The sequence below is a fragment of the Winogradskyella marina genome, assembly GCF_015645385.1.
Taxonomy (GTDB): domain Bacteria; phylum Bacteroidota; class Bacteroidia; order Flavobacteriales; family Flavobacteriaceae; genus Winogradskyella; species Winogradskyella marina.
Window position 1 is genome coordinate 1 of the sequence record NZ_JADOET010000008.1, and the last position, 115,343, is coordinate 115,343.

97 protein-coding genes, 2 tRNA genes and 1 rRNA gene (1 of these 100 running past the window's edge) are annotated in these 115,343 nt (G+C 33.8%); 52 read left to right on the forward strand and 48 right to left on the reverse strand.

Going from position 1 to position 115,343, the window contains the following annotated elements:
* Both rrf and ITJ86_RS10265 read left to right on the forward strand, forming a co-directional pair.
* A 5S ribosomal RNA gene (rrf, locus tag ITJ86_RS10260) occupies nt 1–93 on the forward strand; the annotation flags it as partial.
* Nucleotides 94–202: 109 nt separating this feature from the next.
* Complete coding sequence (locus tag ITJ86_RS10265) at nt 203–2,638, forward strand: helix-turn-helix domain-containing protein (RefSeq protein ID WP_195871556.1); 2,436 nt, start codon at nt 203–205, stop codon at nt 2,636–2,638.
* Between the two features lie 115 nt (nt 2,639–2,753).
* On the opposite strand, the gene ITJ86_RS10270 is transcribed toward ITJ86_RS10265, so the two are convergent.
* From ITJ86_RS10270 to ITJ86_RS10320, 11 genes are all read right to left on the reverse strand, one after another.
* Nucleotides 2,754–3,755, reverse strand: a complete 1,002-nt coding sequence (locus ITJ86_RS10270) for a T9SS type A sorting domain-containing protein (protein ID WP_195871557.1) — start codon at nt 3,753–3,755, stop codon at nt 2,754–2,756.
* 2 nt (nt 3,756–3,757) lie between these two features.
* Entirely contained in the window at nt 3,758–4,798 is a 1,041-nt protein-coding gene (locus tag ITJ86_RS10275; RefSeq protein WP_195871558.1) for a right-handed parallel beta-helix repeat-containing protein, read from the reverse strand.
* A gap of 69 nt (nt 4,799–4,867) precedes the next feature.
* Entirely contained in the window at nt 4,868–5,407 is a 540-nt protein-coding gene (locus tag ITJ86_RS10280) for a hypothetical protein (protein WP_195871559.1), read from the reverse strand.
* Between the two features lie 229 nt (nt 5,408–5,636).
* A complete protein-coding gene (locus ITJ86_RS10285) occupies nt 5,637–5,822 on the reverse strand; it encodes a hypothetical protein (protein ID WP_195871560.1) in 186 nt (61 codons plus the stop codon).
* A gap of 207 nt (nt 5,823–6,029) precedes the next feature.
* Complete coding sequence (locus ITJ86_RS10290) at nt 6,030–6,542, reverse strand: outer membrane beta-barrel protein (RefSeq protein ID WP_195871561.1); 513 nt, start codon at nt 6,540–6,542, stop codon at nt 6,030–6,032.
* Between the two features lie 28 nt (nt 6,543–6,570).
* Complete coding sequence (locus ITJ86_RS10295; protein ID WP_195871562.1) at nt 6,571–8,283, reverse strand: hypothetical protein; 1,713 nt, start codon at nt 8,281–8,283, stop codon at nt 6,571–6,573.
* A gap of 21 nt (nt 8,284–8,304) precedes the next feature.
* The gene (locus ITJ86_RS10300; RefSeq protein WP_195871563.1) at nt 8,305–8,646 is read right to left on the reverse strand and encodes a DUF4870 domain-containing protein; all 342 of its coding nucleotides are present in this window, start codon (nt 8,644–8,646) and stop codon (nt 8,305–8,307) included.
* A 99-nt stretch (nt 8,647–8,745) separates the two neighbouring features.
* Entirely contained in the window at nt 8,746–9,654 is a 909-nt protein-coding gene (locus tag ITJ86_RS10305; protein WP_195871564.1) for a hypothetical protein, read from the reverse strand.
* 138 nt (nt 9,655–9,792) lie between these two features.
* A complete protein-coding gene (locus ITJ86_RS10310) occupies nt 9,793–9,936 on the reverse strand; it encodes a hypothetical protein (RefSeq protein ID WP_195871565.1) in 144 nt (47 codons plus the stop codon).
* Nucleotides 9,937–10,096: 160 nt separating this feature from the next.
* Nucleotides 10,097–13,984: a hybrid sensor histidine kinase/response regulator transcription factor gene (locus ITJ86_RS10315; RefSeq protein ID WP_230080273.1), complete on the reverse strand. Its 3,888-nt coding sequence runs from the start codon at nt 13,982–13,984 to the stop codon at nt 10,097–10,099.
* Between the two features lie 203 nt (nt 13,985–14,187).
* Nucleotides 14,188–15,330, reverse strand: a complete 1,143-nt coding sequence (locus ITJ86_RS10320; RefSeq protein WP_195871567.1) for an acyl-CoA dehydrogenase — start codon at nt 15,328–15,330, stop codon at nt 14,188–14,190.
* A gap of 91 nt (nt 15,331–15,421) precedes the next feature.
* Between ITJ86_RS10320 and ITJ86_RS10325 the strand changes: the two genes are divergently transcribed.
* From ITJ86_RS10325 to ITJ86_RS10370, 10 genes are all read left to right on the forward strand, one after another.
* Nucleotides 15,422–16,489: an anhydro-N-acetylmuramic acid kinase gene (locus tag ITJ86_RS10325; RefSeq protein ID WP_195871568.1), complete on the forward strand. Its 1,068-nt coding sequence runs from the start codon at nt 15,422–15,424 to the stop codon at nt 16,487–16,489.
* A gap of 68 nt (nt 16,490–16,557) precedes the next feature.
* Entirely contained in the window at nt 16,558–17,784 is a 1,227-nt protein-coding gene (locus ITJ86_RS10330) for a Glu/Leu/Phe/Val dehydrogenase dimerization domain-containing protein (protein WP_195871718.1), read from the forward strand.
* A 25-nt stretch (nt 17,785–17,809) separates the two neighbouring features.
* The gene (gene nhaD, locus ITJ86_RS10335; protein ID WP_195871569.1) at nt 17,810–19,204 is read left to right on the forward strand and encodes a sodium:proton antiporter NhaD; all 1,395 of its coding nucleotides are present in this window, start codon (nt 17,810–17,812) and stop codon (nt 19,202–19,204) included.
* 66 nt (nt 19,205–19,270) lie between these two features.
* Nucleotides 19,271–19,966: a MotA/TolQ/ExbB proton channel family protein gene (locus ITJ86_RS10340; protein ID WP_195871570.1), complete on the forward strand. Its 696-nt coding sequence runs from the start codon at nt 19,271–19,273 to the stop codon at nt 19,964–19,966.
* Between the two features lies 1 nt (nt 19,967).
* On the forward strand, nt 19,968–20,360 hold the full coding sequence (locus ITJ86_RS10345) for an ExbD/TolR family protein (protein ID WP_195871571.1): 393 nt from the start codon (nt 19,968–19,970) through the stop codon (nt 20,358–20,360).
* Between the two features lie 56 nt (nt 20,361–20,416).
* Nucleotides 20,417–21,313, forward strand: a complete 897-nt coding sequence (locus ITJ86_RS10350; RefSeq protein ID WP_195871572.1) for an energy transducer TonB — start codon at nt 20,417–20,419, stop codon at nt 21,311–21,313.
* Between the two features lies 1 nt (nt 21,314).
* Nucleotides 21,315–22,532: a bifunctional folylpolyglutamate synthase/dihydrofolate synthase gene (locus tag ITJ86_RS10355; protein WP_195871573.1), complete on the forward strand. Its 1,218-nt coding sequence runs from the start codon at nt 21,315–21,317 to the stop codon at nt 22,530–22,532.
* 63 nt (nt 22,533–22,595) lie between these two features.
* Nucleotides 22,596–22,670 (forward strand) — tRNA-Val (locus ITJ86_RS10360).
* Nucleotides 22,671–22,837: 167 nt separating this feature from the next.
* Nucleotides 22,838–22,912: transfer RNA gene (locus ITJ86_RS10365), tRNA-Val, on the forward strand.
* 448 nt (nt 22,913–23,360) lie between these two features.
* Nucleotides 23,361–23,759, forward strand: coding sequence for a VOC family protein (locus ITJ86_RS10370; protein WP_195871574.1), 399 nt, complete (start codon nt 23,361–23,363; stop codon nt 23,757–23,759).
* A 123-nt stretch (nt 23,760–23,882) separates the two neighbouring features.
* Here ITJ86_RS10370 and ITJ86_RS10375 read toward each other — a convergent pair whose 3' ends face one another.
* The 3 genes from ITJ86_RS10375 to gldJ form a co-directional block, all read right to left on the reverse strand.
* On the reverse strand, nt 23,883–24,629 hold the full coding sequence (locus ITJ86_RS10375; RefSeq protein WP_230080275.1) for a phosphatase PAP2 family protein: 747 nt from the start codon (nt 24,627–24,629) through the stop codon (nt 23,883–23,885).
* A 123-nt stretch (nt 24,630–24,752) separates the two neighbouring features.
* Nucleotides 24,753–26,033: a UDP-N-acetylmuramoyl-tripeptide--D-alanyl-D-alanine ligase gene (locus tag ITJ86_RS10380; protein WP_195871575.1), complete on the reverse strand. Its 1,281-nt coding sequence runs from the start codon at nt 26,031–26,033 to the stop codon at nt 24,753–24,755.
* A 156-nt stretch (nt 26,034–26,189) separates the two neighbouring features.
* On the reverse strand, nt 26,190–27,869 hold the full coding sequence (gene gldJ, locus ITJ86_RS10385) for a gliding motility lipoprotein GldJ (RefSeq protein ID WP_195871576.1): 1,680 nt from the start codon (nt 27,867–27,869) through the stop codon (nt 26,190–26,192).
* A 325-nt stretch (nt 27,870–28,194) separates the two neighbouring features.
* Between gldJ and porU the strand changes: the two genes are divergently transcribed.
* From porU to ITJ86_RS10420, 7 genes are all read left to right on the forward strand, one after another.
* Nucleotides 28,195–32,058 (forward strand): type IX secretion system sortase PorU, encoded by a 3,864-nt coding sequence (gene porU, locus ITJ86_RS10390; protein ID WP_195871577.1) that lies wholly within the window; start codon nt 28,195–28,197, stop codon nt 32,056–32,058.
* A 64-nt stretch (nt 32,059–32,122) separates the two neighbouring features.
* Nucleotides 32,123–33,376, forward strand: a complete 1,254-nt coding sequence (gene porV / locus ITJ86_RS10395) for a type IX secretion system outer membrane channel protein PorV (RefSeq protein ID WP_195871578.1) — start codon at nt 32,123–32,125, stop codon at nt 33,374–33,376.
* Nucleotides 33,377–33,457: 81 nt separating this feature from the next.
* Complete coding sequence (locus ITJ86_RS10400) at nt 33,458–33,940, forward strand: cytidine deaminase (protein ID WP_195871579.1); 483 nt, start codon at nt 33,458–33,460, stop codon at nt 33,938–33,940.
* A gap of 118 nt (nt 33,941–34,058) precedes the next feature.
* The gene (gene pdhA, locus ITJ86_RS10405) at nt 34,059–35,060 is read left to right on the forward strand and encodes a pyruvate dehydrogenase (acetyl-transferring) E1 component subunit alpha (RefSeq protein WP_195871580.1); all 1,002 of its coding nucleotides are present in this window, start codon (nt 34,059–34,061) and stop codon (nt 35,058–35,060) included.
* 3 nt (nt 35,061–35,063) lie between these two features.
* The gene (locus tag ITJ86_RS10410) at nt 35,064–36,692 is read left to right on the forward strand and encodes a pyruvate dehydrogenase complex dihydrolipoamide acetyltransferase (protein ID WP_195871581.1); all 1,629 of its coding nucleotides are present in this window, start codon (nt 35,064–35,066) and stop codon (nt 36,690–36,692) included.
* A gap of 115 nt (nt 36,693–36,807) precedes the next feature.
* Nucleotides 36,808–37,791 (forward strand): M28 family metallopeptidase, encoded by a 984-nt coding sequence (locus ITJ86_RS10415; RefSeq protein ID WP_195871582.1) that lies wholly within the window; start codon nt 36,808–36,810, stop codon nt 37,789–37,791.
* Nucleotides 37,784–38,467: an SDR family NAD(P)-dependent oxidoreductase gene (locus ITJ86_RS10420; RefSeq protein ID WP_195871583.1), complete on the forward strand. Its 684-nt coding sequence runs from the start codon at nt 37,784–37,786 to the stop codon at nt 38,465–38,467. Before ITJ86_RS10415 ends, ITJ86_RS10420 begins: the two co-directional genes overlap by 8 nt.
* Before the next feature lie 6 nt (nt 38,468–38,473).
* On the opposite strand, the gene ITJ86_RS10425 is transcribed toward ITJ86_RS10420, so the two are convergent.
* Nucleotides 38,474–38,770, reverse strand: a complete 297-nt coding sequence (locus ITJ86_RS10425) for a chaperone modulator CbpM (protein WP_195871584.1) — start codon at nt 38,768–38,770, stop codon at nt 38,474–38,476.
* Between the two features lie 111 nt (nt 38,771–38,881).
* A complete protein-coding gene (locus ITJ86_RS10430; RefSeq protein WP_195871585.1) occupies nt 38,882–39,772 on the reverse strand; it encodes a DnaJ C-terminal domain-containing protein in 891 nt (296 codons plus the stop codon).
* Between the two features lie 198 nt (nt 39,773–39,970).
* Between ITJ86_RS10430 and ITJ86_RS10435 the strand changes: the two genes are divergently transcribed.
* The gene (locus tag ITJ86_RS10435; RefSeq protein WP_230080276.1) at nt 39,971–44,008 is read left to right on the forward strand and encodes an FG-GAP-like repeat-containing protein; all 4,038 of its coding nucleotides are present in this window, start codon (nt 39,971–39,973) and stop codon (nt 44,006–44,008) included.
* On the opposite strand, the gene ITJ86_RS10440 is transcribed toward ITJ86_RS10435, so the two are convergent.
* Together ITJ86_RS10440 and ITJ86_RS10445 are read right to left on the reverse strand one after the other, a co-directional pair.
* Nucleotides 44,005–44,493 carry a hypothetical protein gene (locus ITJ86_RS10440; protein WP_195871586.1) on the reverse strand — a complete coding sequence of 163 codons (489 nt, stop codon included), beginning with the start codon at nt 44,491–44,493 and terminating at the stop codon, nt 44,005–44,007. The two genes, ITJ86_RS10435 and ITJ86_RS10440, sit on opposite strands and share 4 nt — an antisense overlap.
* A complete protein-coding gene (locus tag ITJ86_RS10445; RefSeq protein WP_195871587.1) occupies nt 44,490–45,383 on the reverse strand; it encodes a hypothetical protein in 894 nt (297 codons plus the stop codon). Before ITJ86_RS10445 ends, ITJ86_RS10440 begins: the two co-directional genes overlap by 4 nt.
* Nucleotides 45,384–45,510: 127 nt before the next feature.
* On the opposite strand from ITJ86_RS10445, the gene ITJ86_RS10450 reads away from it, so the two are divergent.
* The 4 genes from ITJ86_RS10450 to ITJ86_RS10465 all read left to right on the forward strand — a co-directional run bounded on the left by ITJ86_RS10450 (nt 45,511) and on the right by ITJ86_RS10465 (nt 49,643).
* Nucleotides 45,511–46,347, forward strand: a complete 837-nt coding sequence (locus ITJ86_RS10450) for a DUF4349 domain-containing protein (RefSeq protein WP_195871588.1) — start codon at nt 45,511–45,513, stop codon at nt 46,345–46,347.
* Between the two features lie 22 nt (nt 46,348–46,369).
* Nucleotides 46,370–46,969, forward strand: a complete 600-nt coding sequence (locus tag ITJ86_RS10455; protein ID WP_195871589.1) for a SprT-like domain-containing protein — start codon at nt 46,370–46,372, stop codon at nt 46,967–46,969.
* Nucleotides 46,966–48,048, forward strand: coding sequence for a mannose-1-phosphate guanylyltransferase (locus tag ITJ86_RS10460; RefSeq protein ID WP_195871590.1), 1,083 nt, complete (start codon nt 46,966–46,968; stop codon nt 48,046–48,048). The genes ITJ86_RS10455 and ITJ86_RS10460 overlap by 4 nt, the downstream gene beginning before the upstream one ends.
* 95 nt (nt 48,049–48,143) lie before the next feature.
* Nucleotides 48,144–49,643: a DUF389 domain-containing protein gene (locus tag ITJ86_RS10465; RefSeq protein WP_195871591.1), complete on the forward strand. Its 1,500-nt coding sequence runs from the start codon at nt 48,144–48,146 to the stop codon at nt 49,641–49,643.
* 5 nt (nt 49,644–49,648) lie between these two features.
* On the opposite strand, the gene ITJ86_RS10470 is transcribed toward ITJ86_RS10465, so the two are convergent.
* Entirely contained in the window at nt 49,649–50,416 is a 768-nt protein-coding gene (locus ITJ86_RS10470; protein ID WP_195871592.1) for an ABC transporter ATP-binding protein, read from the reverse strand.
* 2 nt (nt 50,417–50,418) lie between these two features.
* Nucleotides 50,419–51,168, reverse strand: coding sequence for an MlaE family ABC transporter permease (locus ITJ86_RS10475; RefSeq protein WP_195871593.1), 750 nt, complete (start codon nt 51,166–51,168; stop codon nt 50,419–50,421).
* A gap of 99 nt (nt 51,169–51,267) precedes the next feature.
* Between ITJ86_RS10475 and pafA the strand changes: the two genes are divergently transcribed.
* Nucleotides 51,268–52,935: an alkaline phosphatase PafA gene (gene pafA / locus ITJ86_RS10480; RefSeq protein WP_195871594.1), complete on the forward strand. Its 1,668-nt coding sequence runs from the start codon at nt 51,268–51,270 to the stop codon at nt 52,933–52,935.
* Nucleotides 52,936–52,944: 9 nt separating this feature from the next.
* Nucleotides 52,945–53,751: a DNA/RNA non-specific endonuclease gene (locus ITJ86_RS10485; RefSeq protein WP_195871595.1), complete on the forward strand. Its 807-nt coding sequence runs from the start codon at nt 52,945–52,947 to the stop codon at nt 53,749–53,751.
* 70 nt (nt 53,752–53,821) lie between these two features.
* On the opposite strand, the gene ITJ86_RS10490 is transcribed toward ITJ86_RS10485, so the two are convergent.
* The 4 genes from ITJ86_RS10490 to gcvP form a co-directional block, all read right to left on the reverse strand.
* Nucleotides 53,822–54,673, reverse strand: a complete 852-nt coding sequence (locus tag ITJ86_RS10490) for a glycosyltransferase family 2 protein (protein ID WP_195871596.1) — start codon at nt 54,671–54,673, stop codon at nt 53,822–53,824.
* Nucleotides 54,674–54,746: 73 nt separating this feature from the next.
* Entirely contained in the window at nt 54,747–55,283 is a 537-nt protein-coding gene (locus ITJ86_RS10495) for a class I SAM-dependent methyltransferase (protein WP_195871597.1), read from the reverse strand.
* A gap of 30 nt (nt 55,284–55,313) precedes the next feature.
* Nucleotides 55,314–56,372: a 3-oxoacyl-ACP synthase III family protein gene (locus ITJ86_RS10500; protein ID WP_195871598.1), complete on the reverse strand. Its 1,059-nt coding sequence runs from the start codon at nt 56,370–56,372 to the stop codon at nt 55,314–55,316.
* A 174-nt stretch (nt 56,373–56,546) separates the two neighbouring features.
* A complete protein-coding gene (gcvP, locus tag ITJ86_RS10505) occupies nt 56,547–59,396 on the reverse strand; it encodes an aminomethyl-transferring glycine dehydrogenase (protein ID WP_195871599.1) in 2,850 nt (949 codons plus the stop codon).
* A 119-nt stretch (nt 59,397–59,515) separates the two neighbouring features.
* Between gcvP and ITJ86_RS10510 the strand changes: the two genes are divergently transcribed.
* The gene (locus ITJ86_RS10510) at nt 59,516–60,352 is read left to right on the forward strand and encodes a UbiA prenyltransferase family protein (RefSeq protein WP_195871600.1); all 837 of its coding nucleotides are present in this window, start codon (nt 59,516–59,518) and stop codon (nt 60,350–60,352) included.
* Here ITJ86_RS10510 and ITJ86_RS10515 read toward each other — a convergent pair.
* The 9 genes from ITJ86_RS10515 to ITJ86_RS10555 form a co-directional block, all read right to left on the reverse strand.
* Nucleotides 60,329–60,592, reverse strand: coding sequence for a hypothetical protein (locus ITJ86_RS10515; RefSeq protein WP_195871601.1), 264 nt, complete (start codon nt 60,590–60,592; stop codon nt 60,329–60,331). The genes ITJ86_RS10510 and ITJ86_RS10515 overlap by 24 nt on opposite strands.
* 29 nt (nt 60,593–60,621) lie before the next feature.
* Entirely contained in the window at nt 60,622–61,179 is a 558-nt protein-coding gene (locus tag ITJ86_RS10520) for a sigma-70 family RNA polymerase sigma factor (RefSeq protein ID WP_195871602.1), read from the reverse strand.
* A gap of 80 nt (nt 61,180–61,259) precedes the next feature.
* Nucleotides 61,260–62,141: a methyltransferase domain-containing protein gene (locus ITJ86_RS10525; RefSeq protein ID WP_195871603.1), complete on the reverse strand. Its 882-nt coding sequence runs from the start codon at nt 62,139–62,141 to the stop codon at nt 61,260–61,262.
* Nucleotides 62,142–62,160: 19 nt separating this feature from the next.
* Complete coding sequence (locus ITJ86_RS10530) at nt 62,161–63,054, reverse strand: fatty acid desaturase (protein ID WP_195871604.1); 894 nt, start codon at nt 63,052–63,054, stop codon at nt 62,161–62,163.
* A gap of 267 nt (nt 63,055–63,321) precedes the next feature.
* Nucleotides 63,322–63,825 (reverse strand): GbsR/MarR family transcriptional regulator, encoded by a 504-nt coding sequence (locus ITJ86_RS10535; protein ID WP_195871605.1) that lies wholly within the window; start codon nt 63,823–63,825, stop codon nt 63,322–63,324.
* A 47-nt stretch (nt 63,826–63,872) separates the two neighbouring features.
* A complete protein-coding gene (locus ITJ86_RS10540) occupies nt 63,873–64,655 on the reverse strand; it encodes a hypothetical protein (protein WP_195871606.1) in 783 nt (260 codons plus the stop codon).
* 27 nt (nt 64,656–64,682) lie between these two features.
* Nucleotides 64,683–66,713, reverse strand: coding sequence for a M3 family metallopeptidase (locus ITJ86_RS10545; RefSeq protein ID WP_195871607.1), 2,031 nt, complete (start codon nt 66,711–66,713; stop codon nt 64,683–64,685).
* 165 nt (nt 66,714–66,878) lie between these two features.
* Complete coding sequence (gene purE / locus ITJ86_RS10550) at nt 66,879–67,358, reverse strand: 5-(carboxyamino)imidazole ribonucleotide mutase (RefSeq protein ID WP_195871608.1); 480 nt, start codon at nt 67,356–67,358, stop codon at nt 66,879–66,881.
* A 3-nt stretch (nt 67,359–67,361) separates the two neighbouring features.
* Nucleotides 67,362–68,516 carry a 5-(carboxyamino)imidazole ribonucleotide synthase gene (locus ITJ86_RS10555; protein WP_195871609.1) on the reverse strand — a complete coding sequence of 385 codons (1,155 nt, stop codon included), beginning with the start codon at nt 68,514–68,516 and terminating at the stop codon, nt 67,362–67,364.
* Between the two features lie 157 nt (nt 68,517–68,673).
* On the opposite strand from ITJ86_RS10555, the gene ITJ86_RS10560 reads away from it, so the two are divergent.
* The 5 genes from ITJ86_RS10560 (at nt 68,674) to ITJ86_RS10580 (ending at nt 75,806) form a co-directional block, all read left to right on the forward strand.
* Nucleotides 68,674–69,783 (forward strand): adenylate kinase, encoded by a 1,110-nt coding sequence (locus ITJ86_RS10560; RefSeq protein ID WP_195871610.1) that lies wholly within the window; start codon nt 68,674–68,676, stop codon nt 69,781–69,783.
* A gap of 64 nt (nt 69,784–69,847) precedes the next feature.
* On the forward strand, nt 69,848–70,846 hold the full coding sequence (gene obgE / locus ITJ86_RS10565) for a GTPase ObgE (protein WP_195871611.1): 999 nt from the start codon (nt 69,848–69,850) through the stop codon (nt 70,844–70,846).
* A 15-nt stretch (nt 70,847–70,861) separates the two neighbouring features.
* Entirely contained in the window at nt 70,862–71,575 is a 714-nt protein-coding gene (locus ITJ86_RS10570; protein WP_195871612.1) for an ion transporter, read from the forward strand.
* A 63-nt stretch (nt 71,576–71,638) separates the two neighbouring features.
* Nucleotides 71,639–75,268: a DUF7619 domain-containing protein gene (locus tag ITJ86_RS10575; protein WP_195871613.1), complete on the forward strand. Its 3,630-nt coding sequence runs from the start codon at nt 71,639–71,641 to the stop codon at nt 75,266–75,268.
* A gap of 16 nt (nt 75,269–75,284) precedes the next feature.
* Nucleotides 75,285–75,806 (forward strand): DUF4136 domain-containing protein, encoded by a 522-nt coding sequence (locus ITJ86_RS10580; RefSeq protein ID WP_195871614.1) that lies wholly within the window; start codon nt 75,285–75,287, stop codon nt 75,804–75,806.
* Between the two features lie 12 nt (nt 75,807–75,818).
* Here ITJ86_RS10580 and ITJ86_RS10585 read toward each other — a convergent pair whose 3' ends face one another.
* Nucleotides 75,819–77,204 (reverse strand): T9SS type A sorting domain-containing protein, encoded by a 1,386-nt coding sequence (locus ITJ86_RS10585; RefSeq protein ID WP_195871615.1) that lies wholly within the window; start codon nt 77,202–77,204, stop codon nt 75,819–75,821.
* 2 nt (nt 77,205–77,206) lie between these two features.
* Nucleotides 77,207–77,695 carry a hypothetical protein gene (locus ITJ86_RS10590; RefSeq protein ID WP_195871616.1) on the reverse strand — a complete coding sequence of 163 codons (489 nt, stop codon included), beginning with the start codon at nt 77,693–77,695 and terminating at the stop codon, nt 77,207–77,209.
* 143 nt (nt 77,696–77,838) lie between these two features.
* On the opposite strand from ITJ86_RS10590, the gene ITJ86_RS10595 reads away from it, so the two are divergent.
* Nucleotides 77,839–78,564, forward strand: coding sequence for an SDR family oxidoreductase (locus ITJ86_RS10595; RefSeq protein ID WP_195871617.1), 726 nt, complete (start codon nt 77,839–77,841; stop codon nt 78,562–78,564).
* Between the two features lie 109 nt (nt 78,565–78,673).
* Here the strand turns inward: ITJ86_RS10595 and ITJ86_RS10600 are convergent, their stop codons facing one another.
* On the reverse strand, nt 78,674–84,769 hold the full coding sequence (locus ITJ86_RS10600) for an alpha-2-macroglobulin family protein (RefSeq protein WP_195871618.1): 6,096 nt from the start codon (nt 84,767–84,769) through the stop codon (nt 78,674–78,676).
* Between the two features lie 239 nt (nt 84,770–85,008).
* Between ITJ86_RS10600 and ITJ86_RS10605 the strand changes: the two genes are divergently transcribed.
* Nucleotides 85,009–85,926 (forward strand): tetratricopeptide repeat protein, encoded by a 918-nt coding sequence (locus tag ITJ86_RS10605; RefSeq protein WP_225037010.1) that lies wholly within the window; start codon nt 85,009–85,011, stop codon nt 85,924–85,926.
* A 306-nt stretch (nt 85,927–86,232) separates the two neighbouring features.
* Complete coding sequence (locus ITJ86_RS10610; protein ID WP_195871620.1) at nt 86,233–87,591, forward strand: UDP-N-acetylmuramate--L-alanine ligase; 1,359 nt, start codon at nt 86,233–86,235, stop codon at nt 87,589–87,591.
* Between the two features lie 75 nt (nt 87,592–87,666).
* On the opposite strand, the gene ITJ86_RS10615 is transcribed toward ITJ86_RS10610, so the two are convergent.
* The 7 genes from ITJ86_RS10615 to ITJ86_RS10645 all read right to left on the reverse strand — a co-directional run bounded on the left by ITJ86_RS10615 (nt 87,667) and on the right by ITJ86_RS10645 (nt 93,855).
* The gene (locus ITJ86_RS10615; protein ID WP_195871621.1) at nt 87,667–89,511 is read right to left on the reverse strand and encodes a PLP-dependent aminotransferase family protein; all 1,845 of its coding nucleotides are present in this window, start codon (nt 89,509–89,511) and stop codon (nt 87,667–87,669) included.
* A gap of 225 nt (nt 89,512–89,736) precedes the next feature.
* Entirely contained in the window at nt 89,737–90,186 is a 450-nt protein-coding gene (locus ITJ86_RS10620; RefSeq protein WP_225037007.1) for a hypothetical protein, read from the reverse strand.
* A complete protein-coding gene (locus ITJ86_RS10625; protein WP_195871623.1) occupies nt 90,183–90,743 on the reverse strand; it encodes a hypothetical protein in 561 nt (186 codons plus the stop codon). The genes ITJ86_RS10620 and ITJ86_RS10625 overlap by 4 nt, the downstream gene beginning before the upstream one ends.
* 120 nt (nt 90,744–90,863) lie before the next feature.
* On the reverse strand, nt 90,864–91,808 hold the full coding sequence (locus tag ITJ86_RS10630; protein ID WP_195871624.1) for a tRNA dihydrouridine synthase: 945 nt from the start codon (nt 91,806–91,808) through the stop codon (nt 90,864–90,866).
* An 88-nt stretch (nt 91,809–91,896) separates the two neighbouring features.
* The gene (locus ITJ86_RS10635) at nt 91,897–92,784 is read right to left on the reverse strand and encodes a dienelactone hydrolase family protein (protein ID WP_195871625.1); all 888 of its coding nucleotides are present in this window, start codon (nt 92,782–92,784) and stop codon (nt 91,897–91,899) included.
* Between the two features lie 61 nt (nt 92,785–92,845).
* Entirely contained in the window at nt 92,846–93,253 is a 408-nt protein-coding gene (locus tag ITJ86_RS10640; protein ID WP_195871626.1) for a hypothetical protein, read from the reverse strand.
* Nucleotides 93,254–93,264: 11 nt separating this feature from the next.
* Complete coding sequence (locus ITJ86_RS10645) at nt 93,265–93,855, reverse strand: FMN-binding negative transcriptional regulator (RefSeq protein WP_195871627.1); 591 nt, start codon at nt 93,853–93,855, stop codon at nt 93,265–93,267.
* Nucleotides 93,856–93,952: 97 nt separating this feature from the next.
* Between ITJ86_RS10645 and radC the strand changes: the two genes are divergently transcribed.
* From radC to ITJ86_RS10665, 4 genes are all read left to right on the forward strand, one after another.
* Nucleotides 93,953–94,651, forward strand: a complete 699-nt coding sequence (radC, locus tag ITJ86_RS10650; RefSeq protein ID WP_195871628.1) for a RadC family protein — start codon at nt 93,953–93,955, stop codon at nt 94,649–94,651.
* 96 nt (nt 94,652–94,747) lie between these two features.
* Nucleotides 94,748–96,043, forward strand: coding sequence for a polysaccharide deacetylase family protein (locus tag ITJ86_RS10655; RefSeq protein ID WP_195871629.1), 1,296 nt, complete (start codon nt 94,748–94,750; stop codon nt 96,041–96,043).
* The gene (locus ITJ86_RS10660) at nt 96,043–96,726 is read left to right on the forward strand and encodes a YjjG family noncanonical pyrimidine nucleotidase (protein ID WP_195871630.1); all 684 of its coding nucleotides are present in this window, start codon (nt 96,043–96,045) and stop codon (nt 96,724–96,726) included. The genes ITJ86_RS10655 and ITJ86_RS10660 overlap by 1 nt, the downstream gene beginning before the upstream one ends.
* A gap of 10 nt (nt 96,727–96,736) precedes the next feature.
* On the forward strand, nt 96,737–97,549 hold the full coding sequence (locus ITJ86_RS10665) for a hypothetical protein (RefSeq protein ID WP_195871631.1): 813 nt from the start codon (nt 96,737–96,739) through the stop codon (nt 97,547–97,549).
* 19 nt (nt 97,550–97,568) lie between these two features.
* Here the strand turns inward: ITJ86_RS10665 and ITJ86_RS10670 are convergent, their stop codons facing one another.
* Nucleotides 97,569–98,846, reverse strand: coding sequence for a replication-associated recombination protein A (locus ITJ86_RS10670; protein ID WP_195871632.1), 1,278 nt, complete (start codon nt 98,844–98,846; stop codon nt 97,569–97,571).
* Nucleotides 98,847–98,996: 150 nt separating this feature from the next.
* Here ITJ86_RS10670 and ITJ86_RS10675 point away from each other — a divergent pair, with 150 nt between their 5' ends.
* Complete coding sequence (locus ITJ86_RS10675) at nt 98,997–99,761, forward strand: rhomboid family intramembrane serine protease (RefSeq protein WP_195871633.1); 765 nt, start codon at nt 98,997–98,999, stop codon at nt 99,759–99,761.
* Nucleotides 99,762–99,830: 69 nt separating this feature from the next.
* Here the strand turns inward: ITJ86_RS10675 and rlmB are convergent, their stop codons facing one another.
* The 4 genes from rlmB to ITJ86_RS10695 form a co-directional block, all read right to left on the reverse strand.
* Nucleotides 99,831–100,565, reverse strand: a complete 735-nt coding sequence (gene rlmB / locus ITJ86_RS10680; protein ID WP_195871634.1) for a 23S rRNA (guanosine(2251)-2'-O)-methyltransferase RlmB — start codon at nt 100,563–100,565, stop codon at nt 99,831–99,833.
* A gap of 133 nt (nt 100,566–100,698) precedes the next feature.
* Complete coding sequence (locus ITJ86_RS10685) at nt 100,699–102,342, reverse strand: RagB/SusD family nutrient uptake outer membrane protein (protein ID WP_195871635.1); 1,644 nt, start codon at nt 102,340–102,342, stop codon at nt 100,699–100,701.
* A gap of 25 nt (nt 102,343–102,367) precedes the next feature.
* Nucleotides 102,368–105,496: a SusC/RagA family TonB-linked outer membrane protein gene (locus ITJ86_RS10690; RefSeq protein ID WP_195871636.1), complete on the reverse strand. Its 3,129-nt coding sequence runs from the start codon at nt 105,494–105,496 to the stop codon at nt 102,368–102,370.
* Between the two features lie 524 nt (nt 105,497–106,020).
* On the reverse strand, nt 106,021–107,709 hold the full coding sequence (locus ITJ86_RS10695; RefSeq protein ID WP_230080277.1) for a POTRA domain-containing protein: 1,689 nt from the start codon (nt 107,707–107,709) through the stop codon (nt 106,021–106,023).
* A gap of 176 nt (nt 107,710–107,885) precedes the next feature.
* On the opposite strand from ITJ86_RS10695, the gene rpsL reads away from it, so the two are divergent.
* The 12 genes from rpsL to rplP form a co-directional block, all read left to right on the forward strand.
* Nucleotides 107,886–108,260: a 30S ribosomal protein S12 gene (rpsL, locus tag ITJ86_RS10700; RefSeq protein ID WP_179354551.1), complete on the forward strand. Its 375-nt coding sequence runs from the start codon at nt 107,886–107,888 to the stop codon at nt 108,258–108,260.
* A gap of 22 nt (nt 108,261–108,282) precedes the next feature.
* Nucleotides 108,283–108,759 (forward strand): 30S ribosomal protein S7, encoded by a 477-nt coding sequence (gene rpsG / locus ITJ86_RS10705; protein WP_178987595.1) that lies wholly within the window; start codon nt 108,283–108,285, stop codon nt 108,757–108,759.
* Nucleotides 108,760–108,762: 3 nt separating this feature from the next.
* Entirely contained in the window at nt 108,763–110,889 is a 2,127-nt protein-coding gene (gene fusA / locus ITJ86_RS10710; RefSeq protein WP_195871637.1) for an elongation factor G, read from the forward strand.
* A gap of 11 nt (nt 110,890–110,900) precedes the next feature.
* Complete coding sequence (gene rpsJ, locus ITJ86_RS10715; RefSeq protein WP_007650482.1) at nt 110,901–111,206, forward strand: 30S ribosomal protein S10; 306 nt, start codon at nt 110,901–110,903, stop codon at nt 111,204–111,206.
* A gap of 170 nt (nt 111,207–111,376) precedes the next feature.
* Nucleotides 111,377–111,994: a 50S ribosomal protein L3 gene (gene rplC / locus ITJ86_RS10720; protein WP_179354554.1), complete on the forward strand. Its 618-nt coding sequence runs from the start codon at nt 111,377–111,379 to the stop codon at nt 111,992–111,994.
* The gene (gene rplD / locus ITJ86_RS10725) at nt 111,994–112,623 is read left to right on the forward strand and encodes a 50S ribosomal protein L4 (protein WP_195871638.1); all 630 of its coding nucleotides are present in this window, start codon (nt 111,994–111,996) and stop codon (nt 112,621–112,623) included. Before rplC ends, rplD begins: the two co-directional genes overlap by 1 nt.
* Nucleotides 112,624–112,628: 5 nt before the next feature.
* On the forward strand, nt 112,629–112,919 hold the full coding sequence (gene rplW / locus ITJ86_RS10730; RefSeq protein WP_195871639.1) for a 50S ribosomal protein L23: 291 nt from the start codon (nt 112,629–112,631) through the stop codon (nt 112,917–112,919).
* A gap of 12 nt (nt 112,920–112,931) precedes the next feature.
* Nucleotides 112,932–113,759 (forward strand): 50S ribosomal protein L2, encoded by an 828-nt coding sequence (rplB, locus tag ITJ86_RS10735; RefSeq protein ID WP_195871640.1) that lies wholly within the window; start codon nt 112,932–112,934, stop codon nt 113,757–113,759.
* Between the two features lie 10 nt (nt 113,760–113,769).
* Nucleotides 113,770–114,048 carry a 30S ribosomal protein S19 gene (gene rpsS / locus ITJ86_RS10740; protein ID WP_020897652.1) on the forward strand — a complete coding sequence of 93 codons (279 nt, stop codon included), beginning with the start codon at nt 113,770–113,772 and terminating at the stop codon, nt 114,046–114,048.
* Between the two features lie 5 nt (nt 114,049–114,053).
* Nucleotides 114,054–114,461 (forward strand): 50S ribosomal protein L22, encoded by a 408-nt coding sequence (gene rplV / locus ITJ86_RS10745; RefSeq protein ID WP_195871641.1) that lies wholly within the window; start codon nt 114,054–114,056, stop codon nt 114,459–114,461.
* A gap of 9 nt (nt 114,462–114,470) precedes the next feature.
* Nucleotides 114,471–115,190, forward strand: coding sequence for a 30S ribosomal protein S3 (rpsC, locus tag ITJ86_RS10750; RefSeq protein WP_195871642.1), 720 nt, complete (start codon nt 114,471–114,473; stop codon nt 115,188–115,190).
* Between the two features lie 20 nt (nt 115,191–115,210).
* Nucleotides 115,211–115,343 carry the beginning of a 50S ribosomal protein L16 gene (gene rplP / locus ITJ86_RS10755; RefSeq protein WP_195871643.1) on the forward strand. It continues 287 nt past the right edge of the window, so only the first 133 of its 420 coding nucleotides appear in the window; it begins with the start codon at nt 115,211–115,213; its stop codon lies beyond the right edge, outside the window.

A 115,343-nucleotide genomic window follows, 5' to 3' on the forward strand; every position in this document is an offset into this window, starting at 1 on the left:
CGGGGCTCACCTCTTACCATTCCGAACAGAGTAGTTAAGCCCGTTTGCGCCGATGGTACTGCTTTACTGTGGAAGAGTAGGTCGCCGCCTTTTTTGAAAACCCTTACTAGATAATTAGTAAGGGTTTTTTGTTTTTATATACTTTACGAGTTTATTTAATTTATGTTTTTAGTATCTTCAGGGTTTAGTCTGTAAACCGAATATGGAACATAATAGAGAATTAGATTTAGCTTGGAACTTCGTAATTAATACCAATAGAAATATTTTCTTAACAGGAAAAGCGGGTACCGGAAAAACCACGTTTCTACATAAATTAAAACGAGAAGCCAATAAACGAATGGTCGTTGTAGCACCAACGGGTGTAGCCGCTATTAATGCCAAAGGAGTTACTATTCATTCTTTTTTTCAAATGCCTTTTGGTCCTATTTTACCTAATGCTGATATGGCATCATCTGGTTTCAAAAGAAAATTTAGTAAGACTAAAATTAACATCATTAAATCCTTAGATTTATTAGTCATAGATGAGATTAGTATGGTTAGAGCAGATCTACTCGATGGTATTGATAAGACGCTTAGACGCTACAAAAATAGAAATGAAGTATTTGGTGGTGTACAATTGTTAATGATTGGTGATTTACAACAATTATCTCCAGTAATAAAAGATCATGAATGGAGGTTGTTACAACCGTTTTATAAAAATGCATTCTTTTTTAGCAGTATAGCTTATCAAAATAGTAAACCAATTACTGTAGAACTTAAACATATTTATAGACAGGAAAATCCTTTATTTATTAATATTTTGAATGAAATTCGAAATAACAACTTAAGTGTAGCGTTAGCAGAAGAATTAAATAAACGTTACCTACCAGATTTTGAACCCAAAGACGACGAAGGTTACATTTCATTAACAACTCATAATAACAAAGCAAGACAAACTAATCAGTTAAAACTTGAAAAATTAGATACGGCAGAACGAACATACAAAGCGAAGGTTCAAGGTAACTTTCCTGAACATTCGTATCCTAATAAGGATGAATTGAAATTAAAAGTTGGAGCTCAAGTTATGTTTATTAAAAATGATAGTTCGCCAGAGAAGCGTTATTTTAATGGAAAAATAGGTAAAGTTCTTTTATTAGAAAAAGATGAAGTTATCGTACACTGTCCTGAAGATGACTTTAACATTACGACTAAATTAGAGACTTGGGAGAACATAAAATATACGGTCGATGGCGAAACCAAAGCCATATCTGAAGATAAGATAGGTAGTTACGCCCAAATCCCATTGCGCTTGGCGTGGTCTATTACTATTCATAAAAGTCAGGGCTTAACGTTTGAAAAAGCCATAATTGATGCACAAGGAGCTTTTGCCCACGGACAGACTTATGTAGCGTTAAGTCGTTGTAAATCTTTAGAAGGCTTGGTGCTTAAAAGCAAAATTGAGGCGAACCAAATTATTAGCGATCATAATGTGATTGAGTTTAATAAGAATGCGGAAGCCAATCAACCTAATGATACGGTTCTATTAGAATCTAAGCGAAATTTTCAACTCGACTTAATTTCAGAAATCTTCAATTTTTATAAATTTTTGTTTCCTGTAAATCGCATCTTAGATATTTATTATAAAAACAGAGGAAGTATTGAAGGTGTTGTGGATGTTCCATTAATTACTATTAAAGATAGTGTTACCAATTTACTTAAAATAAGTAATGGGTTTAAATCACAGTTAAAAACTATGGTAGCTAATGATGAAACACCAGAGTCTAGCGCTGTAGTTCAAGAACGTTTTAAAAAAGCATTAGACTATTTTAAAGACCAAACTAAAACAATTATTGAAACTCAACTACAACATTTAAATTTCACTACCGATAATAAAGCCGTTAAAAAAGATATGGATAAACAATTAGATACTTTAGAAGAATTGCTAGAGGCTAAATTATCTTATTTTGAAGGCTTAAAACAAGGATTCAATACACATGAATTTTTGGCCTTACGCGCAAAGTCGGTGTTCTTAGGAAAAGAGAAACCTAAAAAAACACGACAATCTGTTGTCGATGGTACAACTAACGTGGAGTTATTTGAATTATTGCGAGAACTAAGAAACGATATTGCCAATAGAGAAGATTTAATTCATTATCAAATATTCAGTCAAAAATCACTTTATGCGATGTGTGAAACTTTACCAAGCAATACTAAAGAACTTCTAGAGATTCATGGTATGGGAAAAACTAGAGTGAAAAAATACGGAGTGGAAATATTACAAGTGATTAAAGCTTATTGCGATGATAATGATATTGAGTTCTCCAATGAGGTTTCAGTTTTTGAAGACGTAAAACCTAAAAAAAGAAAACCCAATACCAGGAAATTATCTTTAGACTTATTTAAAGCTGGAAAATCAATAGACCAAATTGCTTTAGAACGCCAATTAAATTCTAATACAATATTTGGACATCTAGCGGATTTTATCGCTTCAGGTGAAGTGAAAATTACGGATTTAATGTCTTCAACACATTTTAAAGAATTAAAAGAGATTATCCCAACGCTCACTTTTGAAAATCTTTCAGATTTAAAACATCAAATAGATGATAAATATTCTTATGGTGAATTACGATTGGTCCTTCAAGAATTAAAATCAGAATAATTTATTTTTCTAGGTTAATAATAGTAATACATCAGCTATACCATTTTCCACTCAATGACATAAAAAAAGCTTCGATAACGAAGCTTCTTTTTGAAACGATACTAACACTTTTATTCTATGATTTAATAATTTTAGCAATAGAACGTTTGTTAGTATTCTGTTCTATTATATGGAGTAAATAAATCCCTTTTGAATACTTTGAAAAGTCTATTTTTTCAAGTCTACTATTGGTTGTTGTATGAATGAGTTTTTTTCCATTCATATTAAACAGTTGTAATGAATAATTTACATCTGCGTCAATTTGAATATTTAATACTCTATGTGTTGGGTTAGGAAAAACCTTAAAGTTAGTGTCGTCTAAATCCGCTACAGATAGACTACTATCTACATTAAAGAGTTCAAATATGTAAGTAGACCAGTTATTATCCATATTCTTTACTCTAAGATATAAATAATGATTACCATCGGTCATATCTTCAGGAACAGGTATGGCTAAAGTTTCATTAATTGTAAATCCTTCGGTTATCGGAATTGATACGCCATTACCGATTCCTGGATCTATATCAAAAAAGTACTCTGCAGCTGTTATAGGTGATGACACTACATTAGAAATGGTTTGAATATAAAAGTAATCTCTGTAAAACAAACTCCAATTATGGTCTAAATCTTTTACACGAATATGTAATACATGTAAACCATTATCGAGACCGACAGTTGAAATGTTAAAGGTGTCGTTGAGCGTTTGATCTGGTGTAATAGATAAAGAAGTACCATTACCAACTCCTGGATCGGTATCGATAAAGTATTCAGCTTCACTTAAATTTGAGCCTACGGGAGGAGATGCTGTAGTATGTATGTAAAAATAATCACGATAATACAAACTCCATATATCGTTGGTACCTTTAACTCGGATATGGAGTACATGCAGTCCATTGCTTAATCCAATGGTTGGTATACTAAAGTTTGAATTTATAGTATTACCAGTAGTAATTGCTAATTCATTGGCATTTCCAACACCAGGATCTAGGTCTATAAAATATTCGGCATCAGTAATCTGGCTCCAGCCATTACAAAATGCGCCTATAGTGCAAATCAGGATGAGTATAATATGTTTCATGACTATTGTTTTTGTGTTGCTGTAAAGTCTACGTTTAGTGTTTGTCCTGGAGCAACAACACTATTTGTAATGGTGATACTTTCTGGGTATGGTGTTAGGTTAGGTCTTCCATTAGGGTCAAACGGAAAGTTATTTCCAAAAAGACCAATGTCTGTACCGTCACTACCAGCGTTAATTCCCGGTGATCCGCTAGCTAAGTCATAGTTACTACTATAGAAATCAGTTACGGATTCTAACGTCGCATCTTCAAACAAAGGATTTGTATTATTTAAGTTATTACTTCCTGGAAGCGGTGCAATCGTAGAACCATAATAGCTATAAGTCATATTATTAACAAAGGTGATTGTAGAGTTGTGGATACCGATTTCTGTTAGATTATCAGTAGCTATGAATATGTTATTATTTACTAAGGGACTACTGCAATTAGAAAAAAATGTTTCTGATGCATATGTGGTAATAAAAATATTGTTAGTCACTATGCTCGTGTTATTTAACCACTGAACATTACCTTTAAAAAAATTATTCTTTACTTCCCAGTCATCTGTACCATTTTGTGAATTTATATTGGTAGAGGTATTTGAAAAATAATTGCCTTCAATTACCCAACCGTCACTCAGGTTATCGGTAGTTGAACCTTGAACAGAGGAACTAAAATGATTATTGATAATATGCATGTTATCATGGTCTGGGCTAATTGTAGAATTACCGCATAAAATACGTGAAATTGACAAGCCTTTAATTATCGATCCTGCTGAATTATTAATAAAAGTAATATATCTTATTGTGGAGACTTCCCCATTAGTATTGGCAGGATTATGACCAAGCCCCATTATAGTAAGCATTTTGTCAATGGTAATATCTCCGTAACTATCAGAGGAAGGATGGACCTGTATAATATCACCTGCACTAGCAGCATCAATCGCTGCTTGTAAATCTGTGAATTGGCCACCAGCTTGGTCTCGGTTATCTACGGTATGAACGGCTTGTGAAAAGCCAATCATACTAATTAAAGTGAAAAAAAATGTAAGTTTTAAAGTTTTCATAATTTATATGTTTTTGATTAATAGGTTTAAATAATCATCATAATGATGAATAGGATTTGAGAGTATATTTTAATTGTTAATTTCAAAATCACCATTTATTTGATGCACATTAGATTCCACCAAGTTATTCCTATAGAAACTTCCTGAAAATGTACCTTTGCAATGTGTGACGGTATGATTGTTTATTTCTAGTTCAGTAATATTTACAGTGACCTCTTTAGCGTAAAAGTTATCTTCTAGAGTATCTAATATGATATCAACCGAATAACTATCTTGATAGTTAACTGTGAGACTTCCTATTTCAGGTGGTGCCACCAAGAAAAAATGCGATTCCGTAAACGATTTACCGATATAAACTTGAATTTCATCATCGGTTAAATCTGGATCATCATCTGTAGTATAAGAGTAACCTATAGTATTAAATTCATCATCGTTGCTTACATCTCTAAAATCATAATCCCCAGAAGTTGAAGGTCCGGTTATAGTAAATTCCGCATAAGAAGTGGCGTAATTACTATCTTGGTCATTTGTGTTGTCATCGCTACTACAGTTTGTTAGATGTAGTGTTAGTGCGATAATAATTAGTGGTTTTAATAGTTTTGAAATCATAATTTATTTTTTTTAAGTATTTTATTTTAAGGATAGTCGAATTGTTACTGGTCGTGGTTTGTATCTGTAGTCACTTACTAATACGGGACATAATATTCAAAATCGCCATCGACGATATGAATTTCTTCAACAACCCCACCATCGTCCGTATTTTTATATACGGCATTACCTGTAAAATTCCCTTTTATATAACTTGCGTATATATCATTGTGTTCGGTTTCTAAAACATTTACGGAAATAGATTTTGCATAAATCCGATATCAAACGTTGGATGTTCATCTAGCACTTCTACTAAACCCGTTCTTGCAGGAAGACTTAAGGCAACACCTATCAATTGTGAATAATCTAAATATGAAATACCAGCAGCTTTTAAGGTTTCTGAATCGCTTTCAGGATATATAATCGCAGAGGCCATGATATTAGTATTGTTAGTATTTTTAACTACAATATTAAAAGTGTTATTTACTTAGTTACCAGTTACACTGTAATTAATATATGTGCTTCTTTGTTCTTCAGTTTCTTCAGTGTTGTCATCATTGCTACTACAGGCCACAAAGGCCAATACGATAATTATCTAAAACGGACTTGTTTTTAGTGTTCTTGTTGCTGTTTCGTACATTTTTTATAAATTAAATTTTACTCCAGCAGCAATTACGAGTTGCCCCCCATCAATGATGACATATTTTAATTCAGCAAAAGGCGTGATTTTACTACCTATTTCAAAGTTTGCACCAGCACCTAAGTTGAGGCCTATGCGCCCATCACTAGTGGAGTAGTCTGCACCTAAAATTGAATTACCATCATATTTTACTTTTACACTAGAGTAGTTAAGACCAGCAATTCCATATACACCAATACTATCTTCATCTAGAAAATAGTAATTAGCATTGGCGTTAATTTCAAACCAATTTATTTTAATACCGTTTTCGTCTTTTGGTAAATAGTAAATAAATGAAGGTGAAATAGTTAATTTATCCGCTATTGGAAACTCAGCATTTGCCCCAATTCCAATATTTTCAATTTCGGTACCGTAAGCGAAAAAGGCTCCTATTTTTGTTTCTGATTGTGCCGATAATACTATTGAACTGCTTAAATAAATAAGTGATACTGTTACTAATAGATGTATTTTTTTCATAATAAAAGGTTGTTTCTTAAATGTGTTTTTAATTTTTGTTAAGGAGTTTAGATCCAGAAAACATATTTAAACTTTGGTATTCCTTCGTTTTAATATTATAGGGTTGCTTTTCAAGAGATTTTGCGGTAATGACAAAATTGTTTTTTTTCCTTTTTTTGTCCTCATATTGCATTTCCATAATTAGACTGTTTTCAAACTGTTGTATGAATTTAGGATCCATATTTGGGAACTCAAGTCCTTTTGAAGCTTTATTACCACTAAAACCAAAGAAATTACTTAATGTTATTGGAGCGTTTTTGGCATGATATGCTTTAAGAATGTACTTGTCATTTTCTATTTGAAGTCCCATGCACTTATACCCTAAAATCGATTTAGACGGTAGTTCTTTTATCGTAAAATCTACCTCGTTTTTATGATTTTTAACCTCTGGTATGGGATGTATTTGTAACATTTTTTGAGTACCATAATTCATCAGCATAATCATGGCTTGAAGGTCTAAATCAAATATCATAATTGAATTTCCTTCAGAATTTTTATCATTGAATATATATTCAGCTCCATTATAATTTGCTGTCTTGGTATTAATTAGAAAGTTCATATCCATAGCGTCAGATTTTTTGGAGTTTTGTACCATTGTGGTTTTATAGATGTAATCAAAGTCGTAAGTATCGGGTAGCATTTCAGCTGTAACTTTGTGATTTTTTAAAGCCTTTTTTACTGACTTTACTTGTCCTTTTGAATCGCTAGTGTCATAATCATCGTTATCAATATCACCCTTAGGCTGATTACCTCCTTTTACAATATTTCCCATTACACCTTCCATAAGGCCTTGACCTTGTGCACGCACTTCTCTCGCTTGGGGCAACGCAACCGTTACTGGTGTGTAATTATAGATCAATGCACTTTCACCGTTTTCACGTGGCATGTCTCCAATCTCAAAATTTTGTTGTGAATTATTTACTTTAGTATAAATTTCAACAAGTTGATTGGTATCATCAAAAAGTACATAACTACCTTCATAGCCAGGCTCGTTAAGGAATTCAAACTTCGTATAAGTTTCACCTCTTAGTGTCTGTGTGGTTTCTTTAAAGTCTTCGTATCTAAAATCTTCAGGTTGGTATATAAAGGCAAATTCTACAATGCCATTGAAAGGGTTTGCGGTGACTCCTTTATCGGTTTGCTTTTGAAATTGAGCCATAAATGGCTCTGGTGGTAATTTATAGGCATTTAGAAGCATTGTAGGCACCATCATGCCTTGGCTTTGCAATGCTATCAATGATGATTTGGTGTATTCGCCATCTTTGTACGTATACATAAAACCTTCACTATCTATATACCCTGGTTTTGGCATATCATCTTGTTCCAGTCGTACTGCAACTTCATCAGCATCAAAATACTGGGTTTGGTTCAAGGTACCGTTCTCTAGTAATTTAATTTCTAAATCATCTTTGTAAAATTCAGTTTTTTCTTGAGTATATTTATTTAAAGCTGAATTTGCAGGTGTTGCTTCTGTATGCTTTTCTGTATCTGTACTTTTTTCTGTTTTAGTTTTGCGCTTTTTTGTTGTGGCATCGTCAATTGTTTTTTCAGTTTTTTTAGTCACAATCTGATCCGTTTTTTTCAGAATAGTGCGCTCTGCCGCTTGTTCGGCTTTCTTCTTTAACTTTTTGAGCAGTTGCGCATTTGTAGGCGTACCTATAAAAAGCGCTACTAGTATTAATATGATATGTTTCCGTTTCATAATTTTTAGATTTTAATATGTTTAGATATTTTTAAACCACACTTCATATTTCTTTCCTAAAAGAGGTACGGGTTGTTTCTTATCATTTATAGCATTTATTAATCCCATAATCCACATATACAGTAAAATGAAAATGCCTATGATGTTAATGAGCCAACCTATAATCGGTATGATTCCAATAATACCTAACGCTAAGCCTGTCAATGCTAAACCTAAAGATTGGGTGATATGATATTTGACAAAGGCATCTTTTTTGTCATTGTTCATTACAAAAGCGATGATGAGACCAATTATAGTGAGATAGGCTATGATAGCTATAGTTTTGCCTTCTGATGTGGCTGTCTTTGTTTTTGTTGATTCCATGTGATTTATTTTTTTATTTGATTGTTATAGTGTTTGGTAAATTGGTTTTTGTAAACTTTGAATTATCATTACATTTAAAATTATTGCTAATTTTCAATATTATTTTACTGTAAATCGTTTAAGCATATTTTTTTTGGTTGGTTCTGGCACTTCAGCAATCAGCGCATAGTTCCCAGGTGTAAGGTTGACATTAAAATAACCAGTATTGTCTTTATTCATTTCTTGCATGCCACCCAAAAACGTGACGCCTTTTGGAGATGGTGTAACCAATCCTTTTGGATTTAGCCAATTCACCCAATAGTCTAATTCTTCGAGCTTAGCTTTATTGCTTAGTTTAACTAAATGGACGTCGTGCCCTAAAAAATGCTCATGAGCCTTTTGATCTAAAAATGTGACTCCAATGACTTGCTCACCTACTTTATAAGTGTCATTACTTATAATGCCCTTATCACTAGAAATGCTTAAATTAATTGTGGGTTTGGGTTCTTTTATTTTCCTTTTTTGTTCGGTTACCCGGATTTCTTTAAGCATTCCCATAACAGAATGAAACTTACCGTTGGGCATTTTTACATAACATTCCATTAGGTAGTTTCCGGGTTCAAAATATATGGTGGACTCAGAGGTTGTGTTAGGTGAGGTAAAGCCCAGACCTCCTGTAAATGCGACTTCATAAAACCATGCTGGTAACTTCCCAAAAGCGGCAAGTCCTTCGTCTGTTTTTCCTTCGTTGAATAAGGTCATGCCTTCATCAAAAACAGGTAATACTTCTGCTCTTGAATCGTTTATACCTTTTCCTTCTGGATATTTCTCAAAAACAATAAAGTGTGTTTCGTTAGATAGGTTTTTGTATTTAAAGGTGTTCCAACCCGATGGAATAGAATCTACGGTTTGTATCTCCATCTGCTGAGTAGAGATGTCTATAATCGGATGTTTATCAGTTTTACATCCGAAACAGATTAGTGATAATATCACTGCACTGTATTTAAAGTAATTGAAAATAGTTTTCATTTTTTATAGATTTAATAACTTATTTGTTGCTGTAGATACTTGTTTTTAAAAGAAAAGGAAGCAACGCTAACTCCACGTATATTGTTACTTCCTTTCTCAACTGATTAATAGCCTCTTTAATAGGTTGCTAACACTTGTTTATTTTCTTATTGTTATAGACTTAATAACTTTATCATCTAATATGATATCTAGAGTATAACTACCATCCTTTAAGTGATCTATACTTAAATAAATGTGCTCCTCATTCTTTGATGCCACTTTTATATCCTTGTTGTTTTGCATTAGTTAAGTTGTTTTAGAAGAGGATGTTTAGCAAGATTAATGCCTTAGTATTCAACTTTTAATTAGCTTGATGTAAAACTATTTGAAATGCGCAACAAAGGATATCACTTATGTAACAATCTATTACACTTATGTAACATTTCGCCCAAAATGCTTGTTATTAGTGCTTTGTAAGATACTCTGAAGGTGTACTGTTGTACACGGCTTTAAAATGTTTGATAAAATAGGAAGGTGTATTATAACCAATGTGGTATGCGATTTCTGAAATAGTAAGATCAGATTCTTTTAATAATAATACCGCAATTTTTAATCGCTCGTTTCTGATGAGTTGCGTAGTTGTTAATCCTGTTAATGCTTTTAGTTTACGGTGTAGTTGCATTCTACTTAGCAACATTTTTTCACTCAGTTGTTCTGAATTAAAATCTGGATTGGTAATATGTTCTTTTAAAACTGATTTTAATTTAGAGATAAATTCCTTCTCAACAGATGTTGTAGACACATCTTTTAACTCTAAACTATTACTATAGCGTTTTTGTAGTTGTTGGCGTAATTCTATTAGTTTATCGACCCGAATTTTAAGCTTTTCTCTATTAAATGGTTTTACCACATAGTCGTCTGCTCCTGTTTTTAACCCTTTAATTTCATTTTTGTCTCCACTTTTTGCCGTTAATATAATGATTGGAATATGGCTTGTTTTCTCATCACTTTTTAGTGTGATACAGAGCTCTATGCCATCAACTTTTGGCATCATTAGGTCACTTATAATAATGTCTGGGATGTACTTAATAGCTTTCTTAATACCAATTTCGCCATTTGATGCTTCAATAATTGTGTAGGATTCATTGAAAATAGAACTTACAAATTCTCTTATGTCTTTATCATCTTCTACGATAAGTAGAATAGGGTTATCCTTTGGTTTCGATGATGTTTTAAAGGATTTTTCGATTTGAGACTTATCATCAACGTCGGTTTGCTCTATTATTAATTTTTCGTCAGTTATTTCAGAACTGCTATAAAAAGATCGTTCTATTGGTAAGGTTAGTGTAAATTGAATTTCATCTGCATTCATGGTGTGTGCCACAATATTACCATGAGATAAAATGGCTAATTCTTTTACCAATGACAATCCTATTCCCATACCATCAGTGTTTTTATTATCTTGGTAATAGCGCTGAAATAGCTTACTTAGTTCTCTGTTAGAAATGGTATTGCCATTATTAATGACTGTAATTATAATTTGTCCATTCTTTTCAACAGTTTCAAAATGAATTTTGCCATTTTTTGGTGTGTATTTTATGGCATTAGACAAGAGGTTCGATGTTATTTTTTCAATAACATCTCTATCATACCAAGCCTCTTTAATAGGTAGAATGGTGTAGGTGAAATTAATTTGTTTTTCGTTTGCTTTAAACTCAAAAGCAGATGTGATTTGTTTTAGAAGTGCATTAAGGTTACCCTTTGAAACCGATAATTTTAAATTTCCAGATTCTAGCTTAGATAAATCTAACATCTGATTTACTAAATTTAATAGACGTTTGGCATTGTTTTGAACTAATGTGAGTTCCTTTTTGTCTTCTTTGGAAATATTTGGTTTAGATAGTTGCTTATCTACAGGTCCAGAAATTAAGGTTAAAGGAGTTCTAAATTCGTGAGAAATGTTAGTGTATATACGCGTTTTAAATTCATCTAATTTTTTTAATCGTTCGGTTTCCTTGTTTTTGTATTGCAATTGCATTTTAATGTGCCAACGCCATTTTAAATACGTGTACAAAAGATAACTGCTAATTATAAATAGAAGAATATAACCAATTATGGCAATTTTACTTAAATACCATGGTTGCTTTATTGTAAAGGAATAGGTTGCAGGTATGGTATTCCAGACTCCATCGTAATTACTAGAAATAACTTTAAAAGTGTAGTCGTTAGGAGGAAGGTTGGTGTAGTGTGCTGTGTTATTATTTTCGGCTTCAATCCATTGGGTGTCATAATTTTCTAATTGATACTTGTATAAGTTTCTTGACGGTTGCGAAAAATGTAAACTAGAAAACGTGAAAGTTACTGTGTTTTTATTGAATTCGTACGCTTTATTTTGTTCAAGAGCTTGTTCTTTAGAATAAACTTCAAATTTTGTAATGATTGTTTTAGGCTTAATGGTATTAAAGGTTATTTGATTAGGGTTAAGCCAATTTAAACCCTCAAGTCCACCAAAATAGAGAATGCCATTAATGTCTGTATAGTACGCACCAGTATTAAACTCTAAAGATTGTAAACCATCGTCCTTACTGTAGTTTTTAAATTTATTATCGTTTTTATACGTGAATTTACTAATACCATAATTGGTGCTCAGCCATAAATTGTCATCGTTATCTGGTAGTATTCCGTAAATAACATTGTTAGGTAATCCATCTGTTTTATCAAATGTTTTCAATGTTTTATCAATGGTGTTATATTTTTTTAAACCTTTTCCATTAGTACCAACCCAAAGTATATGGTCTTTAAAATACAGGGATTTTATTTTACTATTGGTCGTTGCGATATTAATAATTTGATTCGTTTTTGTGTTTAATTTATAGAGCCCATTATTCTCACTACCTATCCACAAGTCGGTAGAATCTCCTTTAACAACTGTTTTAATATCGTTAGTAGTTAATAGCGAATTGCTTATGTTGTATTGTTCTATAATCCCTTTGTGTATATCAAATAAAACAAGACCATTTTGTTCTGTACACAACCAACTCTGCGTATTGTTTTCTCTTACAATTCTCCAAATGGTGAAGTTTGAAATTTCAGGGAACGATGTATACTGTCCTGCAGCATCTTTAATGTTAAGACCAAATCCTTGATGCCCAATCCATAAGGTGTTGTCGCTTTGTGCTAAGCTAATTATTCTATTACTAGACAGCCCAGAATTTTTAGTGGTAAATGTTTTATAATCGTTAGTTGTAAAATTGATGTAAGTAAGCCCTTTTCCAGACGTACCAACCCATAAATTGTCATCTTTATCTGTACTTATGCTTCTTACCACATCGACATTAACAGTTTTAGGAACTTGGTTGTTAGTAAGGACATTAAATTTAATAAGATGCTCATCAAAATAATTTGCACCAGCGCCATCAGTTCCCAACCATATGATATCTGTTACATCTTTATATAAACACAGTACATCGTTATACTGCATGGCAAATGGGTTGTTTTTATTTGCTTTAAAATTTTTAAGGATGTTATTATTTAAAACATACGCACCATTACCATAAGTGGCAATCCATAATCTATTTTTAGAATCGATAAGTAGGTCTTCAATATTTAAATCTGCTGGTAAATCTGAATGCTCATATTTTTCAAATGATGATTTGTTTTTGTCTTTAAAATATAAACCTTGACCAAAAGAGCCTAACCAAGCGTTTCCATTTTTGTCTTTTACTATGCTGCTAAAGTTAGCATTGTTGTGTGTATTTACCTTAAGAGATTTATAGGGTTTGTTTGTCTCAAATTCAAAAACAGATCCCGAAGTTGTAACGAATAACGACGTGCTGGTTTCAGTAAAATCGTAGACGGTTTTAGCCTTGTCTTTTAAGTCAAAAATCTGAAGGGTGTCTTTCGTTTTATAATCAATTTTAAACAAGCCTTCTCCGTAAGTCCCAACAAAAATATTTAAACTTTCATCTTGAAATATGGCACTAACATTTTTAAAACGTTCTATGGATTTAAAATCATCCGTTTTTGAATTGTAGCGTTCTAATTTACCAGAGTTTGTGATAATCCACAATTGATTTTGTTTATCGATATAAATTTTACCTAACCGGCTAAATGTTGGTCTTGTGATATCTTCAAATTGTTTATCGTAGTGTTTAAAACTTCGACCATTGTATTTATTTAAACCATCTTGTGTGGCCAACCATAAGTATCCAATACTGTCTTGTGCAATACTAATAACACTACTTTGAGATAAACCGTCATTAATTGTTAAACTATTAAAAGAGAAAGGCTTTTCATTTACAGACTCTTGCGCGTTGACTACTACAGCAAAAGCAATCGCTATAAATAGCATAAAGCAAGATTTAACTATATTTTTATAATAGAAAGCCATAAATTAGATTATAGTTTCAAAGTCATTTATAAAATAGGGAGTTCTAGAAATAGGATTGAATAGACTAAATATAAAAAAAAATTACCATTGATTAGAATAAAATAAAAAACACAAAAAAACCCATCAAAATTAAATGATGGGTTGTATTCAAAAAGTAAATGATACTAATCTTTTATAATTCCTCTAGAAATTACAATTTTTTGTATCTCAGTTGTACCTTCATAAATCTGAGTGATTTTTGCATCACGCATTAAACGTTCTACATGGTATTCTTTTACAAACCCATTTCCACCGTGTATTTGTACTGCTTCAACGGTATGTTCCATCGCAACTTTACTCGCATATAATTTTGCCATAGCACTAGACATGTCGTAGTTGTTTCCTTGGTCTTTATCCCAAGCGGCTTTCATGACCAACATACGAGCGGCTTCAATTTCAGTATGCATGTCTGCTAATTTAAAGGCGATGGCTTGGTGGTTACAAATTTCAGTGCCAAAGGCTTTGCGTTCTTTAGAGTATTTCAGAGCTAATTCATATGCACCTGCCGCAATACCTAATGCTTGGGCAGCAATACCAATTCGGCCACCAGATAGTGTTTTCATAGCAAATCTAAATCCAAATCCATCATCACCAATTCTGTTTTCTTTAGGGACTTTTACATCATTAAATTGTAAAGTATGTGTATCACTTCCTCTAATGCCTAATTTATCTTCTTTTGGACCAATATCAAAGCCAGGCATGCCTTTTTCAACAATAAACGCATTAATTCCATGAGATCCTTTATGCTTGTCAGTTTGAGCAATAACTAAATAAACTTCTGCACGTCCACCATTGGTAATCCAGTTTTTTGTTCCGTTTAAAACGTAGTGGTCGCCTTTGTCTATCGCTGTTGTTTTCTGAGATGTAGCATCACTTCCAGCTTCAGGTTCGCTTAAACAAAACGCTCCAATACATTCGCCTGTTGCTAATTTTGATAGGTATTTTTCTTTTTGTGCTTCACTTCCATAAGCTTCTAAACCATAACAAACCAAAGAATTGTTAACAGAAACCATAACAGAAGCAGACGCATCTACTTTAGATAATTCTTCCATAATAAGGACATAAGAAATCGCATCCATACCACTTCCGCCATATTTAGGATCTACCATAATACCTAAAAATCCTAATTCTCCCATCTTACGAACTAAGCTTTCAGGAAAGGTTTGAGCATTATCGCGCTCTATAACACCAGGAAGTAATTCTGTTTGTGCAAAATCTCGTGCTGCATCACGAATCATTAAATGTTCTTCTGTTAAGTTAAAGTCCATAAGTTATATAATTATTGAATTCTTAAAAATTTGATACAAAGATAGTTTTTTATTGCATTATTTTTAATAAGGATTATTATTTTTACTTTTTATGGCAAAAATGACTTATAATATTATTGGAGTAATGTCCGGAACTTCATTAGACGGCATAGATCTTATTTATGCGACTTTCGGAGTAGATGATACTTGGGATTTTAAAATTCATAATGCGGAAACTATGACGTATCCACTGTATTGGAAAACCCAATTAAGCAGCTTGGTAACGCAATCCATGGAACACTTAAAAGCTATTGATTTGGAGTATTCTCAATATCTAGCTAAGGTAATTGTACAATTTATAGAAACACACCATATAAAGGATTTAGATTTTATTGCTTCGCATGGTCATACAGCTTTACACCGACCAGACGAAGGCTTAACTTATCAGATTGGAAATCAACAAGTGTTGTCTGATATGCTGAACAAAAAAGTAATTTGCGACTTTAGAGTTCAGGATGTGGACTATGGAGGTCAAGGTGCTCCGTTAGTGCCAATTGGAGATCGTATGTTATTTAATGATTACGACTATTGTCTTAATTTAGGTGGTTTTGCTAATATTTCTTTCGAATCTAAAAACGAAAGAATCGCGTATGATATTTGTCCCGTAAATATTGTTTTAAATCATTATGTTTCAAAACTAGGATTTGATTATGATGATAAAGGTGAATTGGCCTCAACAGGAAGGCTTAATGAAGATTTATTATGTCAATTAAATGAACTTCCGTTTTATAATAAAACACCTCCAAAATCTTTAGGCTTAGAGTGGGTTGACCGCAATGTATTTCCATTAATTGATGATTTTAATCTTCAAACACATGATATTTTAAGAACCTTTATAGAGCACATTGCTATTCAGATTTCAAAAGTGTTGCAAGAACAAGGTTCTAAAGTTTTGGTGACAGGAGGTGGTGTTTTCAATGAGTTTTTAATGCATAAAATTCAGAGGTTTTCAAAATCTCAGATAATAATTCCTAAAAACGACATTGTAGAGTTTAAGGAAGCATTAATTTTTGGATTACTAGGAGTGTTAAAAGAAAGGAATGAGGTTAATTGCTTAAAGAGTGTAACTGGAGCAAAACAAAACCACTCTTCTGGAAAACTATTAATTCCGAAAAATTAAATTTAAATAAGCTTTTCACATCGATTGTTTTTTATATTTGTGACCATTAATTAAAGCGATTTAAATTGATAAAAGAATTACTTCACAAGTTCGAAAACAAGGATCCGGAAATTGTATTTCATTGGAATGACTCAGAAACTGAAGCTGAGGGTTGGACGGTTATCAACTCATTAAGAGGAGGTGCAGCAGGTGGTGGAACACGTATGCGCAAAGGCTTAGATAAAAACGAAGTGCTTTCACTTGCCAAAACAATGGAGGTGAAGTTCACGGTATCTGGACCAGCAATTGGTGGAGCAAAATCTGGAATTAATTTCGATCCACAAGACCCGAGAAAAAAAGGCGTATTACAACGTTGGTATGCTGCCGTATCTCCACTACTTAAAAGTTACTACGGAACAGGAGGGGATTTAAATGTCGATGAAATTCATGAAGTCATTCCTATTACTGAACAAAGTGGTGTTTGGCATCCACAAGAAGGTGTTTTTGAAGGGCATTTTAAACCCACGCAAGCAGATAAAATTAACAGGATTGGTCAGTTAAGACATGGTGTAATTAAAGTAATTGAAAACCCAAAATACTCTCCAGGGGTTCATAAAAAATACACCGTCGCAGATATGATCACTGGCTTTGGTGTTGCTATAGCTGCAAAACATTTTTATGATATTAAAGGCGACTCCATAAAAGGAAAACGTGTTATAGTTCAAGGTTTTGGAAATGTAGGAGCAGCAGCAGCCTTTTATTTTGCTCAAATGGGAGCTAAAATTGTAGGTATTATTGATAGAGATGGAGGATTAATTAATGAAGAAGGGTTTTCCTTTAGCGAAATTAATGACTTATACCTTGCAAAAAATGGTAACACATTAGTTGCTGAAAATCTCATACCATTTAAAGATATTAATAAACAAATTTGGTCGTTACAAGCGGAGGTTTTTGCTCCTTGTGCAGCGTCAAGATTAGTTACTCAGGGTCAAATAGATGAAATGATAAACACAGGTTTAGAAGTTATAACTTGTGGTGCTAACGTCCCTTTTGCTGACAAAGAAATATTCTTTGGGCCAATAATGGAGTACACAGATCAAAAAATTAGTTTAATTCCAGACTTTATTTCAAACTGTGGCATGGCGAGAGTTTTTGCTTACTTTATGGAGCGTAAAGTGCAAATGACAGACGAGGCTATTTTTAAAGACACCTCTAAAGTCATCAGAAAAGCTTTGAAAGAAGTACATAAAAATAATCCGAAACAAACAAATATTAGCGAAACTGCTTTTGAGATCGCGCTTAGACAACTAATCTAATTATTTAGATGGTTATAATTAAAATATGGAAACAGTAATAATACTGGTGTTTGTTATTGGTTATTTGGCCATTACCTTAGAACACAATCTAAAAATAGATAAATTAATTCCAGCCTTAGTGATGATGGCTGTCAGTTGGGCTTTAATATCATTTGGAATTAATGATTTTTCGCAATGGTTTGATTCGGCAAAGCATAGTTTAATAGATACGTTTGGTTTACTTCCGAAAGACGAGAAAATGCACATGATGGAAGAAACATTACTCCATCATTTAGGTAAAACATCCGAAATATTAGTGTTCTTAATAGGAGCTATGACTATTGTTGAAATCATTGATTATTTTGATGGGTTTTCAACGATTAAAGGCTTTATAAAAACAAAAAGTAAAAAGAAAATTCTTTGGATATTTGGCTTCTTAGCATTTTTTCTTTCTGCTATAATTGACAACCTTACCGCAACCATTGTATTGATATCAATTTTGCAAAAAATAATAAACAATAAAAATACTCGAATTTGGTATGCAGGTTTAATTATTATTGCAGCGAATGCAGGTGGAGCTTGGTCGCCAATTGGAGATGTCACCACTACGATGCTCTGGATAGGTGAAAAAGTAACTACAGGACATTTGTTTGTGTATTTATTTTTACCATCATTAGTTTGTATGGTAGTGCCAACATTTGTAGCGTCGTTATTACCCGCTTTTAAAGGAAATATTGAAACAACTCAGAACAAAACAGACAGGCCCAAAAGTAAATTTAGTGCTACAATGTTGTATTTAGGACTTGGAGGTATTGTGTCTGTTCCTGTTTTTAAAACCCTAACACATTTACCACCTTATGTAGGTATGATGTTGGCTTTGGCTGTTGTTGCTATTTTTGCAGAAATATATAGTAACTCAAAATTTAGCATATCTAATCACGATTCTGCAGAAAGTGACGCTAGTGCTCACCACAGTCCTGTGCATTATTCATTATCAAAAATAGAATTGCCAAGTATATTGTTTTTCTTAGGAATTTTAATGGCTGTAGCAGCACTTGAATCCTTGGGTATTTTATTTGGTTTTGCAGGTACACTTCAAGATACCATGCCAATGTTAGGTACAGAGTTACATCACGAAGGAATTTCCGATTTAGTTGTATTATTACTCGGTGTTGGTTCTGCGGTTATTGATAATGTGCCACTCGTTGCGGCAAGTTTAGGAATGTTCACGGAGCCAACGGATAATGAGCTGTGGCATTTTATCGCTTATTCGGCAGGAACAGGAGGTAGCATGTTAATAATAGGTTCTGCAGCAGGTGTCGTTGCTATGGGAATGGAAAAAATAGATTTCTTCTGGTATTTGAAAAAAATATCATGGTTAGCCCTGTTAGGGTTTTTATCAGGAGCCGTAGTCTTTATGTTTACCAGAACTATATTTTAAATTGCATACTTTTGTTAAAAATAAGACGTTATACAAATAGTTAAAAATAATTTCAATTTTTAGAATATGATATCATTAAGTGCTATTCAAGATGAAGTAGAGACTTTAGCTGATGGAGAATCAGTAGAAAAGACTTTATCCATAATAGAATTAATTACAAGTGGAGGAACATCAGGAATGGTGATTATAATCATCTTATTCCTACTTTTAATTGTAGCTACATTTATTTATTTCGAGCGTATTTTCGCCATTAAAGCAGCGTCTAAGGTCGATTCAAACTTTATGAATCAAATTAAAGACCATGTTAGTAATGGTAAAGTAGATTCTGCTCAAATGTTATGTGCTCAGCAAAACTCACCAGTATCTCGGTTAATTGCAAAAGGAATCACTAGAATAGGAAAACCTTTAGAAGATATCAATACCGCAATAGAAAACGCAGGTCGATTAGAAGTCTATAGCTTAGAAAAGAATGTTAGTGTTTTAGCAACTATTTCTGGAGTCGCACCAATGATTGGTTTCTTAGGAACTGTAGTTGGTATGATTATTTCAATTTTCGAATTGGCAAATGCTGGCGGAACCATTCAAATGGATGTGTTGGCGAGTGGTTTATATACAGCCATGACAACAACTGTAGGTGGACTAATAGTTGGTATTATTGCTTATGTTGCTTACAATCATATTGTAGTTAAAACTAACAAAGTTGTTTACCAAATGGAAGCAAACTCTGTTGAATTTTTAGATCACCTAAACGAACCTATCTAATATGAACATTAGAGGACGAAATAAAGTAACACCAGAATTCAATATGGCGTCTATGACCGATATTGTCTTCTTGTTATTAATCTTTTTTATGATTGCGTCAACTTTAGTGACTACAAATGCTATTGATATTCTTTTACCAAAAGCAAGTGGTAAAACAGAAAACAAAAAGTCAATTGCCGTTAGTATCAAAAAAGACTTGACCTATTATATTGACCAGAAACGTGTAGGAGAAAGTGTTTTAGAAACACAATTAATATCTGTAATGTCTTCACAAGAATCACCTACAATAGTATTAAGAGCAGAAAAATCTGTTCCTGTAGAAAATGTAGTGAAGGTTATGGATATCGCAAACCGTAATAAGTTTAAAGTAATTTTGGCAGTACAGCCGAAATAAATGGTATCATTTTTGAAACCAACGATAAAAGAATCTCATAAGTTTATATAAAACAAATGAAATATTTAGAGACCAAACACGAACGTAATTCAGCAAAAATCACAGTACTCATTGCTTTGATACTGCTTTTGCTATTGTTTGTTGTTGGCCCTCAATATATGGATCCACCTGAAGAATATGGTGTGGCTGTCAACTTTGGAACTACAGATTTTGGAAGTGGGAACAAACCATTAAGTGAACCTAAGCAAGCGGTTGAAGATAAAGTTGTAGAAGAAGATGTGGTTGAAGAAGTTCAGCCTGAAGAAGCCCAAGTTGCACCTGCTGCGGAAGCAACAAAGGCAGAAGAGGTAATGACGCAAGATAATGCTGAAGCCATTGCCATTAAAAAACAAAAAGAAGCTGAGGCCAAATTAAAGGCAGCAGAAGCGAAAGCTGAAGCCGAGGCGAAAGCAGCAGCAGAAAAAATTGAACGTGAAAAGCGTGAAGCTGAAGAAAAGAAACGCCAAGAGGAAGCAGAAAAAAAGAAACAACTCGATAATCTTATTGGAGGGGTAAAAAATGCAGAAGGCAATACTGATGGAGGTGAAGGACCAGATAGTCAAGGTGGGAATAAAGGACAATTAGATGGAAATCCTTATGCACCAAGTTATTTTGGTGGTTCTGGCCCTGGAAAAGGTGGTGTAGGCTATGGATTAGGAGGTAGAGGTATACCATCAAAGGAAATTTATAGGCAAAACTGCAATGAATATGGTTTGGTTGTTGTTCGAATCGAAGTAAACAGACAGGGCAAAGTAATAAAGGCAGATCCTGGTATTAAGCAATCAACCAATACGCACCCTTGTTTATTAGAACCTGCAAAAAAAATAGCCATGTCACATAAGTGGCCTGCAGATCCTGATGCGCCAGAAAGGCAAATTGGTTTTGTTAGTATTAACTTTGATGTAGGTCAATAGAATGAATTATCAAGATACTGTGAATTGGATGTTTCAACAACTTCCAATGTATCAAAATAAAGGCAACTCAGCTTTTAAAAAGGATTTAACAAATACAATTAAATTAGCGAAGCATTTAAACCATCCTGAAGACGGTTTCAGGTCTATTCATGTTGGTGGTACAAATGGTAAAGGATCTACAAGCCATATGCTTGCGTCTATTCTGCAAGAAGCTGGTTATAAAGTCGGTTTATATACGTCTCCACATTTAAAAGATTTTAGAGAACGCATTCGTATAAATGGTAAGGTCATTAGTGAGCAAACTGTTATTGATTTTATTAAAGGAAATAAAACATTTTTCGAGGCGAATAATTTATCATTCTTTGAAATGACAGTAGGTATGGCTTTTGATTATTTTGCGAAGCAGAAGGTTGATATTGCTATTATTGAAGTTGGATTAGGTGGTCGATTAGATTCTACAAATATTATTACTCCAGAATTATCCATAATCACTAATATTGGTTTCGATCATACGCAAATATTAGGTGATACCTTAGAAAAGATAGCCGTAGAGAAAGCCGGAATCATTAAAGAACATATGCCTATTGTTATTGGTGAAACACAAGCTGAGACTGAAACTGTTTTTAAAACAAAAGCAGAACAAACCCAATCAGAGATCTATTTTGCTGATCAGATTATAGATATAACTCCTGACAGTGATTTAAAAGGAGCGTACCAAATTCATAATAAAAAAACTGTAGTACAGTCGGTCCATGTTTTAAGAACATTACGATTTAAAATTTCTGAAGCGGCTTTAAAAAACGGGCTTTTGCATGTAACTAAAAACACGGGTTTAAAAGGTCGGTGGCAACTATTAGGAACGGCACCAAAAATTGTATGTGATACAGCACATAATAAAGAAGGGTTAACTTATGCTATGAATCAATTAAAACAAGAGTCTTTCAATCAACTTCATATCGTTTTTGGTGTTGTTAATGACAAAGATTTAGACACCATAATTCCCTTACTTCCTATTGATGCCACCTATTATTTTTGCAAACCAAATGTGCAAAGAGGTCTAGATGCAGAAATTTTAAAAAATAAATTTAAAATAAATCAGTTACTCGGGAGTACACATAATAGCGTGGCTGATGCTTTAACTAGCGCAAAATCAAAGGCTAATAAACAAGATTTAATTTATGTTGGTGGTAGTTCTTTTGTGGTCGCAGAAATAATTTAAAATTTTTATAAAAAAATGTTTTGAGATATTAAAAACTAGACTATATTTGCAGTCCAAATAATAGGGCGCGTAGCTCAGTTGGTTCAGAGCACTTGGTTTACACCCAAGGGGTCAGGGGTTCGAATCCCTTCGCGCCCACATCAATTTCAATTCCGATTTGATATTTCAAATCGGAATTTTTGTTTTAAAAAATAGTATGAGATTAACCTTTAGTCTTTTTTTAAACAAAAATTTCAAGATGTGCAGTAGCGCATCCCAATATTTATTTAGGCTGAAATAAGCCCTAAATTTGATTACAATATAAAGGGTCATTAACTCAGTTGGTTCAGAGTGTCACGTCGACAACGTGGAAGTCACTGGTTCGAATCCAGTATGACCCACATCAAGCAGAAAATCCGTACGTAAGTGCGGATTTTTTACGTATATAAAACACCCAAATCATAGATTTGAAGGTGTTTTATGTACGTAAAAAATAGAAATCGCTTTTTTGCGATTTAGGATTTTCTATTTGCAGTAGTGGTTTTTATCTGGAACAACGCAGTTAATCCATTAAAGTACTTACTTATAAAACACCCAAATCATAGATTTGAAGGTGTTTTATGTACGTAAAAAATAGAAATCGCTTTTTTGCGATTTAGGATTTTCTATTTACAGGCGTGGGATTAATCAGGAACAACCTAGTTAGTCCATCAAAGTATTAATTTGTAATACCTCTTCATGATGCGGTTTTTCAGTGAATGAGCAATAGAAATTATGAAATCAGCTAATGGTTCATTACGGTTTTAAATATCTTAAGATTCACAATTTGTTTAATTAAAATCTAATATCATGAAAATACAAGCCTATTTATCCTTTAAAGGAAACTGTCAAGAAGCACTAAAGTTTTATGGTGATTTATTTGATGCTAAAATTGTTAATCGTCAGACTTATGAAGATAAGAAAATAGATGTTCCTTCATCGTATGCCAATAAATTACAGCATGCTGAATTGAAAGGAAAAAATATACATTTTATGGCTTATGATGCCTCACCAGATACTCCACTTAATAGCGGAAATCAATGTCACATGAGTATTGAAGCCTCTGATAACAACGAAGGGAAAACCCTTTTTGAATCCTTATCAGAAGGAGGTAAGGTTCATCATAACTATCGCGAAAGAGAATGGGGTTATTTTGGTCGCTGTACAGATAAGTTTGGTATTGACTGGATGGTCAATCACAATCAATAATAAATACGTCCTTAGAACTCAAAAAAAACATTTGAAATATCTTCAAATGGTTTTTTATAATACAGCTATATCTTAAATCTTGTGGTTTAAAGTTAATTAGTTTTTAACCTAAATAAACCTGGGTTAAGGCTTAGACGATTTTTTGTAGATTTCAAAAAGATTAAATATAAGGGCGCATAAAACAACCCAAATAATACCAGCTATAAAACCTCCAATAATGTCTGAAGGAAAGTGTACACCAAGATAAATTCTACTGATTCCTATGCTAGCGATTAAAAACATAAAAATCAAGATGATTGGCAGTTTTATAATTAAATTCATTTTAAAATGATAAAACAGATAGATTAAAAAACCATAAAACGCCATAGCTGTCATGGCATGGCCACTAGGATAACTTAAGGATTCTATTGTGACTAAATGTTCTAGTTCTGGTCTAGATCTGTTTATTATTTTTTTTAGAATAATATTAGAGCTTAATGCTAAAATAATTACGATGATAAGCTGCACTGCATATTGCCACTTCTTTAAAATTAATATAAATGCCAAACTACACAATGTAAACACAAATAGGTAGCCATAAACATCTCCAATATCAGTAATAAATATAAAATAATTGGTGAGTGTAGGGGTTCTGTGAGTGAGTATATAGTCCGTAACAGTTGTGTCGAATTGGGCTAAGGTTGTAGACTTTAAGTTTTTTGTTAATTCAACAAAAGAATACATGCCAACAATGACGATCAATATGGCAATGATAGCAATTATAATATAAGGTATTTGGGGATCATGTCTCTTAAATAATTTAGAGACGAGCTGTTTAAGTTTGTTAATGATTATCTTAATTGCATTTTGCATGGTTTCGTAAAATCGCATTTGTATCAGTGGTATGTCTAAAAATCAGACTTTATATTAGGAAATTGGCTATATAATTATTTCATAGTTGATGATATCAATGAATGTTTTTTCAATTAAAATATACCAAACGCTATCCGTCTATTAAATGTAATCCAAAATTCGTTCTAAAGCCATACCACGCGAGCCTTTAATTAAAACAGTCGTGTTGTTAAGCCCTAGTGTTTTTAAATGTGGTTTTAAGTCTTCAAAACTTTTGAATTTATGAGTAGAATCTTTTGTAATCGTTTTGTAAAAGTGCTTTCCTATAATATAAACGTTCTTGTTAAAATTAGACTCAATAAAATCTACAATGGCCTGATGTTCCGTTTCCGATTCTGTTCCTAATTCAAACATATCTCCTAGAAATAGGTGTTTATTTTCAGCATTTAACTGTTTTATATTTTTAAGTGCGGCCAACATGCTTGTCGGATTTGCGTTATAAGCATCGAGGATAATTGTAGTAGATTCCTTTTTAATAATCTCAGACCGGTTATTGTCTGGCTGATAACTTGTAATAGCGCGTTTAATGTTTTCTGTAGTTACATTAAATTGCTGTCCAATGGCTATAGCCACTGCTATATTTCCATAGTTGTAGTCACCAATGAGTTGACTTTCAATATGTGTGTCATTATATGATAAAGTTACATAAGGATTGGCACTCTTAAAAGTTATCGTGCAATCGTTATTTAGATTACTCCCAAAAGTGACCGTCTTACTATATGTGCCAATTTGCTGTACTTGCTTCTCATCATCTGTATTTACAAAAGCTGTTTTGTCGTTTTGTGTTATATAATCATATAATTCTGATTTGGCCTTAACAACGCCTTCAACACTGCCAAAACCTTCTAAATGTGCTTTGCCAAAATTAGTGATGAGACCATAGTCTGGTTGTGCAATACCGCATAAAAACTCTATCTCTTTTTGGTGATTAGCTCCCATTTCAACAATTCCAAAGTCTAAGTCATCTGTAAACCTCAATAGGGTTAACGGAACACCAATATGGTTGTTGAGGTTTCCAATTGTTGCTTTTACTTTGTGGGTTGTAGCTAAAACTGCATTAATGAGTTCCTTTGTAGTGGTTTTACCATTACTACCTGTTAGAGATATAATAGGAATCTTAATTACATTTCTATGGTATGTCGCTAGGTGTTGTAAAGTAACTAATACGTCTTTGACATAGATGCAACTGTTATTTATTACAGCAGCTTTGTTATCTACAACACAAAATTTAGCTCCTGCATCAAAAGCTTTAGATACAAATTTATTACCATCAAAATTATCACCTTTAAGGGCAAAGTACATACAATCTTGTTGTAGTTTCCTGGTGTCTGTTGATATGCTCGAACAGGTTTTAAATTTTTGATATAATTCTTCTGAATTCATGCGTGTTTTTATTGTACGTATTAGCTTTTATATGCTTTTCTTAATGGAATGGTCTTTTAAAGATAATACTTTAAAGATTTGTGTTAAGTAGATCTAAAATAAAAAAAAGTCCTGATAAATATATCAGGACTTTTTAAAATATTATTAAACGATTATTTAGTTACGTCTTTTTCCAGCGTTAGCACTTTTAGAACCTACTCTAGAAACGGCACATCTAAAACCAATATAGTCTGTTGCCATATCTTGTGGGAAGTAGCGACGTTGTGCTGGGTCAATCCAGTACGCTCTATCTCTCCATGATCCACCTTTATAAACTCTTACTTCATCGTTAATCAATGATGTTCTGCTGCTAGATTGGTCATATTCTCTAATCATTGTTCCGTCAGTAGAATCTACTACTACAGAGTGCTTTGGAGAATTGTACATTTTACTAGTAGAGCTTTTACCTCCTTCTGTTTCGTCAAAACTTTCTCTGTAATAACGAGAAGAACGTTTGTCACCATCTCTAAAGTTTCTGTTGTCACTTTGACTGAAGTTAGTTCTTAAATATGTTTCTTCTTCATCAATAGGAACTGTTGCAATTTCTCCTGGTAAATCTCTAGCGATAATTCTACCATTAGATAAAGTATCGTAAACAATTTCGTCAATAGTTACAATTTTCACCGTACCATCTTCGTTAATTGCGTTTTTAGAATATACATTACCTCTATAGTAGTTAAAGTCATTAAATTCATCATCTACAATAGGTCTGTAAACATCAGCAACCCATTCGGCAACATTACCAGCCATATCATATAAGCCGTAATCATTAGGTTCGTATGTTCTTACTTCTGCGGTAATATCAGCGCCATCGTCAGACCAACCTGCAATTCCACCATAATCACCTTTACCTTGCTTAAAGTTAGCTAATTGATCTCCTCGGTTTACACGTCTACCAGATCTAGTATATTGACCATCCCAAGGGTATTTTTTACGGCCTCTATAAACATTATATTGGCGTAATTCACTCATACCTAAAGCAGCGTATTCCCACTCAGCTTCGGTTGGTAGTCTGTATTTTACAGGAATTAACCCAGATTCTCTATTTGCATAAACATTAATAGGGTTTCCGTCTGCATCAACTTGTTGTCTACGTTGTCCGCCTTCTAATACTTCTGCGTTTCCACCGTAGGTTTGTGATGGAGCATTAATATAGGTGTCTGTACTAAATGTACTTTCTGCACTAACGTCTGTATATTGTGCATCTCTTTTTATGTATCCAGCTTCTTGTAATGATAATTCTGCAACACGGTCAGTTCTCCAATTAGCGTATTCAACGGCTTGAATCCAACTAACACCAACTACAGGATAATCTGCATAACCAGGATGACGTAAATAGTTTTCTGTCATCATTTCGTTATAACCTAAACGATTTCTCCATACTAATGTATCAGGAAGTGCTCCTTTATATATTAAAGCATAGTTAGGATCGTCTGGTGGGTATACATTTTTTAAATAATCTAAATAAAACAAATAGTTTACATTGGTAACTTCAGTTTCATCCATATAGAAGGACTGTATATGCTGTTGATTTGGAGTATTGTTCCAATCGTGCATTGGGTCATCTTGTACTTTACCCATAGTAAAGGTTCCACCTTCAACGAAAGCCGTTCCTGGAGGAGTTTCCTGCTCTTTAAATTGAGTGTTGTACTGAAAACCACCTTGTCTATCGTTGATTTTCCAGCCTGTGGCACTATCTACGTTGCCAGAATTAGAAGAACGGTTGCAACTTACAATCGAAGCGCAAAGCGTTACTGCTATTAAAAATTTTAGGTTTGAGACATGTTTCATATCCATACGTTTAAGTAAGCTCGTTTAATTTTAGAGTCGCAATATAACAATTAAAGGTAAACTAACAACTTTTTTTTTCAACTAAATATAAAAAATTGTGCATTTCATCCTTTTTTTTATACAGAACATCGGATATTTTTCAATTTATCGATGTATTTTGCCCTTTAATAACGAGCCGAGAAATGATTTATTGTTGTATTTTTGAAATTAAAATTGTGTAGTCATAATAACGTCCTTTAATCATCGTTATTCTATTAGTGAAATATAAGCATATATTATAATAGTCGTACTGCTTGTTATTCTAATTGAGACTAAAATCGAAAAAGAACCAATGAAAAATTGCTATTTAATCTCTTTTCTATTACTTACGATGCTTTCTTTTGGGCAGCAAAAACAATTTAATATTAATTGGGATGGTTATAAAGTTTTAGAAACGGGCTATAGTAAAATTGAAGTTCCAACTTTTGATGAGAACCATTTTAACTATGATCCAAGTAACGGATTAAGCTTTTTTGCACAATGGGATAGTAATGGAGGTCAAATTGACGAAAGCTCTGTTGCAGTTTCAAATATTTCTTACGAGACCATTTCTTCCAATGACTTAAAGGGTTTAAACCCGGAACTTATTCCAAATGCACCTAAGTATAAGTTGTTTAACACGAATGCGAGAGGAAAATATAGCCATTATTTTGAAATAAGTCCTATTATAAAGGATAGAGGTGTTTATAAGAAGATAAAAACATTTACTGTTAGCTATAGTGTATTATCTAGTCGAACGTATAGTACAATGGGTGTAACTGAAATTACAAATTCAGTTTTAAGCACTGGGCAATGGTTTCGGTTTTATATAGAAGACTCAGGTGTCTTTAAACTATCTAAGAGTTTTATAAATAACTTAGGAGTTAATACCAACTCTATTGATCCTAGAACCATTAAAATTTATGGTAATGGTGGTCGTATGTTACCATTGGAAAATTCTGAGAATTATCCTTTTGATGTGGTAGAAAATGCCATAAAATTCGTCGGTGAAGAAGATGGAAGCTTTGATAATTCAGATTATATCCTTTTTTATGGTGAAGGTCCTAAAACGTATAGTGAAGAAAGTAACACCAATTTAAACTTATATACAGATAAAACCTATTACTACTTAAATATTAGCTCAGGAAATGGGAAGCGTATCCAAAATATGCCAACTATTAATGCTGCGGCTGATATTGAAATTGATACGTTTCAGGATTATCAGTTTTATGAAGTAGATGAGTATAACCTTGCCAAATTAGGGCGTCGTTGGTTTGGTGATGATTTTGATATTGAAAATCAACGGTCTTATGAGTTTGAATTCCCTAACTTAGTTACTACTGTGCCTGTAGATTTTAACATAGCTGTAGGTTCTGTTTCAGAAGTGCCAACAAATATGAATATTACAATTAATGGTAATCAGGTTACAAATATGGGATTAGGTGCTATTAATCCAGGTTCGGTTTTAGCAACTGCCTCAACATATAACCAACAACAGAATATTACTTCAGATTTAATTACAGTAGAATTCGATTATAACAATAGCGGAAATCCATCGGCAAATGCCTTTTTAGATTATATTAATATTGAAGCTACTCGAAATTTAAGATATGAAGGGGAACAGTTAGTTTTTAAAAATAAAGAGGTTATTACCACGCCAGGAATCGCACAGTACAATGTTAATAATACCACAAACGTTAAAGAAATTTGGGATATAACTGATCGCTTTAATGTGAGTACTATAGTAAATTCAGGTAATGAAAGCACTTTGTCTTTTAAGGCGCAATCTGGAGAGGAACGAATGTATTTAGCATTTTCTAACGCTAACGTATTTGTGCCTAAAACGGATTCTAGGACTACAGTGGCGAATCAAAATTTGAAAGGCACAATTTTTACCAATGCACAAGGTCAGTTTGAAGATATTGATTATATCATTTTGTCGCCTTCTCAATTTTTAACACAAGCAGAACGACTAGCGCAAATTAATAGAGATCAATATAACCTCAAAGTGAAGGTTGTAGATATACAAACGATTTACAATGAATTTAGTACAGGAAGCCAAGATATTGCTGCACTGCGTAATTTTATTAAGTACGTTTACGACAATGCGAGTTCGCCAAGTAATCGGTTAAAGTACCTTTGTTTATTTGGCGATGGTTCTTATGATTATAAAAATAGAATTAGAAACAACACTAACTTAGTGCCTTCATGGTACACTAATAATAGTTTTAGTCTAACAAGCTCTTTTGTTTCAGACGATTTCTATGCCATGTTAGATGATAATGAAGGCGGTATGGCTGGTTCAGATCGAATGGATATTGCTGTTGGTAGAATTTTAGCAGACGATTTGCAGCGCGCTAAAGAATTGGTGGATAAAGTGAATACCTATTACCAACCCGAATCTTATGGTAGTTGGAGAAATAATATATTACTGATTTCTGATGATGTTGATGAAGCTTGGGAGAATAGACTACAAGTAACTACAGATAATTTAGGAACAACTTTAAACGAAGAAAAATCATTTTTAAATGTTGTAAAGATTCATTCAGATGCATTTGAGCAAGAATCCTCAGCAGCAGGAAATAGATACCCAAAAGTTAATGATGCTATAAAGGATGCCATCGAGGTAGGAGCTTTGGTGGTTAATTATTTTGGTCATGGAGGTGAAGATGGCATTGCGAAAGAACGAATTTTCGATAAAATAGATTCTCAGGATATTAATAATATTTGCAAGTATAATTTGTTTATCACAGTAACTTGTGAATACACCAAATTCGATGACCCTAATCGAAAAACTGCAGGTGAATATACGTTTTGGAACACCAATGGTGGTGCAATTGCGCTGGTAACAACAACACGTCAAATAATTGTGTCTGTTGGAGAGTCTCTTAATAAAGTATTGGATGACTATTTATTTGCATTCGAAGGTTACGAAAACGTATCTGTGGCAGAAGCTTTACGATTAACAAAATCAGATAATAGTATAGCGGGCTCAAGTCAAAAACGATTAGTGTTTTATATTGGTGATCCTGCAATGAAATTAACTTTTGCCGAACCAGATATTAGGTTAACTAAAATAAATGATGTAGAAGTTGCACAATCCACGGATGTTCTAGAAGCTTTAAGTTATACAAAATTAGCAGGCGAAGTTATTGATGCAAATGGTAATTTAATGTCTAATTATAATGGTACGCTAACTGCAACAGTTTTCGATAAGGATATTGCACGCCAAACATTAGCTAATGATGGTGTTACAGATGCTAGTGGAGAACTTATTGTTATGGACTTTTCAACTTTAGGCGAGGTTATATTTAAAGGACAGGCTAGTGTAGTGAATGGACTCTTTGAATTCGATTTTATAGTGCCAAAAGATATTGGTATTCCTGTTGGCAATGGTAAGGTGAGTTTTTATGCGCAAACAGAAAACCCGCTTTCAAATCAAGCAGGTGCAAATTTCGATATTAAAATTGGTGGTATTAATGAGGATGCACCAGAAGATAATATAGGGCCAGTCATTAATTTATATATGAATGACGAAAACTTTGTTTCAGGAGGTATTACAAATGAATCTCCTATTTTATTAGCAAAGCTTCAAGATGATAACGGCATAAATACAGCAAGTGGAATTGGTCATGATATTACTGCTATTATTGATGGAAATGAAACCAACCCAATAGTTTTAAATAACTATTATCAAGCAGATGTAGATGACTATACTAATGGTACAGTGTCTTATCCATTTAGAGATTTAGAACCTGGAATGCATACTTTAACCTTAAAGACTTGGGATGTTTATAATAATTCGTCGACAGCAGAAATTCAGTTTGTTGTTTTTGATAAAGATGAAGAGTTAGTCGTAAACAATGTCTTAAATTACCCAAATCCTTTTGTGAATTATACAGAGTTCTGGTTTAATCACAATAGTTCAGAACCTTTAGACATTTCAGTACAGATATTTACTGTTTCAGGAAAATTGGTAAGAACTTTAAATGGAACAACAAGTGCAGATGAGTGTTGTAATAAAGGTTCTACCTCATTATCTAGAAGTGTTGTTTGGGATGGAAGAGACGATTTTGGTGATAAAATTGGAAAAGGAGTCTATGTCTATAAACTAAAAGTGAAATCTAATCGTTTAAATAAACAAGTTGAAAAAATTCAAAAACTTGTCATACTATAATAATAATTTATATTTGCTAACTAATTAATACTATTAAAGAGGTATTAGTTTTCAAAAATTGAACATGAAAAAACATATTTTAACCCTTATCGCACTTGTGACAATAGGATCTACTTATGGTCAGACAACAGTAGTTTTACCAAATGACTTTGATAGCAGAGTTATAACAACAGGCTTACCTTTTATGCTTATTGCACCAGATGCGAGATCTGCTTCTTTAGGAGATATGGGAGTCGCAACATCAGTAGATGGCTTTTCGCAACAATATAATCCAGCAAAATATGTGTTTTCTGAAACGAAGCAAGGAGTAAGTTTAAGTTATACACCGTATTTAACACGATTGGTGAATGACATTTCCTTAAGTTATGTTACCTATTTTAATAGAATAAATGATGTTAGCGCATTTTCTCTTGGGCTTAAATACTTTTCATTAGGTGAAATAGTACTAACGCAAGATGCAAGTGATCCAGGTACTGCCGTAAAGCCAAATGAATATGCTATTGATGGTGCTTACACCTTACGATTAGGCAATCAGTTCTCTATGGCTGTAGCTATGCGTTATATGAGGTCTGCCTTACGAATAGGGCAGGTAGATGATAATGCACAAGCAGGTAGCACATTTGGTGCGGATATTACAGGGTATTATCAAAGTGAAGAAGAAGCGTATAATGATTTTAATGGGCGTTGGAGAGCAGGTTTTGCAATTCAGAATTTAGGACCAAAATTTAAGTACGATGATGCTGGTAACGATGTGTTTCAACCAACAAATTTAAGATTAGGTGCAGGTTTCGATTTTATCTTCGATCAATACAGTACGTTAGCTGTTACAGCTGAAGTTTCTAAGTATTTAGTGCCAACACCTCCTATTTATGGTAATGAATATGAATTTACAGATAATAATGGAAACGGAACATATGAAGAGAGCGAAGATGATTTAGTCGGTTTTCCAGGCAATCCAATTAATAGAGATATAATTTTAGAAGGTCAAGATCCTGATGTTAGTTTTCTTAATGGAGTATTTCAGTCGTTTGGTGATGCACCAGGTGGTTTTAGTGAAGAGTTAAGAGAATTTACTTGGGCATTGAGTGCAGAATACACTTATCAAGAAAATTTTTCTTTCAGAACAGGATATTTTAATGAAGCAGATGATAAAGGGGCACGTAAGTTTTTTGCACTTGGAGCAGGATTTAAGTACACCACTATAAATGTAGATTTATCATATTTGTTTTCAGCGTCTAAAATTCAAAGTCCATTAGAAAACACCTTACGTTTTTCACTAACCTTTAATTTTGGAGATGGTGAATACAATGAATATTAAAATGTATTATTATATTTAAATATCAAAAAAACTATTGTTTATTAAAGCAATAGTTTTTTTGTCTAAAATAAACAATAAACTATGAAGGAAGTCAAGATTGAAACTACATTACAGGTCTATGATGATATGAACGAGCTTCCTAAGGCTATTCAAAATTTAATGAATACGGCTATAGAAGCTAGAGAAAATGCGTACGCACCTTACTCAAAATTTAAAGTAGGAGCTGCTATTTTACTCGATAATAGTATTGAGGTCATTGGAAGTAATCAAGAAAACGCTTGTTTTCCTTCAGGCTTATGTGCAGAACGTACAGCTATTTATTATGCAGGCTCAAAATATCCCAAAGCCAAAATTCTAAAAATGGCAATAACCGCTTCCTCACAACATCAAGTAACAGATAAACCTATTCCTCCATGTGGAGCATGTAGACAATCTATAGCGGAATACGAAATAAAACAAGATCAACCTATAGAAATTTACTTCATGGGAGCCCAAGGTAAGGTGGTAAAATCTAACTCACTTGCCAATTTATTGCCACTTCTTTTTGAAAGCTCAGTATTATAAGGTTTTTGTTGCAATAAAATCAGTAATCGTTTATTTTTTTTATCAGATACTGTTTCTTCTTTATTGACTAAAGTGTTATTTTTGTTATTCTATATTATTATAAAGAACTCATCAAGAAATGCAAAAAATAACCAAAGAAGTTTACCTAAAGTGGTATGAGGATATGATGTTCTGGCGAAAGTTTGAAGACAAGCTTGCCGCTGTTTACATCCAACAAAAAGTTCGAGGATTCCTTCACTTGTACAATGGCCAAGAAGCTGTATTAGCAGGTGCTTTACATGCCATGGATTTAACAAAGGACAAAATGATAACGGCATACCGTAATCACGTTCAGCCTATTGGAATGGGAGTAGATCCTAAACGCGTTATGGCAGAATTATACGGAAAGGCAACGGGAACCTCACAAGGTTTAGGAGGATCGATGCACATTTTTTCAAAAGAATTCCGTTTTTATGGAGGTCATGGTATTGTTGGAGGTCAGATTCCTTTAGGTGCAGGTATTGCATTTGGTGATAAATACCACGATAAAGATGCTGTTACTATTTGTTGTTTTGGAGATGGTGCGGCAAGACAAGGGTCGTTACACGAAACCTTTAACTTAGCAATGCTTTGGAATTTACCTGTAGTATTTGTTTGTGAAAACAACGGTTATGCCATGGGAACTTCAGTAGCGCGTACAGCAAATCATACTGAAATATGGAAACTTGGTTTGGGTTACGATATGCCTTCAGGACCAGTAGATGGTATGAACCCTATCAAAGTAGCAGAAGCGTTTGATGAAGCTATTCAACGAGCAAGAAAAGGCGGAGGACCTTCATTTTTAGAAGTAAAAACCTACCGTTATAGAGGGCATTCAATGTCTGATGCACAGCACTACAGAACAAAAGATGAGGTTGCTGAGTACAAGAAAATTGACCCAATAACACAAGTAAAAGATATTATTCTTGAAAAAGAATATGCAACTGAAGCAGATTTAAAAGCGATTGACAAAGATGTTAAGAAACGCGTTTCAGAATGTGAGAAATTCGCAGACGAATCTCCATACCCTGATAAGAATGTGATGTACGATGTTGTATATGAACAAGAAGATTACCCATTTATAGACCACAAAATAAAGTAAACTATGGCAGAAGTAATAAATATGCCGCGTTTGAGCGACACCATGGAAGAAGGAACAGTTGCCTCTTGGTTAAAAAAAGTTGGTGACAAAGTTGAAGAAGGTGATATTTTAGCTGAAATAGAAACCGATAAGGCAACCATGGAGTTCGAGTCTTTTAACGAAGGAACGCTATTACATATTGGTATTCAAGAAGGAGAAACTGCAAAAGTAGACACGCTTTTAGCTATTATTGGAGACGAAGGAGAAGATATTTCTAGTTATTTAAACGGAAGTTCTGAAGTTGAAAAATCTGATGAAGCTCCAGAAAGTAAAGATGAATCAAAAGATATTTCAGATGTCGATTCTGAGTCAACTAGTGACGTAGAATTACCAGAAGGTGTTACTGTTGTGACCATGCCTCGCCTAAGTGATACCATGGAAGAAGGTACTGTAGCAACTTGGTTAAAGAAAGTAGGTGATGAGGTTGAAGAAGGAGATATCCTTGCTGAGATTGAAACAGATAAGGCCACTATGGAATTTGAATCATTCCAATCTGGTAACTTATTACATATTGGTTTAAATGAAGGGGAATCTGCAAAAGTAGATTCTTTATTGGCTATTATTGGTCCAAAAGGTACAGATGTTTCAGACATAGTAAAAAACTTTAAGGCAGGTAATGGTGACGCTAAAAAAGAAGAAAAACCAGCTCCTAAAAAGGAGGCACCAAAGGCTGAGCCTAAAAAAGTAGAAGAAAAGAAAGAAGCTCCAAAAGCTTCAACTTCAACTTCGAGCTCAAATTCTTCAAGAATTTTTGCTTCTCCATTAGCTAAAAAAATGGCTGACGAGAAAGGTGTTAATTTAAATCAAGTTAAAGGTACTGGTGAAAACGGAAGAATCGTAAAGAAAGATATCGAAAACTTTACACCTGCTGCTCAAGGAGCATCAGTTGGTAAATTTGTGCCAACGGGTCAAGAAGATTTTGATGAAGTACCAAATTCAAACATGCGTAAAGCGATTGCTAAAAATCTGGCTAAATCTAAATTTACTGCACCACATTATTATTTAAATGTGGAGTTTGATATGGAAAATGCAATAGCATTTAGAACACAATATAACTCAATTCCAGACACTAAGATTTCATATAACGATATCATTGTAAAGGCATGTGCTTTAGCTTTAAAGCAGCATCCTCAAGTAAATTCGCAATGGTTCGATGATAGAATGCAGTTAAACAACCATGTTCATATTGGTGTGGCAGTTGCAGTACCAGATGGTTTATTAGTGCCTGTGGTTAAATTTGCAAACGAGCAAAGTTTACCACAAATTGGTGCAGCTGTTAGAGAATTTGCTGGTAAAGCAAGAAACAAGAAATTGGCTTTAGATGAAATGGAAGGTAGTACGTTTACAGTTTCTAATTTAGGGATGTTTGGTATTGATAGTTTTACATCAATTATTAATCAACCTAACTCAGCTATTTTATCTGTTGGAAATATTGTTGAAAAACCAGTGGTTAAAAACGGACAGATTGTAGTTGGTAATACGATGCAACTATGTTTGGCTTGCGATCACAGAACTGTAGATGGAGCAACGGGAGCACAATTCCTTCAAACCTTAAAAGGTTATATTGAAAACCCTGTGACAATGTTGGTTTAAAAAATGTCATTCTGAGCGTAGCGAAGAATCTAAATCATATAATCCTGATTTGTCCCGATAACTATCGGGTTTCGAATCAGGATTTTTTATATTTAAACACTAAAATAAAATAGGAATGAAAAAAATTCTTTCAATAGTCTTAATAGGGTTAGTTTGTTCATGCGCTTTTAATATGAAAGCTAAAGATGGAAAAGATGGTGAGAATGCTAAACCTACAATTTCACAGGAAGCCATTAAAACAAGTATGGAGTATTTAGCTTCAGACGAGTTAGGTGGTCGAGAAGCGGGAAGTGAAGGTCTTGAAAAAGCAGCTGTATTTATTGAAGATTATTTAAAAGCTAATGCTATTACTCCATATTTTAAAACCTATCGCGATTCTTTTAAACTAAATGATATAGACGCTTATAATATTGTTGGAGTGGTTGAGGGAAACGACCCTAAACTAAAGAATGAATTTGTTATTCTTGGAGGTCATTATGATCATATAGGTAAAGGAAAAGTTGTGGAAGGAGATTCCATTGCTAATGGTGCAAATGATGATGCTTCTGGAACTATTGCGGCTATGGAATTGGGAGCTTATTTTGCCAAAACAAAAACAAATAAACGCAGTATTTTAATTACGTTATATGATGCGGAAGAAAAGGGATTAAAGGGAGCAGCGCATTTAGCAGCACGCTTAAAAAGCGAAGCTATAAACGCTTACACTATGATTAATTTTGAAATGATTGGTGTGCCTAGAGACTCCACTGAGGTTATGGCATATATGAGTGGTTACAAACGGTCTAATTTTGCTGAGACTTTAAATGGATATGCAGGCGAAGAAGTGGTTGGTTTTTTTCCAGGAGCGCAACAAATGAATTTATTTATGAGGTCAGATAACTTTCCTTTCTTTAAAGAATTGAATATGCCAGCACATGCTATTTCAACTTTCGACTTTACAAATTTCGATTATTATCATCATGTAGACGATGAAGCCGATAAAATGGATTACGAACACATGGTGAATTTTATAAATAAAATGATTCCTGCCTTAGAAGGTATGATGAATGCGCCAACAAAAGAAGTTGTATTAAAAGAAGCTGTTTTAAAAAATGAGTAAAAATATAATAGTTACAGGAACAAGTCGTGGTATTGGCTTTGAATTGGTTCATTTATTAGCGAATCAAGGACATAATGTTTTGGCTTTATCTCGAAACGCAAAACCAATCTCTAATCTTCATTTTGATAATATCTCGTCATTTGCATTCGATTTATGTAATGAGGACGATTATCAAAAAGTAGCACATTTCATTAAAAGTGAATGGAAACACGTTGATATTTTAATCAACAATGCTGGAGCTATTATCAATAAACCGTTTTCAGAAACAACGTTTCGCGATTTTGAAAACGTGTATAGAACCAATGTCTTTGGGGTTTCTGAATTAACCAGAACGGTTTTACCATTTATGAAAAGTGATAGCCATGTTGTGACTATAAGCTCAATGGGAGGCATACAAGGTAGTATGAAATTTCCGGGATTGTCAGCGTACAGTTCTAGTAAAGGAGCTGTAATTACAATGACAGAATTATTAGCAGAAGAATATAAAGAAACAGGTCCACAATTTAATGTATTAGCATTGGGAGCTGTGCAAACTGAAATGTTAGAAGAAGCATTTCCAGGCTATAAAGCGCCAACAACGGCTATAGAAATGGCAAAGTACATTCAAGATTTTGCATTAACAGGAAATAGATATTACAACGGAAAGGTGTTACAGGTTTCTAATTCTACTCCGTAAGTAAAATTAATTTTCTTCAAAACGCTTTAATTTATTCTTAGTTGTTGTTAATTCCGATTTTAAATAATCAATTTTTTCCAACAGATTAAAAACCGCATCAATACCTTCAAAATTAAGTTGAAGATCTTGGTGCAAGCGAATCATTTTTTCTACATCTGCCATTTTATCTTGGTGAATGCAATAGGTTTTTTCAACTGAAATGAATTCAATAAGTCCGTATTCGCTTAAGCCATCAAAAAAAGACATTTCAATTTTGTAGTGCGTGCATAAACTTGGTAATGGTATAAACTGTGTGTCTTTCATGTGTTAAAATTTATTGCTTACCACGATGGCAAGTATGATTTTTTATGATACATGTTGCTCGCTATTATCATTTTCTTGTGTGATAAAATTATTAGCAAGCTTTAGTCATAACTATTGTAATTTTGCGAGTTCTTCAAAAAGTTCCTTTTCTCTATCAGATAGTTTTTTTGGTAATTCAATGGTGTATGTAATGTATAAATCACCAAACTGTCCGTCTTTTTTATATACAGGAAAGCCTTTGCCTTTTAATTTTACTTGAGTTCCATTTTGGGTTAAAGGTTTTAAGTTCAACTTTACTTTGCCATCAAATGTGTCTATAGTAATATCTCCACCTAAAACTGCTTTGTATAAATCTAAATGGACATCCTTGTAGAGGTGAGCTCCATCGCGCTTAAAATTAGTCGTATTATTGATGCTGAACTCAATCAATAGGTCTCCATTAGGGCCTCCATTAACTCCTTCACCACCTTTGCCCTTTATTTTAATGACCTGACCATTACTAACTCCTGCAGGAATCGTTAACCGAATATTTTTATCATTAACAGTCAAGACTCGTTTTTCAGTCGTATAAACATCTTTAAGGTCTAATTGAAGTTGGGCATTAAAATCTTGGCCTCGGAATTTTACATTAGCATTTCGTTGACCAAAACCACCGCCAAACATGGATTCAAAAAAATCAGAATAATCACCATCTCCAAAATCTTGAGCGCCTGATGAACGTTGATAATGTTGCTGAGATTGGCGTTGCTGTTTTTCAGCTTGCTCATAAGCTTCACCATGCTGCCAATTTTCTCCGTATTTATCGTATTTTTTTCGGTTCTCGTCGTTGCTTAAAACCTCGTTGGCTTCATTAACCTGCTTAAATTTTAACTCAGCGTCTTTGTCGTTGGGATTTAAATCTGGATGGTGTTTTCTCGCCAGCTTTCGATAAGCTTTTTTTATATCGGCTTTGGTAGCATTTTTATCTACACCAAGTATTTTATAATAGTCAATAAATGCCATAATTTTTGCATTATATAGTGCCTAGCTAAGTTACTATTTTTTTAGACCAACTTCAAGGTTTGTCTGTTAAGAATAATGTAATAAGTAGTTTGAGGTATCAATTATCTCTAGCCCATAAAACATGATGCAACTTGTTATTATATAAAAAGTTAAGGAAATGTTAACGTTAATTGATATATTTATAAAAAAAAATCGAGGATGATTAAAAAACTACAAAACCAAAAGCATTTATACGGTGTTTTTTTATTGATTTTTATGCTTCAAAATAGCGCTGCGCAAGTGTTTAATCGAGTAGAGTACACTGTAGGTTTAGGTGTGCTTCAAGAGAATAACGGAGTGGCCGTTGCAGACTATGACGGAGATAACGATTTGGATATTTTTGTTGTGGCAAAGGCTAAGGACGACCCCAATAACCCTAAAACATTAAGTCGTTTGTTTCAAAATAACAATGATGGTACGTTTACCGATGTTACAGAAATTTCAGGCTTAGTTAACTTATTGTCACAAGATGAAGGAGGCAGTGAGTATTTTGGTCTAGACGGAAATAAAAGTGGAGCATTTTGGGGGGATTTTAATAATGATGGGTTTCCAGATTTATTCTTAACTAATTCATTAAAAGTGCAATTATGGAAAAACGCAGGAGACGGCACGTTTATAGATATAACGGAAGCAGCCGGTTTTTTGCCTACTAACCTTTGCAGATATACTGGTGCAACTTGGTTTGATTATAATAATGATGGATTTTTAGATATTTATATTAATGACTGGAACGGATGCGGAAGTAATCAACTTTATAAAAACAATGGAGATGAAACGTTTACAGATGTCACTGTTTCAACGGGTCTTTTTACGAGTATTGGTCGTCCAAGCTTTACAGCATTACCTTTTGATTTTAATGAAGATGGTTTTATGGATTTGCTGGTGTCAAATGACCTTGGGAAACCGAACTACTTATATATTAATTCTAATGGTGATTCTTTCTTAAATGAAGCTTCATCATACGGTGTTAATACGATGGAGGATGATATGGGAATTACTATAAGTGACTATAATGGTGATGGTAGTTTTGATATTTTTATAACAGCAATAGACCAAAATTTATTTTTGCATAATAATGGTGATAATACGTTTATTGAAATAGCAAGTCAATTAGATTTGGTTAATACTGGATGGTCTTGGGGAGCACGATTTTCTGATTTTGATTTAGATGGCGATGAGGATTTATTTATCGTTAATGGCTATGATTTTGGCAACAGATCTGCAGAGTCAAATTACTACTTTAGAAGTCTTTATGATCAAGGACAAGATAAGTTTCAAGATGTGTCATCAGAACTAAGATTAGATGAAGTAACTATTAGTGTTGAAGCCATTGATTGGGATTATGATAACGATGGTGATATCGATTTATTTGTTACTAATAGTGATAGACCATCGATTTTATATGAAAACAAAACATTAAATTTTGATATTACTAATCCTGACCTACATTTTTTTAAAGTTAAATTAGAAGGCACAACGTCAAATAGTGATGCTATTGGAACAATAGTTACGATCACTACAGAAAATGGAATTTTAAAACGATATAATTCTGGTGTTGGCTTTTTATCTCAGAGTTTACAACCCGTACATTTTGGTTTAGGTGAAGCAACTAGTATTCTTTCATTAGAAATAAAATGGCCTTCTGGTTTAGAAGAGACTTACCTCAATTTAAACGCAAATACGACAATAAAGGCAACCGAAGGTCAAGGTTATGAAGTGATGAATATTATTCCGAGTCAGAAAACTTATGGGTGTACAGATCCATTGTCTTGTAATTATAATCCGGAAGCAACATTAAGTGATGATTCTTGTACTTATTTAGCACCAGATACTATTAGTGGTAATTTATCTTCGTCTTTTTTAGCCACTGAAACCTATAGTTATAACATAGGAAATGAATCTACTGCAAACTGGTCAGTTGTAGGTGGAGACATATTGAGTGGGCAAGGCACCGATACGATTACAGTAAAATGGCATATAGAAGAATCGGGTTCTATATCAGTTACAGAAATTAGTGAACAATGTACTAGTTTACAATCGTCGGTTGAAGTTAGTTTGGGTGTCGATAATCTTCCTGAAGATATATCCATTGCGCGTTTATGGAATGAAGCATTGCTCGAAGCTATTAGACGGGATTATGCGAGACCAACTATTCATGCTAGAAACTTATTTCATACTAGCGTTGCGATGTATGATATTTGGGCCATTTATGACGATGTTGCTGCGCCTTACTTAATAGGAAATACAGTACATGGATTTAGCAGTACATTAGACGATTTTATTCCAGCAGAAAGTAAAGAAGAATCTCAAAAAATTGCTATAAGTTTTGCGATGTACCGCTTACTATCTCATCGTTTTCAAAATTCTCCAAATCTTGAAGTTACCCAAGCGAGATTCGATTTGATAATGGATAAATTGGGTTATAATATGACATATACATCCATGCTGTATGAAAATGGGAGAGCAGCAGCTTTAGGTAATTTTGTTGCGCAAACGTTAATAGATTATGGTCTGCAAGATGGAGCAAGAGAGGCTTCAGGGTATAATAATGCTTATTATGAACCTGTAAATGCACCTTATGCATTAGATTTATCGTCTCACCCTCCAATTAACGATCCAAATAGATGGGAGCCTTTAAGCTTAGAGACTTATATTGATCAAAGTGGGAATATTATCGATGGTAGTGTGCCTCCGTTTTTAAGCCCAGAATGGGGAAATGTAGCTTCTTTTGCTTTAACCGATGAAGATAAAATTACATATGATAGAGATGGCGACATATATAATGTGTATCATGACCCATCACATCCACCATATATAAGCACAACAGAAAACACTTCAGAAAGTGAAGCATATAAATGGGGATTCTCTATGGTATCTGTTTGGCAAGCGCATTTGGATCCTAGTGATAACGTAATGTGGGATATTTCACCAAAATCTATAGGAAATACAGATATTAATACCTATCCAACAAATTATGAAGATTATTCAGATTACTATAATTTTATTGATGGTGGAGCAAATAGTACAGGACATGCAATAAATCCATTTACAGGCAATCCGTACGAATCTAATATGGTACCTCGTGGAGATTATACTCGAGTTTTAGCAGAATTTTGGGCAGACGGACCAGATTCTGAAACTCCACCAGGTCATTGGTTTACATTGTTGAATTATGTGAGTGATCATCCACATTTTGAAAAGCGTTTTCAGGGTGAAGATGACATTCTAAACCCGTTAGAATGGGATGTAAAATCTTATTTTGTACTTGGTGGAGGTATGCACGATGCTGCCATTTCGGCGTGGAGTATAAAAGGATGGTATGATTATATTAGACCAATATCAGCACTTCGATATATGGCAGAACAAGGGCAAAGTACAGATCCATCACTAGATAATTATAGTGTTTCAGGAATTGAATTGATTGATGGTTACATAGAAATAGTTGAAGAAGGAGATCCATTGGCTGGATTATCTAATCAGCATATAGGAAAGATAAAGTTATATACTTGGAAAGGCCACGACTATATAAGTAACACTGAAACAGATCAGGCTGGAGTTGGTTGGATTTTAGCTGAAGATTGGTACCCTTACCAAAGGCCTACATTTGTAACACCACCTTTTGCAGGTTTTGTTTCTGGTCATTCCACTTATTCTCGTGCAGCCGCGGAACTAATGACAATGATAACTGGAGATGAATTTTTCCCAGGAGGTATGGCTGAATTTGTAGCAAAGAAGAATGAGTTTTTGGTGTTTGAAGAAGGACCATCACAAGATGTGGTTTTACAATGGGCAACGTATAGAGATGCATCAGACCAGACCAGTTTAAGTCGAATTTGGGGAGGAATCCATCCTCCAGCAGATGATATTCCTGGTAGGTTTGTAGGTCAGGTTGTAGCGGAAGAGTCGTTTAGTTTTGCAGTGCCTTATTTTGAAGGTGATGTGCTGAGTATTTCAGAGTTTTCTAAAGAAATCAATGTTTACCCTAATCCTACGACAAACAGTGAGCTTTATATTTCAAATACAAAAACAGATGATGTTATTGCGGTATTTGATATGCGTGGACGACAAATTCAACTACAAGATAGAAGTTTTAATGCCTATACAAACACCACAACTATAAAGTTAACAGCAACAGAAGCAGGTGTTTATTTGTTGAAGGTAAATGCGTATTCTAAAATGATTGTAGTTAACAATTAATCGTCGCGATTTTCAAAATCAATTTTTAGGGCTGTTTTTGTTTGACCTTCAATCGTGATGTTTTGTTTTTTTATGATGGCTTTTAGGGTGTCTAATTGTTCTGAATTTCCTTGTTTTAAAATATAACTAAATCTAATATGTGATATCGAATCATTTACAGTTTCGGTGTTTCCAATTTGATGTAAATCAGTTATAAAAGGTGACCCATGATGGTCTAAGCTATTTAAATTTTGAATAATTATTGAACTAGATAGTTTAGTTGTTTCAAAATTTGAATTCTTTTCAGATAAATAAATCAGGTCATAAGTGTCTTGTAATTTTTCTTCAATAATATGCAATTCAGTGAAGTTTGGTTTTTCAATATCCAAAGTACTTTCAGCATTGTTTTCTAAATCATCCATTTCAGAATGTGGAATGGACTTATCATTAGAGACGTTGTTGCAACTACATAATATTAGAACTAAAAGTGTTATATAACGTTTCATTCTATTATAAATTTAAGTTTCACAATTTTACCATCAGCATACGTTTTGCTAAGGATTTTCATCTGTTTCAAGCTCTTGGTTGGTGTGGTTAACTTATTAATAAATTCATTCTTCGTAAATAATTCAATACCTATATTATTTGGATAAACTTGATAAATTAAAGCATCATTAGAGAATATCTTTTCAAGATTTACTCTGTGTGCTTTCCAGTCTATAATGTTATTGTTAGAGTAATAATCTAACATTAAAGCATAATCATCTGTGTTTAATTTTACATTACCATGATCTATATTTTTAATAGATTTTACAATAGTATCAGTTTTATGATATGGAGATTGCACTACAAATTTTATATAGTCCGCATTGGTTGAGTAATTAAAACAGCCATTAGAATTAGATTTTAAGTATGTTGGCGTTTCGTCTGTATTCAGGATTTTTATATCCAAACGTATAGAATTTATAGGTTGTCCTTTTATATCATCAATAAAACAAATTGAATAGTTGTGGCTTCTGTTGGATAGCCAAATAGCAGTCAATAGGGTTAGTATTAAAATAGGTAATATTATAAAAAGCTTTAGTGATTTAGGTTTGTTGTTAGGTGCTACATGATTTGAGTTTTTAAAATCCGACCAATTTTTATAGCCAGCATACGCACTCAGTAAATTAAGCATATCAACTCTCGGCAATTTTTCAGCATCATTTTTAAAGTAGGTATAAAACCATTTTTCGCTGACTCTGGCTTTTACACTATCAAATAAATCTTCCTGAAACAATACAATCTCATTACCACTCCAATCTTTTACAGATTTAGACGCATTATGCTTCTTAAGAAAAGTTTTTATAACCAATTCTTTAAGCGTATTGAATAATTGTAAGTCGTTAGAAACCAAAAGTCAGAATGCGTTAATAGTATGATTTTTAGTATTGTACACGTTTTACAATTGTTTTACAACAGCTATACAATTGGTGCCGCGCGTTTCAATATAGATTTGATTTAAATCTTAAAAATAAAACATTATGAAACGTAAATCATTAAAAACAGTATTAAAATTATGTGTTATGGCAATTCTATTTGTCGCATGTAATCGTTCAGAGTCGTCCAAAAATTTTGCTTTAAAAAGTGTTGATGTTGAAACCGACTTTGGAGCTATTGAAACTGACGATGTAGAAAGTAACAAACCGCTTCCGGAATTTAAAAATTTAAAAATCATAAAATCAGCAAATGTAAGATACAAGGTGAAAGATGTAAAAAGAGCAACTGAGGTTGTAAAACAAATTTCACAAGCTTATAATTCGTATATCTCAGATTTGCGTTTCGAAAATAATCTGTACAAAAAAGAAAACAGATTCACTTTAAAAGTGCCTGCCAGAGATTTTGATGTTATTATGGATTCAATTAGCAGTGTCGCAGAATTTATTGAATATGAAAATATAACGACGAAAGATGTAACTTCAGAATTTATAGATGTTGAAGCTAGATTAAAAACTAAATTAGAAGTCAAGGAACGCTACGAATCTATCCTAAGAACCAAAGCTAAAAGCGTCGAAGACTTATTAGATGTTGAAGAAAAACTACGACACATACAAGAAGAAATTGAATCGAGCCAAGGACAATTAAAATATTTGACTAATAAAGTTGCGTTTAGTACCATTCAGATCGATTTATATGAAACCGTTGAATACATAGAAGAACCAGAGCATTACAAGAAAACATTTTTTGCAGAACTAAAAGAAGGTTTTACATCTGGTTGGGAGGTTTTAAAACTATTTTTTATAGGATTGGTTTACATTTGGCCGTTTATGATTATAGGAATTATAGTGTTTATTTTAATTAAGAAAAGAGTAAAAAAATAATTTAACGCTTATTTTTGTGCAAATGCAAACACAGCTTTTAAATTTTATTCCTGCTGCGGCTCAACCTTTGGTTGCAAAATTATTGGCAAATGATAATTTGTCTGTAAAAGTGAAAAATGAACGTAAAACCCGTCATGGTGATTATAGAGAATTGGCAAATGGAAAACATCAGATTACGGTAAACTCTAATCTTAATTCGTATCGGTTTTTAATCACGTTAATTCACGAAATCGCACATTTTGAAACGTATAAAAAATACGGAAGATCAATTAAACCACACGGAAAAGAGTGGAAGCAAACCTTTCAGCATTTAATGTTGCCCTTTTTACATCCTGAAATTTTTCCTTCAGAATTGTTACCCTTATTGGCAAAGCATTTTAAAAATCCAAAAGCATCGAGCGATACAGATACGGAATTGTCTTTAGCTTTAAAACAGTTTAATGAAGCCAATGATAAAACTTATGTTTTTGAGGTGCCATTTGGAAAAGAGTTTAAGTTGTATAATGGTCGCGTTTTTAAACAAGGCAAGCAAAGAAGAAAACGGTTTGAATGTGTTGAAGTTACAACAGGAAAGTTATATTTGTTTAACCCTAATGCAGAAGTTGAATTATTAGAAGAATGAAAAATAAAAATTATTATGCCATCCTTATGGCAGGAGGAGTAGGTTCACGGTTTTGGCCTGTAAGTACGCAAGATTTTCCGAAGCAGTTTCACGATATGCTTGGTACAGGTGATACCTTAATACAGAAAACCTTTCAGCGTTTAGCACAATTAATTCCGGAAGAGAATATTTTTATATTAACAAATGAGCGTTACAACGATTTGGTGTTTCAACAATTACCAAATGTTACCAAACGACAAGTGGTTTTAGAACCAGCCATGCGAAATACAGCACCTTGTATATTGTATGCTTCTTTAAAAATTCAGAAGGAAAATGAAAATGCTGTAATGATTGTGGCTCCAAGCGATCACTGGATTGAAGATGAGCAAGCTTTTTCTGCTAACGTAAAAACAGCTTTCGATTATTGCGAGTCTAATGATGCCTTAATGACGTTAGGAATTACACCAACATTTCCAAATACTGGCTATGGTTATATAGAATATGATAAAACGGCAACTACAGAAATTAAATCGGTTAATCAATTTAGAGAAAAACCAGATTATGAAACGGCAAAGTCGTTTATAAGTCAAGGTAATTTTTTATGGAATGCTGGTATTTTTATGTGGAGTGTGAAATCTGTTATTTCTGCCTTTAAGAATAATCAACCAGAATTATTTGAATTGTTCAAAAGTGGGTATGGCTCATATAATACAGAACTTGAAGATAATTTTATTAAAGATAATTACGAAAGAGCAGAAAACATATCGGTGGATTATGCATTAATGGAAAAGAGTGATAATGTTTTTGTGATACCTGCAACTTTCGATTGGAACGACCTTGGTACTTGGGGAAGTCTTTATGACAAATTAGACAAGGATGAGGATGCAAATGCCATAGTTAATAGTAAAACTCTGCTAGAAGATGCAAGTGGAAATATGATTAGGTCTAAACGCGATAAACTTGTGGTTATAGACGGACTAAAAGATTATATAATTGTTGATAAAGACGAAGTTTTACTTATCTTTCCTAAAGAAAAAGAACAAGATATTAAAAAAGTACTTCAAAATGTGAAAGCCAATTTTGGAGAAGAATTCGGTTAACTATTTTATCTAAGATATTTAAAATTGTAAATAATTAATATTGATTTCTTAATCCTAGATTTTAGAATTTAATATTTGGAATTTTTTATAGAACTATGAGTGACGAAAACAAATTTAACTTTTCTGAAGAAGAGAAGCAGCAAATTACCAATGAAATGAATAAGGAAGCTGCTGTTGAAGAAAAGAAAGACGCTGTAAAAAAAGATGCTCAAGGCTTATTTGCAAGTGTAAAGACCTTTTTAAATGAGTTGCTCGATTTTAGAGATGATACAGACAGAGATGCTACTATAACGGCAATTAAACAAGATATTCCGTTTAAAGGTGCAACGGCTTGGATTTTGGTTTGTTCAATATTTGTTGCATCTGTTGGACTTAACGCCAACTCAACAGCAGTAGTAATTGGTGCCATGTTAATATCACCATTAATGGGTCCTATTTTAGGCATAGGATTATCTATTGCTATTAATGATATCGATACTTTAAAGAAGTCGCTTATAAACTTAGCAACGATGATTGTGTTAAGTTTACTAACCGCATTTTTATTCTTTTGGTTGTTTCCTTTGAGTGCGGAAACCTCAGAACTTTTAGGTAGAACACGTCCAGATATTCGCGATGTTTTAATCGCTTTCTTTGGAGGTTTAGCCTTAATTATTGCACGAACTAAAAAAGGAACCATTGCTTCAGTAATATTTGGAGTCGCTATCGCAACAGCGTTAATGCCACCTTTATGTACTGCTGGTTATGGTTTGGCCGAAGGTAATTGGTCCTATTTTGGTGGTGCAATGTATTTGTTTACGATTAACACCATTTTTATTGCATTAGCAACATTCTTAGTTTTAAAACTGTTGCGTTTTCCAATGCTTAAATATGCTAATTCTGCAAAACGTAAACGTACATCTAGGATTGCTATGCTCATTGCAATTGTTGTTATGATTCCTGCAATATGGACGTTTTTAACTGTGCTTCAGGAAAGTAAATACAAAAGAGACTTCGATAGTTTTGTTAAAAATGATATAGAAAGTAATCCCAATCTTTGGTATCAGAAAAGAGACAATGATTTAGATCCAGATACTAAAACAATCAATTTACATTTTAATGGAGATGTGAGTGATGAGATGGTTTCAGCATTACAAATTAGCAAGAAAAGCTATGAGAGCATTAAAGATTTTGAATTAATTGTTAACGCGAATAAAACACGAAGCGCAGACCGAATACTTGAGTCTTTAGATAGAGCTTATGCCGATTTAGATAGAAAGGATAATGTAATTGATGGACTTCAAAAACAGATAGAACAACTTCAAACTAATATCTCAAATTTAAATAAGGTAATAGAATCTAAAAATACCAATCAGAATGCAGTTTCATTTAGTGCGTTATCTCGTGATGCTAAAATTAAATTTAGTGATTTAGAGTATTTCGGATATGCTAAAATGTTAGAGTCAAAAGATTTTATAAATATAGACACAGCTAATGTTGCTAATGTAAGATGGAAAGTCTCATTGCCAGATAGTGCGGTTTTCGTTAAAGAAAGAGCACTTCAAAAATGGTTAAAGAATGAACTAAAAGTAGATACTGTATTTATTAGAAGAAATTAAAGATATTAACGCTCTTCTTCAAGATACATTTTACGAACTTTTCTGAATAATTCAGAGGAATAGACGAAGTTAGTTACGGCTTCGTTTTCGGTTCTGAAAATTGTTTCACTAGAACCTTCCCATTCTAATAAACCATTTTTTAGAAAAACGATTTTCTCACCGATTTCCATAACAGAGTTCATATCGTGGGTGTTAACCACTGTTGTAATATTGAATTCATCCGTAATCTCTTGAATTAGATTATCGATTACAATGGCTGTTTTTGGATCTAAACCTGAGTTGGGCTCATCACAAAACAAATATTTTGGTCTGTTAACAATGGCTCTTGCTATGGCAACACGTTTTTGCATTCCACCAGAAGCTTCACTTGGCATTTTATGATGTGCATCATCTAAGTTAACACGTTTTAAAACTTCATCAACTCTGTCTTCCATTTCACTTTTACTCTGTTTGGTAAACATGCGTAATGGAAACATTACATTTTCGGCAATAGTCATGGAGTCAAATAAAGCACTACCTTGAAAAACCATACCCATTTCTGAACGTAAGTTTGTTTTTTCGTTTCGTGTTAATTTACTGAAATTTTTGCCTTCGTAAGAAATTGAGCCTCCTTCGTATTCAAACAACCCAAGCAAACATTTTAAGAATACGGTTTTACCAGATCCACTTTGTCCTATAACTAAGTTGGTCTTTCCTTTTTCAAAAGATGTGGTTATGCCTTTTAAAATTTGGGTGTCGCCAAACGATTTTTTTAAGTCTTTAACTTCTATCATAATTAGCCGAGTAATAAACTGGTTAGTAAAAAGTTGACAAGTATGATCATTACACTAGTCCAAACAAAAGAGGTTGTACTTGCTTTACCAACTTCTAAAGCGCCACCTTTCATAAAGTAACCGTAATATGAAGGAATAGTTGCTAATAAAAATGCAAATACAAAGGTTTTTATAAAAGCGTATATAAAATGAAACGGAATAAAATCTAATTGCACACCTTCTATGTAGTCTTCCATGGTGCCGTAACCTCCGTACACACATGCGATGAGTCCACCTAAAATACCTAAAAACATTGCAATAGAAATTACAAATGGATAAAGCGTTAAGGCAATGAATTTTGGAAAAACGAGATAATTAATAGCATTTATTCCCATTACTTCCAGTGCATCGATTTGCTCTGTAACACGCATGGTTCCAATACTAGATGTAATAAAAGATCCTACTTTACCTGCCATGATAATAGAAATAAAAGTAGGTGCAAATTCTAAAATTATGGATTGTCTAGTGGCAAAACCGACCAAGTATTTGGGCATTATTGGACTGGTCATATTTAACGATGTTTGTATCGCAACAACGCCTCCAACAAAAAACGAAATAAAGGCAACAATACCTAGCGATCCAATAATAAGGTCGTCAATATCTTTTAAGATTAAAGGTTTCATCACTGACCATTTCGTTGGTCGGCGAAAAATATCTTTAATCATAATAAAATACGTGCCTATATTATGTAGATAAGTGATGGGTGTTTTCATTAATGCTAAAGTATAAAAAATGATTAGTTATTAATGTTAATTTAAACTAAGATAATTTAAATATTGTATTTTTGAGACTTAGAATAAACTCATATCCGAATGAAAAAAATGTCCTTCCTAATTGTTGTATTGTGTATGTTTTCCGCTTGTGGTGCACAAAATACAACTACTGATATAAAAAATAAAACTTCTGTTTTAGTATCCAATGATCGTCCTAAACTAGTCGTTGGAATTGTGGTTGACCAAATGCGTTACGATTACTTAACACGTTTTGAGTCTAAATTCGGAGATGGTGGTTTTAATCGTATGATAAATGAAGGTTTTAATTGTAAAAACAATCATTTTAACTATGTGCCAACGTATACTGGTCCAGGACATGCCTCTGTTTATACAGGAACAACACCAAAAACTCATGGTATCATAGGTAATAATTGGTACGATAAAGAAACTAAAGAAAGTGTTTATTGTGCAGGTGATCAAAGTGTGTCGTCTGTTGGAACTGAAGATGATGCAGGTGAAATGTCACCAAGGAGAATGCAAACCACAAGTTTTGCAGATGAAAACAGACTGTTTACACAAATGCAAGGAAAAACCATTGGGATTTCCTTAAAAGATAGAGGTGCAATTTTACCAGCAGGTCATACGGCAAATGCTGCATACTGGTTTCATGGTAGAGGTGAAGGGGCTTGGATTACAAGTTCATTTTATATGAATGATTTACCACAATGGGTTAAAGATTTTAATGCTTCGGATAACGCAGCATCTTATTTAAAAGAGTGGAATACACTTTATGATATTTCTACTTATACCGAAAGCGGAGTTGATGAAAACACCTTTGAAGGTGGCTTTAAAGGTAAAGAAAAAGCGACATTTCCTTACGATTTAAAAGCACTTAGTAAGGACAATAGAGGTTATGATCTTTTAAAAGCGACACCTTACGGAAATAGTTTAACCACCGATTTTGCTATGGCAGCAATCGAGGCCGAAAATTTAGGACAAGACCAAATAACCGATGTCCTTGCTGTAAGTTATTCAGCTACGGATTATGTTGGCCATAATTTTGGAGTTAATTCAAAAGAAGTACAAGATACATATCTTCGTTTAGATAAAGATTTAGAGCGTTTGTTCCAGTATTTAGATACCAATGTTGGCAAAGGAGAATACACTGTGTTTCTAACTGCAGATCATGGTGCGGTTGATGTACCTTCCTATTTAGCTTCAGTAAAAGTACCTGCTGGATATGTTGATAGAACTGATAGAAAAGAGCGTTTTAATTCTTTTTTAAATACAACGTATGGTACCGAAGATATCGTAGAGCATATTAGCAACGGTCAGATTTTTTTAAACAGAGACAAAGTTCAAGCCTTAGGGTTAAAACTTAGTGATGTTCAAGATGCTATTGCCATGGAGTATTTAAGTTATAAAAATATCTCTAAGGTGTATACGGCAACAACGATGAGTACTACAAGTTTTGGTATAGGAATAGAGGGTTTATTACAAAATGGATTTAACCAAAAACGCTCAGGTGATGTGATTTTAGTTAATGATTCTGCTTTTATTTCATACAGTAAAACAGGTTCTACGCATGGAAGTGGTTTAAACTACGATACTCATGTACCATTATTATTCTTCGGAAAAGGTATAAAGCATGGTGAAACATTTAATAAAACTGTAATTCCAGATATTGCACCAACGATTTCGGCGCTTTTGGGAATTAGTTTTCCTAATGGAGCTACTGGTCAACCTTTAGGGTTTGTGATTGATTAATATCTTATTTTGAAGAGAAAACCAATTTTTACCATAATTGCTGTTATTATAGTTATAGGCATTTACAGCTATGAGTACTTTTTAGATGTTGAAGAAAAGGCAGAAATAGTAAAAGATGGTAAAACTGTAAAAGAGAATACTAACGAGTACTTTCTGCCGACAAGTACTACAAATCAAGTTATCTATCATCAAAATTACTCGTTATCGTATAGTGAACCTCATGAACAAGCGGAATGGGTGGCTTATGAATTAAAAGCGTCGCATTTAAGTTATACTAACCATAAAAGACCCTATTTTGAAATTGATAAGGCTGTAAAAACAGGTGCTGCACATTGGCGCAATTACAAAAACTCAGGTTACGATAGAGGTCATTTGTGTCCTGCTGCTGATAGACGATTTACCAAATCAGCACATGACGAAACCTTTTTAACTAGCAATATTAGTCCGCAAGAACACCAATTTAATGCTGGAGTATGGAATCGATTAGAACAAAAAGTTCGCTATTGGGCTAAAAAGAATGATGGTGTTTTTGTCGTAACAGGAGGTGTTTTAGAAGATAACTTGAAAGGTATAGGTGATGAAAGTGTTTCAGTTCCTAATCAATTTTATAAAGTGATTTTAGATAATACTAATGGAAAAATTAAGATGCTAGCGTTTTTAATGGATCATAAAAAATCTGATTTACCATTATATAAATTTGTAGTTTCTGTTGATGAGGTAGAAACTTTAACTGGCATTGATTTCTTCCCAGAATTAGAGGATAGTATTGAAAACAGGTTGGAGGCTTCTAGCAGCTACAAAAGCTGGAGTTTTTAACAATTCCTGCGAACACAGGAATTTCAAAATCGGTAAACAAAGACATCGGGAAGAATTGGAAGTTGTAATGTTATTTTTGGAATTTATTGAAGATTCCTTTCCAACGCAAATCACGTATAAACTTTCCTTCATCTTTTGAAACCAAAAAGTCAGTTTTATTAGATTTCGCTCTAAAATAACCAGACATATAATCTCTAAACAACCTAAATTTTCCTTTTTTATAAGCCAATTTTAAAGCCGAAATTAAAGTAATCCAAAAGCCGTAACGCATTTTATACATGGCTTCACCTTGTAGGTATTTAGACGCTTTATTATAGGATTGTCCTGTGGGTTTCAAATGTTTTACATGAAGTGACTCGTCAGTTAGAATGTCCCAGCCATGATACTTGGCCAATAACTCATCAACGGTATCCCAACCCATCGATGGTTTTAGTTCGCCTATTTGCTTAAAACAATCTTTTCTGTAAGATTTTAGTGCACCTCTAATATGGTCTTTGTTGGTTAGGTTTTCAAGAATCCATGTGTTGTTTTTTTCAATATAGCAGAAGCCAGAAGCCATTCCTAATTGTTTATTAGTATTGAAATGAGATGCTAATGTTTCTAAATAATGTTCAGGAAAAATTAAATCGGCATCAAACTTACAAATGATATCATAGTTATCATCAAGGGACTCTAAACCTTTATTAAACGCTTGAATAATTTTTGAACCTGGTAAATGTTGGTTTGAAGATGTTGCGTTTATAACAGAAATCCATTCATATTTTGAAGCATAATCGTCACAAATATGTTCAGTATGGTCTGAAGAATTATCATTCACCACAACCACTGTTTTTGGTAACAACGTTTGCTTAACTAAAGAAGCTAAAGTTTTACCAATGTAAGCTTCTTCGTTATGCGCTGGAATGATAATGTGGAAGTTCAAAAGTTCAAGTTTTAAAATTCAAAGTTAAACTTTAATACTGCAAATTCTATGGTGAAGAATTGGAATTTGAAATTTATGAGTTGGAGTTTTCTTGCTTTTCAGCATAAACAATATAGTATCTTGGCGTGAAACGTCTCAAAATGGGTCTAATTCCAAGTTTATTTACTGGGTTGGTCCATTTTTGACGGTCTTTAATTGTCCATCCTGTTTTTTCTAAAAGCCAATCGAGTTGCCAATCTTCAAACTCATGGTAATGTCTGTCTCGCATATCAGTTTTACTTCTGTAAGCCGAAGCAAACCATAATTTAAGAGGAACACTAATCACTAACTTATCCGCATTAATTGATTTTAAAACTTCATAAGGCGATAAAAGATGTTCAAATATTTCAAAAGCGGTTACAACTTTAGCAGGAGACTCTTGAATTGCCGATTGATCTTCGTCTAAATCTTCTCCAGATGTGTTTTCAACCGTAAAACCTTCAGAAATCATAATCTCTGAAAACGGATTTTTTACACCTAAATCTAAGATTGATTCTGAGGTGTTAATGTGCTTTTTTAAAAACTGAAGCGTCAGTTGAAATCGTTTATTAGGATATGTTTTTTCGTACATGTTTACTTTCACAATAATTGTGGTCACAAATTAATACTGATAAATAATAGCATTAATATTCATGCCAGCACCAACACTAGCAAACAAAATAATATCACCTTTATTAATGTTTTGGTTTTCTAATTTACCTTTTAAGATTAAATCTAATAAAGTTGGCACCGTGGCAACACTAGAATTACCAAGTCGGTTAATGGTCATTGGCATGATACCTTCTGGCATTTCCATGTTTTGCAGTTTGTAAAAACGTTTTACAATGGCATCATCCATTTTTTCATTCGCCTGATGGATCAGTATTTTTTTAATATCTTTTATTGAAACTCCACTATCATCAAGACAAGATTTTAATGCTTTTGGAACATTAGAAAGCGCAAATTCATAGATTTTACGACCATACATTTTAATGTATCTACGTTTATCTGTAATTTCAGGATTATTGGTTTCTCCAAAGTAGATAAAATGGGCTTCGTCTAAGGCGTAAGTTGCAGAATCATGACCTAAAATTCCACCTTCTTCATCAGTATCTTCTACAATTACCGCACCAGCACCATCACTATAAATCATAGAGTCTCTATCGTGTTTGTCAATAACGCGCGATAAGGTTTCACTACCAATAACCAAGCAACGTTTAGCAACACCTGAAGCAATAAATGCTTTGGCTTGTATAACGCCTTCGATCCAGCCAGGACAACCAAATAGCAAATCGTAACCCACGCATTTTGGATTTTTAATCTGCAATAAATGCTTCACTCTAGATGCAATACTTGGCACAGTATCGCTTTGCTCTGCATTGTGTTTTACATCACCATAATTATGAGCTACAATGATATAATCTAAACTTTCTTTATCAATTTTTGCGTCATCTATAGCTTTTTGAGCGGCAAAGAATGCGATGTCAGAATTTAATAAATCGTCCTCAATATAACGACGTTCCTGTATTCCTGTAATAGCTTTAAATTTTTCAACAATAACTTCGTTTGGGCTATTAATAGTAGAGCCGTCGGCATTTACAAATTGATGATTATAAAAGTCTTCGTTTTTTTCAATATTACTTGGAATATAACTTCCAGTTCCTGTTATTTTTATTGCCATTACTAATTGTATTCAGAGTTACGAAGCTAATTAATATTATAGAATTTTCTATAAATTACAGTTCTAAAGCAATAATTTTTAAAGAATTCATAATTATCGGTCTCTATAATTTATAAAACAACAAAAAAAGAGTATTCAATTTGAATACTCTTTTTTAATGATTATGTATTTAAACTATGCGTCCATATAAGCTTCAATAGGTTCGCAACTACAAACTAAATTTCGGTCACCATAAGCGTCATCTACTCGTCTTACGCTTGGCCAAAACTTATTGTCCCTAACGTAACTTAAAGGATATGCTGCCGCTTCTCTACTGTAAGGTAATGACCATTCATCAGACGTTAGCATACTCAACGTATGAGGTGCATTTTTCAACATATTATTTGGTTCGTCTTTAGACGTTGCATCAATTTCTTTTCGAATTGAAATCATAGCATCACAAAAACGATCCATTTCAGCTTTACTTTCACTTTCAGTAGGTTCAATCATCATGGTTCCTGCAACCGGAAATGAAACCGTTGGTGCATGAAAACCATAATCCATTAAACGTTTCGCAATATCTGTAACTTCAATACCCTTGGCTTTAAAATCACGACAATCAATAATCATTTCGTGAGCAGCTCTTCCCATTTCACCAGAATATAATGTTGGGTACGATCCTTTTAAGCGTTCCTTAATATAGTTGGCATTTAAAATGGCGACTTGTGTTGCTTTTTTCAAACCTCTATAACCTAACATTTTTATATAACCATAAGAAATTAGACATACTAAAGAAGAGCCGAAAGGTGCTCCAGAAATAGCAGTAATCGCTTGATGACCTCCTGTTTTTATAATTGGGTTGCCAGGTAAAAATGGAACGAGTTGTTTGGCAACACAAATTGGTCCAACTCCTGGTCCACCACCTCCATGAGGAATAGCAAACGTTTTATGTAAATTTAAGTGACATACATCTGCACCAATATTTCCAGGATTGGTTAAGCCTACTTGCGCATTCATGTTAGCTCCATCCATATAAACTTGACCACCATTATCATGAATAATCTTAGTGATTTCCTTAATAGAAGCTTCATAAACTCCATGTGTAGATGGATATGTTACCATAATAGCAGAAAGATTGTCAGCATGTAACTCTGCTTTTTCTCTTAAATCTTCAACATCAATATTTCCATTTTCTGACGCTTTAGTTACAACCACTTTCATGCCAGCCATAACAGCACTTGCAGGATTTGTTCCGTGTGCAGACGATGGAATTAAACATATATTTCTGTGATGATCTCCACGCGATTCATGATATGCTTTAATCACCATTAAACCGGCAAACTCACCCTGAGCACCAGAATTTGGTTGCAGTGATGTTGCTGCAAAACCAGTAATTTCAGATAGTTGATTTTCTAATGCGTTTAACATTAACTTATAACCTGTTGCTTGTTCTGTTGGTACAAAAGGGTGCATATTTCCCCAACTTGGCCAACTTAATGGCAACATCTCTGCCGCAGCATTTAATTTCATGGTACAAGAACCAAGCGAAATCATAGAATGGTTTAATGCTAAATCTTTACGTTCTAATCGTTTGATGTAACGCATTAATTCCGTTTCAGAATGGTAAGTGTTAAAAACGTCAAACGTTAAAAAATCGGATTGACGTTTTAAATGGTTTGGAATCGTTTCATTTGTTGAAATGGATTCAATTTTATCTGTAGTTTTATCTGTTACGTTTTCAAAAATTGAAATGATATCATTTAAATCTGAAATCGTAGTTGTTTCGTTTAATGATATTGTTACTGTGTTGGTATCTGGATAATGAAAGTTAACTTCATTTTTCTCAGCTTGATATTTTACATCTACAGCATCCGCTTTAATTTGAATAGTATCAAAATAGTGGGTGTTAACTTGTTCTAATCCTAAACGCTCTAATGCATCAGCTAGAGTAGAGGTTGAGTTTTTAACTTTATCTGCGATAAATGTCAGTCCTTTTGGACCATGGTAAACGGCATACATACCTGCCATAACAGCTAATAAAACTTGCGCTGTACAGATATTTGAAGTTGCCTTATCGCGTTTAATGTGTTGCTCTCTGGTTTGTAATGCCATTCGTAAGGCTCTATTGCCAGTAACGTCTTTTGTGATACCAATTATACGACCAGGAACATCACGTTTATAAGCGTCTTTGGTTGCAAAATATGCAGCATGAGGACCTCCATAACCCATCGGAATTCCGAAACGCTGTGTGGTACCAATAACCACATCTGCTCCAAATTTTCCTGGCGCTTCAAGCTTTACTAAACTTAAAATATCTGCCGCAACAGCGACCTTGATGTTTTTCGCGTTAGCTTGTTCTATAAACGATTTTATATCTGTAATCTGTCCGTTTTTTCCAGGATACTGAAGTAAAGCACCAAAGTATTCATCGGACAAATTGTATTCTGTTTCATTGCCTATAACTAATTCAATACCAATTGGGTTTGCTCTAGTTTCGAGTAAGTCAATAGTTTGTGGTAATACTAAATCTGATACAAAGAATTTATTGACATTGGCTTTCTTCTGGCTACGATCTCTAACGGCGAATAATAATCCCATGGCTTCAGCAGCTGCTGTACTTTCGTCTAAAAGCGAAGCATTGGCTATTTCCATTCCTGTTAAATCAATAATCATGGTTTGGAAATTTAATAAAGCCTCTAATCGGCCTTGAGCAATTTCAGCTTGGTATGGTGTGTAAGCGGTGTACCATCCTGGATTTTCTAAAATATTACGCTGAATTACAGCGGGTAAATTAGTAGGGTAATAGCCTAAACCAATATAGGTTTTGTATATTTTGTTGTGTTCTGAAAGTTGGTTGATATGACTTAGGTACTCCTGCTCACTTAAGGCAGCATCGAGGTTTAAATCATTTTCTAAGCGAATATTATCTGGAATGGTTTCCGTTACCAATTGTTCAATATTTTTAACACCTAAGGTGTCTAACATAGCTTGTTGTTGGTCTGAATTTGGGCCAATATGTCTGAGTGCAAATGAAGTCGTATCCATTGAAAAAAAGTTAATTTTAGTTTTGCAAAAGTAAGGATTTGCCCTTGTTTTTTAGTTAAGAATACCTAAAGTTTTTAACCAATATTAAAGGTTGTTAACACATTACTTACTTTTGCGTTATGGAAGTTTTAAAACGCATCTTCAACTTTTATATTAATAGTAGTATTCATGTTGCCATTGCCACTTGTGCTTTAGCATGGGTGACATTAATTGAGTTGAACTTAAAACATGATCAAAACCTATTGAGTTTTGTGTTTTTTGCTACAATAACGGGATATAATTTTGTGAAATATTTTGGTATTGTTAAGTTTCATCATCGCAGTTTAGCAGGTTGGTTAAAAGCGATTCAGTTATTTTCACTAGGAGCTTTTTTTGCCATGTGTTATTATGGATTGAAGCTTGAGGTAGAAACCTTAATCGTCATTGTTATTCTTGGAGTGATCACTTTTTTTTATGCCATTCCTATTATGGTTCCGAAGCATTATTTGTTTGATGATCATAAAAATTTACGACAAGTAAGTGGTTTAAAAGTGTATCTAATTGCACTGATTTGGATGTTTACTACAGTGATAGTGCCTATAGTAAATCATGATGTGTTAATTAATATGGATGTTATAATTACCGGTACTCAACGGTTTTTATATGTTCTGGTATTAATGTTTCCATTTGAGATTAGAGACCTTAATTTTGATAGTTTAAAACTGGCAACAATACCACAGAAAATAGGGGTCAAAAAAACAAAAATTATTGGTGTTGTACTCTTATTTGTTTTTTTGACGTTAGAATTTTTAAAAGGTGAATTAACAAGTAAGTCTATATGTGCAACACTAATAATTACAGGAGTTTCGTTGCTGTTTTTGCTCTTTTCAAACAAAAATCAATCAAAATATTATAGTGCGTTTTGGGTAGAAAGTTTACCTATTATATGGCTCTTAGTTTTGTTGTTGCTTAGTTAGCTCTTTATCTAAGGTAGATTGAAGTTTGTCGCGTTCTTCTGCTTTTAAACACTGTACTTTAGACGTTTCAATAGTTTCAGATAGCTTCACATTTTTACGTGAATATGTTTTAGTAATACCACAGTAAAATAGGCGGATTCGTAGCTTAACAATCTCCCAAGTAGTAGCTTCATCATATTGCGATTTATCACAAATAAGTTTAGCTTCTTCACAACTAATAAATAAAAAACTTTTTTTCATCTGTAATGTCCTTGTAAACGGTATATCATTTATTTAAACCAATTTTCCTCCATGCATTCTGCTAATGCAGTTCGTGCTCTGTGTATAATTACCCATAGATTAGACGCAGTAATATTCAATTCATTACAAATTGTTTCTGTACCGTAACCCAAAATGGTTTTCATTTTAAAAACGTCGGCCTGTTTTTCTGGTAATTTTGCTAAACAATCGTAGATGGCACCACCTAATTCTGAGTTGACTAGTGTGTCTTCAGCAGTTTTTACGTTAGAATCTGCAACGCGTTCTTCTAACCAGTCTCCTTCTGAATCTGTATCGTTGATATAATTCATTCTAACTTCAGCTTTACCTTTGTTAGAATTTATTTTGCGATAGTGATCGATGATTTTACGCTTTAAAATTGAAACCAGCCAAGTACGTTCGCTTGCCTCACCTTTAAAGTTCTTCATGGATTTAAGTCCAGCTAAAAAAGTTTCAGATATTAAATCTTGAGCAACTTCTCTATCACTTACACGTGTAATGGTGTAATTGAAAAGGTAATCTGAATAAAGTTTCACCCAATTATTTGGGTCTATTTTGTGCTTTGGCATTGTTCAATTTCATTGCTGTTTCAAAAATAGTTTAAAAATATGAGATATAATTCTTCAAAGTTGTAAAACTGAACTAGGTTTTATTCGTTTTTAGTGGCAGTTATAATGTAATATCCAAAACTTTTCATATGCAGACCTGCTAATAACGCGAAGAATGATCCCTTTAAATTATGAAAACTTTCTCTTTTTATAGACTTAAAACTGAGAATCTTTTTTAGAATAAAGCCTGTAATTGCAAACGGTACATGTAAAACAGACGGTGCAACTCTTAGTGACGCATTTTCAATTTTAATAGTATTAAAACCTAAAGCTTGTAACTGGTTTTTTATAAAATAATATGTTTCTAGTTTTTCTAGACTCCAATGGTCGCACAAACGATGATAAGCGTAATTGCCACCTTTGCAAAGTTCTGATTGTTCTTTTTTTAAGAAGGCATCTGCAATTACCAATTGTCCGCCAGGTTTTAAAATGCGATGCGCTTCTTGTAACGATTTTGTGCTGTGACCTGAATGACAAAAACTTTCAATTGCTAGAGCAGAATCAAATGAATTGGATTGAAATGAGGTGTTGTTGTAGTTTTCTTTTAGAATGATACCGTTTTTTCCTTTTAAAAGTTTATTGCCTTCTTTGACTTGAAATTCTGAAAGTGTAACACCATAAGTTATTATATTTTTATGTTGGTTTATAGCATATCGCATTGTGGCGCCCATACCACAACCCAAATCTACCAGGCGATGTTTTTGGTTATCAATTTTTAATCGTTTTATAACTTGAGCATTCAGTTGGTTGAGCATGCTATCGCGTTTAAAAGGATTTGTCTTAAACGGAATAAAGTAGCCAAAATGCATATTGAAATCGTGACTCCAAAATTCATAATCTTCTGAAGCTTGATTATAGAAGTCTATCATTTCTATTTTATTCTTCTCAGAATGGGTGTTGAGTGGCAGTGTTTGTGATGTCATAACTATTAGATTTTTAAGATTAAATAATGGGAAATTTCCAGTTTAAGTTCTTGTGAAGTTGAGCTGTTGGCTTTAGATTACCTGTTTGTGTTTTTACGTCTTTTATTAGTCTCACTTTAGACAATAGCCATACTAAAACCCAACCCAAGTCTACTTCATACCATTTCATAGAGAATTTTGCTGAAGTTGGGTGTGAATGATGGTTATTATGAAATCCCTCACCGAATGAAATAAGTCCTAGAAATACATCATTAAAACCACTTTCGTCTGCATTTTGTATTGTATATCTTGAATAGCCGTATTTATGTGAAGCATAGCCAATATACCAATGTCCTAAAATAATTATTAAAGTTCTTAATGATGTTGCTAATAGCATACTATTTAGTCCAAAGAAAATATACACGAGAAACATGAAAATAAAATAATGTACATACCATGTTTTATTCAGCCATAAAATAAATGGGTCGCTTAAATCTTCTTTCGGAATATTATATCTACTGATATTGTTAGGTGAAAATTCTAAATGTAGATTCCACCAAAAATCAGTTAATAGTGAGTGTTTATACTGAAAATACCTTGGACAATCTGTCCTGTTTTGCCAATAATCTCTATAATAATGTTGTTTTAACCAACTTATTGGGCTTCCTAATCCAGTTAATACAAAAAGATATAAGCTTACGTTTTTAAACCACCTTGAAGATTTATATGACTTGTGAATGACTCCTCTGTGAAGTCCAACAGAATGTCCTATTCCAACAGTTAGAAACAATAGTATGATATTTAATATTGCATCATTCCATGTTATCGCTGAAAAGTTTATGAATAGGATAGGAATAAACATTAGGTATAACCAAAGGCACTTTTTCCATGATACTGTAATCTTTCCGACTTCTGTTTTAAGTTTATGATTCATGATATTTTAATTTTTATAGTGATAGATAATTGAAATAATGGCTAACTATAGTGTCAAGTAGAGTAGTGCTGTGATAATGATTAGCCATTTATTTATATCGTATAAATACTTCATGTTTCTTTTGTTTTAAAACTTTCAGAAAAAATTGAAAGTTTGTGTTAAAAAAATATACGAGCTATTTTATGTGTTTTTGTTTATTGCTTTTCAAATGTCACATAGAACATCCGTTTAATAATCTTTAATTTTCAATGAAACTTTTAGTTAAAGCTATTTCATCAATTTTAAAACCGACTTTGTTAACCAATTTTGTTTCTGATTTACCATTTTATTCATTAATGTATCTAAATCTTGGGTTAACTGGTTGAGTGCTTTAGTTTGTTTAATGAGTTCTTTCGATTTTTCTGTGCCGTCATCTTTTATAGAAGACACTTCTTCTAAAACTTTAATTACTGGTCTGATTTCTCTTCGGCTACGTTCTTTTGCAACTGTTCTCGCTAATTCTTGTACGTCTTTTTCTGTTGTGAAAAATTCTTTACGCTCACCCGAAACTATAACTTTGGTTACAATTCCCCAATCCATAAGATGCCTTAAATTCATGCTAGTATTACCACGAGAAATTTTAAGATCTTCCATAATATCTTCCATGGATAATGGTTGGGTTGAAATAAAAAGCAAGGCTTGTATTTGTGCCATGGCTTTATTAATTCCCCAGAGTGAGCCTAAACTTCCCCAAGTACTAATAAACTTTTCTTTTGCTTCTTGATATTCCATACAACAAATATATAATAATTTCTAAACTTTCAGTAATTATTGAAAGTTTATTTTATTTGTAAATGAATATGATCATCGTGTCTTACAGCGTGGCATCCCGTGAATCGAATTTTAGATTGCGCACTTAAACCTAATGAAGTCTTAAGATGTGGTTCTATAAACAGCTTCTGAGACGATGGAATTGAAAGTAATTGTTTTATTAATTGAGCTGTTTTTTTAGTATCAAGTTTTAAATTATTTAAGGTTCCAAACGTAAGGTATTTGGTGAAATCATACTGCCAATACCCTTTACTTAAGCAAGATTTAGCACTATAGCTATTCTCTGTATTTGCAAAAACACCATAGCCAGAAGTGGACGGTTTTTTGTTTGTAGGTTGACCTTGTTCATCTAAATACATCAATGAAATATCTATCTTTTTTCCATCATTATGACTTAAATGCGGTAATAACGGAAAGCCATTAAAGAAAGGTAAGTTGGCATCTAAATAAGTGATTGTAATTCCAGATTTATATAAAACATGAGCAGCATCTTCTAGTTCTAATTTTAATTCTGGATTCACATAATTTCTAAATGCTAATGGATAAAACCAATTTCGAGGTTGTAACTCAGGACCAAACCATGGTAATTTTTCTCTGCCAAAATGAGACGCAATAGGAGGAATGATTACCAGGTTAAATAATAGATAAAGCAAAGGGAAAACAATACGCTTTCCCTTTTTTGTTTGGTATGAAATAATAACAGCAAGTAGCCAAATGATGCCACCAACTTGGGTCATAGTTGTTAAAACAATAATTAGTATGATATGCCCAATAAGTTTAAGTAAACCCATACACACTGAACGTATAATACGCTAGTTTTATTTTAACAATCCTGCACGTCGCAACAACGCTTCAGGTTTTGGCTCTTGACCTCTAAACTTTTTATATAATACCATTGGATTTTCTGTACCACCTTGAGATAGTACAAAGGTTTTAAATTTGTCTGCAACGGTTTTATTAAAAATACCTTCTTCTAGGAAGTATTCAAAAGCATCAGCATCTAAAACTTCTGCCCATTTGTAACTGTAATAGCCAGAAGAATAACCCCCTTGAAAAATATGCGCGAAGGATGTACTCATACAGTTTTCTGCAACATCTGGATACAAATTGGTATCAGCAAAAGCTTCGACTTCATGAGATTTTACATCATCAATTTCTGAAGGGTCAATACCATGCCAAGACATGTCTAATAACCCAAAACTTAATTGGCGTAGGGTTTGCATGCCTTCATGAAACGTGGAAGAAGCTTTAATTTTATTTATCAATTCCATAGGAATCACCTCGCCTGTCTCGTAATGCGTGGCAAACAATTCTAAGGCTTCTTTTTCGTAACACCAGTTCTCTAATACCTGACTTGGTAATTCTACAAAATCCCAATACACACTTGTACCAGATAAACTTGGGTACGTTGTGTTGGCTAACATGCCGTGTAGGGCATGACCAAATTCATGAAATAACGTTGTGACTTCATTAAAAGTGAGTAAAGATGGTTTGCTTTTTGTGGGTTTTGTAAAGTTGCAAACGATTGATATATGAGGTCTGTCATTTACACCATTTTTTATCATTTGTGGTTTGTAAACCGTCATCCAAGCTCCGTTACGTTTTCCGGCTCTTGGAAAAAAATCGGCATAGAAGATAGAAACAAATTCACCATCAGCATCTGTCACTTTATAGGTTAAAACCTCTTCGTGGTATTTGTCTATAGTGTCAATTTCTTCAAATTCTAAACCGAATAACTTATTAGCAACTGTAAAAGCACCATTTATGACATTCTCTAATTTGAAATATGGTTTTAACTGTTCATCATCTAAGTCAAACAATTTTTGTTTTAATTTTTCAGAATAATAACCAGAATCCCATTTTTGTAATTGGTCTATGCTGTCTAGTTCTTTAGCGAAATTTTCCAATTCATTAAACTCTTCATTAGCTGCTGGTTTTGCTTTTTCTAATAGTTCATTTAAAAAAGAAGTCACTTTTTCTGGCGTTTGTGCCATACGTTCTTCTAATACAAAATGCGCATGTGTTTTATAACCTAGCAGTTGTGCACGCTGAAAACGTAATTGTGCTATTTTAATAACGAGTTCTTGGTTATCCAATTCGTTATTCTGAAATCCTTTTCTACCAAATGCTTTTGAAAGTTGTTCTCGTAAATCTCTATTGTCGGCATAGGTCATAAACGGAATATAGCTTGGGTAATCTAAAGTAATTAACCAACCGTCTTTATCTTTGCTTTCTGCTAATTGTTTGGCAGCTTCTTTGGCTCCTTCTGGCAAACCTGAAACATCATCTTCATTAGTTAAGTGCATTTCAAAGGCATTGGTTTCAGCTAAAATATGCTCACCAAATTTTAATTTTAGTTGACTTAACTCTTTGTCAATAGCTCTCAGTTTATCTTTTTTATCTTCAGCTAAATTGGCGCCATTTCTAGAAAAACCTTTATATTTTTTATCTAGTAATGTTTCTTGTTCTATGGTTAACTCTAAATTAGATTTTGAATCGTAAACTGCTTTTACACGCTTAAATAAAGCTTCATTCAATGTAATATCATTACTAAACTCAGAAAGTAAGGGTGAAACTTCTTGAGCAATTTTTTGAATCTCATCATTGGTTTCCGCAGAATTCAAATTGAAGAATATACTAGAAATACGATTTAACTCTTCACCTGAATAATCTAAGGCTTCAATAGTATTTTCAAAAGTTGGTGATGCAGTGTTGTCGGTTATGGCATCGATTTCTGCTTTTGCTTTTTCTATTCCAATTTTAAAAGCAGGCAAAAAGTCTTCTGCTTTTATTTTTGAAAATGGTGCTGTATTATATGTTGTGTTAAATGTATTATTAAGAAAATTCATTAATTTTTTGACTTTTATTTAAGATTATGCGTTTCTGAATTTTAACTTTTTGTTAGGAAAGCCATTTGTATATGGTTGTACCTTTGCATCACTGTTTTTTCATTTAATAATGTAAAAGGAGAATTGATTAATAGCTAAAAAGCCTTAACGAAAGTTGAGGCTTTTTTAGATGTCCTTTGCAGACTCAATCACCTTTGCTTTTAAGCCTTCCTTGTAAACCAAAACCTTATCTAAGACGCATTGGTCTGAAGATCCAATAATTTGAGCGGCTAAAATTCCGGCATTTTTGGCTCCATTAAGTGCTACGGTAGCAACAGGAACACCTCCTGGCATTTGCAAAATAGATAATACAGAATCCCAACCATCAATAGAATTACTGCTTTTTACGGGTACTCCAATAATAGGAAGTGGTGACATTGATGCAACCATTCCTGGTAAATGTGCAGCTCCTCCTGCACCAGCAATAATCACTTTAATACCTCTTTTGTGTGCGTTTTTACTAAAATCGAATAATTTTTCAGGTGTTCTATGTGCAGAAACGATATCCACTTCAATTTCAATATCAAATCCATTTAATATATCTATAGCGTCTTGCATCACTGGCATATCGCTTTTGCTTCCCATTATAATGGCAACTTTACTCATATTTTATTCACTAATTACTTCAATTGTACGTTTTACTTTTTCTGCAATGTCGCGTGCTACGGCAATATCTTCATTAACAATAGTTACATGTCCCATTTTGCGAAAGGGTCTGGTTTGTTTCTTCCCATAAATATGGGGAGTGACGCCATCCATTGCTAAGATGTCTTCAATATTTTTATAAACGACGTTGCCTGTGTGGTTCTCAGCACCAACAAGATTAACCATCACTCCAGCCACTTTACTTTCAGTATTGCCAAGTGGTAAACCTAAAATACATCTCAGCTGTTGTTCAAATTGTGATGTATAGCTTGCTTCAATACTATAATGACCAGAATTGTGTGGCCTTGGAGCCACCTCGTTTACTAAAATGTCATCATTTTCAGTCTGAAACATTTCAACAGCCAAAAGCCCAACATGTTTATAGGCTTCAGCCGTTTTTAAAGCTACTAATTCGGCTTTCTTTGCGATGTCATCTGGAATTCGAGCCGGACAAATAACATATTCCACTTGATTGGCTTCAGGGTGAAATTCCATCTCCACCACAGGATATGTTTTTATATCGCCTTGTTCATTTCTGGCAACAATAACCGCTAATTCATTTTTAAACGGAATTAAGGTTTCTGTAATGCATTCTACATTAGGTAAATCGGTTAAATCCGAAAGACCTCTAACCACTTTTACACCTGTACCATCGTAGCCAAACCTTGCGCTTTTCCAAACAAAAGGGTAGCTTAAACCGCCATTATCTACGGCTTCATCAATCTCTGATGTATAAGCAAATCTCGAAAAATCAGCTGTAGGAATTTCATTATCGCGATAAAACAATTTTTGTGTTGCTTTATTTTGAATGATTCTTAATGTTTTAGCTGAAGGAAAAACTTTTACTCCACGTTTTTCTAAGGATTCTAAGGCATCTACATTAACATTTTCGATTTCAAACGTTAACACATCAACGTTTTTTCCGAAGTTAATAACCGTGTCGTAATCTAATAAATCACCTACGGTAAATTCGTCGCAAGCTAGTCGTGATGGTGCGTCAGCACTAGGATCTAAGACACAAGTGTAGATGTCAAACTTGCGAGTGTCATACAGCATCATTTTGCCAAGTTGGCCACCGCCAAGAATACCGAGTTTAAAATTGGAAGAAAAATAGTTCATATTTATTTTCCACGAAAGTGGAAACTTTATTAGTTACACATTGCGTTTTCAGCAACAAAAATACGCTAAATATGACACATACTTCTAAATTCGTAAATCAAAAATCATTCAAAAAGCATTCAAATATGTATCTTTGCAATTCTAAAATAATAATAAAGTGATTAAGCTTCACGATTTATACTTTAAACCTTTTATTTCTGAAAAAGAAATAGATTCGGCTGTCCAAAACATGGTAGATGGTATTGCGTCCGATTTAGGTGATGAAGTGCCTGTGTTTATTGGGATTTTAAATGGTTCGTTTATGTTAGTGAGCGATTTTGTAAAAAAATATCCCAAACCATGTGAAGTCACTTTTATAAAACTAGCGTCTTATGAAGGTGTTAAATCGACCGAAGATATTCAACGCTTAATTGGTTTAACCCAAGACTTAACAGGAAGAACCGTCGTTATTTTAGAAGATATCATAGATTCAGGAAACACATTAGAAGAAGTGCATCGTATTTTTGAAAACGAAAATGTAAAGCAATTACTCATTGCCACTTTGTTTTATAAACCAGAAGCTTATGATAAAGATTTTAAACTTCATTACGTAGGTATGGAAATTCCTAATAAATTCATCGTAGGCTACGGTTTAGATTACGATGGACTAGGAAGAGATTTACCAGATGTATATCAATTAAAAACTACACAACACATGACAAACATAGTGCTATTTGGTCCTCCAGGTGCAGGCAAAGGAACACAAGCTAATTTTCTAAAGGAAAAATACGATTTAATTCACATCTCTACAGGTGACGTTTTTAGATTTAATATTAAAAACGAAACCGCATTAGGCATGTTAGCTAAGTCTTTTATGGACAAAGGAGAGTTAGTACCAGACCAGGTTACTATTGATATGTTAAATAAAGAAGTTGAAAAAAATGCTGGAGCTAACGGCTTTATTTTCGATGGTTTTCCAAGAACTAATGCACAAGCTAAGTCATTAGATAAATTAATGGAAGATAAGGATTCGCAAATCGATGCTATGGTTGCTTTAGAAGTTGACGATGAGGTATTGGTAGAACGTTTACTAAAAAGAGGGGAAACCAGTGGTAGAACTGATGATGCTGACGAAAGTATTATTAGAAACCGAATTAAGCAATACTATACAAAAACAGCGATTTTAAAAGATTACTACACGGATCAAAACAAGTATTTTGGTGTTGATGGTGTTGGTAGTGTTGAAGACATTACAGTGCGTCTAAGTACTGTAATTGATAAATTATAAATTGCCATTCCTACTAAAAATAGGAATCTAACTAAAAAGATTCCCACACTGATGGGAAATGAATATGACTGAAGGAAATTTTGTTGATTACGTAAAAATGCACGTCACTTCTGGAAACGGAGGAAAAGGATCTGCGCATTTACATCGCGAAAAATATATACAAAAAGGTGGTCCAGATGGAGGAGATGGTGGACGTGGAGGTCATATTATTTTGCGTGGCAACTCAAACCTTTGGACACTAATTCACTTAAAATTTAAAAGACACTTTAAAGCTGGCCATGGAGCACATGGTAGTTCAGGACGAAGTACAGGAGCTGATGGTGAAGATATTTACATTGAAGTGCCTTTAGGAACTGTAGTACGCGATTCTGAAACTGATACTGTTTTATTTGAAATCACAGAAGATGGTGAAGAAAAAATAGTGGTCGAAGGCGGCATGGGAGGACGTGGTAACTGGCATTTTAAAAGTTCTACCAACCAAACCCCTCGTTATGCGCAACCTGGAATTCCACTCGAAGAAAAAGATATCACATTAGAGCTTAAAGTCTTAGCAGACGTAGGTTTGGTTGGCTTTCCTAATGCTGGAAAATCAACCTTATTATCTGTATTAACGTCCGCAAAACCTAAAATAGCGGATTACGAATTTACAACCTTAAAGCCTAATTTAGGCATTGTGGAATATCGCGATTTTCAGTCGTTTATAATGGCAGATATTCCTGGTATTATTGAAGGTGCTGCGGAAGGTAAAGGTTTAGGTTATTACTTTTTAAGACATATTGAGCGTAATTCAATTCTACTGTTTTTAATTCCTGCAGATGCAAAAGATATTGTGGAGCAATACGAAATTTTAGAAGATGAATTAAAGCGTTATAATCCTGAAATGTTAGATAAGGAGAGGCTTGTTTGTATTTCAAAATCTGATATGTTAGATAGCGAATTAAAATCTGAAATCGCAACAATTCTAGATAAAGATTTAAAAGCCGATTATATGTTTATCTCTTCAGTAGCACAGCAAGGTTTAACCGAGTTAAAAGATAAACTTTGGAAGTTGTTGAATGATTAAAGGCGCATAGCTAATATGAAAACTTACCTGAAGAATCTCGTAGAACTCAATGGAAGTAAACAGAGTAAACGCTTTGCTTATTTTATTCAGTTTCTAATTATACTTTCGGTAATCACCTTTTCTATTGAAACTTTACCAGATTTAAGGCCTCAAACACAAGTGGTTTTGAAAGCCATTGAAGCGTTTTGTGTAGTTATTTTTACGCTTGAGTATTTAGCTCGTATTTATGTCGCAGATAGTAAGCCAAAATTTATTTTTAGTTTCTTTGGTATTATAGATTTCTTGGCTATACTACCGTTTTATTTGTCCTTTGGTGTTGATCTACGTTCCTTGCGTTTATTAAGAATGTTCCGATTGTTTAGATTGTTTAAGTTGGTGCGTTATAATAAAGCGATGCGTCATTTTGCTAATGCCATGAAGTTAGCAAAAGAGCAAATTATACTCTTTATGATTATTACAATTATGCTTATCTATTTTGCTGCTGTAGGTATTTATTATTTTGAAAACGAAGCACAGCCAGAGCATTTTTCTTCCATATTTTCTAGTCTTTGGTGGTCAATTGTAACATTAACAACAGTTGGTTATGGCGATGTGTATCCCATTACTGTTGGTGGACGAATTTTTACGTTTTTTATGCTTTTAATAGGTTTAGGGGTTGTAGCAATTCCGACAGGGATTATTTCTTCGTCGTTAACGAAGGCTGTAGAGGAACCTGAAGAGAAGGCCTAACTTTTTTGTTAATCATTCATTTTAATATAGTTATATTTGAAAGGTTATTCTTTAAACCTTACTATGAAACTAAAGTTACTAATTGTTGTAGTATTCCTACTACCTTTTGCTTCTTATGCGCAATGTCTTGAAAACCTTCTATTAACCAGTCAATCAGAAGTTGATAATTTTCCAAATTTATATCCAGATTGTGAATCAATTTTTGGAGTGCTTACCATTTCTGGAACTGATATTACAGACCTCACACCTTTAACACAGCTCAATTCAGTAGGAAGTATATACATTTTAGAAACTTCTATTGTAAGTGTAGAGGGTTTAGAAGAGCTTACCATAACAGGTATTGGTGGGCAAGATTCTTATATTTTTTTAGACGACAATCCCTTGCTTCAGGATGTATTGTTTTTAAATAATTACACGCTTAATGTTCCCATTGTATTTTTAATTAGGGAAATGGATGCGCTTTCAAGCTTACAAGGTGCCAATAGTATTGTAGATTTTATAGCATTGCATATTGAAGATAGTGATGCATTGATGAGTTTAGATGGTTTAAATGAAAACCTGAATTTTACAGGTGGATTAGTTCAGTCCTCTGGAATTTATTTATCAGGAAATGCCTTATTAAACGATATTTCACAACTAGATACAGCGCAATTTAGTCCTGATTTAACACTAGATATTACTCACAATTCGCAACTTGCCGTTTGTGAAAATACTTTGGTTTGTTCTGTGACAGAAAATGGGAATAGCACAATTTCTTATAATGCTATCGGCTGTAGTTCTGTAGAAGATGTGTTGGCCAGCTGTTCGACATGTCCAACAGAGGCTATCATTTTATCAAATCAATCAGAAGTCGATGCCTTTGGAACAACGTATCCTGATTGTACAAGTCTAAGTTATAATCTCACTATTGAGGGTGATGATATTACAAATTTAAATGGCCTATCTCAGTTAGAAGCGGTTTCTAATTTGTACATACAAAATAATTCAGCCTTATCGGATTTACAAGGTTTAGAAAATTTAGTTTCAATTCAAAATCTCTATCTCATTAACAACGCGTTAATAACAGATTTTGAAGATTTAATAACTATTGAAACCATTGCTTTTTTATATGTTTCACAAAATAATCAACTCACAACATTTAATGGTTTAGAAACTTTAAATTCATTAGCTGCACTAGGGATTTATTACAATGAAAATCTCAATAGTATTGAAAGTATTAGTACTGTTGAATTTATAGGGAATAACAATATTAACATAAGCGGAAACACCGCTTTATCTAATTGTGCCATCAATAGTATCTGTGAATTAATACCTCCTGGAGGCGGTATTAATATCTCAAATAACGGCGTTGGATGTGAGGACTATAGTGATGTATTTGAGGAATGCACAGGATGCCCATATGGTGATGTTTACTTATCAACACAAGCAGAAGTTGATAATTTCCCTGTTTTATATCCCAATTGTGATACTTTAAATGGTAGTTTACATATTGTAGGTAATGATATTGTAGATTTAAGCCCATTGCAGCAAATAATATCTATTGAAAATAGTGGTTTATATATTAATGATAATAGCCAACTAACAACCTTAGATGGATTACAAAATATTGACGATGCAAGTCTTATTGAAATTGTCAATAATCCCTTATTGGCAAACATAACTGCTATTGATGATATAGAAACAGTTTATAATTTTAAAATTATAAATAATGATGCGCTTATAGAAATTCCACCGCTTCAAATTACACAGGCAAATAATTTTGAGATTTCTAACAATATCGGTTTAACGTCATTAGCTGGACTTTCAAATCTTACAACGGTAAATGGACCTGTTTTAATAGATAATAATGATGCGCTAGCAAATTTAGCCGGATTAGAAAACTTAACAACAGCTGCTAATTTAGGCATCACAGGAAACGAGGTCTTAGTGCAAATAGATGCACTCACTAATTTACAAAGCTATTTAAATACATTATTTATTACATTAAACCCAAGTTTGTTAAATATAAACGGATTAGCAGGATTGCTAGGCGTTTCGGGTACTATTGGAATTAGTAATAACGCAGCCTTATTACATTTAGATGGCTTATCCAATTTAACCAATGGTAATAATCCAGGTTCGTATTTAGTCTTAAAAATTGAATATAACGATGCACTTAATGATATTAGTGGTTTAACTTATTTGAACCCAAATTCAGTTTATCAATTGAGAATAGCAGATAATCCACAACTAACAAATTGTAGTATTCTCTCGGTGTGTAATATTTTAGAAGAAACTTCGGCTAATGCTTTTATAGGTGTAAATGGTGGCAATTGTAATTCTAATCAAGACGTTATTGATTATTGTGAGGCGTCTTTAAATGTTGTATCTGGTACCATTAGTTATGATTTTAATAATAATTTATGCGACGCCAATGATTATATCGCTGAAAATTTTATAATCAAAGCCACAAATAGTCTCGGGCATACCGTAAGTACAACCAGTACTGTTGATGGAACTTATGAAATGAGACTGCCAGAAGGGCAATTCGATATTGAAATAAATGACGCAGCTATTCCCGATCATTTTATGGTAACGCCAACCGAGCAATCGGTTACATTTTCGTCTACTGGAAATGCTACAACGCTAGATTTCTGTATAACCGCTATAACTCAGGTAAATAATGTAGCTATAAGTGTAACGCCGATTAGTGATGCGCGTCCTGGTTTTGAAAGTGATTATTTGTTGCATTACGAAAACTTAGGAACTACAATTGCAGCAGGTTCTATAACTCTCATATTTGATGACATTAGGCAAGACTTTGTTGGCGCTACGACTTTACCTTCAAACACCAGTGGTAATACAATTCAATGGGATTATACAAATTTATTGCCACTGCAATCCGAAACGCTAGTTGTAACCTTTATAAATGAAGTACCTCCAATAAATAATTCAGATGATATTTTAAATTTTGAGGTTTCAATAGCGTTTGACAATGACGAAGTTTCTGAAGATAATAGTTATATGTTAGAGCAGCTTATGGTTAACTCATACGATCCTAATGATAAACAAGTTTCACAAGGCGCAACTATTTTAGAAAACCAAACGGGGGATTATTTAGACTATTTAGTACGTTTTCAAAATACCGGAACCGCGGATGCTATTCATGTTCGTATTACCGACGAATTAAGTGACCTACTCGATTGGAATACTTTCAGAATGAAAAGCGCAAGTCATAGTTATGATTTAGAAATTGTTGATGGAAAACATGTAACCTTTAATTTTGAAAACATTAATCTTCCGCCTCAGCTGTTAGACGAAGACGGAAGCAATGGATATGTTGCCTTTAAAATTAAGCCCATTACTAATTTACAAGTAGGTGATGTTATTCAAAATACGGCTAAAATTTATTTCGATTATAATTTTCCTATAATCACAAATACGATAGAAACAGAATATATAGAGCCACTTAGCGTTAATGAAGAAGAGCGTTTGAAAAGTGTTGAATTATACCCAAATCCAACTTCAGGTAAAATTACTATACGCGGAGTTGAAAACCAGTTAATCTCAGTTCGAATATTTTCTGTTTTAGGAAAGGAAGTTATGAATTCAACGTCTAAAGAATTGAATATGTCAGAACTGCATTCTGGAATATATTTTGTGAAAATTTATACGAAAAAAGCAAACTTTACAAAACGAATTATAAAGAATTAATTTAAAATTTAAAACCATGAAATTAGTAAAACTTATACTCGTTGCTTTGCTTATTACATCATGCGGAACCGTAGTCAACTATGATTATGAAAAGTCTACTAATTTTAACGATTATAAAAGTTACAATTACTTTGCTGAGATGAAAACAGGTATGTCTGAATTAGATACCAAACGTTTAATGAGAACCATGGACGCAAAGCTTAAAACAATGGGTTTAACGCGCTCTGATAATCCCGATTTTTACATTGATATTATTAGTCAAGATATACAAAGCCGAAACAATAGCAATGTTGGTGTTGAAGTCGGTGGAGGTGGAGGCCATGTTGGTGGCGGAATTTCTGTAGGTGTACCTATAGGCGGAAACAAACGTACGAGAGAATTAGCTATTGAGTTTGTAGACGATAATAAAACCGGTATGTTTTGGCAAGCCATTAGCGAAAGCCGTTACAATCCCAATGCTACTCCAGAAAAACGCGAAGAAAAATTTAAGGCTATAGTCGAAAAAATGTTTTCAAGTTATCCGCCAAAGTCTAAATGATAAAACTTCGTTTTAATTTTTAATCAGTTTTTTGCTCGCAATTAAAACATCATTTGTATAAAAGTTAGTAATGTAAATTCCTTCGCTTAACGTACTAATATCAATAGTTGTATTTTGCTGATTATAAAGTTGAGCTGATTTTATTTTCTTACCATCTAAGCTTATAATTTCAACAACGACATTTTCGTTTAATGCGTTTTCTAGATTAATATTTACGAGAGTATTTGCAGGATTTGGAAATAGTGTTAAGCTAAAATCATTAGCGGTTACTGCTTGTACTCCTAAGGTATTGTCAATGGTCCAAGTAACGGTTGCAACATGAATAGTTTCGTGATTGTCTACATCAATTAAAGTCGTTGCATCGTGTGCAACAACGGTTAAATTGTTTGTGCCAGTAGCTAAATCACTTTCTTCAATGTTAACAGTAACTTCGTTTGTTGCAAAGTCACTACCATTAAGTGTCCAAGTGTTAACTAAAGTGTTTGTAGGTAGTGTTTGTATTGTGTTTATTTGAAAACTCAACGGAAAACTTAGTTCTGTAATTGTAGCTTCTGTTGGCGCATAAGAATCAATAGGTGAAATTAAATCGTGAATGCGTTCAATAATTCCTTCTTTACAAACTGAACAAAAATCATAACCTAGATAACGCATTTTACAACTTTGATGAGGTCTATTCCAAGTTGAAGCAGTTCCTGAAGTTGCATGTGGATAAACTCCAACATTGTTAATACCAACCCAGTTTTTCCATCGTACTAAAGTAGGGTCTGTTTCTTGCGTCATATTTATACCTTCTTCGACAAGGATTTCTATAGGATAATATTCGTCTTTTAAATCTACAAAAGAATGCCCTAATTCATGAATAGCTATTTCGCCTGCATCCACTCCTGTAGATGATACTGGAAAAGGGCCTCCACTTCCTCCATAATATGGCGAATTAACTAAAATAATAGCTTGGTCATACAGTGGGAAATTATTAGCTAAAACCGTACTAACTAAAGCTGTATTCTCTGTGTATAATAACCTGTGTATATCATAACTGTCATAAGCTGTGCCAAAATAATTATCAACTGTAATTGTAGGAACTGTTGGTATTGGCTCGTCTGTTGCTGTTCCTGGATGCGTTGCACCACTTTCATTAGACGGTACTTTTATAATATGAACATTGAAGTAGTTTTCATAATTAGAAAAAGGTTCTTGAGAAAACATATCATTCATAAAGTTTGTAGCGTCTGTTTCAAACTGTAACATTTCATCTTCTTGGTAACCATCACCTAAAATAACAAGATTGATACGTCTGTCATCGTCACCAGAGTTTTTTAAGGTAAGCACATCAAAAGTTTGCGATAAAAGAAATTGGAAACTAAAGGCAAAACATAGTAATAGTAGCGTTTTTTTCATGCTCATTCAATTTTTGTAGTGATGTGTTTTATGGTTTCGGTTTCTTTAATTTCATTAATTACAGCGTATTTTGATTTAGGATGTAATTGTAATTTCAATGAAAATTGAACACTGTCTAAAGCTAGTATTTTTTTTTCAAACTTTCCCGAATCATTTATAAACTCAATTGTTTTTTTTAATGGATTTTTTATGGAATACGTTTCTAATGTATTGAAATCTTCATCTAAAATAAGACACTCTAAATCACCAATAGTCGCACTTTTGTTATACGCATCTTTTATTTTTAATTTACCATCGGTTGTAATTTGATTAATTAGCGTGATGGTTTTCTTAGTGTCTTCTTGATTAATTTTATAATTTAAGAATAGAAGTTTTGGTGGTGTTGTTATCTGTTGTTCTTCAGTAATTACAGGTTTTTTTCCAACACAAGACAATAAAGTGAATATAAAAACTAATGCAAACGTATGCTTTATAAAGTGTGAAATTTTCATTGACTAAACATTAGATGTATATCAGCGGGCAAAGTTAAACATAAAAGCAGTTGATAACAAGCAACCTATAGTTTTATAAATATCATAACAGTATTGAATTTCTTTTTTTAATCCTATTTTGTAAATTTGGATAAAAAGAAGAAATGAAAGATTTAAAAGGAAAGGTAGCGTTAATCACAGGAGGTACAAAAGGAATTGGTTTTGGTGTGGCAGAAGCTTTACTTAATCAAGGATTAAAAGTAGTGATTACAAGTAGAGATGAGAATGCGGCTAATGATGCTGCAAAAGAATTAGCATCTAAAACAGATACTATAGGATCTGTGGTTGGTATTCAGGCAGATGTTAGACATCTTCAAAGTCAAGAAGACGCTGTTAAGCAAGCACTAGATACTTTTGGACAATTAGATATTGTTATTGCAAACGCAGGTCTCGGTCATTTTGGAAGTATTGAGGATTTGACGGAAGAGCAATGGAACCAAACTATTGACACCAATCTAACAGGTGCATTTAATTCTATTAAAGCCAGTGTTGCTGCACTCAAAGCATCTAAAGGGTATTATATCACCATTTCAAGTTTAGCTGGTGCGAATTTCTTTGCAGGAGGTTCTGCTTATAACGCTAGTAAATTTGGTGTTACTGGGTTTACCCAAGCTGTAATGCTAGATTTAAGGCAATATGGAGTAAAAGTGAGTACAATTATGCCAGGATCAGTATCTACACATTTCAATGGAAATACTCCAAGTGATGAACAATCGTGGAAGATTCAAATAGAAGATATTGGTGAATTGGTAATTGATTTGTTACACATGAATCCAAGAACCTTACCAAGTAAAATTGAAGTGCGACCAACAACACCGCCAAGTAAATAGTAGAAAAACTTAAAAGAGGTTTCAATTTGAAACCTCTTTTTTATGTATAAATCTTCACCATATAATTTTCGTAACTTCGGTTGCGCCTCTGAGTTTTTGTACGACAAAATCAATCCACCACAATACGAACCCCTTCACTATGACTGCTAAATTCTGGTGCATACATACTTTGTATGGTGCTAATTCCATTACTCATGTCACCAGCATTGTTCACACGTAAATCATATTCAAACACATAAACACCTTTTGGTAAATAATCCATAAAGAAATTGGTGGCGGCATCTTTGGTGCTTTCATAATAACCCAAACCATCTTGCCATTTGTATTGTGATAATACATTTATAGGTTCTAAACCAGCAGCACGCATATCTTTAAGATGCACAAATTCCATAGAACGATCTGTTCTTAACTCTATTCTTACTCTCACTAAATCACCGACCTTTAATTTAGTTTCAGTCGTTATTTCAGTAATTTCTTCACCTGTATCTGTATTCGATTTTAAGAATAATTTCTTGCTTAATTTTAAAGGTGTTTCTGCTGAGGTGATTTTATCCAAATCCTCAAAATATTGCCAGTACAATGCTCCCCAAGCAATACCTTCTCCTTTTTTCGTGATGGTGACGTTGGCTTGTTCTGGTTGTATTTTAGAGCCATTCCAAGCGGTTTTATAATACCCTGTTCCGGCTTCTACTTTTACGTTGTCTAATGTTTCAGGTAAAATGGTTTCGTTACCCACCATAACGTCCACTTGGTCTGTGACACTCAGCCAATCACTACCTTGTAATAGTAAAGCATAAACAGCTTCAGTGGTTGCTTTAGTGGTTTTCCAACGATTGGTTTGTTTGTTTTTTAGTAACCATATTTTGAGGTTGTCGATGTCTTCGAGATTCTTCGCTTCGCTTTGAATCGTATGACCAACTTCCGAAAATACTTCTATGAAGAGAGCTTGGCTCTCGATTGGTGCTTGGTACCAATGCCAAGAGTTGGTGTTGGTTTTCCAATACATGCCTAACTCCTCAGACGTAATACTGTTTTCTTTTAAAGACTTTACAATTTTACCTGCCGTTTTGGTATCGTTTATCCTGTTCACGGTTAAAGCCATCAAACCTTTAGCATATAATGAACGTTTTAACCAATACTTTTGGATCTGACCGTGGTAATAATCCATGATATTTTGAACTTCACTCGACGTTTTAATTTCAGGATAAAAGCTTCGTGTGTATAAATAATGCAATTGTGTATGTGATAAATGGTCTTTACTTAAATCTGCATCTTTGTTGTATTTTTTGATGTTTTTATATTCTTGGATGAATTCGGAATCTAAGTATTGAATGGCATTTCTAATCATTTGAGATTCCTCGTCGCTGCGCTTTGTCGGAATGACATTTAGTTGTTTAAGATGTCCAAAACCAGCAACAATATGTTGCGTGATAAAACGATTATCGCGTCCACCATTAAACCAAGGCCAAGCTCCAGAACTGTGTTGATTGTTTTTTAGTTTTCTTAAAGCCGATTGTAATTCATTAGTCATTTTATTTAAATCGAACAACAAGGCGATGCGTTTTTTCTGTTCGGTTTCAGATTGTGCATCTCGTAACCAAGGTGTTTCTTCTATGAGCAATGATTTCAATTCTTGGTTCTTTTCTAAATTTGACAATAAAGCGTCTGTCGATTTCCATTGGTTAAAAACCGCTTCAATCTTAGGATTCGATGTTACAATATGTTGTGCTAAAGCATTCGCATAATAGCGCGAAAATGTCTGCTCGTTGCAATCGTAAGGATATTCCATTAAATAAGGCAACGCCTGAACTGCATACCACGCAGGATTTGACGTCATTTCTAGAGTCAACTTATGATTGGTTAAAGTCGTGGACGTATTATTCTTCAACTTATCTAGAGTAAACGTCTTTGTTTCATTAGAACGAATCCACATCGGAAGCGTTTCTGTTACCAACATTCTATTACTTAAAACCGGTAAGGCGTTTTGTTCACCATCACTAAAATCGCCAGCTTTTGCAGTTACTTTATATTGGACGGCTTGAATGTTTTTTGGAATATTCAAACGCCAAGATACTTGCGTATTGCCATTCGCATCAACTAGAAAAGGTGATGTGTTACTAGAGTTTGATAGCTCTGTATCAATCGATTTACCAGTTATGGCATCGATCAAGATCAATTGAGCCACTCCAGATAATTCCTTCTCTGTAAGATTGGCAATTTTTGTACTGATCGTAATGTCATCGCCTTCTCTTAAAAAACGTGGTGCATTTGGAATGACCATCAATTCTTTTTGCGTTACAGCATGTAATTGAGTGGTGGCACTTTCTAACGTTTTGGTATGTGCTAATAATTGTAATTTCCACTTCGTTAAAGCTTCTGGTGCTTTAAAGTTGAAGCTGACATTACCTTCTTTGTCGGTTTGCAATTGTGGAAAAAAGAAGGCGGTTTCGTTTAGGTTTTTTCGGATTTGGATGTTGTCTGTTTTTGAGTTATCAATTTTTTCAAATTGACCTTTTGAAATATTATAAACTGAATCCGAATTTTGTGAATTCCATTTTTCATCATTAGCAAACTTTTCATCATAATCATAACTTGCATCTGATACTTCCTCTAAAGCCATTTCATCTTCAACCATCATAACCGCTTCTGGTGCAGCCATTGATCTCATTTTAGTATAACCTCTAGTTGAGTAACGGTTATTCCCAAAATAAAATCCAAACCAATTTAATTGAACACGTCTCTGGCTAGGATAATGGCTCGAGATTTTAAAATTATTGAAAACTCTAAAGTTAGTAGTCCCAAAACTCTGTCTAGAATTTTTGTTGATGCTGCCATAATAAACAGGGTTATTAATTGGGTTGAAACTCCAGTTATGTGTTCTGAATTCATCTAAAGATGCATCGTACATACTCGCTAATAATTCAGCTGAAACTTTATCGCCTTTTGGGCCTTTAATTTTAAAACTCCAGGTCTCATCTTGTCCTGGTTGTAGTTTATCTCGGAATGTTGTGGTTTCAATTTCTAAATCCGTTTTAGGATAAGGTACATTCACATTAAAACTTTGAGATTTAAACTCATTAAAAGCTGCAAACGATGTATGAATTGCAAAACCTCCCAAATCGCTTTCCAAAACAGGAATGCTTATCGTTTTTTTAGAATTGTTTAGCGTAACCAATTGTGTCATTATAATGGTATTGTCCTTTTCAATTTCAACAGTAATAGTGATGTTTTCTGCTGCAGAACCCAAGGTTAATTTAGCCATGGAATTGGTTTCATAGCTTTCTTGGTCTAATTGTGCTTCATATAATTGGTTATTGGCAAGCGTTTTGTCTCTATCACTAAAAAGCGACGTATAAATTTGATCTTTTACAACTTGCCCAAATTTATCTTTGCTTTCAGCCACAATAATATATTGTCCAGAAGCCCATTTGTTCAGTTTCTTTAAGGTGATGTTTTTTTCTTTTTCAGTATCGAATTGGGTACTAAAAACTTGGTCTCCTTTTGTCCAATTGGTTAATTGTCCTTCGTTATCATAAGGTTCGTGAGGAAACAATTTTATAAATTCTTCTTTAGAAAGCGTCTGATAATCTGGTGCTTCCCAAGGTCTAGTTCTTAAAATACGGTCTGGTGCATTTAATTTATAAATTTTTAATTCACCTTTTGCTGGTGCAAATTGACCGTTAAGATTTTGTGAGTTTAAGGAGATTTCTATGTCTTTTGTTTCTTTATCAATCTTTTGAGGCGACACAATATTGAGTGTCATGGCATGATATCCAACGTTTACAATAGTTGAAGTAGAGCGTGTTTCTCCATTAATATCTGTAATATCTGCTGTAACTTCATAATTAAAAATAGGAAGATTATCTTTTGAAACACTGTCGTCGGGAAGCGCTTTAAAGGTAATTTCAAATTCACCGTTTTCATTTGTTTTTGTGTCTCCAAAGGTGATTTCTTGTGGTTCTGCGTTAAAATAAGGACGCCTCCAATAATACCAACTTGGAAGCCTCACATTGCGCTTTACACGATATACCACTTTGGCATTGGTAATAGTACTTCCAGCAAAGGCAACTGCAGTTCCTTTTACGGTAATACTGTCGTTTACTTTAAAGGTTTCTGTAATGGGTTGAAACTCGGGTTTAAATTTTGGTCGCTTGTATTCTTCAACTGAAATAGTGGCGTAAGCAGAATTATTTGAAAATAGTACAATGGTGTAATTGCCTGTTAAACCATCATTTGGTAAAATAAATTCGCCGTGTACTGACCCAAATGCATTAGTCTGTAGTAGCATTTCACTAACGACTTCACCATTAACATTTTTTAATCTGATTTTTGCAGCTTCATCCGCTGAAACTTCTGTTTTTCCATCTTTAGATTTGGTAGCGATGCCTTTAAAGTAAACCGTTTGTCCTGGTCTGTAAATGCTGCGGTCTGTGAATAGAAAATTTCTGTATTGAGTGTCTTTGTTTTTGTTTTGTCTGTAGGTTCGGTTGATATAATAGTCTCCAAAATAACCTATGTCATCTTTTGCGTCAACTTTAATTTGAACATTTCTATAATAGTTATTGTCTTTTATAAATTCAAATTTACCAAAGCGATTGCTTGTGAATGATTTGGTTAATTCTTTGTTTCGGTTTGTTGTATATGATAATTCTACTTTGGTATGAACTAGAGGCTTTCCGTTAGATCTATCAATAACTTGGTATAAATACGTATCGTTTTTAGAGCTTTCTATCAAGGCCAAATTGGTGGCTTGAACATGAGCAGTTGCAAAAACGTCATAATGAGATTCAGTATTTGCTTTAATGAGATATAATCCGTTGGCTAAGTTTGGTAATACAATTTCAGTACTGTGATTTTGATAGTCTCCTTCTGTTTTTAACACGCTTGAAAAGGATTCAATTGGACTCAATTTTTTAAAAAATGCCTGTTTATGATCTACTCTATATAACTCATTATAACCTTCTAATTGCTTTTGAGAAACCTTATAAATCTCGAAATTTAATTGTTCTAAGTTTTTGTAGGTTACTAATAGTTTTGAAGGTGATTCAATGCCTATAAACCGTTCGGTTTGTAACTGTAAACTTGGCTTATGGATATGAGCAATTAAAACCTCACATTTTTTAGCACCAATGCTGTTAGGGAATTTTGATACTGCCGAATTACACAATGCTTTTGCTTCTTTTAATTTCCAACGGTTTTTGGTATTGCTTTCGTTGTCTTTAAGGGTGTTTTTGTATTCATCTCCTTGTTTTTTATAAATAGTAGCAATTTCAAAACTATATAAGGTAGATAAAGCCGACGTTTTTAAATCGTTTGATGTTAACTCTAAAGTTTTTAGAAGCTGATTATCTACATCGGAAAATACAGCGTGTTGTGCAACAAAATTTAAACGTTCAATATCTACAGCAACAAAAGCTTTTGATACTCGGTCTTTACGATGAAACTTTAATAGGTTTTGATAAATTTTTAAAGCATTCCGTTGTAATGATAAAGTGTCTTTAGACTGTAAATCTATAGTGATGAAAACGTCGCTATCTCTAATAAAATGAGGGTTGTCAATTGTAAATTTATAAGCTGGTTGTGAAATACTGTTTTCGTCTGTTTTATAAAATTCTAAAGCATTATGACTTAATAAATCATATAAGGTGGGACGAACGTCTTTTGAGTTTTCTTGTTCGTTTAAAAGTAAGGTGTAGTTGGTCAATTCTTCTTGCTGAAGTATAGATTCGTTTTGAAGCGAGCTTTGAAAATAGGTGTGAATTTCAGCAAACAGCGTTTCTAAATCCCAAGTTCTAAAATCATCACTTACTTTTTCTGTAGTCTTTGTTCTATTATAAAATTGCCAACGACTTTGCTGAAAATATTGCCAATACATAGTGGCTAACATATTTTCTAAAAGCTGTTGAGTTACGGTGTCTTTTGTGCTGTTAATTTCAGATTTAAAACGATTTACTATATTGAGTTGTGCGTCTTCTTCAAGCGTTAACATGTATTTGCTAATATGCAAAAGCGCTTTGATTCGTTGTTGTGTGTTTTCCGCTTTTACAGCTTTCTGATAAATGGTTTCTACCAAATCTGAAGCACTTTTGGTAAGTCCTTCGTTTTCGAGTTTAGCCACTTTTTTCCAATCATTTTCAAAATGCGTTTGACCATAAGAAAAAGAAGCGAAGCAAATGAGCATAAGTAGAGATATATAGTGTTTCATATTGTGGGCCGCAAAAGCGGTAATCTTTTTAGAGAATCTATTTGTGTTAATTTCGATACAAACATATTCTGTTGTTTTAAGCAAAATACTTACAAAATGCATTCCAAAAAAAGTCAGAATGAGTTAATGTTTTAGTTTTATGAGTGAAGTTAACAATTTGTTGAGGAAACTAAGCGTTATTAAATTGTATTTTCGCAAAAGATAATGTTTCTATGTATAAAAATCTGATTGTCTTTTTAATGACTTCGATATGTTTTTCTCAAGCGTCTATTGAGAATGCTGAAACACATATTTCTAATAAGGAATTTGTGAAAGCACAGACCGAAATGTCCGAATTCTTAGAATCGAATCCCAATAATTTAAAGGCTATTGAACTTTTAGGTGATGCGTATGGTTACCAGGAAAAATGGGATAATGCCATTTCACAGTATCAAATTTTGAAACAAAAACGACCACAAAACGCTAATTACCATTACAAATATGGTGGTGCTTTGGGTATGAAAGCTTTGAGTATTAGTAAAATTAGAGCGCTCGGAATTATTGGCGATGTCAAAGATTCGTTTCATAAAGCAGCTCAGTTAGATCCAGGTCATATCGATGCACGTTGGGCATTGGTAGAATTGTATGTGTCTTTGCCAGGTATTGTAGGAGGTAGTTTTTCAAAAGCCTTGAGTTACGCACAGCAATTAGAAGACTTGTCTAAGGTAGATGGTTACTTGGCAAAAGGTTATGTTTACGAATATGATGATGAACCAGAACTAGCCGAAAAGTATTACAGATTGGCCATAAAAGTTGGTGGATCAGTGACCTGTTATGAAAAGTTAACTAAATTTTACGAAGGTCAAAAACAACCCGAAAAAGCTATAGGGAATTTAGAAGAAGCTAAAGGTAAGCATCAGCGGAATGCTATGCACTATCAAATTGGTAAGGTGTGCGCAGATTATAATATTCAATTAGAAAAAGGTGAAAAATGCCTTAAAACGTATTTGTCTAACCATTCGGCTCAAGATGGTGTGCCTAAAGAATGGGCCTATTACCGTTTGGCACAAATTTATAAACATAGAAACAATAGGAAAGAAGCATTCGTTTGGATAGATAAGGCGATTGCTGGTTTGCCTGACATTGAAGTTTTTCAGGAGTTTAGAGAGACAATTTAGGCTTTTAAAGGTGGGGCTTTGTTTTCGCGCGAAGACGCAAAGGCGCAAAGAAAAACAAAGGTTGTGGAATCACTTTCGATAATTGTTTATTGAGTTGATTAATTTAATCCATAAGTTTTAAACACGAAAAACTAAAGACTTCGCGAGAAATAACATCAAGTTTTCAACAAGGAGCTACATAATTTAACTGTTTTATAAGTTTTACTTTTTTCTCTTCGCATCTTCGTGCCTTCTCCGTGTATCTTTGTGTAATAGTTTTTCAAATTCATTTTCGGTTTCAAGTTCAAGTTCTATTATATTTGTTACATGAACGTACATTTTATAGCAATTGGTGGTGCAGCAATGCACAATTTAGCCTTGGCACTTTACAATAAAGGTTATAAGGTCACAGGAAGTGATGATACTATTTTTAACCCGTCAAAATCACGATTAGAAGCTAAAGGTTTGTTACCGGAAACATTCGGTTGGTATCCTGAAAAAATCACATCAGATTTAGACGCTATTGTTTTAGGAATGCATGCTAAAGCTGATAATCCTGAATTGATAAAAGCCCAAGAACTCGGCTTAAAAATCTACAGTTACCCTGAATTTCTATACGAGCAATCCAAACACAAAACACGAGTCGTTATTGGAGGGAGTCATGGGAAAACTACGATTACCTCAATGATATTACATGTGCTGCATTACCATGATAAAGATGTGGATTATATGGTAGGAGCACAGCTCGAAGGTTTTGACGTGATGGTAAAACTCACCGAGGACAATGATTTTATCGTTCTCGAAGGTGACGAATACTTAAGTTCGCCAATTGATAGACGACCAAAATTCCATTTATACAAACCGAATATTGCCTTGTTGAGCGGTATTGCTTGGGATCATATTAATGTATTTCCAACCTATGAAAACTATGTTGAGCAGTTTAGCATTTTTGTGGATTCTATTGTGAGAGGTGGAAGTATTAATTATAATGAAGAAGATGCTGAAGTAAAACGTGTCGTAGAAGCTTCGGAAAATCAGATTCGTAAGATTGCTTATAAAACTCCAGAATACACTGTTGAAAATGGAGAAACCTTATTAGATACACCAGAAGGTCCAATGCCTATTGAAGTTTTTGGAGCGCACAACTTAAACAATTTAGCAGGAGCCAAATGGATTTGCCAACATATGGGAATCGATGAAGATGATTTTTACGAAGCGATTTCAACCTTTAAAGGAGCCAGCAAACGCTTAGAAAAAATTGCCGAATCTAAAACAAGCGTCGCTTACAAGGATTTTGCGCACTCGCCAAGTAAAGTAGAAGCGACAACCAAAGCCGTAAAAGAACAATTTAGCGACCGAACTTTAGTCGCTTGTTTAGAATTACATACCTACAGTAGCTTAAATGCTGAATTTTTAAAAGAGTACAAAGGTGCATTAGACGCAGCAGATGTTGCTGTAGTATTCTATTCACCACATGCCGTTGAAATTAAAAAATTAGAAGAGGTTACTAAAGACCAAATAGCAAATGCTTTTGAGCGCGATGATTTAATTATCTACACCAACCCAGAAGAATTTAAAGACTTTTTATTCTCTCAAAGTTTTGAAAATAAGTCATTGTTGTTGATGAGTTCTGGTAACTATGGCGGTTTAGATTTTGGGGAGGTTAAACAACTCCTACAAAAGTAGGAGTCTTATTGTTTTAAGAGCCTGTTTTTGAGCGATTCATAGTGGTGTTTGCGAATGGAAGACACCATTTTTTAATTATATATGCTCTACAAATTCCAAAAACACGTTTTTATGCTGTTCCAAATCTAAATCTGGAGACAGAGAAACTCTTGCAATATAATCCTTATCACCTTCTTTAGTGGTGCCTTGTGTTGAGGTTGCAGGAATCGTCCAATAACAGCCTTTTAACTGACCATAACTAACGCAATACTTACTTTCGTCAGGAATTTCTGTAATCATCATCTGGATTAACTTATGATTTAAAGCACGTTTATAGGTTTCCTTTTCTTCAGCCGTTTCTCCTTTTGTAGGAAGGTCTAACGAAAAGACAGAAGGTGTAAAACCTTGTGATGCTAATTCCTCTGAGACAAAATTGATTTTTGCTTCAGGTAACACGTCATGAATAAAATTGACAAATTCTCGTGTGTTTTTGTAGGCTTCCGCAATTCTTTGATTCATAGAAGGCAATTGCTTTGCTAGTATCTCGTATTGATGATCGGTTGCTTCATTGTCACATAAGGTTAAATGACGTTCAATACTATCAATTAACGTTTCAGCTTTGTTGTTTGCCACGCAATACCCAGCAGTACATTTTCCACCACTTGGGAATTTTGAACCACTTGCATAAGAAATCGTTCTTACGGTTGATAATATGTCACCTTCACCTAAAAAGTGAATGTTAGGACAGAAGGTTTGGTCTAAAATAAATACAGGGTCAATAGCATTATTGCCATCCGCCGTTTTTCGTTTTTTGCTTAAGGCCGACTTTAAATCTTCTAAATTAGGGACTTCAACTCTTGGGTTTGTAGGTATTTCGGCAATAATATAAGGTATGGCATCTTGGAGCGCTACTTTAGTTAAAACGGCATCAATACTTTGTACCATATCGTTGTCACCATCAACTGGTAAATCGACCACTTCTACATGGTCTAAACATGCTGCAACACGTCTTGCTTGGTCATTGGTGCCGCCATAACAATTAGGAGGTACAATAAATTTTATGGCCTTTCCACTATGGTTCTCTTGTGCAACATCAACTAATCCCATCATAATGGCATATTGCATAGACAAACCACTTGACGCTACTAATGGTTTTGCCGTTGTTGCGGTAATTTCTTTAAGTGATTTTATAACACTCGCTTTATGGGCGTCTGAATTGTTGTCTTTAATTGTTATAGACGTCTGAGCAACAAAAGCTTTCAAAGCAGTTAATGAATTTGAAGGTGTCATAGCAATTGTTTCGCGACGTCTTACGTGTTGAATATCGGAAATATAATCTTCACTTTCCTTATTGTTAACTATTAAAACACTTCCAAGATTTTGATACAAATTAACTTGAAAATCAATATTTGCATTTTGTTCAATACTTGAAATATTATTAGGTTGTGCTATAAATATAGTACTGCCTTTAAATTTTAAGATAGCTTTTACATCATCAGTTTGCACTAACTTAAAATTATATCCATAGACACGTTTTATCAGTTCCGCATCAAAAGAAGATGGTAGTTTATCATTGTAAATAATCTGCGTGTTTTTATGATTCAGTAAATTATGTCTTAAAATCGCCAAAATGGGAGCCGTCTGAGACGAAAAACTTATTGCATTTTCTGATTTTAGCCCATTTACTTTGGCAATTCCCCATTCTAAAACACTTGAAAGTGGATGGCCTAAACGAATATAATCGTATGCAGTTGGTAGTGCACTAAGCGCAGAAGTTTCTGAATTATTGTTTTTATATAAGGTTTCAAACTGGTCTAAAAATTCGGTTTTAGCCAACGCTTCGTTATAAATATCTAATCGATGGGTTGTTAGGTTTAACCAATCTAATGGCATTTGCGCTAATACGTTTTCTATATAATTGCGACTATTTTGATCTTGCATAATTTCCAATTTTACTGGGTGGTAAAGATACGTTAGTTAGATGTTTCTTTAAAACCTTACAAGAGGTTTATTGGTTTACAATAGTTCTTATAACTTGTGTTTTACGAAGAAAAGTGACATAAAATAAATGAGAGGTCGAAGGGCTGAACTCTGTTTAAGTATGTTGTTGAAGTTATGATCAATACTACGCTATAAGCATTCTTGTTTTTCCTACTAAACGTTAGATTAAGATGTGTCTTTATTGCTGAAAATCTTTTGCAAAATAGCCGATACCTTAAGTGTTATCTTGTTTGGTCTTGATACAGCTTCTGCAAATCCCATAGTCACCAATAATGCAATGAAAGCAAGTGCGCCAAGTGCTCCGCCATAACCATCAAAAACATGATTTTTGTTAATGTAGATAGCAGCGAATATAGTTCCTGAAATGGCAAGCAACGGATAACTTTTTAACGTTTTTGAAGAAACCATACCAATAAATGAAGTGCCAACAAATACAATAGGAATATGTTCATCTAAATAACTGTTAAGTAGCTCCGGAAAACAATAAAAAAATAATCCTACGATTAATGATAGTATGGCAGATGCTTTTACAGCTCCCCATTTGAGTTGTTCACTTACAAAATGGGTTAGCGTTGCACCTATTATTCCTGTAACTATTAATATAATGATGTTCATACGATGATCCAATAAATTAATGTTGCCATAGTGACACCCGCAAAGGCCATGGTTCCCAATTTACCCCCAACACCTAGGAATAAGTTTTTTGATATCATAAAAAATAATCCTGCTAAAGTGCCTGCAGCAAGAACAAAACCAATATTTGGTGTGGTGTCTACACTAGACATGCCAACAAAGGCACCACAATAAATACTTGCAGGAATTTGTTTTAAATAGTTTGAGTTCTTATTTAAAGATGGAGCAAACGATGCTAATGTGCCTACAATTCCCATAGACAAAATAGGGCCTAAACCAGCATTAACATTTAAAAGATAGCACAGTACAGCTCCAATAGGAACCCAAATGACTACTGCGACGCGTTCGTAAGCATAATCTTCGTGATGTAAATCTAAATACCGATAACCTAAAAGTAAGGTTAGTATTATAAAAATAGCCGTAATAATTATGGTTGTATTTGTACCGTAGTGCTCTTTTACAATCATAGTTAAAAATGTAATTAGCACAAATACAACAGTAATAACCATTAAAAATCGAATGGCTTTATGTTTTCTCATTAAGAATATTTAGATTTATCTTGGAATTACGTTTGATAATGTAGCAGTTACAAAGTTCTAAGAAAATTCTAGGAAGACAAATTGTATGTTGTGTTTTTTTTATTTTTTTTAGCTTAATTGCTATTTGTTTTTCAAGATCTCAGAAACAGCTTGTTGGTAGGCTCTAGGATTATTGGCTTTTTTTATTTTTTTATATGCTTTCTGAGGGTTAGAAAATGATTGTGAAAAGTATTCCCAGAAGCCTTGCATTTTCATTTTAATTGGTGTTGGACCAGAGAGTGCAGCGTCGTATTGCTGATATATAGTATCGTGAAATTCTCTAAAAATTTCCCATCTATTTTCTGGGTATTCAGTAGTGTTGTTTTTAATCATACTTGGTAAAAACGGATCTGCAATTAAACCTCTGCCAATCATAAAATGATCGATACTAGGAAAACGCGTTTGCATTTCTTTTAGTTTGGCAACCGTTGTAATGTCTCCATTATAATATAATTTGTGTTTGGTGCTTTCAATACATTTTTCAAAAGCATCAAGATTTACTCCACCTTTATAAAGCTGTTTGCCAATACGTGCATGAATGGCAATATTTTTTAAAGGGTAGGTGTCTAGAATAGGAAAGGTGTGTAAGATTTCTTCCGGATTTTCGTAACCCATTCGCATTTTCATGGACACTAAAATATCAGTTTCAGAATGCACACGATCTAAAATATGATTGATTTTTTCCGGATCACAAATCAATCCAGAACCCATGCCACGATTGGTGACCATCGGATACGGACAACCTAAATTCCAGTTGAGTTCCTTGTACCCTAATTCTTGAATATAATCGACTGTAAATAAAAATTCATCAGCACTATTGGTCATAATTTGCGGAATGACTTCGAGTGTAGAATTGTTTTCAAGTTGTAAATCGAGTTGGTAAGAATTCTTTATGATTAGTTTTTTGTTGAATCGAATGTATGGTGCATAAAACGTATCAATTCCACCAAAATAATGGTTAAAGGCATTCCGAAACCGGAAGTCTGTAAAGCCTTGTAATGGTGATGATAAAAGTGTTATTGGCATTTCGTTTTTAGATGAAAATGTTGACTTTATTTGCAGTCGCTAAATAACGAAAAACAATTGTATTATTCTGATGAACAGAAGTGGTTTGTTACTTCAAATGTTTCTTAAAAAATGCAATCGTGCGTTCCCATGATAATTTTGCCGCTTCCTTATCATATCTTGGTGTGGTATTGTTGTGAAAACCATGATTAGTTCCGGGATAAATATAAGCTTCATAGTCTACGTCGTTTTCAATAAGTGCTTTTTCAAACGCTGGCCAACCTGCATTGACTCTAGTATCTAACTCTCCATATTGAAGTAGAAGTGGAGCTTTAATTTTTACCGCATCTTTAGCTTCTGGTTGTCTTCCATAATAAGGAACTGCAGCGCCCAATTCTGGGATTCTAACAGCCATCATATTTGAAATCCAGCCTCCAAAGCAAAAACCGACAACACCAACATTGCCATCACAGTTTTTATGATTTTTAAGATAATGATATGCTGCAATAAAATCTTCGAGCATTTCCTGTTGGTTGCGTTCTCTTTGCATGGTTCTACCATCATCATCATTACCTGGGTAACCACCAAGTGGACTTAAAGCATCAGGTGCTAAGGAAATAAAATTCTCTTTAGCTGTACGTCTGCCAACATCTTCAATATAAGGGTTGAGACCTCTGTTTTCGTGCACAACAATAACTCCTGGTAACTTGGTTTTGTTGTCCTTTGGTTGAGACAATAAACCTTTTATGGTACCTCCTCCTTTTGGCGACTCATAAGTTATGTAGTCTGAATCTAAAGTAGGATCGTCTGGTTGTACTAACAACGTATTCACGTAATCAGGCGACACAAAACTCAATAAAGACGATACCGTTAAGCCACCAACGGCGTATAAACCAAGTTTTTCGACAAACTGTCTGCGGTTGAGTTTGTTATGTGCGTAGTCATCGTATAAATCAAAAACTTCTTGTTTAATGTCTTCCTTTTTTACGTCTTTCATGATGTTGTGTTTTTAATTACATAGTTTCAGTCTTTAAAACTCAAAAAATGAGTGGCTCATATTACTGAACACGTTTTAATACAATCGAATCTTCACCAAATTCAGTTGGTCTAGCGGCATCAAAACTCAGGTTAAACTGCAATGTGTTTTTGTCTGTAAACTCAGCTATTCCAAGAATTTTTTTAGATTCTCCAGATTCTATTTTGGTAAGTGTAAAATCGACTTCAATTGGTTTTGTATCATAATTAATAGAATATGTCATTTTACCTTTTTTGCCTTTCATATAGAACTCTTTACCGCCCATAACTTGCCCTTCAATTTCAAAAGCGGCATAACCTTCAGTGTCAAAAATTAAATAACCAATTTCGCTTTGGTCTTCACCAAGCCATTTACCAACAAAATTTTCTTTCTGTGTTGTGGTATTCAGTAAAAAGAACGGAATGATAAAAAATGTAAATAGATACTTCATAGTATTTGGGTTTAAAATATGTTATTTAAAAATTGTTTAATACTTTCTTGATTAGATCTTACTAACTCCTCGCGAGCAGCTGTAATATCGGTAGGTTTCTTGTCTTGCGACAGTTTAAATTTGCCTTCCCATTGGGTAATAGTAATTTCAAACATTACAATATAATCAAGATTTTTATCTAAACGTGGATTATTTGCATTTAAAATATACTTATGTTCTGGTGCTTCTAAAAATTCAGTCATAGTTATCAACGATTCTTTTAACGCCATTTTATCTGTATTTTCATCAACTTTACCTTTAAGATGCACTTTAATATAATTCCATGTTGGAAGTTGCGTGGTAGAATAAATACTCGGAGAAATATAACATTCTGGACCGCTAAAAATAAGGGTTACATCATTGCTGTCCTTTAGTAATTTAGCCTGTGGATTGTTAATGTCAATATGCCCAATAAGTTTACCGTCGTCATAAATTAAGGGTAAATGTGTAATTAGTGGTTGGTTGTTATGTATAGAAATTACCGTCGCCAAAGGATACGTTTTAATCACTTCTATTAAATGATTTTTGTCGTTATCTTGATGGTGTTGTGGTGGATAATTCATGTGTTTTTAGCCTGTTGAATTTTAAAAAGTTATTTTCAATATGGAATTTAAATCAATTTAATGACACTCGAAATTTACAATTTTTTATCTTTAATGCATGGCAGATAAATCAACTTCATTTTCAATAAAAAATTGGTCGCAAGATGATCAGCCACGAGAAAAACTAAGAGACAAAGGTAAAACGGCACTTAGTGATGCGGAATTGATCGCTATTTTAATCGGGTCTGGAAACCGAGACGAAAGCGCTGTGGCTTTATGTAAACGTATTTTTGCTAGTGTAGACCATAATTTAAACGCCTTAGGAAAACGCTCTATTGCCCAATTAATGGAGTTTAAAGGCATAGGTGAAGCAAAAGCGATTTCTATTGTTGCGGCTTTGGAGTTAGGGAGACGTCGTCGGTTAGAAGATGCCATGCAGTTAGATAAAGTTTCATCGAGCCGATCGGTTAATAATGTAATGCAACATATTATTGGAGATTTACCTCATGAAGAATTTTGGATATTATATCTTAATAACTCAAATAAAATTATTCAAAAAAAACAACTAAGTAAAGGTGGCATTACGGGTACTTTAGTCGATGTACGTTTAGTACTTAAAAACGCTTTAGAGGTTGGTGCGACTGGTTTAATATTGTGTCATAATCACCCATCAGGTACTTTAAAACCAAGTCAGGCAGATAAAGATATTACCAAAAAGCTTAAGGTAGCAGCGCAAAGTTTGGATATTTCGGTTTTAGATCATCTAATTATTACAGAAAATGCTTATTATAGTTTTGCAGATGAAAACATGCTGTAGAAATGTTAAATTGCGAATATCAAAAACTAAATACCAAAAGAGTAATTTCAACATCGGAATTTGTTATTTTTAACTTTTTGGAATTTGCAAAACCCTATGTTATTAGTTTACACACATAAAATTACACCACGCGTTACCTATACGTTTAAGCATATATGCAAACGTATTTTGGGTATAGAAGTTAGTTTTACGTCTAAAGTTGAAGACTTTATAGCGCACGACAGCCTTAAAATGTCCTATGCAAAGCAACCATTAAGTAATGAACTGTTTGTAAGAAGTAACGACTTGTTGTTTGAAACGGGTTTATCTGATATTAATATTCAAGTTCAGCAATGGGAAAATACCAAAGGGTTTTTCAGTACTGGTGAACGAAGCGACTTACCTTTCGATATTTTTGCGGCATCCTTTTATTTACTCAGTCGTTATGAGGAATATTTACCACATGTAAAGGATGATTATGGTCGGTTTTTAGCATCTGAAAGTCTCGCATTCCAGCATAAATTTTTACAACAACCTGTTGTAGATATTTGGGCCTATAAGCTCAAAGATGTGTTGAGTGTACGTTTTCCAGAGTATCAATTTCCAGAAAGACACTATAAGATACAGCCAGTTATAGATGTGCCAATGGCATATTATTATAGAAATAAAGGGCTTTTGAGAACTATTGGAGGTACATTAAATGATCTTAGGCGGTTACGATTAAAGCAGTTGTATTTTCGCTATTTGGTACTTTTTGGCTTTAAACGCGACCCACATAATACCTTTAAGTGGATTATTAGAAAGCAAAAGCAGTACGATTTTAAATTTATGGTACTCTTTCTAATTGGTGACTATTCAACCTACGATAAAAATATAAACACGAATAAAAAAGACTTTGTATCGCTGATTAAATCGGTTGCTGATTATTGTGATGTTGGGTTAAAAGCATCATACTTTTCTTTAAATGATATTTCTATCCTTAAAAAGGAAAAGCTTAAAATGGAATCTATAATACATACTGATTTAACAGCTGTTCGTCATTCGTTTTCTAAGTTAAATTTGCCAACATCGTATCGTAATTTAGTAGAATTAGAGGTTCATCAAGATTTTACTATGGGTTACGTAAATACCATGGGTTTTAGAGCAGGTACTTGTACGCCTTTTCAGTTTTACGATTTAGATTACGAAGTACAAACACCATTGCAAATTAATCCATACCATTGTTTAGATTTTGGACTCTTAAAGTATAATTCGCTATTAGATAAAACAGAACATTTACAAAAAATAATTAGGGAGGTGAAAGCTGTAAATGGTACTTTTACACCTATATTTCACAACTATTCATTTGGTGATTTAGATCGATGGAAAGGGTTTAGATCGCTATTTAATTTAATATTAGAATCTGCAGATTAATGCAACAGATAAAACATATATTTTTTGATTTAGATCATACGCTTTGGGATTTTGATAAAAATTCGAGTTTAACGTTCGAAAAGATATTTAATTTGAATAAAATTGATGTTAATCTCAATGACTTTTTACCGATTTATGAACCCATTAATTTTAAATATTGGAAACTTTATAGAGAAGAAAAAGTGACGAAATCGGCATTGCGATATGGGAGATTAAAGGAAGCTTTTGATGGAGTAGGAGTGACCATAGAAGACGATATGATTCATCACTTATCTGAATCGTATATTAATGAGTTAACAACATTTAATCATTTATTTGATGGTGCTTTTGATACCTTAGATTACCTTAAGGATAAATACGAATTACATATAATTACGAATGGTTTTGACAGTGCACAAAATAAAAAATTAACCACTTCAAATATTAAACAGTACTTTAAAACCGTTACAAATTCAGAAATGGTTGGGGTTAAAAAACCTAACCCTAAGATTTTTAATTTTGCCTTAGATTTGGCTAAAGCAAAAGCAACCGAAAGTTTAATGATTGGAGATAATATTGAAGCCGATATTGAAGGCGCTCATAATATTGGGATGGATACCATTCATTTTGACTATAAGGACGCTCATAATAATCATAAATTTAAACGCATTACCAATTTAAAAATGCTACTAAATCACCTTTAAAAATAAAAGAATGTTTAAGAAAATACTTTTTACCGTTTCATTTGTAATCCTAAGTTTTTATGGAAATGCACAAAAAAATATTAATGATTATAAATACATACTTATACCAAAAGCGTTTGAGTTTTCTAAAGGAGATGATCAGTATCAATTAAATTCCCTTGCCAAGTTTTTATTTAATAAATATGGATACGACGCTTATTTTATTGATGAGTTTTCAGGTGATTCAAATAAAGATCGTTGCTCAGCATTAACGGTTGATGTATCTAATGATGAAGGAGGTTTGTTTTCAACGAAACTGGTAATTACACTCAAAGATTGTTTTAATGAAGAGGTTATAAAATCTAAAGTTGGTGAGTCGCGATTAAAAGCTTACGGAAAAGCTTACAATGAAGCCTTACGCGATGCTTTTGAAACCTTTCAAAACATGGATTATGAGTATGTTGAAAAGGACACTAGTATAACTGAAACGAAACAAGTACAGCCTAATGAAGACAAGCAACCTGAAAAGAAAATTGTTAATACTGAAAAGACTTCGGAAGTGAAAGAAACTAATACAAAACTAAAGGAAGAATCAACAACTTTAGCGGTTAAATCAACAGATACTATAACATCTGAACTCTACTACGCACAGGCTGTTACAAATGGATTTCAATTGGTAGATTCAGAACCAAAGGTTGTGATGATTTTGTTGAATTCTTCAGCGAAAGATGTTTTTATTGTTAAAGACAAAAGTGCAATCGTTTTTAAAAAAGAAGGAGAGTGGATTTACTCTGAGAATGACGGCACTGTAACTTCAGAAAAAATTCTAAATATTAAATTTTAATATCTTAACAGTCTCAAGATTAATACCCATACTTATCTTTCCAAAGCATTTTTAGATGATTGCGTTGGGCTTGTTCTCGAGCATTATTGCCAGGGTCATATAACTTAGTATTCGCTATTTCTTTTGGTAGAAATTCTTGCGCTGCAAAGTTGTTTTCGTAATTGTGCGAATATTTGTAGTTATCACCATATCCTAATTCTTTCATAAGTTTCGTTGGTGCATTTCGCATGGCAATTGGTACTGATAAATCTCCAGTATCTTTCACTAATTGTTGAGCTCTTCCAATAGCTTCATAGGCGGCGTTACTCTTTGGCGAACTCGCTAAATAGGTTGCACATTGACTTAAAATGATTCGTGATTCAGGATTGCCAATGGCTGACACAGCCTGAAACGTGTTATTAGCAATCACTAAAGCTGTAGGGTTGGCATTTCCAATATCTTCACTAGCTGAAATTAGTAAGCGTCTGGCAATAAATTTTACATCCTCTCCACCTTCAATCATTCGCGCTAAATAATATACTGCTGCATTTGGGTCGCTTCCACGAATCGATTTTATAAATGCCGAAATAATATCGTAATGTTGTTCTCCGGTTTTATCGTAACGGGCCGCTTGATTTTGCACTTGTTTGGTCACCAGATCATTAGAAATAATAATGTTATCACCTTCAAATGAAGCAACAAGCAATTCAAAAATATTAAGTAATTTTCTAGCATCACCACCAGATAAACGCAGTAAAGCTTCGGTTTCTTTTAATTCAATATTTAATTTAGAAAGCGTAGAATCTTCTTTTAGAGCACGTTCTAATAAGGCTTCCAAATCTGCTTTACTAAAGGCGTTTAAAGTATAAACTTGGCATCTAGATAATAAGGCAGAAATAACCTCAAAACTTGGGTTTTCCGTTGTGGCTCCGATTAAAGTTACCCAACCTTTTTCAACCGCTTCTAATAATGAATCTTGTTGCGACTTACTAAACCTATGGATTTCATCAATAAACAGAATAGGATTTTTGGTGGTAAACATGCCACCACTTTTCTTGGCCTTATCGATAACCTCTCTAATATCTTTAACACCAGAATTAATAGCACTCAATTTAAAAAACGGACGATCAGATTCGTGTGCAATAATATTTGCTAAGGTAGTTTTCCCTATGCCAGGAGGTCCCCAAAATATCATAGAAGGAATAACTCCACTTTTAATTTGTTGGTATAACATACCATCTTTACCCACTAAATGTTGTTGACTTAAGTAGTCCTCAAGGGTGTTTGGTCGTAATCGTTCTGCTAATGGAGTATTCATATTTCAAAATTACGAAATGCTTTTGTGATGGTTTAATGAAATCAATGAAATTCAATTAAAATTACAATAGCTAAAATTTTAGGGTTCTGCCATTATTTCAGTCTATCCATTTTTGGATTCAAATTTGAACTGCTTTCGTTAAATTTGAAAATGAGTAAACCACAACACTTTAAATATTCTAACAACATCATCATCTATCCGTTGATGATTCTGTTTGTTAATTGGTTGGTGTTTTGGTATCAGGTTAGAGTGGATAGTGGTATAAAATCTTTTGGTGTTAGGCCACAAAAACTAGAAGGACTTTTAGGCATTATTACAAGTCCGTTTTTGCATGGGGATATTAATCATCTTTATAATAACTCTGTACCGCTTTTTGTGCTCACGGTTGCCTTGTTTTACTTTTATAATAAAATTGCTTGGCGCGTTATAGGCTTTGGTATTTTGCTTTCAGGATTTATGACTTGGCTTATTGCTAGCTCTGGAAATCATATTGGAGCAAGTGGATTGGTGTATGTTTTAGTTAGCTTTATGTTTTTTAAAGGGATATTTGCAAAACATTATAGACTAATTGCATTGTCGTTAGTTGTTATTTTTTTATATGGAAGCATGATTTGGTATGTATTTCCTATAAAAAGTGGAATGTCTTGGGAAGGCCATTTAAGTGGTTTAATTACCGGATTGGTATTTGCCTTAATATTCAGAAAACAAGTAGCAAAACCAGAACGTTACAAATGGGAGCAACCCGATTATAATGAAGATGATGATCCGTTTATGAAACATTTTGACAAAGACGGTAATTTTATTGAGTTTGAACCCGAAGACCTCGAAATGGAATCTGAAATTGAAATAAAACCGGAAACAAAAGAAGTTGAAACTCCAAAGGTCAATTACATTTTTAGGAACAGGGATGATTAGATTTTAAAAGTCACAAACTAATATTATCGTAATCGAAGATAAGAAATGGTTGAATATTTTTACTAAAGACTAACTGCGTTGTCTCACGGCTTCATACAAAAATGCACCACAAGCTACGGAAACATTTAAAGATTCAATCTCACCTAATATGGGGAGTTTTGCTTGGTCGTCTACAACTTTTAAAACCGAAGGATTTATACCTCTTCCTTCAGATCCCATAATGATGGCACATGGTTCTTTAAACGACACATCGTATAAAAAGTGCTCAGCTTTTTCTGTAGCAGCAATGACTCTAATTCCAGAAGATTGCATATGAAAAACAGCATCTTTAATATGATCTACTTTACAAATGGGCATTTTAAAAATAGCACCAGCACTTGTTTTAATCGTATCTCCATTAATAGGAGCTCCACCTTTTTTCTGAATAATGATACCATTGACTCCAGTGCATTCTGCTGTTCTAACAATCGCACCAAAATTTCTTACATCGCTTAACTGATCTAACAAAAGGAATAAAGGAGTTTTGCCAGATTCAATGACGCTCATTACTAAATCATCAATATCATGAAATCCTATTGGTGAAATTTGAGCAACGGCTCCTTGATGGTTTCCGCGGGTTAGTCGATTTAATTTTTCAACAGGAACATATGAAGAATTAATTCCTTCAGAACGTATAGCTTGCTCTAATTCTTGAAACAAATCTCCGTTAAGCCCTTTTTGCATAAAAACTTTATCAATTGTTTCGTTAGATTTTATAGCTTCAATAATGGCTCTAATTCCAAAAATGGTAGTTTCGTTTTTCATGCTGCAAAGTTATGCAAAGTATTCTTTAATAAGTTAATTATTTTGAATGATACGTTGGTAAACTAAAAAATCTCCAACAGTACATTACTGCTGGAGATTTTATTTAATACCTGTAATCGCTTAAAGGTGTTGTTTAGTTTTGATCACCTGGTGTTAAATTTGGGTTAGCATCAATTTCAGCTTGAGGAATTTTCCAAATCCATGCATCATTTACAGAAGGTTTTGCTTGTATAAACCCATCTTGATATAATGTTTGAGATGCACCAGAACCTCCATTGGCACTATGGTCTATACCCTCATCCCAACGAATTTTATCAGAATAACTAAAACCTTCACCATATAACTCTACACCACGTTGAAACTTAATTTGCTCTAATAAACTCGCCTGAGTATTAAAAACAGTAGCATCGAAGGCAGAATCTCTAGCTTCTCCTATAGTTTGTAGGGCAGCTTGTGCTGCAGGAATATTAGGAATCATAGCATTTGCTTCTGCTTCAATTAAATACATTTCAGATGAACGCATGTAAATGATATCATCAGGATCTGTAGTTCCAGCATTTGCATTACGTAATTTTACATGCATATAAGGGTGTAAATTAAAACTAGAAGATAAACCATACTGAGAACGAATTTCATCGCGTCTATCGTTAAATGCGTCTTCATCTGTATAATTAGGATCATTGCCAAAACCGCCTTCTCCATTAGATGCAGAAGTATTAGTGTTAGGTGCGTCGGCTAAAAATAAGTCTTTTCGGTAATCCGTATCAGGAATTTGATTGTATAACCTTTTGTCAATCAGTTTAGGATTGTTTCTAACTTGACTACCATTAAAAGTATTACTAGCTAAATAAAAGTACGATCGGAAAAATGTCGTTTCCGTTCCTATATTATTACTTCCCCAGATGACTTCAGATAAGTTATTAGAATTAAACCCAGACTTATACTCTTCTTCTCCCATTAACGGATAATTTTGTCTAGCTGATGCAGCTGCACTAGCAGCCGTAGTCCAATCACCACTAGCTAAAGCAATACGAGCCTTAATCCCATAAGCAACATCTATATTAAGTTGTGATTTATGCTTAGGATCTCCTGTAGGTCTTGGTGTTGCATTTTCAAAATAAGAAATTGCCGTATCAATATCTGCTTTACATTGGTCATAAATCACCTGAACTGTAGATCTAGCTTCACTCTCAAAAGGTGATTCAGAAGCAAATAATAATGGTACACCAGGATCTGTAGAAGGGTTTCCAATTAAGTAGCCTTTAGCATAATGCGTCACTAAATCGTGGTAAGCAAATGCTCTGTAAGTATATGCTTGTCCCAGTATCTCTCTCAATCTGTCATCTTCAGGAATGCTTCCGTCTGAAGCTTTATTAATAATCGCATTGGTACTAGCAATAACGTGGTAGCGTTGGTACCATAATTGCTCAGTTGTAAGTGATGTTTGTTGTGAATGTGACGTCCATCTTGCTTCATCTTGCCAGCCTAAATTATTAGAAGATGCAGAATGAATTAAGGCACCTGCTATATTATCTCCTAATGGTACCCAATAATGGTTACCAGATCTGTAACTGTCACCTCCCGAAATTAAGGTTTGTGGCTGTGCATACTGTAAACGGTGCAGTCCATTTAGTATCAAAGCCATATTGTCTGCAGTAGCTAAGGCATCAGTAGAAGATATCGCATCTGTAGGTGATGTTTCCAAGAAATCTTCCTCGCACGAGGCTACAGTAAGAGCGAGGCCTACTAATAGTGTTATTTTTATTTTTCTTAACATGATATATATTTTTAAATTAGTTTAATTAAAATGAAACATTTAATCCAATAGAGAAAATTCTACTAGGACTATAATCATTTCCTGAACCTGTTCCGCCTAAGTTGTATTGAGGGTCTAAACCTGTTCTTTCACTTTTAAGATACAAGTTTTCTCCCGATACATACAATCTTAAGTTATCCATTTTAAGAGCATCTGTAAGTTTGTTGTCAAAGGTGTATCCAAGGTTTACATTCTTTAAGGACCAGAACGAAGCATCTGTTAAGAATCTAGTTGACTGAGTTTGTACTAAATCACTGTTTCCATTTTGTAATCTTGGAACATCTGTGATGTCACCTGGCTCTCTCCATGCATTTAAGATGTCTGGGTGTAAAGAACGACCATAACTACCACTATGCATCATTGCAGAATAACCATTATCTAATACTTTGCCACCAATTCCATAAGTAATTAAGAAATCTAAAGAAAATCCTTTATAGCTTAAACTGTTTGATATAGAACCTAAAAAGTCAGGTATTGAGCTATCTCCAGTATACGCTCTTTCTGTTTCTTGCCAGTCATTAGTAGTTTCTTGAACACCATTGCCATCTTCAACAGGTACGCTATTTCCGTCATCATCTATTTCATACATGTAAAATAATTGGTCACCATTGGCAGGATCGACACCTGCTGTATGTAGTAAATAGAAATCAAAACGAGAACGTCCTGTTTCCCATCGTTTAGAACCATTAATAAAAGGGTCTGGAAGTGCAGTTATTTCGTTTTTAAACGTTGAGCCTTGTAATGTTACATCCCATTTGAAATCTACTTTGTTGACAAGGTGTGCTGTTAATCCAATTTCAAAACCAGAATTATACATATCACCAACGTTTGTTGGGAATTCGTTTAGTCCGTTACTCAATGCAATTGGTAAATCATAAAGAAGGTCTGTTGAGTTTTTCTTGTAATATTCTAAAGATCCATCTATGAAGTTATTGAATAATGCAAATTCTAAAGCTATGTCATAACTTGAAGACGTTTCCCATTGTAAGTCTGCATTACCAATTTCTTGCCAAACTAATGCAGGATCAGCGGCATTAGACGTTAATCCATATCTAGGTTGTGATAAGAAAAAGTCTAATAAGTTATCGTTACCAACTTCTCCATAAGAGGCTCTAATTTTTAACTTATCAATAAAACTTACGTCATCCATAAAATTTTCTTGATCTATACGCCATGATCCACCTACAGAGTAAAATGTTCCCCATCTTGACTGTTTGTCAAATACAGAAGAAGCATCTCTTCTTACTGAAGCACTTAAATAATATTTGTTATCATAGTTGTAATTAGCTCTTGAAAAGTAACCCTCAAGTGTCTTATTTGTAGTTGCGCCACCTAAGCTTACTGGTTCAGAGAAGTTGTCAAACTCAAAAATACCCTCTACAACTTGCGTTATAGCAGTAGCATTATTACTTGTGTAAGTTCTGTCAAAACTCTCATGTCCTGCCGTAATATCTACATTATGTGCACTTCCGAAAGTTTTAGAGTACGTTAAAATTTGATTAAAATTCTCTACTTCCCTTCTATATCTAACCTCTGCATATCTACCAGTGGGTTGAGCATCTCCAATAATGTTATTTTCATAACTTTTATTTATACCTTCATTGATGTCTCTTCCATAGTTAACTTTGAAATGTAAACCATCTAATATTTTTGCATCTGCATAATATCTAAATCCATAGGTATTGTTTTGATTGTTTTCGTCGTTTAAAACAAGTTCTTGTAGTGCGTGACGATCTTGATTTGTTGGTCTTGATCCAATGTTGTACTCTGGAAATCCAGATCCATTATCATAAACAGGACTTCCAGAAGCATCTCTAACTAAGTTTCCATCTAAGTCATTCACATAAACAGGGTAAATCGATCCAATATTTTTAGCAAAACTAAAAGGGTTTGCAATACTTCCTTCGCCTCCGTTTGCAGGTCCATTAGACTCTGAAAGAGTAACATTAGCACTACCTCCCATAGTTAACCAATCACTAACATCAAAGTCAGCATTTAAACGTGTGGTTAAACGATTATAATCTGAAGTTACTACGTAACCATCTTCATCTAAATAAGACGTAGAGAAAAATACTTTGTGTTTCTCTCCACCACCGGCAACATTTACATTGTAGTTAGTTCTTATACCAGTTCTACGTAAAACGTCATACCAATCTAGAGATTTATAGATGACTTCAGCATTTGGATTTAACCTTCCGTCAGTTCCAACAATTTGATCGTTAGCAACATTAAACGGATTATAACCTAATTGGTTGTAAATGTTATCTGAAGCAAAAACAGGATCACCACCTGCAGCACTTGAATTTTTTAGGGCTTCCCACATGGTTTCATAGTAATCACCAGGACCTATGTAATCATATTCAGAGACTGCATTTGTTACATAACCAGTTTGTACAGATACATTCGTTTTAATATCTCCTTTTGTACCACTTTTTGTGGTTATTAATACAACCCCATTTGCAGCTCTAGATCCATATAGTGATGTGGATGCAGCATCTTTAAGAATTGTAAAAGATTGAATGTCTTCTTGGTTTATTGTGCTCAATGCACCTTCAAATTGAATACCATCAACAATATATAAAGGACTTGAAGAACCATTTAATGTTCCTACACCACGTATTACAATATTAGGTGAAGAACCTGGTTGACCAGAAGGCGATGTAAACTGAACACCAGTTGCTCTACCTTCTATGGCAGCAACAGGTGAAGTTACACTTCTTAATGCTAAGTCTTTCTCACCAATGACACTGGCAGAGCCGGTAAAAGCTTCCATGCTAGATGTACCAAACGCAACGACCACGACTTCATCTAACGCAGCAGAATCTTCAGCTAATGTTACATTCATAGTATTAGAACTGCCAACTTTGACTTCTTGAGTCTGTAGACCAATGTAGCTAATAACAATAGTGTCTCCTACATTAGCTGTAATAGAGAATTTACCGTCAAAATCTGTTTGTGTTCCTGTCGTAGTGCCTTTCACTATAATGTTCACTCCAGGCAAGGGGAGCCCAGATTCATCGGATACCACACCCGAGACTGTTTTTTCTTGTGCAAACGTTAGCTGTACAAGAAACACTAATACTAGTGTTAAAATTCCTTTGTAGTTTGTTTTCATATTTAATATGGATTAGTTATGATTAACATCAAAAATGCTAAAATTTTGCCAAATAAGCAATGTTTTTGATGTTAAATAGAGAATAATGTTTTATAAAGGTTTGGAGTGAAATTTAATTGAATTTACTGTCTAAATCTCTTGTAAAAAAAAGTGTTATTGGAGTCGTTGTTGTAAAGCGTCTGATAACAAGAGTGTTATTGTTGTGTAATTAGGGAAGTCTTCAGTAAAATAGTTTCTGTATTCTATAATGTATAGTGATATTGCCTAAAAACAAACCATCGTATAATTGGGTAGATATCATTGTGTGTCAATGTTAAAATTAGTTTAAACTTTTTATATACTTCACTAGCTTTTTGCCTAATTTGTTTGTGTCTGAATACATTTATAGTAACTAAATGCCATTAAGTTATTCTGAGAAACCTAAAGTGTCTGTTTTGCGAAATGTAGAGTTAATGATTTTACTCATAATAACTTTATGAGTGTTCTTTTTAGTATCACAAGCTCATCGTATGTGATTTGGAAGATTAAAAAGTAGCTGTTAAACTCAAATGAACTTTTGAGTCTGATAATTTAAATTGTCGGTTTTCAGTCTTTCCGCTAGAGTAGTTTAAACGGAATAATCCAGCGTTGGTCAATAAACCTAATCCAAAACCAAAACCAAAGAGCTTTTCTTTACTGTCTGTTAGTTTGTTCTCAAAATATGCAGCATCTAAAACCGAGTGCACATATATGTTGCTGCTTAAACGGTAGCGGTATTCTGTACTAAGTACACCATATAAATTAGCTACTAAACTGTTTTCTTCAAATCCACGAATAGAATTGATGCCTCCAAAACGAAACAGTTCATTATCTAAGTAGTTATCTGAAGTAAGTGTTGCTCCATTTATCCGAGTGTAAAAGCTATTTTTGTTATTTAGGTTAAAAATTTTATACGTATCTAAAGTGAATACATTTTGCTGTTGTTTTTCTAAATCATTGGTTCTATTGCCAAAGCCAGATGAGAAATCGAACCAAAAATTTATAGGAAATAAAGCATCGTAAAACTGAGATTTCATGTAGTTGTAATGGAGCGTATAATAATTGGATTTGTAATCGTTTAAAATATCAGTATCATTTTCTAATAGGTTAGTCGATGTAGTGGAGGTGATGCCAACACCAACTTTATGCTGTGCATTAACCTGATAATTTATTTTAGCATATTGCTTAGCATTTAAAAACGTTGAGTCTTTTCTAAAAATGTTGAGACCAACCTGAAATCCAATTGGTGATCCAAATAAATAAGGCAAATCTGCATCAACGTTAAAGGTTTGTTGATCTATTTCGTCACTTTTGTAAAATAGATTCAAGGTTTCACCATAATTAAGGTTGTTAATAAGCCTTAAGTCTAAGTAGCCATCAAATTCAATTTTATTAGTGTTTTCATTGGTTCCAAAACCTAAAAATCCATCAAAATTATTAGTTCTAGTTTTTTCTACATATATATATAGTGTCGTAGAGTCTTGTGTAAATAGAACTTCAGGTGCTTTAATTTTAGAGGCAAAGCGGAGCTCGTTTAGTAATTCAACCTTTTCTTTTATAGCATTTAGGTTGAAGGATTTTCCGGTTTTCAGTTTTAGAAAGTGTTTTAAATACGACTTCGGAAATTGCTCGTAACCTTTAATTAATATTTTATCGATGCGTCTTTTTTGGTTAGCGACCACTTTTAAGTTAGCTGATAATAACTCAGAATTCAACTTAGATATATTAATAAGTTGTAATGTCGAAAACGGATCGCCTTGTTCGGCAATTTTAGAGTTTAAATTTTCTAGATTAGATTCAAGCTCATTTATATGTAGCTCGAAATAACCGTCACGGATATTATAATTTAAAGACTTTAATAACTCAACATTAAAAGTAGAGTCAAAATACACTCTAATTCTATTAATTCTATGTCCTAATATAAGGTGTGCTTTAAAAAGCGTGTCGTTTAGTTTGGTTATTTTTTCTGTACTTGTGTCAATATAGCCCTTTCTAATAACCTTCCCTTTTAAAAGATTGATTTCTGATTGGAGATCATTGTAAGAGGTAAAGGTTTCTGTATAGCCAATAGTGTCTATTATTTTAGTAGAGGTGTCGTTTTCTCCAATAACGGTCAGGTGAATAGATTGTGCCATCCCTAAGCTTGAAAAAACAGGGAACAGAATTAAAAAAACAATTCGGTTATAAAATGGCATTTGTAAGATATAAAATAGGTCTTATGGTAACGTAAAAATAAGTGATATTGTATAGTGATGAAATTAAAGTTTATAATTCTTTTAAAAATTAATTATCAACTATTTGAATTATAGATATAAATTACTACATTTGCACCCCTCAAAAGTGAGGATTAATAAATTTTATATAGAAATATATGCCAACAATTTCACAATTAGTACGAAAAGGAAGAGCCAAAATAACCAAGAAGAGTAAATCGGCTGCTTTAGATTCGTGTCCTCAAAGACGTGGTGTATGTACTCGTGTTTATACAACGACACCTAAGAAACCTAACTCAGCAATGCGTAAGGTAGCAAGGGTTCGTTTAACAAACGGTAAAGAGGTAAATGCATACATTGGCGGTGAAGGTCACAATTTACAAGAGCACTCGATAGTATTGGTTAGAGGTGGAAGGGTAAAAGATTTACCAGGAGTTAGATATCACATCGTTCGTGGTGCTTTAGATACAGCAGGTGTATCTGGAAGAACGCAACGTAGATCTAAGTATGGTGCAAAACGCCCTAAGAAGTAATTTAAAACTTTAAGAAGAAGACATGAGAAAAAGAGCAGCAAAAAAGAGACCGCTTTTACCAGACCCAAGATTTAATGATCAGTTAGTGACGCGTTTCGTTAACATGATGATGTGGGACGGTAAGAAGTCTGTAGCTTTTAAAGTATTCTACGATGCAATTGATATTGTTGAGGAGAAAAAAAATGATGACGAAAAAACAGCTTTAGAAATTTGGAAAGAAGCTTTATCAAATGTGATGCCTCACGTAGAAGTACGTAGTCGTCGTGTTGGTGGTGCAACATTCCAGATTCCAATGCAGATTCGTCCAGATCGTAAGGTTTCAACTGCGATGAAATGGTTAATTAGCTTTTCACGTAAAAGAAACGAAAAATCTATGGCGCAACGTTTAGCGGCAGAAGTTTTAGCAGCAGCTAAAGAAGAAGGGGCAGCAGTTAAGAAAAGAGCTGATACTCATAAAATGGCCGAAGCAAACAAAGCATTCTCACACTTTAGATTTTAAGAAATGGCAAGAGATTTAAAACTTACAAGAAATATAGGAATTGCGGCTCATATTGATGCTGGTAAAACAACAACAACAGAGCGTATTCTTTTTTATACAGGTGTATCACATAAAATTGGTGAAGTTCATGATGGAGCTTCAACAATGGACTGGATGGAGCAAGAAGCAGAAAGAGGTATTACAATTACGTCTGCTGCAACAACTTGTGATTGGACATTCCCAAAAGAAAATGGTGAGCCAACTCCAGAAGCACAAGATTATCACTTTAATATTATTGACACACCAGGTCACGTTGATTTTACGGTAGAAGTTAACCGTTCATTACGTGTATTAGATGGTTTGGTGTTTTTATTTAGTGCAGTAGATGGTGTTGAGCCACAATCTGAAACTAACTGGAGACTAGCAGATAACTATAAAGTGCCTAGAATTGGTTTCGTTAATAAAATGGACCGTCAGGGATCAGACTTCTTAAGTGTTTGTCAACAAGTTAAAGACATGTTGAAGTCAAACGCTGTGCCAATTGTATTAAATATTGGTGAAGAAGATAACTTCAAAGGGATTGTAGATTTAGTTAAAAACAGAGCTATAGTATGGCATGATGATAACTACGGATCTACTTTTGATGTTGTTGATATTCCAGAAGAAATGAAGGACGAAGTACGTAAGTATCGTGCTTTATTAATAGAAGAAGTTGCTAGTTACGATGAAAATCTACTAGAGAAATTCATGGAAGATGAAGATTCTATTACAGAAGAGGAAGTGCACGCTGCACTTAGAGCTGCTGTAATGGATATGGCTATTATACCAATGGTATGTGGTTCTTCTTTCAAAAATAAAGGTGTTCAGTTCTTATTAGATGCTGTTTGTCGTTATTTACCTTCTCCTTTAGATAGAGATAGTGTAGTGGGAACAAACCCTAACACAGATGAAGAAGAGCGTAGAAAGCCAAGTGTAAAAGAACCGTTTTCAGCTTTAGCATTTAAGATTGCTACGGATCCTTTCGTAGGTCGTTTAGCTTTCTTTAGAGCTTATTCTGGTCGTTTAGATGCAGGTTCTTATATCTTGAACAACCGTTCAGGTAAAAAAGAACGTATTTCTCGTATCTACCAAATGCACTCTAACAAACAAAATGCTATCGATTTTATTGAGGCAGGAGATATTGGAGCGGCAGTAGGATTTAAAGATATTAAGACTGGTGATACCATGTCTGATGAAAAGCATCCTATCGTTTTAGAATCTATGGACTTTCCAGATCCCGTAATTGGTATCGCAGTAGAGCCTAAGACTAAAGCAGATGTTGATAAGTTAGGTATGGCTTTAGCTAAATTAGCTGAAGAAGATCCAACGTTTACAGCGCGTACAGATGAGTCTTCGGGTCAAACAATTATATCAGGAATGGGTGAGCTTCACTTAGATATTATTGTAGATCGTTTAAAAAGAGAATTTAAAGTTGAGGTTAACCAAGGTCAGCCACAAGTTGAATATAAAGAAGCTATTACACAAGCTGCAGATCATAGAGAGGTTTATAAGAAACAATCTGGTGGTCGTGGTAAATTTGCTGATATCGTATTTACGATTGAGCCGGCAGATGAAGGTGTAGTAGGATTACAGTTTGAGTCTACTATTAAAGGTGGTAACGTTCCTAAAGAATTTATCCCTTCAATTGAAAAAGGATTTAAAATGGCAATGACCAATGGTCCTTTAGCAGGATTCGAAGTTGATTCTATGAAAGTAACTTTAAAGGATGGATCTTACCACGATGTGGATTCTGATCAATTATCTTTCGAATTAGCAGCGAAATTAGGATTTAAAAATTCTGCAAAAGCAGCTAAGGCGGTTATAATGGAACCTATTATGAAACTTGAGGTGATTACACCAGAAGAAAACATGGGTGATATTGTTGGTGACTTAAATAGAAGAAGAGGACAAATGAGTAGCATGGGAGATAGAGCTGGTGCAAAAACTGTAAAAGCTACTGTGCCATTATCTGAAATGTTTGGATATGTAACAACGTTAAGAACATTATCTTCGGGTAGAGCTACATCTACAATGGAATTTTCTCACTATGAGCAAACACCACAGAACGTATCAGAAGAAGTAATCAAAGCAGCTAAAGGCGTTGAATCGTAAATCTTAAGAAAATGAGTCAAAAAATCAGAATAAAATTAAAATCTTACGATCACAACTTAGTAGACAAGTCTGCTGATAAGATTGTAAAAACAGTTAAAAGTACAGGTGCAGTAGTAACAGGACCAATCCCGTTACCAACACACAAGAAAATTTTCACTGTATTACGTTCACCACACGTAAACAAGAAATCAAGAGAACAATTTCAATTAAGCTCTTATAAGCGTTTATTAGATATTTACTCTTCGTCATCAAAAACGATTGATGCGTTAATGAAACTTGAATTACCAAGTGGAGTAGAAGTAGAAATCAAAGTGTAATTACACACTTACATGTCCTAAGCTGCGAGCGAGGGAAAAACGGTAAAAATACAATTCAAGGCTGAAACGTATTTTTCAGCCTTGAATATTTAATAAGGATAAGTCGCGACTTGTCCATCAAAAACAAACAATCGGTCAATTCGCGAGTTGACTAAACTAAAAAGAAAAACATGTCTGGGTTAATTGGAAAAAAAATCGGTATGACCAGCATTTTCGACGAAAATGGAAAGAACATTCCATGTACAGTAATCGAAGCTGGACCATGTATCGTTACCCAAGTCAGAACTGAAGAAGTGGATGGTTATTCAGCACTTCAATTAGGTTTCGATGACGCGACAGAAAAAAGCGCTACTAAAGCAGACTTAGGTCATGCTAAAAAAGCGGGTACTTCTGTAAAACGCAAAGTTGTTGAATTCAAAGGTTTTGATGCGGAGTACAAATTAGGTGATGCTATTACAGTAGAACAATTTATTGAAGGGGAATTTGTAGATGTTGCAGGTACTTCTAAAGGTAAAGGATTTCAAGGTGTAGTAAAACGTCACGGATTCGGTGGTGTAGGTCAAGCAACGCATGGTCAACATAACCGTTTAAGAGCTCCAGGTTCTATTGGTGCAGCTTCTTATCCTGCGAGAGTATTCAAAGGAATGAAGATGGCCGGAAGAATGGGTGGTGAAACAGTAAAAGTTCAAAATTTAAGAGTTTATAAAGTAGTTCCAGAAAAGAACTTACTAGTGGTAAAAGGATGTGTTCCTGGTCACAAGAATTCTTATGTAATCATTGAGAAGTAATGAAGGTAGCAGTTTTAGATATAAACGGAAAAGATACGGGTAGACAAGCTGAGCTTTCTAAAGACGTATTCGCTATAGAGCCTAATAATCACGCTGTCTATTTAGATGTTAAGCAATACTTAGCAAATCAAAGACAGGGAACGCATAAGGCAAAAGAAAGAGCAGAAATTGCTGGAAGTACACGTAAGATTAAAAAACAAAAAGGAACAGGTACTGCACGTGCTGGTTCTATAAAGTCTGGTGTATTTAAAGGTGGTGGTCGTATGTTTGGTCCTAGACCAAGAAACTACAGTTTTAAATTAAACAAAACGTTAAAGCGATTAGCACGTAAATCTGCCTTAAGTATTAAAGCAAATGATAAGTCAATTTTAGTATTAGAAGACTTCAATTTTGAAGCACCAAAGACTAAAAATTTCCTTAATGTTTTAAAGGCTTTAGAGGTAGAAAACAAAAAATCTCTTATTGTGTTGGGTGGTACAAATAATAATGTATATTTGTCCTCACGCAATTTTAAAGGTTCTGAAGTGGTAACTGCTTCAGAATTAAGTACTTATAAAATTATGAATGCTAACAAAGTTATTCTAATTGAAAGTGCTTTAGAAGGAATTGAAACGAATTTAAGTAAATAGAACAGATGAGTATCTTAAAAAAACCTATAATCACAGAAAAAGCAACCATGCAAAGTGAGTTGTTAAATGCGTATGCATTTGAAGTGTGCACAAAGGCGAACAAGGTAGAAATCAAAAAAGCGGTAGAAGCTGCTTATGGAGTTTCTGTTGAAAAAGTTCGTACAATAAATGTCCGTCCAGATCGTAAGACCAAGTTTACAAAAACTGGTGTTCAACATGGTAAAACAAATGCTGTTAAAAAAGCAATTGTACAACTGGCGGAAGGTGAAACAATAGATTTATACACTAACATGTAATTTTAGACATTAATGTCAGTAAGAAAATTAAAACCGATCACATCAGGTCAGCGATTTAGAGTAGTAAATGGTTTTGACGCCATTACTACTGATAAGCCGGAGAAAAGCTTGCTTGCTCCGAAAAAACGATCAGGTGGTAGAAACAGTCAAGGAAAAATGACCATACGCCAAGTAGGTGGAGGTCATAAGAAGAGGTATCGTATTATCGATTTCAAACGTAACAAAGCGGGAATTCCTGCAGAAGTTAAGTCAATTGAATACGATCCAAACAGAACAGCATTTATTGCGCTATTAAACTATCAAGATGGTGAGAAACGTTACGTTGTCGCTCAGAATGGTTTACAAGTAGGGCAAAATATAGTGTCTGGTGAAAAAGGTATCGCTCCAGAAATTGGAAACGCAATGCCTTTAAGTGAAATACCATTAGGTACAATTATTTCTTGTATTGAGTTACGTCCTGGACAAGGAGCTGTTATGGCTCGTAGTGCTGGTTCGTTTGCTCAGTTAATGGCAAGAGGTGATAAATTTGCATCTGTAAAGTTACCATCTGGAGAAACGAGATTAATTCTTGTAACTTGTATGGCTACTGTTGGAGCAATTTCAAATTCAGATCATCAATTGTTAGTATCTGGTAAAGCAGGTAGAAGCAGATGGTTAGGTAGACGTCCAAGAGTAAGACCAGTAGTAATGAACCCAGTCGATCACCCAATGGGTGGTGGTGAAGGTAAGTCTTCAGGAGGTCATCCAAGAAATAGAAACGGTGTACCTGCTAAAGGTTACAGAACGCGTTCTAAGACAAAGTCGAGTAATAAGTATATTGTAGAACGTAGAAAGAAATAATTAAGATAGTATGGCACGTTCATTAAAAAAAGGACCTTATATCCACTATAAATTAGATAAGAAAGTTGCAGAAAATGTAGCTTCTAACAAAAAGACAGTCATTAAGACATGGTCTAGAGCATCAATGATTTCTCCAGATTTCGTTGGTCAGACTATAGCTGTTCACAATGGTCGTCAATTTGTTCCAGTATTTGTTACTGAAAATATGGTAGGTCATAAATTAGGAGAATTTTCACCAACACGATCTTTTAGAGGTCATGCAGGTGCTAAGAATAAAGGTAAAAAATAAGAATCATGGGAAGTCGTAAAAAACAAATGGCGGAAGCTATTAAAGCTGAGAAAAAGCAGGTTGCTTTTGCAAAGCTAAATAACTGTCCTACATCACCTAGAAAAATGCGTTTAGTAGCGGATTTAGTAAGAGGTGAAAAGGCAGAGAAAGCTCTTCAGATTCTTAGATTTAGTTCAAAAGAAGCGTCTCGTCGTTTAGAGAAACTTGTAATGTCTGCAATTGCAAACTGGCAAGCTAAAAACGAAGATGCTGATGTTGAAGAAGCTAAATTGTTTATCAAAGAAATTAGAGTAGATGGTGGAACTATGTTAAAGCGTTTGCGTCCGGCACCTCAAGGTAGAGCACACAGAATAAGAAAAAGATCTAACCACGTAACTGTGGTAGTAGATGCAATAAATAAAACACAAAGCTAAGACAGAGATATGGGACAAAAGACAAATCCAATCGGGAATCGCTTAGGAATTATCAGAGGATGGGAATCTAACTGGTACGGAGGAAACGATTATGGTGATAAACTTGCCGAAGACGATAAGATTAGAAAGTATATTCATGCTCGTCTATCTAAAGCTAGTGTAAGTAGAGTAATTATTGAGCGTACGCTTAAACTTGTAACCGTTACTATTACTACTGCTAGACCTGGTATTATTATCGGAAAAGGTGGCCAAGAAGTAGATAAGTTAAAAGAAGAGCTTAAGAAAATTACTGGTAAAGAGGTTCAATTGAACATCTTTGAGATTAAAAGACCTGAACTAGATGCATATTTAGTAGCAGCAAGTGTTGCTCGTCAAATTGAAAGCCGAATTTCATACAGACGTGCAATAAAAATGGCTATTGCCGCTGCCATACGTATGAATGCTGAAGGAATTAAAATTCAGATTAGTGGTCGTTTAAACGGAGCTGAAATGGCACGTCAAGAACACTATAAAGAAGGACGTATTCCTTTGTCTACTTTTAGAGCTGATATTGATTATGCTCTAGTAGAAGCACATACTACTTATGGTAGATTGGGCATCAAAGTTTGGATAATGAAAGGCGAAGTATATGGAAAAAGAGAACTTTCTCCATTAGTTGGTTTATCTAAGCAGCAAAAAGGTAAAGGTGGACGTGGTGGAAACAAGAACCAATCTCGTCGTAGAAAGTAATTTTTTAAAGAAAAGAAAAAATGTTACAGCCTAAAAGAACAAAATTTCGTAAGCAGCAAAAAGGACGTATGAAAGGAAATGCGGGAAGAGGTCATTTGTTATCAAATGGTACTTTCGGTATTAAATCATTAGACGCGTCATTTATAACTGCAC

What these genes read in the sequence shown, in the direction of transcription:
- ITJ86_RS10265 (WP_195871556.1), top strand. Translation starts at nt 203, where the DNA reads ATGGAACATAATAGAGAATTAGATTTAGCTTGGAACTTCGTAATTAAT.
- ITJ86_RS10270 (WP_195871557.1), bottom strand. Translation starts at nt 3,755, where the DNA reads ATGAAACATATTATACTCATCCTGATTTGCACTATAGGCGCATTTTGT.
- ITJ86_RS10275 (WP_195871558.1), bottom strand. Translation starts at nt 4,798, where the DNA reads ATGAAAACTTTAAAACTTACATTTTTTTTCACTTTAATTAGTATGATT.
- ITJ86_RS10280 (WP_195871559.1), bottom strand. Translation starts at nt 5,407, where the DNA reads ATGATTTCAAAACTATTAAAACCACTAATTATTATCGCACTAACACTA.
- ITJ86_RS10285 (WP_195871560.1), bottom strand. Translation starts at nt 5,822, where the DNA reads ATGGCCTCTGCGATTATATATCCTGAAAGCGATTCAGAAACCTTAAAA.
- ITJ86_RS10290 (WP_195871561.1), bottom strand. Translation starts at nt 6,542, where the DNA reads ATGAAAAAAATACATCTATTAGTAACAGTATCACTTATTTATTTAAGC.
- ITJ86_RS10295 (WP_195871562.1), bottom strand. Translation starts at nt 8,283, where the DNA reads ATGAAACGGAAACATATCATATTAATACTAGTAGCGCTTTTTATAGGT.
- ITJ86_RS10300 (WP_195871563.1), bottom strand. Translation starts at nt 8,646, where the DNA reads ATGGAATCAACAAAAACAAAGACAGCCACATCAGAAGGCAAAACTATA.
- ITJ86_RS10305 (WP_195871564.1), bottom strand. Translation starts at nt 9,654, where the DNA reads ATGAAAACTATTTTCAATTACTTTAAATACAGTGCAGTGATATTATCA.
- ITJ86_RS10310 (WP_195871565.1), bottom strand. Translation starts at nt 9,936, where the DNA reads ATGCAAAACAACAAGGATATAAAAGTGGCATCAAAGAATGAGGAGCAC.
- ITJ86_RS10315 (WP_230080273.1), bottom strand. Translation starts at nt 13,984, where the DNA reads ATGCTATTTATAGCGATTGCTTTTGCTGTAGTAGTCAACGCGCAAGAG.
- ITJ86_RS10320 (WP_195871567.1), bottom strand. Translation starts at nt 15,330, where the DNA reads ATGGACTTTAACTTAACAGAAGAACATTTAATGATTCGTGATGCAGCA.
- ITJ86_RS10325 (WP_195871568.1), top strand. Translation starts at nt 15,422, where the DNA reads ATGGCAAAAATGACTTATAATATTATTGGAGTAATGTCCGGAACTTCA.
- nhaD (WP_195871569.1), top strand. Translation starts at nt 17,810, where the DNA reads ATGGAAACAGTAATAATACTGGTGTTTGTTATTGGTTATTTGGCCATT.
- ITJ86_RS10340 (WP_195871570.1), top strand. Translation starts at nt 19,271, where the DNA reads ATGATATCATTAAGTGCTATTCAAGATGAAGTAGAGACTTTAGCTGAT.
- ITJ86_RS10345 (WP_195871571.1), top strand. Translation starts at nt 19,968, where the DNA reads ATGAACATTAGAGGACGAAATAAAGTAACACCAGAATTCAATATGGCG.
- ITJ86_RS10350 (WP_195871572.1), top strand. Translation starts at nt 20,417, where the DNA reads ATGAAATATTTAGAGACCAAACACGAACGTAATTCAGCAAAAATCACA.
- ITJ86_RS10355 (WP_195871573.1), top strand. Translation starts at nt 21,315, where the DNA reads ATGAATTATCAAGATACTGTGAATTGGATGTTTCAACAACTTCCAATG.
- ITJ86_RS10370 (WP_195871574.1), top strand. Translation starts at nt 23,361, where the DNA reads ATGAAAATACAAGCCTATTTATCCTTTAAAGGAAACTGTCAAGAAGCA.
- ITJ86_RS10375 (WP_230080275.1), bottom strand. Translation starts at nt 24,629, where the DNA reads ATGCGATTTTACGAAACCATGCAAAATGCAATTAAGATAATCATTAAC.
- ITJ86_RS10380 (WP_195871575.1), bottom strand. Translation starts at nt 26,033, where the DNA reads ATGAATTCAGAAGAATTATATCAAAAATTTAAAACCTGTTCGAGCATA.
- gldJ (WP_195871576.1), bottom strand. Translation starts at nt 27,869, where the DNA reads ATGGATATGAAACATGTCTCAAACCTAAAATTTTTAATAGCAGTAACG.
- porU (WP_195871577.1), top strand. Translation starts at nt 28,195, where the DNA reads ATGAAAAATTGCTATTTAATCTCTTTTCTATTACTTACGATGCTTTCT.
- porV (WP_195871578.1), top strand. Translation starts at nt 32,123, where the DNA reads ATGAAAAAACATATTTTAACCCTTATCGCACTTGTGACAATAGGATCT.
- ITJ86_RS10400 (WP_195871579.1), top strand. Translation starts at nt 33,458, where the DNA reads ATGAAGGAAGTCAAGATTGAAACTACATTACAGGTCTATGATGATATG.
- pdhA (WP_195871580.1), top strand. Translation starts at nt 34,059, where the DNA reads ATGCAAAAAATAACCAAAGAAGTTTACCTAAAGTGGTATGAGGATATG.
- ITJ86_RS10410 (WP_195871581.1), top strand. Translation starts at nt 35,064, where the DNA reads ATGGCAGAAGTAATAAATATGCCGCGTTTGAGCGACACCATGGAAGAA.
- ITJ86_RS10415 (WP_195871582.1), top strand. Translation starts at nt 36,808, where the DNA reads ATGAAAAAAATTCTTTCAATAGTCTTAATAGGGTTAGTTTGTTCATGC.
- ITJ86_RS10420 (WP_195871583.1), top strand. Translation starts at nt 37,784, where the DNA reads ATGAGTAAAAATATAATAGTTACAGGAACAAGTCGTGGTATTGGCTTT.
- ITJ86_RS10425 (WP_195871584.1), bottom strand. Translation starts at nt 38,770, where the DNA reads ATGAAAGACACACAGTTTATACCATTACCAAGTTTATGCACGCACTAC.
- ITJ86_RS10430 (WP_195871585.1), bottom strand. Translation starts at nt 39,772, where the DNA reads ATGGCATTTATTGACTATTATAAAATACTTGGTGTAGATAAAAATGCT.
- ITJ86_RS10435 (WP_230080276.1), top strand. Translation starts at nt 39,971, where the DNA reads ATGATTAAAAAACTACAAAACCAAAAGCATTTATACGGTGTTTTTTTA.
- ITJ86_RS10440 (WP_195871586.1), bottom strand. Translation starts at nt 44,493, where the DNA reads ATGAAACGTTATATAACACTTTTAGTTCTAATATTATGTAGTTGCAAC.
- ITJ86_RS10450 (WP_195871588.1), top strand. Translation starts at nt 45,511, where the DNA reads ATGAAACGTAAATCATTAAAAACAGTATTAAAATTATGTGTTATGGCA.
- ITJ86_RS10455 (WP_195871589.1), top strand. Translation starts at nt 46,370, where the DNA reads ATGCAAACACAGCTTTTAAATTTTATTCCTGCTGCGGCTCAACCTTTG.
- ITJ86_RS10460 (WP_195871590.1), top strand. Translation starts at nt 46,966, where the DNA reads ATGAAAAATAAAAATTATTATGCCATCCTTATGGCAGGAGGAGTAGGT.
- ITJ86_RS10465 (WP_195871591.1), top strand. Translation starts at nt 48,144, where the DNA reads ATGAGTGACGAAAACAAATTTAACTTTTCTGAAGAAGAGAAGCAGCAA.
- ITJ86_RS10470 (WP_195871592.1), bottom strand. Translation starts at nt 50,416, where the DNA reads ATGATAGAAGTTAAAGACTTAAAAAAATCGTTTGGCGACACCCAAATT.
- ITJ86_RS10475 (WP_195871593.1), bottom strand. Translation starts at nt 51,168, where the DNA reads ATGAAAACACCCATCACTTATCTACATAATATAGGCACGTATTTTATT.
- pafA (WP_195871594.1), top strand. Translation starts at nt 51,268, where the DNA reads ATGAAAAAAATGTCCTTCCTAATTGTTGTATTGTGTATGTTTTCCGCT.
- ITJ86_RS10495 (WP_195871597.1), bottom strand. Translation starts at nt 55,283, where the DNA reads ATGTACGAAAAAACATATCCTAATAAACGATTTCAACTGACGCTTCAG.
- ITJ86_RS10500 (WP_195871598.1), bottom strand. Translation starts at nt 56,372, where the DNA reads ATGGCAATAAAAATAACAGGAACTGGAAGTTATATTCCAAGTAATATT.
- gcvP (WP_195871599.1), bottom strand. Translation starts at nt 59,396, where the DNA reads ATGGATACGACTTCATTTGCACTCAGACATATTGGCCCAAATTCAGAC.
- ITJ86_RS10510 (WP_195871600.1), top strand. Translation starts at nt 59,516, where the DNA reads ATGGAAGTTTTAAAACGCATCTTCAACTTTTATATTAATAGTAGTATT.
- ITJ86_RS10515 (WP_195871601.1), bottom strand. Translation starts at nt 60,592, where the DNA reads ATGAAAAAAAGTTTTTTATTTATTAGTTGTGAAGAAGCTAAACTTATT.
- ITJ86_RS10520 (WP_195871602.1), bottom strand. Translation starts at nt 61,179, where the DNA reads ATGCCAAAGCACAAAATAGACCCAAATAATTGGGTGAAACTTTATTCA.
- ITJ86_RS10525 (WP_195871603.1), bottom strand. Translation starts at nt 62,141, where the DNA reads ATGACATCACAAACACTGCCACTCAACACCCATTCTGAGAAGAATAAA.
- ITJ86_RS10530 (WP_195871604.1), bottom strand. Translation starts at nt 63,054, where the DNA reads ATGAATCATAAACTTAAAACAGAAGTCGGAAAGATTACAGTATCATGG.
- ITJ86_RS10535 (WP_195871605.1), bottom strand. Translation starts at nt 63,825, where the DNA reads ATGGAATATCAAGAAGCAAAAGAAAAGTTTATTAGTACTTGGGGAAGT.
- ITJ86_RS10540 (WP_195871606.1), bottom strand. Translation starts at nt 64,655, where the DNA reads ATGGGTTTACTTAAACTTATTGGGCATATCATACTAATTATTGTTTTA.
- ITJ86_RS10545 (WP_195871607.1), bottom strand. Translation starts at nt 66,713, where the DNA reads ATGAATTTTCTTAATAATACATTTAACACAACATATAATACAGCACCA.
- purE (WP_195871608.1), bottom strand. Translation starts at nt 67,358, where the DNA reads ATGAGTAAAGTTGCCATTATAATGGGAAGCAAAAGCGATATGCCAGTG.
- ITJ86_RS10555 (WP_195871609.1), bottom strand. Translation starts at nt 68,516, where the DNA reads ATGAACTATTTTTCTTCCAATTTTAAACTCGGTATTCTTGGCGGTGGC.
- obgE (WP_195871611.1), top strand. Translation starts at nt 69,848, where the DNA reads ATGACTGAAGGAAATTTTGTTGATTACGTAAAAATGCACGTCACTTCT.
- ITJ86_RS10570 (WP_195871612.1), top strand. Translation starts at nt 70,862, where the DNA reads ATGAAAACTTACCTGAAGAATCTCGTAGAACTCAATGGAAGTAAACAG.
- ITJ86_RS10575 (WP_195871613.1), top strand. Translation starts at nt 71,639, where the DNA reads ATGAAACTAAAGTTACTAATTGTTGTAGTATTCCTACTACCTTTTGCT.
- ITJ86_RS10580 (WP_195871614.1), top strand. Translation starts at nt 75,285, where the DNA reads ATGAAATTAGTAAAACTTATACTCGTTGCTTTGCTTATTACATCATGC.
- ITJ86_RS10585 (WP_195871615.1), bottom strand. Translation starts at nt 77,204, where the DNA reads ATGAAAAAAACGCTACTATTACTATGTTTTGCCTTTAGTTTCCAATTT.
- ITJ86_RS10590 (WP_195871616.1), bottom strand. Translation starts at nt 77,695, where the DNA reads ATGAAAATTTCACACTTTATAAAGCATACGTTTGCATTAGTTTTTATA.
- ITJ86_RS10595 (WP_195871617.1), top strand. Translation starts at nt 77,839, where the DNA reads ATGAAAGATTTAAAAGGAAAGGTAGCGTTAATCACAGGAGGTACAAAA.
- ITJ86_RS10600 (WP_195871618.1), bottom strand. Translation starts at nt 84,769, where the DNA reads ATGAAACACTATATATCTCTACTTATGCTCATTTGCTTCGCTTCTTTT.
- ITJ86_RS10605 (WP_225037010.1), top strand. Translation starts at nt 85,009, where the DNA reads ATGACTTCGATATGTTTTTCTCAAGCGTCTATTGAGAATGCTGAAACA.
- ITJ86_RS10610 (WP_195871620.1), top strand. Translation starts at nt 86,233, where the DNA reads ATGAACGTACATTTTATAGCAATTGGTGGTGCAGCAATGCACAATTTA.
- ITJ86_RS10615 (WP_195871621.1), bottom strand. Translation starts at nt 89,511, where the DNA reads ATGCAAGATCAAAATAGTCGCAATTATATAGAAAACGTATTAGCGCAA.
- ITJ86_RS10620 (WP_225037007.1), bottom strand. Translation starts at nt 90,186, where the DNA reads ATGAACATCATTATATTAATAGTTACAGGAATAATAGGTGCAACGCTA.
- ITJ86_RS10625 (WP_195871623.1), bottom strand. Translation starts at nt 90,743, where the DNA reads ATGAGAAAACATAAAGCCATTCGATTTTTAATGGTTATTACTGTTGTA.
- ITJ86_RS10630 (WP_195871624.1), bottom strand. Translation starts at nt 91,808, where the DNA reads ATGCCAATAACACTTTTATCATCACCATTACAAGGCTTTACAGACTTC.
- ITJ86_RS10635 (WP_195871625.1), bottom strand. Translation starts at nt 92,784, where the DNA reads ATGAAAGACGTAAAAAAGGAAGACATTAAACAAGAAGTTTTTGATTTA.
- ITJ86_RS10640 (WP_195871626.1), bottom strand. Translation starts at nt 93,253, where the DNA reads ATGAAGTATCTATTTACATTTTTTATCATTCCGTTCTTTTTACTGAAT.
- ITJ86_RS10645 (WP_195871627.1), bottom strand. Translation starts at nt 93,855, where the DNA reads ATGAATTATCCACCACAACACCATCAAGATAACGACAAAAATCATTTA.
- radC (WP_195871628.1), top strand. Translation starts at nt 93,953, where the DNA reads ATGGCAGATAAATCAACTTCATTTTCAATAAAAAATTGGTCGCAAGAT.
- ITJ86_RS10655 (WP_195871629.1), top strand. Translation starts at nt 94,748, where the DNA reads ATGTTATTAGTTTACACACATAAAATTACACCACGCGTTACCTATACG.
- ITJ86_RS10660 (WP_195871630.1), top strand. Translation starts at nt 96,043, where the DNA reads ATGCAACAGATAAAACATATATTTTTTGATTTAGATCATACGCTTTGG.
- ITJ86_RS10665 (WP_195871631.1), top strand. Translation starts at nt 96,737, where the DNA reads ATGTTTAAGAAAATACTTTTTACCGTTTCATTTGTAATCCTAAGTTTT.
- ITJ86_RS10670 (WP_195871632.1), bottom strand. Translation starts at nt 98,846, where the DNA reads ATGAATACTCCATTAGCAGAACGATTACGACCAAACACCCTTGAGGAC.
- ITJ86_RS10675 (WP_195871633.1), top strand. Translation starts at nt 98,997, where the DNA reads ATGAGTAAACCACAACACTTTAAATATTCTAACAACATCATCATCTAT.
- rlmB (WP_195871634.1), bottom strand. Translation starts at nt 100,565, where the DNA reads ATGAAAAACGAAACTACCATTTTTGGAATTAGAGCCATTATTGAAGCT.
- ITJ86_RS10685 (WP_195871635.1), bottom strand. Translation starts at nt 102,342, where the DNA reads ATGTTAAGAAAAATAAAAATAACACTATTAGTAGGCCTCGCTCTTACT.
- ITJ86_RS10690 (WP_195871636.1), bottom strand. Translation starts at nt 105,496, where the DNA reads ATGAAAACAAACTACAAAGGAATTTTAACACTAGTATTAGTGTTTCTT.
- ITJ86_RS10695 (WP_230080277.1), bottom strand. Translation starts at nt 107,709, where the DNA reads ATGCCATTTTATAACCGAATTGTTTTTTTAATTCTGTTCCCTGTTTTT.
- rpsL (WP_179354551.1), top strand. Translation starts at nt 107,886, where the DNA reads ATGCCAACAATTTCACAATTAGTACGAAAAGGAAGAGCCAAAATAACC.
- rpsG (WP_178987595.1), top strand. Translation starts at nt 108,283, where the DNA reads ATGAGAAAAAGAGCAGCAAAAAAGAGACCGCTTTTACCAGACCCAAGA.
- fusA (WP_195871637.1), top strand. Translation starts at nt 108,763, where the DNA reads ATGGCAAGAGATTTAAAACTTACAAGAAATATAGGAATTGCGGCTCAT.
- rpsJ (WP_007650482.1), top strand. Translation starts at nt 110,901, where the DNA reads ATGAGTCAAAAAATCAGAATAAAATTAAAATCTTACGATCACAACTTA.
- rplC (WP_179354554.1), top strand. Translation starts at nt 111,377, where the DNA reads ATGTCTGGGTTAATTGGAAAAAAAATCGGTATGACCAGCATTTTCGAC.
- rplD (WP_195871638.1), top strand. Translation starts at nt 111,994, where the DNA reads ATGAAGGTAGCAGTTTTAGATATAAACGGAAAAGATACGGGTAGACAA.
- rplW (WP_195871639.1), top strand. Translation starts at nt 112,629, where the DNA reads ATGAGTATCTTAAAAAAACCTATAATCACAGAAAAAGCAACCATGCAA.
- rplB (WP_195871640.1), top strand. Translation starts at nt 112,932, where the DNA reads ATGTCAGTAAGAAAATTAAAACCGATCACATCAGGTCAGCGATTTAGA.
- rpsS (WP_020897652.1), top strand. Translation starts at nt 113,770, where the DNA reads ATGGCACGTTCATTAAAAAAAGGACCTTATATCCACTATAAATTAGAT.
- rplV (WP_195871641.1), top strand. Translation starts at nt 114,054, where the DNA reads ATGGGAAGTCGTAAAAAACAAATGGCGGAAGCTATTAAAGCTGAGAAA.
- rpsC (WP_195871642.1), top strand. Translation starts at nt 114,471, where the DNA reads ATGGGACAAAAGACAAATCCAATCGGGAATCGCTTAGGAATTATCAGA.